The sequence below is a fragment of the Bacterioplanoides sp. genome (genome assembly GCF_965219715.1).
Lineage (GTDB): Bacteria > Pseudomonadota > Gammaproteobacteria > Pseudomonadales > Oceanobacteraceae > Bacterioplanoides.
The window spans coordinates 4242736-4358078 of record NZ_OZ244785.1 but is presented as its reverse complement, the minus strand read 5'-3'; the positions used below and the strand labels follow the sequence as shown (position 1 = coordinate 4358078).

Sequence of the window (115343 nt, the reverse complement as noted above, 5' to 3'; positions counted from 1 at the left end):
GCTGTTTGCGTGCTGCACGTCGTTGATGATTACCGGAGGCTGAGCACGATCAACAACCGATTCCAGAGTTGTCTGAGCGCTCAGGGTGGTACCCACGGTGCCGTAGATACGGAATGGAATCAGCTCGTATACAGACACAGTCATAATACCCAGATCAACACCCGCCAACGCATGCAGTGCAGGATCGAAGCTACGGGTAGAGGCTTTAACTGTGATGCTTGGCTTCATCATCAGGCCAGCGGTTGCAACCGTACCATCATCCTCACAGCTCAGTTCGGCAGAGAAGTCGAACAGCACAGTGTCAGACAGAGTTGGTACAAACCAGGCTTTGTTTTCGTCTTTAATCTGATCAGAGATCGCACCAATAATAGCGCCACCAGCAGCATCAACGCCTAAACCACCCAGGTTTGCGGCATCAGGAACCGGCACACCGGCAAAACCTTCAATCGCGTCCAGACCACAAACGATTGGTGCAAAAGACATATCGGTTTTCAGAGTCGGAGTCTGACCTTCTGGCACAACGATACCGCCCTGACCAGCATTCGCCAGTGCAGCTGCGTGTTGATCACCAGCCTGGTTACGGATACGGCTTGCCATACCGGCACCAAAACGACCGAAACACATTGGACCCACACCTTTGAAGGTATCAGCACATGGCTCGTAACACAGACCAGCTTCGTTCACCTGACCAGATGGGCACTGCTTAACTTTGCGTTCCTGAATCCAGGATTTTTTAGTAATGGTTTTAGGCCACCATTTCCACAGCGTACAGAAAGCACCGGTGTCAGAATAACCCGGAGGGCACTGCTGCCAGCACACACCACCGACAGAGCTGAAGCCTGCAGGACAGTCTTTGGCACACAGACCAGCATTGTTGCTGTAACCGGTTGGACAAACACTCGGTATTTTGCCGACGCCGCGGCTGTAAGCCCATTCTTCAAATGGACGTTCAATTTTTTCAACACTGGTATCGATCTTATCTTTGACCTTACCAATAACAGACAGGAACTTGTTACCTTCGGATTCACCGCCAACCGCTTCAACTTCAACCGGGTAAATTGCGCCCTTGGAAGCATCGGTAGCAGCCATACCAACCTGAGTCAGCAATGCTAACGAGCAGATGGCGAACAGACGTGTGATGAGTTTCATTATTTTTATCCTCCACATTTTGTGGCAATAAATTATTAGTGTTGCGCTGTTGAGTCCAGCGTCAGAGGTGTGAATCTGTGCCAATAATCTACAATTTTAAGAATTGCGTATGACCAAATATGCCACCCTGAACTTTAGTACCATTTTTAAGAAAAGAGCAAAAAATAAGGCCACATCGCTGTGGCCTTAATCGTTACGCTTTTGGCGCGAGAGGTACCGGATTGCGAACTCCGGTTACCGGACCACCGGCTTCGCTGACACGGTTAGCGCCGTTGTCAGTTTTGTAGGAAACCTTGTGGTAATGAGCCGTACTTTGCTTCTCGATGGTATTAACGAAATACCAGTCAGCCTGAGCACGTTCTTCTGTTACATCCAGAATAAAGAAGCCGTGGTGAACCATTTCACAGTACTTCAGGTGTGGGCTGGACACTTTCAGAGCCGCAGCAGCAACGTCACCAATAACCGGAGGCAGAGCCGGAGAGGTTACCGACGGTGTTACGAACTCAACACCCAGAGAACCGTCACCGGTTTTGCCGTTGTATTTCTTACGATCGTATGGATCCTGTGCCAGATCAGCCACCCAGGTCGAGTGAATATCACCAGTCAGCACCACAAAGTTGTCGATGTTGTTGTCTTCCAGGTGGTTAAACAGACGACGACGGGTTTCGGTGTAGCCGTTCCAGGTATCCAGGAAGAAAGACGCACCACCGCCCAGCTTATCTGGCAGAGCAACCGGTCCGATGTGCTGGATCTGAACCTGCTGACCACAGATTTTCCACTTAGCATTCGAAACAGACAGTTGGTTGTGCAGCCACTGTTCCTGGTCGAAGCCCAGTAACGTACGGTTTGGATCGTGACGCTCTGACTGAGTGAAGAAACCAACCTGTTCATCACGGCCTTCAACACGGGTATCCAGAATCATCAGGTCAACCAGGTTACCGAATTGCAGTTTACGGTAAACCGCTTCCAGATCATCTGGCTGGTTACGGATTGGCATCCACTCAAAGTAAGCTTTTTTCGCCGCACGCTTACGCGCGTAGAAATCACCTTCGCTGTCATCGTGATTACCTGCACCGTCTTTATAGGTGTCGTTGGCAAACTCGTGGTCATCCCAGGTTACGATAAACGGGTACTGTTGGTGTACCGCCTGCAAATCCGGATCACGCTTGTACAGATTGTGGCGCTGACGATAATCCGACAGAGAAACGATCTCGTGTTTCGGCAGCAATGCACGCTCAGCTCGCAGGTCTTTATCGTCGTACTGACCTTCGCCGTATTCATAGATGTAATCGCCCAGGTGAACAACCGCATCCAGGTCGTTACGCTCAGCCAGCACTTTATAAACGTTAAAGTAACCGTGCGGGAAGCTGGAGCAGGAAACAACAGCCAGACGCAGACGATCCAGGCCCGTTTCTGCAGCAGTCTTGGTACGGCCAATGGCGGACTTTTTGTCACCCGCTTCAAACTGGTAGTAGTACCAGCTGTCTGGCATCAGGCCATCAACGTCTACTTTAACGGTGTAATCACGATCGGCATTGGTTGAGAAAGTACCACTGTTTACTTCATCGGTCATTTCTACGTCACGACAAATGCGCCATGTCACATCAATAGCTGCGTTTACTTTTGGTGAAATACGGGTCCAGATGATTACGCTGTTAGCCAACGGGTCACCGGAAGCAACGCCATGACCAAAATCGGCGATGTCTTTATTTGCCAATGGATCAGGCGTTGGCTTGGATGACATAGCAGCTGTTGGGCCAGCAACGGTAGCAGCGGCACCGGCCAAACCCAGATTTTTTAATAACGAACGACGAGAAACAGACATAACAACTCCCTTTGCGGCACTCTCTCAAATGCCGCTGTTTTTTAATTGTGGTGATTATTTGCGTAGTGTTCTGAACCGCTTACTGGCGGTTCAGGGTCTTGCTAAAGGCAGCTTCGTACTCGCCGCTTACCTTATCTACGGTATATGCGGTGCCACGGAACTCGTCGCCTTCAATTTCGATGTAGAAGAAACCTAACACGCCGTCTTTCTGCCAGTATGATGGGTTCTTCGTGCCTTTCAGATCACGGGTTTTTGCGCCAGCACCGGAAACGATGTGGAAGGTCTTGCCGCAGCTATCGGTTGGTTTCAGCCACTGCAGCTCATGGTCATGACCAGCGATCATCACATCAACACGGTCACACACATTGTCTTTTAAGAAGTTACGGTAAATCACACCTGCGCCCGGGAAGCCGTCATAGATACCAGCGTTACCGTGCTTACCATTAGACAGGTAGGCGTGGTGAGCGAAAGCAATTTTCCACGGAGCTGTTGAGTTCTGAATACCCAGATTGAACCAGTTCGCCTGCTTCTTGCGGTATGGGAATTGCCAGTATTCCGGGTCAGCATCCGCTACACCGGCTAACGGGTTAGAATCCAGAGCAAAGAATTCAACCAGTGGGTTCACATCACCCTTAGGTGCACTGAAGTTGTAGTAACGTGCTGGCATATTCCATTTATTGCTCGGGCGATCAGACTTGTAGTGATACGCCACCTGCACATCACCCTTGTCGTTGTTCAGACCGTCACCACCAATGATCCAGCTGTTATCGTGATTACCCAGCGCCATGTAGAACGGGAAGTTCAGATCTTTGTAGGGATCTTCGAATTTGGTTTTGAACTGAATGTCGTCGGTTGAATCAGCACCCGACTCATAGACGTTATCACCGAGGCCAATTGCAAAGTCACAACCACGCTGCTCACAGACATCTTTCATGACCGCAGCCACTTTGTACTGACCGTCTTCACCGGTACCCATATCACCAATAGCGATAAAGCGAACCACTTTACCCGGAGCTGGTGTTGGTTCTGGTGCAGGGGCTGGTTTCTTCGACATGGCGACTGCCGTTGAGCTCATCAAGGTCGCAGCGATCATGCTGGACAAGATCACGTGGTTCATTATTGTATCTCCGGTGAGTTTTGATGCGGCGCAGATTAGCGGCCAAATGTTACATCAATGTTATTGTTATATTTCATACATTCTTCTGACCCAGATATTACTCAGCAGAATGTCATCAGACCGAATCTGAGCATATCTGCTGAAGCCTTTAAAGGACGTCCCGAGCCAATATGAACACTCGTGCCACTTTCATTATGGACGCCTCCGTCATTGCCATGAATCGTCTGTATAAAGCCAGCCAGGACAGTGGCCGCGCTGCACCTCATAATCGTCTGATCGGCCTGCAACAGCAGGATGAATTAGTCTGCGGGGCTCGGTTAGTGGAATACTCACAACACTGGCTGTTACGTAATCTGTGCACCCTGCCATCCCGGCGACAACAGGGGTTGGCGGCTTCACTATTGCAGCAACTGCCTAAGCTGGAACTGAGCAAGCCCATCATTACCTTTCCGCTGCCACATCTGGATGCTTTTTATCTTAAGCATGGTTTCGCCCCTTACGACCCACAACAGCTGTGCCCGCAACTGCAGCAACTGTTGCGACAAACCCGACGTAAGCACAGCGGCATTCAAGCCATGGTAAGCCAGCCACAACTCGGATAGACTCCGGCGCCTCTCACATGTGATCCACCTCGTTTATGCATGTGCAGAAGCATTCAGCAATACCATTGAAATAAGATTAAGCAGAAGACATTCGTTATGGCTAAGAACAACAAACTCAGTAAAGCAGTTGGCTTCGTTCAGAAATTACCGAAGTCCTGGCAAACACCGGCTCTGTCCTTCGTGATGGGCAGAGTGATTCCATTCGCTGGCACTTCCGGTACCCGCGTTGAAAAGCTGACACCGAACGAGTGTGTCATCGTAATGCGCAATAAAAAGAAGGTTCAGAACCACATTGGCTCGGTACACGCTGCCGCCATGGGCCTGCTGGCTGAATCCGCTACCGGCTTTATGACCGGTATGACGGTTCCGGATGATCGCATCATTGTGATCCGTACCATGGAGCTGGAATATCAGAAGCGTGCGACCGGCGATATGAAAGCTGTTGCCAGCTTCTCGGATGAGCAGGTGAAGTTTATCCAGGACAACCCGAAGGGCGACATCTCTGTACCGGTTGTTATTACTGACGCCACCGGCACCGAAACCGTTAAGGCGACCATGGTTTGGGCCTGGACGCCGAAGAAGAAGTAATTCTTCGCTATCAGCGCCCGGTTTTAATACCGGGTTGCTGCCTGTTTTTATCGAGTAAAAACTCAGCAAACGCCCGTTTTCCCCAATCTCCCGCCTTCAGCGCTGATTTTGAGCAAATTAACCACAATGTCATACACACTTGCGGCTTCTGCGTATTGTGTTCTCAGCAGTTACCGCCGACAATAGCCGGTTTTGACGAACTGGTCAGATAACTCGCCAGATTCCAATAACTTACGGCATAGTGTGCATGAACGACTCCAAAACGGCCCTTCAACTGATAGACATCCATAAATCCTATGGTGAGCTTGAAGTTCTGAAAGGTGTCAGCCTTGAAGCCAATACCGGCGACGTTATTTCCATTCTCGGTTCCAGTGGCTCAGGCAAAAGTACCCTGCTGCGTTGTATCAACCTGCTTGAAAAGCCTAATCAGGGCCAGATCATTATTGGCGGTGAAGAGTTAGGTCTGAAAACCAACAAACAGGGCGAACTGGATGCCAGCAATCATAAGCAGCTGGAAAACATGCGCTCTCGTCTGGGCTTTGTATTCCAGCAGTTTAACCTCTGGCCACACATGACAATTCTGCAGAACATCATCGAAGCACCGGTGAACGTTCTGAAAATGCCAAAAGCGGAAGCCATTGAGCGTGCCCGCGAACTACTGAAGAAAGTAGGACTGGCCGACAAAGAACACGTCTATCCCGGCAACTTATCCGGCGGACAGCAACAACGTGTCGCGATTGCCCGTACCCTGGCGATGGACCCTCAGGTATTACTGTTTGACGAACCAACTTCGGCCCTCGACCCGGAGCTGGTGAACGAAGTGCTGGCAGTGATGCGCGAACTGGCCGATGAAGGCCGAACCATGCTGATTGTGACTCACGAGATGCGCTTTGCCCGCGAAGTATCCAGCAAAGTGGTGTTCCTGCATCAGGGCCAGATCGAAGAGATCGGTACTCCGGAACAGGTATTCGATAACCCACAGTCGCAGCGTGTCCGCGACTTTATGGCCAGCCACCAGTAATCTGGTGGTGTAATAAAGAAAGTGTCGTAATAACGGTTGTTGACATAAACAGCGTCGGCCAGGCTGACGTTTAAAAAATAACTCTAAGCAAATAACTACTCTGAGGAATGATTATGATCCGTAAACTGATGACCGCCGGTATCGTACTGGCTTCTCTGTTTACTGCACCAGCAACTCTGGCTGCAGATAAAATCCGCATCGCAACAGAAGGTGCTTACGCGCCGTTCAACATGGTTGATAAGAATGGTGCACTGGTTGGTTTTGACGTTGATATCGCCAAAGCGCTGTGTGCTGAAATGAAAGCAGACTGTGAAATTGTTGCCCAGGATTGGGACGGTATTATCCCGGGTCTGCGTGCTCGTAAATACGACGCCATCATTGCTTCCATGTCAATCACCAAAGAGCGTCTGCGTGTTGTCGACTTCTCTGAAAAATACTACTCCAACGTATTGGCGTTTGTTGGCCCGAAAGGCAAGGCGCTGGATACTTCTGAAGAAGGTCTGAAAGGTCTGACTGTTGGCGCTCAGCGTGCCACCATCGCCGGCCAGCGTCTGGAAGATGTTTATGGTGACGTGGTTAAAGTAAAACTGTACGACACCCAGGACAACGCATACCTGGATCTGAATTCAGGTCGTTTGGATGCCATCCTGTCGGATAAATTCCCGGCTTACGACTGGCTGCGTACCGAAGACGGTAAAGGCTTCGAATTTAAAGGCGCTGACATCGATATCGACGACCAGATTGGTATCGCCGTTCGTAAAGGCGACAAGCTGAAGAACAAACTGAGCGCTGCGATTAAGGCCATCGTTGAGAACGGTACTTACGCAAAAATTAACGCTAAGTACTTCCCGTTCGACATTTACTAAGTTAAACCGAACTGAAATCAGCCCGGCTTCTTAACAGGAGCCGGGCTGATTTTTTTCATTTATCTGCAGGATTCCACTATGGATCTACAAGGCTTTGGCCATTTGCTGCTTAGCGGCGCCTGGATGACGATACAACTGGCACTCGCCAGCCTTGTTATTGGTCTGATCATCGGCTTGATTGGTGCTTCAGCGAAACTTTCAAACAATCGTGTAGCCCGTGGTTTGGCCACGACTTACACCACTGTTGTGCGTGGTGTACCTGAGTTGTTACTGGTTTTAACCCTGTATTTTGGTGGTTCACAGATTTTAATGTGGATTGCCGGTTATTTTGGCTACGACGAATACATTGAAGTCGGGCCGTTTGCCGCCGGCGTTGCCGCGCTGGCTATTGCCTTTGGTGCCTATGCCACCGAAGTGTTCCGTATGGCGATGCTGGAAATCCCCAAAGGCCAGTGGGAATCTGCCCAGGCCATTGGCATGACCCGCTTCCAGACTTTCTTCCGCATTATTATGCCGCAATTGTGGCGCTACTCCCTGCCGGGACTGGGCAATCTGTTCCAGGTGTTATTAAAAGATACCGCACTGGTTTCTGTGGTGGGCTTAAATGAATTAATGCGCCAGGCAGCGGTGGGAGCTGCGAACACCAAACAGCCTTTTGACTTCTATTTAGCGGCGGCGGTGTTGTATCTGGGCCTGACATTAATTGCGACATTTGTTACGGCTTATCTGGAGCGTTTAAGTAAGCCAGAGCAATACAAGCAGGCCAAACTCAGTGGAGGTAAAGCATGAACTGGGAATGGGACGTTATCTGGCAATATCTGCCAAAACTGATGGAAGGTGCGTGGTTGACACTGGAACTGGTTTTTGTTTCGGGTTTGATTGGTATTGTTCTCGCCGTACCACTGGCATTAATGCGTGCGTCGGAAAATACCTGGTTACGCGCTCTACCTGTCGGTTATATTTTCTTCTTCCGCGGCACCCCTCTGCTGGTACAAATCTTCCTGATTTATTACGGAGCATCACAGTTTGATGTGGTTAAAGAATCCTGGATGTGGCCAATTCTGCGTGAGCCATACTGGTGTGCCATTATTGCTTTTTCACTGAATACTGCGGCTTATAGCGCCGAACTGATCCGTGGTGCCATTCAGGCGATTCCGAAAGGTGAAATTGAAGTGTCTCAGGCACTGGGGATGAGCAAGCCAACCATGATTCGCCGCATTATTCTGCCGCGTGCTTTTGGTATTGTATTCCCGGCTTACGGCAACGAATTATTACTGATGCTGAAAGGCAGCGCTCTGGCTTCCACCATCACCCTGCTGGATTTAACCGGTATGGCGCGAACCATTATCGCCCGTACTTATACACCGCTGGAGATGTTCTTTGCGGCTGGCATGGTCTACCTGCTTATTGCGGCAGTGATGATTGGTTGCTTTAAATTGCTGGAGCACAAAATTAATCGTTACCAGTTCTATAAACCGGATACGGCAAAATAAGCGTTATTCGCAACACACATCGCCTCTTACGTTTACGCGTAAGGGGCGTTTTTGTATCTGTCTTTAAAGTATTGGCCCCTGTTATTTGGGCGCAACGAAATAAAACAATCTCAGCTTTGACAATTCAAAGTGATGAAAGATACCGTTACAGACATCGCGCCGACCCAGGTCGCGATTAACAATAAAAACAACAGGTATCGATATGAGCACACAGAATCTGGAACGCTGGCACTCAGTCGTTTTTAATGGCGACCTGAAACTCCTGAGCCAGATCCTCGACGATAACGTCGAGTTTCACTCCCCAACCCTTTGGGCGCCCAAAGTTGGTAAGCCGATTACCCAATATATCCTGCAAATGGTATTGGATATCTTCGAAGACTTTGAGTATCACCGCCAATGGGTCGATGGTAATAACATGGCACTGGAATTTTCTGCCCGGGTCGATGATAAGCAGATTAAAGGGATCGACTTAATTCAGTGGGACGACAACGGCAAAATCATTCATTTTGAAGTCATGCTGCGACCAATGAATGGCCTGCAAGTGATGTTTGATAAAATGACCGAACGCCTGCAGCAGGCAGGATTTATTCCTAAGCCCTGACACCGTTAGATATCCGACATAAAAAAACCGGCTTTGATCAAAAATCAAAGCCGGTTTTTGCTTTTATACAAGCTGAAAGCTTATAACGTACCCGCCATATATTCGCGACGTTTACGCTCTCCTTCGATGTAAGCTAACCATTGGTTTGCCATTTTCTTAGAGCTTTCAAACTCAGAAGCTGCTTCAAAAGCGCCCTGCGCGTCTGCCAGGTTATCTAGGTTAAATAACACTAATCCGCGTAACACCTGAGCATCGGCTTTCTTGTTAAAGTCGGCATCGTTCAGCGCGGAGTCGACATTGCTCAGTGCCTGATCCCACTCCTGACGCTCGGTATGAATCTGTGCCAGTTTGTAGAAGTCTTTACCGGAAGAAGACATCTTCGCTGCCTGGGTCATAACCTTGATGGCGTTGTCGTATTCTTTAGCGATCATCCACGCATCACCCAACAGCGACAGGTTTTTCGCATTAATCTCGATCTGCTCGGCTTTCATACCGTCCGCCAGAATCTTAGCCGCTTTATAAGGCACTTCCTGGCCTAACAAAGCCTGGGCCAGATTTACCAGTTCAGACTCGTTGGTCAGCAGGTTTTGCTCATGTGCCGCTTCAAGCGCTGACAGCTCTTTTAATGGCATATTTAATTCACTGTACACCGCCGCCAGCTGTACCCAGTACTGAGCCTTTGGGTACAGAGTTGCCAGATCCTGAAGACAACGTGCCAGCGATTTAAAATCTTTATTCTGGTAATACACCGCACGTTCCAGCATCAGCCAGTTTTCACGAGGATTTTTACCTTTAGCTTTTTCACCGGCAATCGCCACTTTTACATCTGGCAGCGCTTTTTTGTATTGCTCGAGCTGGAAATAAATCTGAGCACGCAAAATGTGGGCTTCACCGCTTGGCTTTTCTACCAGAGAGAACCATTCGTTCAGTGGCTTCAGTGCTGCCTGATAGTTTTCCTGCATCAGATACAACTTGGCAATGCTGTAGAGTGTGCCCTGCATCAGGCTGTCAGGAATTTTCTTATTCGCAACCACCTTCTCATACGACTGAATCGCGGCGTCATAGTTTTCCTGGTTAAAGTGCACGTAAGCGAACATGTTATGCGTCATCGCTTTTTCATAACTGTTACGCTTACGCTTTTCCAGAGACGTCAGAGTTTCCAGCGCTTCATCGTATTTTTTTTCATCCGCCAATACGCGAGCTTCTTCAAGCTTCTTGTAGATTTTCGGGCGTAAAGTCTGAGCGCGCTTTACGCGACGCTTCTTCTTTTTTTCAACCTGCTTCTCAGCGTTTTCGCCACCCGATTGAGCGGCATAAACCTGACTGACGGGTGCAGTCGCAAAAGACAGCACCAATACCATGGCGACGAGTGCTTTTACGGACAGAGCTTTTGATGACACGGTAGCAACCGGAAATTTCATAACGGCCTCCTGTTACCTTTTCTTTTTGCTGCTTTTATCAAGCTCAAAGCGAATAATGTTACGCACACCGGTGACTTCGATGGCTTTTCCATTTTCGATTTTTGGCTTGTACTTAAACTTTTTCGCGGCATTTAATGCAGCGCGATTAAAGATATTTGGTGGATCAGCTTCGATCACCATTGGGTTAATCACAGTACCCAGCTTGGATACGGTAAATTCAACCACGACATAACCTTCGATGCCTTTTTGCGCCGCACGGCGCGGGTAGGTTGGCGCAACTTTAACGATAGGCAAATATTCACCATCACCAGAACCACCACCTAAACCAGCATCAACATTTAAATCGGCGCCAATGTCAAAACCACCAATATCAAAACCGTCGGTTGATGCCTGGGCCAGATCCGGCGCTGGCATATCCGGTTTTGGTGGCTCTTGTGGCGGAGCCGGTGGTTTTTGTGGTTTGCGCTCTTTGGTCTGAACGTCATCATCCGGTTTTTGCATTACAAAACTTTCAATGCGACCGAAATCCTGTTCATTCAGCACCGAACCTCCGCTGCTGATCAGGCTTTGCATCACCCAAAACACCGCGAAGGTTGCAACACCGGCAACCGCCAGCGCTGAACCAAAACGAACCAGGGAGGACTGCAACATGCTAGTTTGCCTCCGTGGACAACGACACGTCGTAGACACCAGCTGCACGTGCAGCATCCATTACCGCAACTAATTTAGCGGTTTTGGCTTCTTCATCGGCCTGAATAACCACCGAACCCTGTGGATTTTCGGCACGCAAACGTTCGATATTGGCACGAACCTGAGATTCATCCACACGACGTTTATCAATCCAGATTTCACCGATGTCATTAATCGCAATCAGAATGTTGGCACGTGGCTTAGCTTGCGCAGTGCTGGCATCCGGACGATTCACTTCAATACCGGATTCTTTTACAAAAGAAGCGGTAACAATAAAGAAGATCAGCATGATAAAAACCACGTCCAGCATCGGAGTGATATCGATTTCGCCGTCTTCAGCTTCCTGAGCGATGTTTGAAAAACTACGTCTCATAATTTCATTCTCATTTTTAGGCACTTCTGATTCAGTGCCTATAACCTTTGTTTAAGGAGCGTTTCCGAGGCAGTTGATACAAGACACCTTTCAAAGATGTGCACGCTAATAACTTTGAAGAAAGCGGAGCTTACTGTTGTAAGTGAGCATTTCGAAAAAATTTTTAACGCCGTAGCAGCAACGCAGGTAGCTCCCTTTACTTAGTGGTCAAAAGTTAATTGATCTTCAAGGTGAATTTTTTCACGCTTGATATAACGGTCTAATAACGATTGGGCGAACACCCCGGTAATGGCGCCAACCATACCTGCCATAGTCGGAATCGTTGCTTTGGAAATACCGGATGCCATCGCTTTCGGACTGCCGTTACCAATAAACGCCATCACATCGAATACTTCGATCATGCCGGTTACTGTGCCTAACAAGCCGAATAACGGTGCCAGGCCAATCGCCATTTTGATGGTGCTCATATTGGCAGTCAGATCGCTGCTGAGCTTGCCAATCAGATCCTGACGAATCTGATGGGCATGCCAGGAAGTGCGCTCTGCACGGCCTTCCCATTCTGAAACGGCTTTTTTCAGATCGGAGCGGTGTACAAAAGAGAAGAACACCACACGCTCTAAAATCAGCAGCCACAGGATAAAAATCAGTCCGAAGATGCCGTAGAGGATGATTCCTCCACGCTCCATAAACAGATAGACCGGTTCGTAAATTTCAGTGAACATCTATCTCACCAATCCGCTATTAAGCTGCTTTCGCAGACGTTTGCTGTTCAGATTGACGCGCCAGGATACCGGTGGCGCGCTCTTCCAGAATCATCATCAGTTCACGAGAGCGGTTGTTGGTTAAGGTATGCAGGAATACACATGGAATTGCTGCCACCAGACCCAGAACCGTGGTCATCAGTGCCTGAGAAATACCACCGGCCATCAGTTTCGGATCACCGGTGCCGAACAGAGACATGGTTTCGAATACATCGATCATACCGGTTACCGTACCCAGCAGACCCAGCAGAGGTGCCACGACAGAGATGATTTTGATCCAGCCGATACCGCGAGTCAGACGAGGAATCTCTGCAGCAATTGCTTCACCCAGGTGTAATTCCAGCGTTTCAGTGTCTGCGTTCTGGTTGGCTTTAAATACCGCCATGACACGGCCCAGAGAATTACCTTCGTCTGGTGTATCGGATTGCATTTGCTTGTATACACGGCTGCGCTCAGCGAACAGAACAATCATGCGCCATACCGCCAACAGAATACCGATAACGGCCAGACCCAGAATGATGTAACCAACCACACCGCCCTGATCTACACGGTCACCCAGCTCAGGCGACTGGCCCATAATTTTTAATAACTGACCACGGGAAGGATCAATCCAGAAACCGGTCAGAGCAGCACCGGAAGCGCCTGCTAATTCAGCCGCCGGGCCGTTGTAACGGGAGCCCGGTTGCTTATCAAGCTCAACCAGACGTGCAGATTCCAAATCCCAGTTGATGTAATTGCCGTTGGATACAACGTTAAAACCACCAACACGGATCACGTCTTTTTTAACCGTTTCACCGGAAGGCATAACCACATCGGCGTTGTATTGTGCGATGCGGCCAGAGAACGTCGCTTCACGCTGCATTTCAAACCACAGGCGTTCCAGCTGATCAATCGAAGGTAATTCAGAAGAAGAACCTGCGGTTTTGATTAAGTTAGTCAGGAATTCATTACGACCTGGTAATTCGCTGGAAACCACAGAACCTTCAAAGACGGCTTTGGTATCGCCAGCCACTTGCTGCAGCACACCAAACAATTCTTTTAATGAACCTAAACGGTTAGTCAGACGCTCCTGAGCATCAGCAACCTTGGTTTCATTTTCCTGAAATTGTTTTTCTTTTTGCGCACTCAGGTTTTCCAGGCGTGTACGTTCTGCAGTCATTTCTGCAACCATACGTTCCTGCTCAGCCTTAGAACGGTTAAAGCGATTCAGACGTTGATTAAATTCTTTGTCATCACGTGCCTGGCCCTGTTTAACCAGATTCAGCAGCTCATCAACAGATACAGAATCGGCTGCCTGAGTGGCCGGTGTGAAAGAAAATGCCAGAGCGGCAGATAAAAATAATGCTTTAATTTTCATGACATCTTCCTCTTAGTTTGCTGCCAATGGTGCAGCAACCGGCACTTTGATCAGATCCGGAGCAGCCTGCTCACGGGCGATACGAATACCCGCCATCAGCTTGCTCTTGTAAGCTGGGTCCAGAGTTTCCCAGGCATTGTTTACGGTGTTCCAGACACCCAGGTCCTGACCGTCGAGAGATTGGTACATCAGAGAGATACGACCAACGCGCAGGAAATCCACTTCACGTTGCTGGCCATTCACATCCAGCGTACCGCGGTAAGATTCGATGGTACGGCCGTAGTCGATTTCTGCCTGATAGGCTTCCATAACCTTGCGGTATTTTTCCGCAACCGTGACGTCACTGCGGCCCATCATGCGCTTCAGCTTTTCAACACGCTCAGCACGTTCTTCTTTCAGAAACGGTACATCGGCGCGAACAAACTGATCAACCGCATCAATCATACGCAGCATCAGTGGAGTGATCTGACGCTCAACCAGCGTCACGTTTTTAATACTGGCTTCGATCGAAACCAGCTCTTTTTCCTGAGCCGCCAGCTGCTTATTCAGCTGCTCTACATAAACGTTCAGGCCTTCAACTTCTTTTACCAGTCCGCGGTATTCACGCTCACTGGAACGAATGCTGTTATCGATATTATCGATTTTTTGCTGAGACTGTTGCGCTTTGTTTACGCGCTTAACGCCTTTATCCAGAGCGCTGTCAACGTTGGCAGCAGTAGCGCCAAAAGTAACACCTGCGGTTAATACAGCGGCTGCCAGGATGTTACGAGTTCGCAGTTGCGTAGGCATAATTCTTTACCCGTTAAAACTGTTCTTTGCCTGCGTGCACAGGCCCCCAAATTCAGAGCGCACGATACTGCAGTTCTATGACACTTATGTGACATGACAGTTAGATTTCATATATATGACAGGCTTTATTGAGAACAAACTAAATGGTTAATAAGGCGGGGAATCGTTAGAAATACAGGCAATAAAAAACCCCACCCTCAGTTGAGGATGGGGTTTTCAGGAGACGTTATTTCAGTGCTTATTTGAAAGCAGCTGGAACAACTTTGTCTGCCCATGCCCACCAAGCGTTAGCCTTATCGCTAACAGTTGGAGCAACAGCACCGATGTAGCTTGCACCAGCTGCATCGAAGAAGTTAGTGCTGCCATTAGCAGAAGTCAGAGTCGCTGCGTTAGCCAGAGTAGACTCAGAACCAGTTACCTGGAATGCGTTACCCAGCTCAACAGTTGCAGACGCACCCGGAACACCAGTGATGTTAGCAGCAACGCCGCCATCAGTTGCTTTCAGCAGGGTGTTGTTATCGTATGCCTGACATTCCAGCAGAACGTTAGTCAGACTCAGGCTACCGTTACGGCCAGTAGCAGCTTCTTCCAGCAGAACACACTCAGCGTAGTTATCCGCTGCGACGTTCACCAGCATACCGCCAGTACCTTCTTTAAAGCGGAACAGGTCATCAGAACCTTTAGGACCAGTCTGGAAGGTTACGTTAGCAACGGTTGGCTTAGACTGAGGGTTTGCATCAACTGCGCGGCCTTTGTTATCAGCTTCGATACCGTGGTCACCTTTGTGTACCAGACCCTGACGGATTAATGCGAACTGAACGTTACCGCGCCAGCCATCATCCCAGTCCAGAGATTCGTCACCGTTATCAACCAGAATCAGGTTTTTAACGTTTGCAGCGCCACCGAAGAATTCGATGCCATCGTCAGCGTTGTTCAGAACCATCACGTTTTCGATAGTAGTACCGTAACCTACTGAGTGCAGAGTGATACCGTTTACTTCAGAGTCTGGAGCAACTTCGTAACCACCTTCAGCAACGATCAGGTGCTTGATAGAACCGCTGTTGTCAGCGTCGTCGTTACCACCGTGGAAACCAGTACCGGCTTCGTCAGCAGTGTTACACAGAACGTCGTTAGAACCTTCACCACACTTGTTGTTTTTAGCAAAACCTTGCAGTACCAGGCCACCCCACTCGCCCTGGCCTTCGTAGCCAGCGTCGATGGAAGACATCACGATAGGAGCGTCCGCAGTACCTTCAGCCATCAGCTTAGAACCACGGGTAATGATCAGGCTGCCACGACCAGATGAACGGAAGTGAGTGCCAGCTTCAACGGTCAGGGTTACACCGGCATCGGTAACTTTCTTCTTCTCAGCAATTGCTTCAGCACCAACAACAGCCTTAGATTTCAGTTCAATTTCACCGTTACCAGTACCAACCGTTACGTAACCACGCAGGCGGTATACATTGTCGGCAGACAGAGTAGCAGTTTCAGATACAGTACCTTCCAGCTCACACAGTGGCTTGTAAGTACCGTCAGCCATTTTGATGTCTTGGCCAGCGTGAGTCGCTACAGTAGAACAAACACCTGATTTGTCGTTAGCGCGGGTTTCGCTGCCAGCTACAGGAGCGTTATCAGATTTTTTGTCGTTATCGCTATCGCTACCACATGCAGTTAACAGAGCTGCACCAGAGATAACACCCATAGCTAAAACTAGCTTTTTCATTTCCATGGTAATTCCTCTAATAAGAATCGGTTGTTATTTAAGACCCGCTCAAAGTAATCATCTTTTATGACACTATTATTAAATCACAGACATAAAAAAACCGCCCGAAGGCGGTTTTAAAATGGCGAATTAAAATCAGAATTCCATGGTAAAACCGATTTGAACTTCTGCGCCTTTTTTATAGCTACGGAAATTCTTTCCGCCTTGAGTCAGCTTCACTTCATCATCCGTAATGTTTTTAACTTTCGCTTTAATCGAAGTATTTTCGCCAACTTCAATTTTAGCATTCAGATTAATTTCAGTACGTGGCTCGCGCATTACATTAGGTAATACACCAGGCGCTACAGAATCGAGAGATTCACCCTGGTAATTAATAACCAGTGTGTATTCTGCACCCAAATCAAAATCATCAAGACCAAGCTGTAAATTAGCCAATTGATCTGGCTGACCCTGCATACTTTGCTTTTTATTTACGGTATCTACGACAATTTCAACTTCAGAATCAATCACCGAGAAGTTACCGCCAACAAACGTTGAGTAGTTTTCAAGTTCGTATTCTTTACGGAAATCCAGCTCCCAACCAGAAACATTACCGGAATCACCATTCTCGAATGAGAATACATCACCACCGGTTAACAGAGTTTTTTCGATTGGATTATCAAAGTCCTTAGTGAAGTAAGCTAACGATACGCTTTCACTGTCAGAGAAATACCATTCAGCACGAACGTCAGTATTTTTAACTTCTGCACTGACCAGATTCGGATTACCACGGAAGCTGTCACCGGTATCAGGGTCAATGTATTGTGCGTTAGCCAGCTCACGGAAGTCCGGGCGGTTTTTAGTTTCGTAATAAGCTGCGCGTAATTGCAGTTCTTCCATCACATGGAATGTTGTCGATATCGATGGGAAGACATCGTCATCTTCAACTTTTGCCTGCACAGCCTCAGGGTTACGGATAGTAGAACCCAAAGTGAAAGTATTAACCGTCATTTCTGAATCTTCTGCACGAGCGCCGAATAAAACATTCAGTCTGTCGAACCATTTAACTTCAGACATCAGGTAGTAGCTGGTTAAATCCCACTCAGCTTTATAATCATCAGAAGGTGAGCTGTTACTGGTAATACGTGCAATACCTTTTGCAGTTGAGTCGTCAATGATCTCATCAATATCCAGATTACCGGCATAATTACTTGCGGTCTGGCCGTTACCACGATAAGTCAAACGTGTGCCATCCGAGTCACGCTCGCGAGAGAACGAACTGAAGCCATATTTTAAACGACCTTCCAATTCATCACTTGCGTATACCAGACTGGAGAGATCAACACCAAAATCGGTATTCTGATCGGTCAACTCGTTATATGTACGGTCAGCTGAGCTCCAGTAAAGTTCGAATTCTTCATTAGCATCCGGCGTTCTTTCGAAGCTGTATTCACGCTCATCAGGCGCATCCAGCTTCGCTTCAGAAAAAGAAATCTGCCAATCGATTTCAGTCTCCAGAAAATCCGTCAGGAAATGTTCACCAGTAAATTGCTGGAATAAGAACTGACGCTCATACCAACCCAGCTTGGTGTAAATTGATTCACGATCCTGGTCACCGCCAACACCACGACGGATACGGCTATCAGCCTGAGTTTGACGCAATACCATCGTATTACTGGTTAATTCGTTTTCACCGAAAATAGCACCAACAGAAAGACCAGCCCCCAGGTTGATGTTATTTTTGGTGCGTTTTTCCATAAATTCATCGTCGGACTTCAGCTTACCGTCATCTACGATATAGCTGTTTGTCTTACGGTCTTCACGGGACCAGCTGTTGGAATATTTTAACGACGCGGTATAACCAAGAGTCATCTCATCAGTATCAGATAACGTATCACCCAAGCTGATTTCTAATGAGGTATTTGGCAGAATGGTTTTTTCTTCCGTTCCCAGATTAGAAGCCAGGCTATCAGTAGCAGCACGTTCTTCCGCAGAAGTCGCATCATCACTTGCAAGACGTTCTTCAATAGAAGAAACAGCACCAGGCAGCTCACGATCATCGCCACTGCCAAACCCTAAAATGTCCAGGCTCTGAGATTGCTGTACATCACGGGACTTAAACGTTAAGCCGTCAACATAACCAATAGACGCCGATACTTTGCCTTCGAATTCTTCCGGGAATTTTTTGGTCGTTAATTTAACAACACCACCGGTGGAGTCGGCGAACACGTTCGGGGTGAAGTTTTTCTGGACATTGATGCCATCAAGAATGGTTGACGGGAAAATATCCAGAGGAACAACACGACGAGAAGGATCCGGACTCGGCAAAGACGCACCGTTCAGCATAATTGCAGAGTGGCGTTCATTCAGGCCACGTACAACAACGTATTTGCCGTCAGAAATGGATACACCAACAACGCGTTTTAACGCTGCAGCGGCGTTGCTGTCGCCGAAGCGTGACATTTGCTCAGAGCCAATAGAATCCAGCACCGCTGCTGAATCACGTTCCTGAGCAGTAGCTGTTGAAGGAATATAAGAACCAACAGCAACCACTTCTTCGATAACCCCTTCACCTTCCAGGCTCAGATTTAAATTAACGCCGGTGTTAACGTTGCTCATGACACGAACGCCACTCACGTCACGCTTGCCGTAATTCGGATCGGAGATAACCAGATCGTACTCGCCGCGGGCTAATTCGAATGAGAAGAAACCATCTTCATCAGTAACAACCGCTTGCTCAGTACCGGCGATAGAAATACGTGCACCGGAAATCGCACCACCGGTGTCTTCGGATTCCAGGTAACCGGAAATCTGACCCAAAGCCGCAGCCTGTTCCTGACCCGGTGTGTACAGGTTCACTTCCGGCAGTGCTTCACCACCAATCATTTCTACCTGAATTTCTGCATTCTGATCTGCAGCGGCGGTTTCAAAATCAAACTCACCGAGAAACTCGCCATACTGAGACAGTTCAACGGTATGACTACCGGCCGGAACATCGAAGGAAACAAAACCGGATTTGCCCACCAGCTTTTTCTTACCGTCAACCGATACAGCCAGATCCTGTACCGCTTCACCATCTTCAGTTACGTAGAAAACCGCTTCGCCAGCCATAACGCTTGAAGCCATCATTGCTGAAGCCATTGCCAGCAACAGTCGATTGCGTTTCATTTTGCCCCCTAAAAGGAATGCTAGGATTCAGGCAGGCCGATACTGACCTGCACGTTAATGGCGGGCAGTATGTTGCGAAAATGTGACAGTAAAATTACAGAAAACCGAAAGGGTCTGATGCGTAATGATCAGATAGATTTTAATGATGGCAGGATTATTTGATGAGGAAGCTGGCAGAACAGTGCGTACAGGTTGTTATCTATTTTGCAGTCGGCGGCTTCATAGCCAAGGATATCCAGCGCCCGACTTAGCGGTAATGCAGGCTTATAAGGACGATCAGAAGCCGTCAGCGCATCGAATATATCGCAGATGGTCATGATTTTTGCGCCAACCGGAATATCCCGTTCCTGTAGGCCATAGGGATAACCACTGCCATCCAGTTTTTCATGATGGGCGCCGGCAATTTTCGGGATGCCGGACAATTCAGGTGTCCAGGGAATCGTTTCTAAGAAGTTAATCGTGTGTTTTACATGGCTTTCAATTTCCAGTCGCTCTGACTGCGTCAGGCTGCCTTTTTTAACCGCAAGTGCGAGGAATTCTCTGTCTTGTAGCAAAGGCTGCTGAGTACCATCAATATCCTGCAGCATCAGTTCTTTTACTTGCTGCAAATGTTCATAGGTACCGTCATCCAGAATGCTTGGTTCGTTGGCTTCTTCAACGGCGAGGCGCATGCCTTCCAGCTGCTGTAACTGGCTGATCTCTTCCAGCGCTAATTGCTCTTCTTTTTCTGAACTCAGTTCGCCGCGGCGACTTAATTCCAGCCGTTGTTGTAAATAACGGTTTTTCAGAGTTTCCCGTTGCAGTGCGATCCGATATTGAAAACGCATGTGCTCCTGGGGTGTTAACTTCTTCGCTTTCACCAGCACGTGTTCGCGAACACCGACTTTGCCAAAATCATGCAACAGAGCGGCATAACGTAACTCCCGCAGTTCAGCCGAAGAAAAACGGATGGTTTGAAACTCTGTCAGTACGGCATCGCTGGCAGCCTCTGCCAATGACGTAGTCAGTTCTGCGACCCGGAAGGAATGACCACTGGTGGTTGGATCACGTTGCTCAATCGCGCGCACCGACGCCTGCACAAAACCTTCGAACAGCTGATTCACGCGATCCATCAGTAAATTGTTTTCAATTGCGACAGCCGCCTGGCTGGCCATTGCTTTCAGCAATGCTTCAAGAGAAGCACTGAAAGCTAAGGTCTGCTGCTCTGCTTTGGCAGGATCCAATACCCCGACATTGGCGCGTTTGCGATTAATAAACTGAATAACCCCGACGATTTTGCCATCGTGGGTACGCATGGGAATCACCAGCATGGAGCGGGTGCGATAGCCGGTTTTACGGTCGAAGTCCTGATTAAAATGAAAGCCGCTGCCAGGGTCGAGTTGATACACATCCTCAAAATTCAGAATCTCTTCCGACAATGCGCAATGGCCGGCCAATGACGATTCATCCAGTGGAAAATGCTGTTCCTTAAAATCAACCGCCAGCGAATCGTTTTGGGTCAGCTTAAACACCAGTTCCGGTTCAGCCTGACTGCGATCAATCAAAAAGATCGACGCGGCGTCACATTGCCCAAACCGACGTGCTTCCGCCAGAATACGCTCCAGCAATTTTTGGTGATCCAGCTCGGCGGATAAGGCTAAGCCAATATCCATCAGCCGTTGAAATTGTTCTTGTTGCAGTAACACGCGCGACTGAAACCGTTCATTATCGCGCTTCAGCTGTAACTGTCTGATTGCCTGATTGATAATCTGACGTAATACCGGGACAGGGGCATCGATAGGTAGCAGGAAGTCGATCGCAGGAGAGTCGGCAAACGGCGAGGATTGCTCGGCGATAACTACCGCCAGATCCGCAGACTGAATGGCATCGGTCGGAGCATGTCGACCGTAGATGCAGAGTTGTGCTTCGGTTTCAGCAGAGCGGGCAAAACCCTGTTCTGCGGCAAGTGCCTGCAGACAGTCTGAAGCCTGCTCTGACAAGCCGCACCAGTATAGTGAAATTGCTTCCGCCACAGGCTTTTTCCGTACGCCGAATACTTAAGTTTCAGCCTAGCAGGGCCGACCTTAAATACCAGCGTCAGTCAGCTATGGCTGGTGCTAGATGCCCTGAGAAGCTTTGACAAATTTGGAAAACGCGGAAAGCTGCTCTTCCGGAGTTGGCAGCTCATCGAGCAGGCGGTTCAGCTCATCAACTTCATCCACCATAAAATCGATAAACATCCGGACTTTTTTCGGCAGGTACTGGCGTGATGGGTAAGCCAGCGAGATTGGCTCAGGGCGGTTCACCCAGTTGCTGAATAATGGTACCAGATCGCCATTAAGAATCGATTCACCCGCCAATAAGTAAGGCACCCGACCAATACCAGCATTATTAATGATGCTGTTCACCATTCCTGCCATCATATTGGTCACGATGGTTGGCTCGACTTTCACCTCCATCGTTTCACCGGTTTCGGTATTAATCAGATCGTAGACTTCTGGCTGGATGCCTTCACCCAACTTCACACAGTTAAGGGAGACCAGATCCTGCGGGGTTTGTGGCCGACCATGCTCTTTCAAATAGTCAGGGCTGGCGCACAACAGGCTATCGGTTTCCATCAGAACCCGGGCAATCAGCGAAGAGTCCGGTAAATCGCCCAGGAAAAAACCGATATCGAATCCTTCCTGAATCATATTCACTTCGCGGTCGGTATGAACCACCTCAACCCGGACTTCCGGGTACAGCGCCTGGAATTTGGCGATAAAATGGCCCATCGAGCCACTGCCCGCCACCATAGGCACCATCATACGTAACACACCGTGGGGAGCATGTTCACGATCAGAGATCACCTGATGCGCTTCGAGGATTTCATGAATCAGATGGCGACAGCGGTTGTAGTATTCATTACCCACCTCGGTCAGACTCAGCTGGCGTGTTGTACGCTGCAGTAAACGTGAGCCCAGACTGGCTTCGAGATCAGATACCATGCGGCTCACACGTGACTTTGGCATTCCCAGAGACTTACCCGCTGAGGTAAAGCTTCCTTCATCAACCACACGTATAAATACCATCAACTGATTAATATCGAGCATAGCGTCTTACATTCCGTTTACATTGAACTAACAACTTTATCGCTTGAGTATCTGTAATTGCCTCTGGAAATCAATCACTTAGATAAAATCGGTCAGTTGGCGCCAAACATAGGCTTGAAAACTGCGCTGTGATAATCTACTCAACACAAAAATAATAATTGGTTAATTCTCATGCGACATTCCCTGGTTAAAGCTGGATTGTCACTGCTCGTTGTCTCTTTATTGACTGCGTGTGGAGGCTCCGGAAGTAAATCAAGCGATTCAGCCGCTGATGCAGCAAAAGGCACTGAAAAGCCTGCGCCTGTAGAAGACAATAAACAGGTTCAAAACGCGCTGATCACAGATACGGCGTTGAGAGCATGCGTCACGCAAACGGGTGTTAAAACCGTTGACCAACTGCAAATTCTTGAATGTACCGACAGCGAAATTTCCAGTCTGGCTGGCCTTGAGCAATTCCAATCCCTGGTGGTACTGAATCTGTCCAACAACAACATCACCGATTTACAGCCGGTTGCTGCGCTTAAATCGCTTGCATCCCTCAGCCTGAATCACAACGAAATCTCTACCGTTGCTTCAATCAGCCCGCTGAAGAACCTCAAAACTCTGTCCATTGCCTATAACAAGGTGACAGAAATCGCTGGTATAGAAGAGATGCAAAACCTGAAAAAGCTGTATGCAGACAACAATCAGATTGCAGATCTGAATCCGGTTGTAAGCAGCAAGCTTGAGTTTCTGGTTGCTCATGACAACCCGGCACCGCTGCCAAACGGCATGCCGAAGTCCATTCGCTCTTTCCGCATCTGAGACAAACACATAGGTCTATACTGAGACAACTTATGTTCTCGAACAGACCTATGTTAACTCGCTTCTTTATCTCTTTATTTTCAGCCCTTATCGGCCTGACCGCTGTGGCTTCTCCAGACGACAGCGATGCTGTTCCGCGCCCTATGGTTATTTCAATTGTTATCGATAACCCGCTGACTGCCGTTGGTATCCAGCTGATGCGCCAGGTTTATCAGCAAGCTGGCTACCCGACTCGCTTTGTTACCCTTTCCGTTGCCCGTTCGGAAAACCTGCTGCATTCCGGCGATGTGGATGCCGAACTTGCCCGGGCAGAAGGCCTGGATAAAATTTCAGAAAACATGATTAAAGTCCCGGAGCCGCTGATGACCGTCAACATTGCGGCTTACACCCTGCGGCATGACATCACGTCGGCATCGACTGAAAACCTCGATGCATTGCGTATTGGCATTCGCCATGGCTTAACCATCGATAAACGCTTTCACCCCAAAAGCCTGACTCAGGTTTACCGCCTGGATCAGCTGGCGCAGATGCTCAAACATAACCGCACTGACGTGGCGATTCTGTCAGAGACCAGTGCCTTCTTCAGCAAACACAAATTTAATCTGAACAATCTCAGAGCACTGGCACCAGAGTTAGCCCGCTTTAATGTCTATCACTACATCCATAAACGTCACCGTCACCTTATCCCTCAACTCGGCCGACGTATTCGTGAATTAAAAGACGACGGAACAATCAAGGCGATGATTGCAGAGTTTATGCAAAAGCAAGCATCGGCGAGCTAGCTTAAGGCTTACAATTCCTCAGATTATCCGCTACTGTGCCGCATTATTTTGATAGTTCTGTTACCTCATTATGCTGCGCTTTTTCGAACAACTGATTAACCCCTTTCCACCGGAACATCCCAGCCAACCGCCCAGAGGCCTGTATGCCTTTTGTCGTCATTACACTCAGGGGATGGAAGCTCCACTGATTGTGATGTCTGTGCTGACAGCGATGCTGGCCATTCTGGAAGTCTCGTTGTTCAGTTTTATGGGGGATCTGGTTGATTGGTTAACCAAGCAGAACCCCGAGACACTGTTCGACGAGCAAGGCGAAACGCTGCTGTGGATGTCAGCCCTGGTGCTTATTGGCCTGCCTGCTGTGGTTTTGCTGCACGCATTTCTGGTTCATCAAACCCTGCTGGGGAATTACCCGATGAAGATACGCTGGCTTGGGCATCGCTATTTGCTCAGCCAGAGCATGAGCTTCTATCAGGATGACTTTGCCGGACGACTGGCCACCAAGGTAATGCAAACCGCACTGTCAGTACGTGAGACCGTAATGAAGCTGCTCGATGTGCTGATGTACATTCTGGTGTATTTCACTTCGGTACTGGCAATTGTTGCTGCGGCTGATATCCGCCTGATGATTCCATTCCTCATCTGGCTCGGATGCTATGTCGTGATCCAGTTTTATTTTGTTCCGCGTTTGAAGCAGGTCGCCACCGAGCAAGCGGATTCCCGTTCAGCGATGACCGGCCGGGTGGTGGATTCCTATACCAATATCCAAACCGTGAAACTGTTTTCCCATACCCAGCGGGAAGCTGGTTATGCCCGCGACAGCATGGACGACTTTATGGCAACGGTGCATCGCCAGATGCGTCTGGCTACCGGCCTGAACTTCAGCGTTAATCTGATCAATTATTTGCTGGCGTTTGCGGTTGCCGCGATTTCCATCTGGTTGTGGCGCGACGATGCCATCAGCGTCGGTGCCATTGCAATTGCCATCAGCCTGGCACTGCGTATCAACGGCATGGCGCAATGGATTATGTGGGAAGTCGGTGCTCTGTTTGAAAACCTCGGCACCGTTGCCGATGGCATGAATACTCTGTCACAACCGCAACAGATTCAGGACGCCGATAAAGCTACCACGCTGGAGGTCAAACAAGGTCGCATAGAACTGGATAACGTTCACTTCAGCTATCCGGGCAAACAGGCTGGCCAGGACAAACAGGTATTTGAAGGCCTTAACCTGGATATCAAACCGGGCGAAAAAATCGGCCTGGTGGGTCGCTCCGGCGCCGGTAAATCAAGCCTGGTAAATCTGCTGCTGCGCTTTTACGACATCGATAGCGGTACCATTCGTATTGACGGTCAGGACATTAAAGCCGTGACTCAGGACAGCCTGCGGGCACAGATTGGTATGGTGACCCAGGACACTTCGCTGCTGCACCGCTCAGTGCGGGAGAACATCCTGTATGGCCACCCGGATGCCAGCGAACAACAACTGCTGGACGCCATTACCAAAGCTGAGGCCAACGAGTTTATTCAGGAGTTGCACGATCCGATGGGTAACTCCGGTCTGGATGCTCAAGTGGGCGAGCGCGGTGTTAAATTATCGGGCGGCCAGCGTCAACGAATTGCCATCGCCCGGGTGTTGTTAAAAGATGCGCCATTGCTGATTCTCGATGAAGCCACCTCGGCGCTGGATTCCGAAGTGGAAGCGGCCATCCAGAAAAGTCTGTATACCCTGATGGAAAACAAAACCGTGATTGCGATCGCTCACCGGTTATCCACCATTGCTGCCATGGATCGTCTGATTGTGATGGACCAGGGGAAAATTGTTGAACAAGGCAGCCACAAACAACTGATCGAACTGGGTGGTATCTATGCCCAGTTATGGGCTCACCAGACCGGTGGGTTTATCGGCGAAGAATAGGAATAAGAGTACATGCAATCAGAAGTTATTATTGCGGACTATCACAACCCGGAGCATCAGCAGATCATCGGTCAGCTGATGAACCACTACGCCCAGGACCCAATGGGCGGCGGCGAAGCCCTGAAGCAGCAGGTGATCGATAACCTCGCGATCGAGCTGGCCAAAGTCGCCAATGCGTTTACAGTGCTGGCCATGGTAAACGGCGAAGCGGTTGGTTTAATCAACGCCATGCAAGGATTCTCGACCTTCAAATGCCAACCACTGATCAATATCCACGATGTGATTGTCTGTGATGGCTGCCGTGGTATGGGTATCGCCCAGAAAATGATGGACAAGGTTGAAGAAGTCGCACGCCAGCGCGGCTGCTGCAAACTGACGCTGGAAGTACTGGAAGGCAACCTGCCAGCCCAGGCCAGCTATCGTAGATCAGGGTTTGCCGGTTATGAGCTTGATCCGGAGATGGGTAAAGCCATGTTCTGGCAGAAATTCCTCGATTAACCAATCACACCACACATCGATTATCTTTGATCATAAAGCTGTTATCTTCAGTAACAGCTTGTCCTTTCCTGGCGCTTTACAAGGCGCCAGCTGATTGACCTACAAGGCTTTTTTCCCTAGAATGCGCGCCCTGAATTCTCCTCAAGATTACCTTTCCACCGGGGAAAATTCAGCCTCAGGAAACACCCGGTAAAACAACAATCCCGGCGGTAATGAGGCAAACTGAGATCACCGGTTACGTCTGCTGGCAAGCCTAACAGAAGTAATAAGATTGCAACTATCTGCCAATGGCCAAACGCCACTAATCGCAGATAATTCAGGAAAGACGGCGACTGAATATACATTGGTAGCAATTGAATACTTTGCAATTGTCAGCCGCAAAGTGCCTATGTATAACAGCCCGGATTTCGCGTGCTCACCTACACTAAACTGGCCACAAGCCACCCTGTGAGACGCAACAAAACGCACCAGATTTTGATTTGAGTTAAAGGCGAAACGTATGACTATGCAACAAGTCGATGTGCTTCTGGTTGGGGGCGGCGTCATGAGCGCCACACTGGGAACCCTGCTGAAGCGCCTGGATCCATCCCTGAACATGGCAATGGTAGAACGCCTTGACCGTGTTGCCCATGAAAGCACCGACGGCTGGAACAACGCCGGTACCGGCCACGCAGGTTATTGCGAGCTGAACTACACCCCACAAGGTGAAAACGGCGTCGAAATTGATCGCGCATTAACGATCAACGCTAACTTCGAAATTTCACTGCAGCTGTGGACTACTCTGGTCGGCAACGGTGGTTTACCTGAACCATCGAACTTTATTAACACCACACCTCACCTGAGCTTTGTCTGGGGTGAAGATAACGTTGCTTTTCTGCGCGAACGCTTTGAGAAACTGAGCGCTCACCATCTGTTTAAAGACATGGAATACAGCGAAGATCACGACGTCCTGCGCCAATGGATGCCACTGGTGATGGAAGGCCGTGATCCAGCCGATAAAGTTGCTGCGACCCGTGTTAACTATGGTGCTGACGTCGACTTCGGCTCTCTGACACGCAATATGGTTGCGCAGCTGGAAACATCGGAAAATTTTGAACTGCTTCTGAATCACGAAGTGGATGAGTTCAAAAAGTCAGATGATGGCTGGCAAGTAACTCTGAACAACCGCGAAGGCGGTAAACCACGCCAGGTACAGGCTAAGTTTGTATTCCTCGGCGCCGGTGGTGGTGCTCTGCCACTGTTGCAGGCATCCGGTATTCCTGAAGCCAACGGCTACGGCGGCTTCCCGGTAAGTGGCCAGTGGCTGGTGTGTAAAGATCCTGAGATCGTTAAGCAACACCACGCCAAGGTTTATGGTAAAGCTGCCATTGGTGCGCCTCCGATGTCGGTTCCACATCTGGATACCCGAATTATTAACGGTGAACCGGCGCTGCTGTTTGGCCCATTCGCCGGTTTCACCATGCGCTTCCTGAAGAAAGGCTCGAAACTGGACCTGCTGAAGTCCGTTAGCCCAAGCAATCTGATGCCAATGATGTCGGTCGGTTTGCATAACATGGACCTGACCAAATACCTGATCAACGAAGTTCGCCAATCTCACAGCGAACGTGTTGCCTCTCTGCGCGATTACTTCCCTTCCTGTAAAGACGAAGACTGGACACTGGCTAAAGCCGGACAACGTGTTCAGATCATCAAAAAAGATGAGCAAGGCAAAGGTAAACTGGAATTCGGTACCGAGCTGGTTGCAGCTCAGGACGGCAGCATTGCCGCCTTGTTAGGTGCCTCTCCAGGTGCTTCGGTAGCGGCACAGGCAATGATTGAAGTGCTGGAAAAATGCTTCACTGAGCAAATGGAATCCGGTTGGGCTGAACGCCTGAAAGAACTGATTCCATCATACGGTGAATCACTGGTTGACGATGGTGAGCTGTTAGCGAACGTTCGCGAAAAAACACTCAACACCCTGCAGCTGGGCTGATCGATAGCCACAGCCGAGACATAAAAAAAACGGAGGCCATGCCTCCGTTTTTTTTATGTCTGCAATTACTGCTCGCCGTATTTTTCCAATACCCAATCCGGGTGTTTATACAGAATGCGTAAATCTTTATAACGCCATACGTCTTTCAGCATGGATGCCAGCTCATACGTTTGAATATAAAACGGATTTAGAGGTTTTTCCGGCATACGGGTTACGCCGTATTTAATCTCGCCAGCATCATCTTCATCACGGAAGGTACCGAATAAGCGATCCCAGATAATAAATACGCCACCAAAGTTACGATCAATCTGCTCTGGGTTGCTGCCATGATGAACCCGATGATGAGACGGTGTATTAAAGATTTTTTCGGCCCATCCCAAACGACCAACGGCTTCGGTGTGCATAAAGAACTGATAAAACAGGTTGGCTTCGATCGCAATCAGAATCCAGTCCTTATCAAAGCCTATTAATGCCAGAGGTACCCACATTAACAGCCAGTTACCGTTCAGCGCGTTAAGGAAATTCTGACGCAATGCTGTAGACAGGTTCATATGCTCCGACGAATGATGCGTTACATGCACCACCCAGAACCAACGCAATTTATGCATGGCAAAGTGATTGACGTACATAAAGAAGTCGGCCAGCACAAACAGAATCACAAAGGTCAGCAGAGAAGGTTCAGGATTCCACTGCAATCCGTACGGCGCAATCACATCAGCAAAGGCAGTAATAAACAGAGCAATGGCGATACCATCGACAATTTTATAAGAAGCGCCGGTGGTCAGGTTGGCCAGAGTTTCTTTGATGTAATACCCGGAATGCCCGGTTTTGCGATGCATGTACCAGGCTTCGAGAAACATCAGCAGGATAAATACAGCCCCTGCGCCAAATATAAATGCCAATGCACGGATTAAGTCTTCCATTGTGAATACCTCTTATTGTTATGCAGAACCTTACGGTCATGCTGAGCATAATAACGGTGGGTATCCAACAGAGATTGACTTTAACCGCCTGATTTTTTGACATTTCCTGCCATGATATGGGAAGGGGGTATTATTTCGTTTTGCTCTTCTTGTTACGGAATTCGGTCAATTTGATGTACATCAGCGCCGTAGATATCACATCGCCCATGGCGGTATGGCGCTCGATTACCGGCACTTTCAGATCGTTTGCCAGACCTTCAAACGTCAGATCAAGAGCCATTTCCGGAATATGGCGGCGTTTTTGTTTGACGTAAATTTCCGATACTTCGATAAAACGGTTCGGCAGGTGAAAGTTATACAGCTGCTTGATATAACGATTAAGAATGGCCTCATCGTACTCGATGTAAAAGCCACAGATCGGACGGTTGCCAATAAAGTCCAGCAGCTTTTCGATCGCTTCTGCAACGGCAACGCCTTGCAGCCTGTCTTCACGGCGCAGGTAATGAATCCGCACCGAATCCGGATCGGTTTCTGCATCGGAGTTAATGGTTAATTCTAATGCTTCCGATAAACGAATTTCGTTCGCTTTAATACGCACCGCTGCGACGCTTAATAACTCACCTTTCTTTTTGTCAAAACAACTGGTTTCACAATCCAGCACAACAACTTCATCACCATCATAGGGTTCCGCCAGATGCTGCCAGCGCCCTTCCGGTGGTAAATAACCTGGCAGGTGTTTCTTCAGCCAGCGCGGCAACATTAAAAGTTCTCCATATGAAAATGAAGAAACAGCTGTTGTTTAAACTTTTTCACCCGGTGAAACGCGTGGCGTAACAAACTGCGATCAACACTGCGTAATTTATCCAGCTCAAGTTGCTGGCTCAGTCCACGATTTTCGCCATCGCGCTCCAGCTGCTGGCGTAACCGTAAGCGAATAAAAAACAATAAGGCATCACGTAACCCTTGTGCCACATCCTCTTCGAGAACATTTTTTTGTTGCAGTATTTCCAAACGTTTTATGGTGTTGCACTCATCAATGGCATGTTCAAAAGCCAGTGATCGCACGCCGTGCACCAACGGAAAAATGCCACCTTTTTTAATATCGACCGTGCCATGATCTTCACGGATTTTACCGAGGAAAGTTAATGGTGTTTCGAACTGCATCGCTTGTTTTGCGAACCATACCAACGCCAGACTGGTGCGTAAGTCTTCGCTTTGCCAGCTGTGTTTGACTGGCGTAAACAATTCCGCATCACCACACACAGGTTCAGCATCCATAAAAATTGCCATATTCATCATGGCTTCCGGAGTACTTGATGCCAACCAGCGTTTTACCCGGCCCTGCCAGCCTTCGATGGTTTCGATCCAGGAATCATTAATAAACATCACACCACCCGGACAAGGCGGATAGCCGAATTCCAGCAGCGCCTGATGTAGTTGTTGTAACAGTGGCTTGACCGCCTCGCGGTCGTGCTCATTTTTGAGAATAATGGCGTTATCCTGATCGGTTTTCAGAATCTGTTCGCCTCGCCCTTCACTACCAAGCACCAGAATACAAACACTGTTGCGTAACCGCTCCGGGAAAATCAGCTCAAACGCCCGCTGAATCAGACGGCGATTTAAAGTGGTGATCAGCTCCATAATGGCTGAGACATGCACCCCCTGCCCTGACAAACTGTCGATCAGTGTGTCCAGGCGTTGAGCGGCAACAACCAGCTCCTGCTGATTTTTTGCCTGCTCAATCCGCATGGCAATAACGTGGGAGTGGGTAGAAAACAGACTGAGCATATCCATCAGCTCAAGCAGACCAACGATTTCTCCCTCATGAGTTACAACAACACGCTCAATCTGGTGCTGGGTCATCTTTAATAAAGCACCGAACAGAAAATCACCGTACTCAACGCCAATCAGGTTGTACTGAGCAATATCAGCCACTTTATCCTGCTTACCTTTATCGCCCATTAAGGTAGCTTTGAGTAAGTCAGTACCGGTAACAATGCCCACACCTTTGGCCGTACGTACCAACACGGCATCGTACTTTTGTTCGTGCATTAAGTTCGCGACCCGGGCTAGGTTTGTTTGGCCGTTAACGTATACCGGTGGACGAATGGTATCTTCATCGATACGCGCCAGAATAAACTCAGAAACCGAATTATCCTGCTGCTCAACTAGCGACTGCTGAGTACCGAGGTCGGTTTTAAAATAAATCGAAAAGTCATCGGATTCATCCAGCAACTGAACAAAATCTTTTGCTTTCAGCAGGTAGCAGAGAGTTTCTTCGATGGCGGTGTATTTATGCTTACAGCGGGACTCAAGAACCGCACGAACATCAAAAATATCTTCTTTGCCATACTGGCTGAAAATATGGTCACCACTGGCGCCGCTCTCTTCAACAACGCCTTTATAAATAATATAAACACCAGGGCTGGCATCACCTTCATTAAGAATGGTTGCTCCCGCCGGGAAAAAGACCAGATCAAGACGGCTGGTTAACCAGTCCAGCTGCTTTTCATCCAGAAAACTGAATGGAGGTTGGTTAAGGTCGATTTGAATTGTCATTATAAAACCTCCCTGCTTCAGAACGGCTTGATAAGCGACTCTGAAAGAATAAAAAAGACACCGCCATAAGACGGTGTCAAGGGGAGCCCCAGCTCAGAGGCAAACCTGTTGGCAGCCAATTTGGCTGCCTGAATTTTTTAATGGGCACTCGCACCACTGGCACCAACGCCGGTATGAGAGCGCACCAATTGCTGGTCAAACTGTTCGCGTTCCTGTGCGGCAACAGCGGACCGATCCGTTACCGAAAAATACCAGATCGAAATAAAAGCAACCGTGACCGAAAACAAGGCCGGGTATTTATACGGGAAAATTGCGTCGCGGTTCCCCAGAATATCCACCCAGACAATTGGCCCGATAATCACCAGAATGACAGCGGTTAACAGCCCCAACCAACCACCAATCATCGCACCACGGGTTGTCAGCCGACGCCAGTACATGGACAAAAATAACACCGGAAAATTAGCACTGGCAGCAATCGCAAACGCCAACCCAACCATAAATGCAATGTTCTGATGCTCAAACAATAAGCCCAGTAAAATGGCTACCAGCCCAAGTCCCAAAGTGGTGATTTTGGAAATACGCACTTCCTGTTCATCGCTGGCATCCGGATTAAACACATTGGCGTATAAATCATGTGACACGGCAGATGCTCCGGCCAGTGCAAGACCGGAGACCACCGCCAGAATCGTGGCAAAGGCAACCGCGGAGATAAACCCTAAAAACCAGTCGCCACCCACTGCTGCAGAAAGATGGATCGCTGCCATGTTGCTGCCACCAAATATGGCGCCGTCAGCATCAAGAAAATCCGGATTGGTGGAAACCAGAACAATGGCGCCAAAGCCGATAATAAAAGTCAGAACATAAAAGTAGCCAATAAAACCGGTGGCATAGAAAACGGATTTACGGGCTTCTTTAGCATCGGCAACAGTAAAGAAGCGCATCAGAATATGTGGCAAACCGGCAGTGCCAAACATCAATGCAATGCCTAAACTGATAGCCGATACCGGATCGGAAACCAAACCTCCCGGAGCCATAATATCAACGCCGTTTTCATGCACCAGCGTCGCCTGACGGAATAACTCTCCAAGGTCAAAACCCACAGCAGCTAACACCATAAAGGCCATAAAGCTGGCGCCGGATAATAACAATACCGCTTTAATAATCTGCACCCAGGTAGTCGCTAACATACCTCCTAGGCTGACGTATAAAATCATCAGAATTCCCACCAGCACCACAGCGTAGTGATAGGGTAATCCGAATAACAACTGAATCAGTTTTCCCGAGCCAACCATTTGTGCAATCAGGTATAACGAAACCACACATAATGAACCAACGGCAGCCAGGGTCCGGATTTGTTTCTGGCCGAGACGGTAGGAAGCAACATCGGCGAAGGTAAAGCGGCCAAGGTTCCGCAGACGTTCAGCAATTAAAAATAAAATCAGTGGCCAGCCGACTAAAAAGCCAATGGAATAAATCAGGCCATCAAAACCGGATAAATAAACCAGCCCGGAAATTCCCAGAAAAGACGCCGCCGACATATAGTCACCGGCAATGGCTAACCCATTCTGGAAACCGGTGATACCACCACCGGCGGCATAAAAATCGGCAGCAGTCCGGGTTCGGCGACTGGACCAGAAAGTAATGCTCAGGGTCAGCAACACAAAAATCACAAACATACTGATTGCCGACCAGTTACTTTCTGCTGCCGTCTCCGGTGATGCAAACACAGTGGCAGGCAACAGACATACAATGAAAAAGCGAGTCAGAAAACACATCGCAGATTGGTTCACAGACACTCCTCAATAATGCGCTGATTTTCCTCATCAAACTCTGTATTGGCACGTTTGACATAAACCCCGGTTAACAAAAACGACATCACAATAATAAAAATGCCGATGGGGATCCCCCAGGTTGTCACGCTGTGACTGGTAATCGGCGTTGCCAGCACGGAGGGGGCAAAAGCAACTAATAAAATAAATGAGAAATACATTGCCAGAACAACACCCGACAGCTGCCAGGCGAACTTGCGGCGCTTTTCCACCAGACTGAGAAAGTCCGGGTGATTTTTGATTCTCTGGTACACATCCTGCTGCACGGCAAGACTCCACTATTTACTCAATAGTCAGTGTACGCCAGCCATTCACTTTCCCCAGCCGACCAAAGTCGAAACCGCTATTGATAACCCTGATGCAGATCAGTTTCATGCCGCTTCGCCCCAGGATGCACAGACCTTAGTCTTATACTCAGATAATTTGCAGCATAAAGCTGGCCGGATTAGCAGGACTCAGTGCTAAGATTCCATCAGTGCAGCAGCAGTAACGCCTGACAATAATAAGGACAATTATGATTCCAGCATGGCAACTGATATCGATATCGGTACTCTACATTGGTACGTTGTTCTGGGTTGCCTGGTTTGGTGATCGCAGAGCGCATCAGGGTCGTCCGATTCATAACACCGGGGTGGTCTATAGCCTGTCTCTGGCGGTGTATTGCACCTCATGGACCTTCTATGGTGTGGTTGGCCAGGCAGCCACCAGCGGCTGGAGCTTCCTGGCGGTTTATGTTGGCCCTATTTTATTTATGCTGCTGTTCTGGCGCTTGCTCAGCAAAATCATCCGCATCGCCAATGAGAAACGTATTACCTCTATTGCTGACTTTATCGCCACCCGTTACGGTCGTGACCATAGCCTGGCGATTCTGGTGACCCTGGTTGCCATGTTGGGCGTGGTACCCTATATCGCCTTACAGCTGAAAGCCATTACCACCAGTTTTACTCTGATCACAACGCCCCTGGGCAGCGACCCGGCGATCACCGAGTTCTTCTGGCAAGACACCGCTTTTTATATCAGCGCCGCTATGGCGGTATTTGTCATCGTATTCGGTACCCGCGACATTGATGCCAGCGAACAACACCCTGGCATGATGCTGGCGATCGCATTTGAATCCGTCGTGAAGCTGATTGCTTTTATCGCCGTAGGTATCTGGGTCGTTTCCTATTTGTTTGAAAGCCCGATGGACGTTGTTGAACTGGGAGAGAACATCGCCCCGGATCACCCACTGCTCAGCAGCAATGTGATCTCGCTTGCCTTTGTGCTACAGACCTTTCTCGCGGGCCTGGCCATGCTGTGTTTACCTCGTCAGTTCCAGGTCGGCGTGATCGAAAACGAATCCATTCGCCATGTGCGCACAGCCCGCTGGCTGTTCCCTTCTTACCTGGTGCTGATGATGCTGTTTGTGGTGCCCATTGCACTCACCGGCCATCTGTTTATGAAAGACCTCGGCTTTACTCCCGACACCTATGTGCTCAGCCTGCCAGTCTCATTGGGGCAGGATGCGCTTGCTGTGATTGCCTTTATTGGCGGCGGCAGTGCAGCCACCGGCATGATCATTGTGGCAACCATCGCCATCAGTACCATGGTTTCCAACGAACTGATTCTTCCCATGGTGTTCCGCAGCTCGCAGCCCCAAACCGAGCTGCAACAATCGTCCAATGTCCGTACTCTGGTATTAACCGTTCGCCGGCTGGTGATCGTCGCCATGATTTTTGGCTCGTATCTGTTCTATCGCAGTGTTGGCGAGTTTGAATCATTGGCGGCCATTGGCTTGCTGTCTTTCGCCGTGGTTGCCCAGTTTGCGCCGGCCTTAATTGGTGGTCTGGTGTGGCAAGGCGCCAATCATCAGGGCGCTCTGGCAGGGATTATCAGCGGTACCTTTATCTGGTTTTATGCGCTCTTGTTACCCGTCATCAGTAACAGTCCGGGGGAAGCGCTGGGCGCGCCAAGTGTCGCCATGATCAGTGAGAATATGGACGACTTCAGCTTCGGCGTGATTCTCAGTCTGGCGGTTAACCTCAGCTGTTTTATATTTTTCTCGGTGGTCACCAATGCATCGGTGCGCGAGCGTATGCTGGCCAGTGATTTCAGCAGCACCAAAGCCCTGCAAAACAACAAAATCGCCCCCAGCTTTGACTGTAAAGTGGATGACGTACGCGTCGTACTGGAACGGGTATTAGGCTTCCAGAAAACCGACTCCTTCTTCAGCGATTACCAGAAACGTCATGGCGTTCAGTACGACCATGCACAATCTTCCAACGAGTTGTTGTACGAAGCGGAAAAAACCCTCGCGTCGGTGGTTGGCGCCTCCTCTGCCCGGGTGATCTTTTCCACGTTATTGGGTGGTGAACAAATTCAGATCCGGGACCTGGCCTTTATCGCCAGTGAAGCCAGCCAGGCATTCTCAATGAGCCGCGAACAATTACAGGCCGTTGTCGAAAATCTGCACCAGGGTGTCAGCGTGGTTGACCGTCACCTCAACCTGGTTGCCTGGAACAGCCGGTATCAACAACTGTTTGATTATCCACCCGGGTTTATCCACGTGGGCAAACCGATTCAGGAAGTAATCGGGTTTAATGCCCGGCGTGGTTTCTGTGGCCCGGGTGATATCGAACATCAGATCAGTCGCCGTATGACATTCCTGCGCAACGGTTCGTCACATCAGTTCGAGCGCTCACTGCCAAATGGCCTGGTGATTTCAATGCAGGGACACCCGATGCCAGACGGCGGTTTTGTCACCAGTTTTACCGACATTACAGCTCACCGTAAGGCGGAGCAGGCATTGAAGCAGGCCAATATCAAGCTGGAACGCCGGGTAGAAGAAAGCAGCCAGGAATTGGAAGACCTGACTTCTCAGCTGATTGAAGCCAATACCAGCAAGAGCCGCTTCCTTGCAGCCACGGGTCATGATCTGATGCAGCCACTCAATGCCGCCAAGTTGTTTGCCTCAACGCTGGCACAACATCAGCTCAGTGATGAGCAACGCCAGCTATTGGAACACCTCGAAGGCTCGCTGCAATCATCAGAAGACGTGTTATCCATTCTGGTTGAGATTTCTAAACTGGATGCCGGAGCCATGGAGCCGGATGTTCATCCCATCAATCTCAGCGCCGTACTCAAGCCACTACGAGACGAATTTACGGCACTGGCAGCGGATAAAGGCCTGGAACTGCGTTTCCGCGATTGCAATCACTGGGTCATCAGTGACGCTCACTGGTTACGCCGCATCATCCAGAACCTTCTCAGTAATGCCGTACGTTATACCCAAAGCGGTGGCGTATTGCTTAACTGCCGTAAACGTGGCGATCAGCTGTCGATTGAAGTCTGGGATACAGGCCCGGGGATTCCGAAAGAAAAACTGGGAGAGATATTCGGCGAATTTAAACGACTGAATCAGGAGAGCCAGGACACCAAAGGGTTAGGTCTCGGCCTGGCGATTGTCGAACGTATGGCAACACAAATGGGCCACAACATCGAAGTTAAATCCTGTGTTGGTAAGGGTACCCGTTTTAGCGTCACCCTATCACTGACCGACGCTGTACAGCAGGCTGAGCAACCGAAAATGCAAATGGCAGCCGGATCGGGCAGCTTTGAAGGCATGCAAACCTTCTGCATCGATAATGATCCGGAAGTGCTGGCGGGTATGAATGCTTTGCTGAACAGTTGGAAGTGTGACGTCTACAGCTGCAGCGATATAGCCTCTGCTATGGAGGTTCCGTTTAAGCCAGAAATTATGCTCTGTGATTACCAGCTCGATAATGACGAAACCGGTATTCAGACCATGACACTGTTACGGGAGAAGTTTAACGATGCAGAATTGCCGGGTATTTTAATATCGGCTGATCCGCGTCCTGAAGTTGCCGAAGAGGCAAAAAACCTGGGCTTTTATTTCCTCAGCAAACCGGTACGCCCGGCTGCGCTGCGGGCATTAATCAGGCGCCTGGTGAAAAAGTAAGGATCAGAACTGTGACAGGGCTTTTTTGACCAGGCCCTGTTCACAACGGCCGTGATATTCCATCCAGTGTAAAGTATTTCCGGCCAGTACCACACTGCCAGAAACCACCAGCGATGCTGCGGGAACGCCAATCAGAACGACCAAACAAAGTTCTGGAGTAGTGTCGCTACAATCAAATGCGCCAAGAGATTTAGATTCTAACGTCATCTTCCTGGTCACCATCTGACACTTCTTCATATAATCCTGATCAGCTTCAACTTTGGGGTAAAAAGCACAACCATTGATAAAACTGACCAGAAAAAGAAGCAACACCTTACGGGTCAGATTCATTTCCATTCCTTCGGAAGCCCTATTAACTATCAGCGCATTATAATCGAATTAATCAACAAGAAATGTGCAGTCAGGCCCATTTTACCGACAGATAAAAATCAGATACAAAAATGCCGCTTTGACTAGAAGACAAAGCGGCATTTTTAAGTTAACGGCTGCTAACCCTGCGCAATCTGCGCATCTGGTCTTTCGATATCCAGTGCTTGTACCGCAATCACGGCCTGAGTCCGGGTACGTACACCCAACTTACGGAAGATCGCCGTGACGTGTGCCTTGATGGTCGCTTCACTGACTTCCAGATCGTAAGCAATCTGTTTGTTCAGCATGCCTTCGGTCATCATGGTTAATACCCGGAATTGCTGCGGCGTCAGACTGGCCAGGCGTTCGGCCATATCCAGCGCTTGCTGATCCGGCTGATGCTGATGACGTCGGGCGTCTTCAGGCAGATAAATATCTCCCTGTAACACCAGCTCGATGGCTTCGGCGATGCTTTCCAGTGGTGAAGATTTAGCGATGTAACCCGAGGCTTCGTGATCAATCGCCTGACACATAATCGCCGGATCTTCGCACGCTGATACAACGATTACCGGGATTTCCGGGAAGTGGGAACGTAAAAATACCAGCCCTGAGTAACCGTGGGCGCCCGGCATTTGTAGGTCCAGTAAAACTAAATCAGCATCTTTATGCTGCTCTACCAGTTGTTGTAGTTCCGGCAGTGATTCTGCCTGTTCAATCGTGACATCCGGTACCAGTTGTTTTACCGCCTGCTGCATCGCAGTCCGAAACAATGGGTGATCATCAGCGATAATTATTTTTTTTGCGAGCTGCATAGTTCCCCTCCTGCTCATCAGCCTTTATTGTGGCACTTTTTCAGCAAAGCGCGACCGTTACTTTGAGTTCGTTTTCCGGCTGATTCAAAAAACAAAAGCTACTCAGATGATATACCTGAGTAGCTTTGCACTTCACTTCGTAAAACTGCCCGTTTTAACCGCGGTTCATACGGTTTTCGACCAGAACATCCACCACCGACGGGTCAGCCAGTGTCGAAGTATCACCCAGAGCATCATGCTCATTAGCGGCGATCTTACGCAGGATACGACGCATGATTTTGCCTGAGCGGGTTTTTGGCAGCCCTGGCGTGATCTGAATCAGATCGGGTGTTGCCACCGGACCAATCTCCTGACGCACCCAGCCGCGCAGTTCCTGCGCCAGCTCGTCACTGGCTTCTTCACCGGCATTCAGGGTTACGTACACATAAATGCCCTGACCTTTAATGTCATGCGGATAACCCACAACAGCAGCCTCAGCAACTTTTTCATGGGCAACCAACGCGCTTTCTACTTCTGCGGTTCCCATACGGTGACCAGAAACATTGATTACGTCATCAACACGACCGGTAATCCAGTAGTAGCCGTCGTCGTCACGACGTGCGCCGTCACCGGTAAAATACATGCCACGGAAGGTTGAGAAGTAGGTTTGAACAAAGCGCTCGTGGTCACCATATACGGTACGCGCCTGGCCCGGCCAGCTATCAACCATCACAAGATTGCCGTCGGTGGCACCGTCCAGCAGCATACCGGAGTTATCCACCAGCGCAGGCTGTACACCAAAGAACGGACGGGTTGCAGAACCTGGTTTCATATCCGTTGCACCAGGCAGTGGTGTAATCATGATGCCGCCGGTTTCAGTCTGCCACCAAGTATCAACAATCGGGCAACGCTCTTCACCCACGGTGCGGTAATACCACTCCCAGGCTTCCGGGTTAATCGGCTCACCCACAGAACCCAACAGACGTAATGACTCTCGGTGGGTTTCTTCAATTGCTGCACTGCCCTCTGCCATCAGAGAACGAATAGCGGTTGGTGCAGTGTAAAGGATATTAACCTGATGCTTATCAACGATCTGAGATACGCGGTTAATAGACGGGTAATTCGGTACTCCTTCGCACATCAGCGTGATACCGCCATTGGCCAGCGGTCCGTACAACAGATAGGTATGACCGGTAATCCAGCCGACATCGGCGGTACACCAATACACATCGCCGTCGTGATAATCGAATACATACTGGTGCGTAATCGAAGCCCACACCATATAACCGCCGGTGGTATGTACCACACCTTTTGGTTTACCCGTGGAACCCGAGGTATAGAGAATAAACAGCGGATCTTCGGCATTCATTTCTTCTGCCGGGCAGTTTGGTGAAGCCAGAGCGACCAGCTCTTCGTACCAGACGTCGCGATTCGCATCCCAGGCAACGTCCGCACCAGTGCGTTTAACAACAATCACTTTTTCCAGACAAGAGACATTTGGGTTGCTCAGCGCTTCATCGACGTTCGCCTTAAGTGGTACAGAGCGGCCAGCACGAACACCTTCATCGGCTGTTACGACGATTTTTGCGTTACTGTCTTCAATACGACCTGCGAGGGCATCCGGAGAGAAGCCACCAAATACGACCGAATGAATAGCACCGATACGGGTACATGCCAGCATCGCAACGGCAGCTTCCGGGATCATTGGCATATAGATGCAGACAACATCGCCACGCTGAACACCCTGGCTACGTAATGCGTTGGCAAAACGAGACACCTGCTCGTGTAATTCGCGGTAGGTAATGTGCTTATCCTGATCCGGTTCATCACCTTCCCAGATAATTGCAGTCTGATCACCACGCTCTTCCAGGTGACGGTCCAGACAGTTAACCGAAGCGTTTAAGGTACCGTCTTCAAACCAACGAATATCAACGTTGTGATCATCAAAGGAAACATTGCGAACCTTAGTAAACGGGCGCATCCAGTCGATACGCTGCTCAGCCTGTTCGCGCCAGAAACCCTCTGGGTTGATCACAGACTGCTGATACATCTGCTGGTACTTTTCGTTATTAATCCATGCCGAGTCAGAGAACTCAGGCTTTACCGGATAGACATTCTGATCGCTCATAGCGTGTCCCCTACTTGATTAGATTTGCCGTGCGGGTATCACGGTTGTTGTTTTTCTTGTTCTTCATATTGGTCACGGCTGGCTATTCCCAAAATTAGACAATGGTCTATTCACGCAAGCAGTCATCAACAGGTGCTAAGTACTTATACCTAGAAGCCACTACTTTTCGACCTTTGGCTAATTTCAACAGGGGGAACCCGTGCACCATAGTGGTGATGCACAACAATGATAAACGGAGAGCGAACATGCGCAAGACCCCCCTAATCCTGATGGCAGCTGCCCTGCCAATGGCTGTAAACGCAGCAAACACTGAATTTTCTTATGGCGGCTACGTCAAGCTGGATGCCACTATCAGCCAGTACTCTGAAGGCGAGATAGGTGCAGCAAGCGCTGGTCGTGACTTCTATGTACCATCGACTATCCCGACCAGCCCAAAAGGCACCGACGGCGATTCAGTAACCAACTTCGATATTCACGCCAAAACTTCTCGTTTTAATTTCAAAACCGTTACCGATTTTGAAAATGGCCAGAAAATCACTAGCTTTATCGAATTAGACTTCATGCTGGCACCGGGTGGTAACGAAGTTGTATCTAACTCGTACAACCCACGTCTGCGTCATGCTTTCATCAAAACCGGCAACTGGTTGTTCGGTCAGACTTGGTCGACCTTTATGAACGTTGGCGCACTGCCGGAAACTGCTGACTTCCTGGGTGTGAGTGACGGTACCGTATTCAGCCGCCAAGCGATGATTCGTTACACCAATGGTAACTTCCAGTTCGCATTAGAGAACTCAGAGACCACCACACCTGGTGCTAACGATGACGGTACTCTGCCTGACGTAGTAGCACGTTATAACTTCAAAGCCGGTAAAAATGCCTTCACCGTTGCAGCTATCGGCCGCCAGCTGAGCACATACACAGCTGCAAACGGCAACACTCCAAAAGTTGATGAGTCTACTCTGGGCTTTGGTATCAGCTTATCCGGTAAGATCGCCGTTGGTGCCGACGATATTAAATTTGCGGTAAACAAAGGTGCCATCGGCCGTTACGTTGGCCTGAGTGAAGCTGCCGATGCCGTGATGAAAGACGGCGACCTGGAAGCTACCGATGTGACCGCAGCATTTATTGGCTACCGCCACTTCTGGAACAGCCAACTGCGCAGCACCGTGGCTTACTCCATGCTGAAAGCGGATTACGATGTCGACAACACTGGCGATACCGAGTCTTCTAACAGCGTTCGTGTAAACCTGATGTACTCTCCGGTTAAGAAGCTGACCTATGGCGTTGAATTAAGCCAGGCAACTCACAAACTGGACAATGATGCTGAAGGCGATCTGACTCGCGTTCACTTCACAACGAAATACGCGTTCTAAGCGATATTTCAGTTAAAAAAATAGCGGCCAATGAGCCGCTATTTTTTTGCCCGTCAGAAAGAAAGGCAACAAAAACCCTACCAACACCTTGCAAGCACCATCGTACCAGGTTTACTATCTGACCTTCTCTTCAGAAGCCACTGCGTTCCAACAGTGTAAATTACGATTCCTCGTAACAACTTTTACATAATTTAACATCTTTATTTCAACCTGACTTTCTTGCGAATCGGTGACAATAATCGTCACATACTCCCGATTATTGACGCTATTTTTGCGTCAGAAACGCGTTTTATGCCCTATTTATGCCTCAATCCCCTGTTTTAGCTAAGCTTTTTGTATTAGATGAAAATAATCCCACTAAATCATAGGCTTAGCGCAACTCCTTTCCAGCTATTACGCGCCTCGTCGGCAAATTGACTGTTCCATGGCGGGGCCATACCATTCCGTAATTGCGCAAAATTACCAACGGTAACAGTTGATTTTTTTGAACCTACGTACAGGAATTACGATTTGGTACACAGCATCACGATTCACAGCGACAACGCATCGCAGCAGTGGCTCGGCTTTTACAAGCTGACCGCTCAGGGGTTCGTGTGGCTGTTTTTTGTGACCATATCCCTGTCTGCCAACGCTGAAGAAGAAATCCTGTTACGAGAGAGCTTCGCCGGTAATATCTCGTTTCTGCTCACAGGTAATACCATGCGAGCCAATAATGAGTGCACTAACTTAGGCAGCAGCAGTGCATCTCTTGATCTGCAAAGTGGTCAGCAAGTTAAAGCTGCATTCCTGTTCTGGTCAGGTTCAGGAACACCAGATACCTCTGTGCAACTCAACGGCAGCATCGTTAATTCTCAGTACACATATACGGAAAACATCAACGGTTACGAGTTCTACAGCTCGAAAGCAGATGTGACTTCGCTTATTACGGGTGGTGGCAGTTATCAGGTGAGCAATCTTGATTACGCTCGCAGCTTCTACTGCAGCGGCAATATTGCATACGGTGGCTGGGCTCTGGTTGTTATTTATGAGACATCGGAAGAGCCACTCAGAGTTATTAACATTTTTGACGGCTTTCAGCGCTTTCAGGGGAACCAAATTACGTTAATTCCCAATAACTTTGTGATCGCAGACAACCCTTCAGCCAAAGGCGGCAAACACGCTCATATCACCTGGGAAGGCGACCCATTTAACAGCAGAGCCAATGGGTTTGGCGAAGACTTAGTATTTAACGGAGTTCATTTATCTGACGCTAATAATCCGCTAGAAGCGCAATTCAACTCCTATTCCAATGCGACTGACCAGTTTACCAGCGGTGTAGACCTCGATATTTATCCGATAGGTAATTATCTGACTGCCGGTGCCACCAGTGTTACAACAACATATTCTTCAGGCGGTGACTGGGTATTCCTGACGGCTGAAGTTATCAGCGTGCCAAACCAAGAAATCGCGGACCTTTCTATCTCATCGTTATCGTCAAGCAATGCACTGGTTAACAGTCAAACTTCCATCGACTTAACCCTGAGCAATAATGGTCCAAATGCCACACTGGCGAATTCACAGATTCAGTTCACGCTACCAACCGGTTTATCGTTAAATTCTCAAACCGGCAGCGGTTGGACATGTGCCGCGGCATCCAGCTTGGTGACCTGTACGTATGCGCCGGTAATTAACAGCAACACCCAGAGTACAGATCTTTCTATTATCCTGAATACAACCGTGGCTGCTGTTGGCACTCACAACATTCAGGTGACGGCCAGCAATAATCAATTCGATAATATTCAGTTTAACAACAGTGCGACAACCAGTTTTGACGTCAGTGCTATTGACCTGAGCATATCCAGTAAACAGGTAACTGACCTGAATGGTGGAGCGATCGAAGCCGGGGATATTCTGCGTTACACCTTCAACTTAAATGAAGCCAACGGTGCCAGTCTGAGCGGAGTGATTCTTGAGGATATATTCCAGGATGCATTCAGTGAGATTGTTGTTGTCTCTTCTCAGGGAGGTTCAACAGGACCCTTTAACGGCAATACATTCACTCGCTCAGGTATAACCATTCCTGCCGGCGTTAACAATTCGATTAAAATTGAAATCGATGCCGTTATTAAAAATGATATAGCCGCCGGAACAGTGATCAGCAATAGCGCATCGTTAAGCATTAGTGACGGTCAACATTGGATTCAGGCGCCAGACCTGACGGTTGCTGCAAGCTTTACCGCTGAGCCGGGCAATAAAGCATTATATTTAAATAACAACAGCTCCATGACACGTACACTTTATGGTGCATTGCCAGAGGTTATTCTAGCGCGTGGTGGATCACGAAGCTGGATTATCACCCCGGCTCTTGAAAAAGATTTGTTATTGTCGCCAACCGCTAAAGGGATTGTTGTCAGACTGCATTTGCGTCATACAGGTTCCAATCGTAAAGGGCGAATTGGCCAAATCCGACGCAATCACGATATTACTTTCCAGCTGGAAAAAAGTGATGGCACGGTATTAGCCAGTGCCATACGTGATCGGGTTTTACCTCGGGATCAGCAAGCAACGGTATTTGATTTTCATATTCCTTACACCATTGCCGCACCAACTACTGAAGATTTAACCATCCCAGCGGGAGAGACTTTAACTCTCAGAATTACTCAGGATCTGATGTCCAACCCTGACAACGGTTCCAGTGTTCAGGATGGCATGGCTATTAGGATTAACGACGGCTTTGATACATCAAAACTGATTCTTCCAGTCAGCAACGTGATTAAGGTTGAGCAGCTTCAATTCTTCGATAAACCGTTCAGTGATGATACCCGCCAAACGATCAGCCGAAGCAATCTGAATCAGAGCATTTATATTAATGCGCTGGTTTCTGATCCGTTTGGTCGTTTTGATATCACCTCTGCCAATATCGCTATCAATGATGCGGCTGATGAAGAAATACTGGCAGCAACAAATATGACGGTTGCCGACGATACCATTTTGGGTCAAAAAACCTACGAGTACAGTTACAGCATTCCAGCTTCAATTAATAATCCGGGCGACTGGACATTCAGCGTTACAGCAAACGAAGGCACAGAAAATGAAATCAGCCATCAGCTGCAACAACTTATTGAGATTCGTCAACTTCTGCCCAACGTTACGCTGACAAAATCATCATCGGTAGTTAACGACCCTATTAATGGTTCAAATAACCCCAAAGCGATCCCGGGTGCTGAAGTGGTATATCAATTGCTGGCAATTAATTCCGGGGAAGGTAGTCCGGATTCTGACACTCTGATTATTGATGAACAAATTCCTGAAGATTTACCGCTATTTGTTGGCGACCTGACTAATGCTGGTCCGGTCGATTTTATCGACGGCACTTCACCCGATGACAGCGGTTTAAGTTTTACTTTTATTTCGTTAGATGCCGCAAATGACGACATCGATTTTTCGAATGATGACGGAAATACGTTCAGTTATACCCCTACCGCTTCCGGTGATGGCTATGACAGCAACGTAACTCATATCCGCTTAAAGCCGAAAGGAATCTTTAAGGCCGCGGACAGTACTCAGCCACAGTTTCAATTTAACTATAAAGTGAAGGTTCAATAAGGAGAAACCTATGAAGAACCTGGTAAAAACAGCCTTGTTTGTTTTAGGAAGTGTTGCATCTGCTGCCGCACTCTCTGCGACGAAAGCAGGTACAGAAATTACGAACACTGCAATCGCCACATATGATATTCCCGGGGGTAGCTCAGGAGTTACGGCAACCAGTGAAGCAAAATTTAAGGTACTGGAGTTAATTGAGGTAAATGTTACTTCGAATAACCAAGGTAACCAAACTGTTGACGCTGGTGATAATGATCAAGCTTTGTCCTATAAAATCACTAATAATGGTAATGATGAAGAAGTATTTACTATTAGAGTGACGAACGAATCAGGGGACAACTTCGATGTAACAAATATAAGGATCTTTATTGATGCTGATGGCGATGGTGTATATGACGCAGGAGAGCAAGACATTACTGCGACCCCGGATATTACCTTAGCAATGGGCGCAAAACAGGACATCGTTGTTCTGACCAATATCCCAGGAGGAGCTACATCAGGACAACAGAGCAAGCTGAAAGTAGAAGCTAGTTCAAAAACCAGCGGCGCAACAACAGCAAACAAGGGGACATTATTACCAACTGGAGAGGTTGTTGGTAATAACCCATTCCACAGCGAAACAGATACCTTTGTTATTGGCGTACCAACTACTCCTTTGGCAGTAAATATCAACAAAACCATTCTGCAGATTGAAGATCCTTTCCACAAAGGTAACCCTTCTGCTCCAGGTGGTGTTAACCAGTACGTGCCGGGTTCCATCGTTACCTATCAGATTGCTGTTTCTGTAACGGGTTCTACCGGTTCGGTAAACAACTTAGTAATTACCGACCAGATTCCGAATGAAATGACTTTTGTTACTGCCGCTGGCACTTTCACAGTATCTAAAAATGGTGCGGTTGCTACGTCATTAACGCCGGAGTTCAACAAAGCTTCACCAGCTTCATCATCCGCAGACGACCAGGGCGAATTCAAAGACGGCGACGTTATTGTGAATCTTGGTACTGCTAACGCGGGTGACAACTTCAACATCCAGCTTCAAGCTGAAATTAAATAAGGAAAGCAACATGCGTTTTCTGTTAACAGCCTTATTATTTTTACCTGCTTTTGCATTTGCCCAGGTTACTCTGGTGACGGAAGCCTTTAAAATTGTTCCCGTTCAGAACGGTGATGGCTCTGTGTCAGAAAAATGGGTAGCTGCCGAAGAAATCATTCCCGGTGATAAAGTGGGTTACAAAATTTCTTACCAGAATACCGGTGATCAGCCAGCGACTGGCGTAGTGATTAATAACCCGGTACCGGCAAACACTTTGTACGTGGCTAACAGCGCTGATGGTGCTGGTAGCCAGATCACTTATTCTGCGGATTCAGGCAATAACTTTGCCAGTACTGCTGAATTAGTCGTTGTTAAAGACGGCAAAACCCGAAAAGCTCGCGCCGAAGATATCACCCACATCCGCTGGACGCTGCCAGAAGCAGTTGCGCCGAAAGCAAGCGGTTCAGTGGAATTTCAAGTGCGTGTGAAATAACTCCTAGGAGACAATAACGATGAAACTAAGAAATATGGTCGCACCGGTGGTCTTCGGTGCATTAAGTTTAGCAGTGGTGAATGCCAATGCTGCTAACACAGAAGCTGGTTTAACCATCACAAATACTGCAACACTGAACTATAACGTTAACTCTGTTCCACAAACAGAAGTGGAAGCAAGTGATAACGTATTAGTCGATGTTAAAGCTGACTTTACCTTAAACAGAACAGACGATACGCCATCGGCTACCTCATCTGTAAAAACTGTAGCATCTAAGAACTATTACGTAGTGGGTGAGTACTTGCTACAGAACACTGGTAACACAGATGCTCACTTCGAGTTCAACGCAGTAAATACAGCAGACGATCACGCGATCTTATCGTTGGGAGATACGTCTACTGCGAACAATGCCAACACTAAAGACGACAATAATGCTGCGTTTATTGTGTTTGCTGAGAATGATAGCACTACGGGTTTAAGTGCAGGTGATACGCTGATCGCAAGTGCTGCCCAGCTGTCTTTACTAAAAGACTCCGCAGTGAAAAACATCTATGTTGCAGTTGAAACTCAGAATATTCTGGGTGTGAACGATGACCTGTTTGGCGTTGATTTAACTGTAGATCTGGCCGCTGTAGATATTCGCAAAAGCAATACTCCAGCAGATGGTAAGGATAATGTTGATACAAGCACTGTTGCACATAACGCCTCAACCACAGTGACTGCCGGATCAGTATCGATTGTTTATGCAGATTCTGGCAATGACCATGTTGTGAGCGTCTCTGACGTGTTACGTGCCAGCTTCCCTGACTTCACTCCAAACCCTGGCAACCCGAGCAGCAGCGGTTTCTTAAAAGAATCTGAGGTCGTTTGGGACCCAATTAATAAAGCGGTTTCAGCCAAAGCAATTCCGGGTGCAATTGTTAAATACACCATCACATTGCGCAACCTCGGTTCCATTGCTGCAGTTGATGTAGCAGTTGCGGATAGTGCGCCAACTGATACTACTTTCTGTAATGTAGCTACTACAACTGCTGACCCAGACAATGTCTGCCTGGATCCAAGTGTTACAGACACCATTATCTCTGGCTCAGAAACCAAAGTTGACGGTGTTTTAGACGGTACAGCAAGTGACAACGTAAAATTTGATTACGCAACGTTCCCAGCAGGGCAACAAAGTGTGATCACTTTTTATGCAATTATTGATTAAATAATGACCTTCTCTACCCCACTCACTCGCTTACAAAAGACCGGAGCCAACTGGTTTCGGGCTTTCGCCTGCGCGTGCGTGGCGGTAGCACCGGTTTCGGTATTAGCTGTTACACCGGTTAATACCGAAATCACCAACACCGCCAAAGCAACATATGAAGTTAATGGCGTTGAAAAGACAGAACAAGATTCAGCCCGTTTCGTTACAGAACAAATTTTCCCGGGCCCGGTTGCACCAACCGCAGCAAAAATAGAAATTAAACACTTTCAATCTGCAGGTGGTGGAAGCCAAAGTACTCCAATTACCAACAGTGCCTGTGCGACCAGCGCAGCAGCTGATAGCTTTACCGACCAGACCAGCTTTACCCAGCTGGGTGGTGGAGCACCTCACAGTATTCCAGGCAATTACCAACTGGCCGATTCTCAGTTTGGCTTTAAAGTCGGTGAGCCATTATTTATTCAGGTATCGGAAGCCGACAAAAACCTGAACCCGTTACGACGTGACGAAATTACCGTTACGGTAACGAACACCAAAGGCTCCGACCAGGAAACCATTCGTTTATCTGAAACTGATATTAATACCGGTGTATTTGTTGGCGTTATCCAAACCCGACTGAATACTCCCCAATCTTACGATTGCGCCTTAACGTTAGACCGCAACGACCGTCTGCAGGTAAGTTACACCGACGCAAATGACAACACTGACAGCGTCAGCCTGCAAACCCGTTTTGACCCTTACAGCCGTATTTTTAATTCTCAGACCGGCACACCGATTGATGGCATTAAAGTAACTCTGATCGATACCAACACCGGCGAACCTGCTCTGGGTAAAGTTTTGGATGACAATGCTACTGCCTGTTATCAGAATGCTTTTATCAGTGGTCAGGGACCAACGGACGCAGTTCCGGGCAAACCTTCCTGCCCAGCCAGCGCTCAGAATCTGTTAACTCTGAGTACTCAGGAAAACGTACCTGCAGGTTCATTCCGCTTCCCGTTCGTCAGACCTGGCAGCTACCAATTGCAATTTGAAGCGCCAGTAGAGCTGCGTGTCCCATCAAAAAGATCCGATGATGAATTATCTGAAGTACCTTCAAATACAGATAATCCGTTCCGTTTGACGGAAATATCCCGTGGTCAGCCATTCACTATCCAACAGAATATTTTTATTGCGGATGTTCCTGTGGATATTCGAACCAGTGGTGCACTGGTCACCAAGAGTGCCAGCAAAAATGAAGTTGGCGTGGGTGATTTTCTGCAATACAGCATTGTGCTGAAGAATAATGAGGTTGAAATCACCGACGGTAAAATTGTTGACCAATTACCTTCTGGTCTGCGTTTCCAACCAGGTTCTGTGCAACTGAACAGTCAAAAAATTGCTGATCCAACAATCAGTGGTAATGCACAACAGCTGACATTTGATATTGGTAATATCGCTGAAGAACAAAGTGTGACTTTATCTTATGTCACTCAGGTAACGACACTGGCCAAAGGTGAGTTAATCAATAAAGCCTGGTTAAGTGACGACAAAGTCAGCTCCAACATTGCCCAGGCAAGAGTACTGACACGTGATGACTTCTTTAAAGATACGTCGCGTTTATTCGGCCGTGTGTATCTTGATGACTGTAACGGCAACCTGGATGCAGAAGCCGTTCCCAACGTGCGCCTGTATATGGAAGACGGCACCTACGTCGTTACCGATGCATCCGGTGAATGGCATATTGAAGATGTGCGCCCGGGCACTCACGTTGTTCAGCTGGATACCTCAACGATTCCACCGTATATGGAAGCCGTTGCCTGTGATAATCGTGGTTTCCATGCAGGTCGTGCGTATTCGCAATTTGTCGACGTTCAGCCAGGCAGCTTCTGGCGTGTGGATTTTGCGTTAAAGATTAAAGAGCCGGAAAAAGGCGAAGTTCGCCAGCGCCTGAGTCATCAACTGGTACCGCTTTCCACTCTGGCCGATGGCAGTATGCCGTATAACTCACCGGTACCTGAGAAACTGAAATTTACCCTGGATATCGATGGCAGCGGTCTGGAAGTCTTCAACCTGATGGAGATGATTGCTCTGCCTGACGGTGTGATTTATGAACCAGGCAGCTCAGTGCTGGATAATGTACCGTGGGAAGATCCACGTATTACCTATGGCACACTGATTTATAAACTGGGCGATAAACCGAAAGAATGGCAGCATCAGCTGCAATTTACTGCGGTTGTCAGCGATAAAGCGAAAAGCGGCATTTTAGAAACCAAAGCCATTACCCGCTTTAACGTAAAAGGTAAAAATACCCAGCAAGTAAAACCAGCAAGCACCACTGCTGTGCTGCAATTGCCGCCAGACGACGGGGTAGTAAAACCGATTAAGCCGCCAAAATTCGATAACTTCTCTGACGTATTAACCATTCAGGATAAAACCAATCTGAAGTCAGTAATTGATCGTTTGGTTGGCCTGCGCAATCTGAAAGTCGAAGTTGTTGGTCATACTGACAGCACTCGTATTGCGCCACGTAATCGCCATATTTTTGAAAATAACCAGGTATTGTCGGAAGCACGGGCAAAATCTGTTGCCGAATATGTTGCGACTCAACTGGGTGTTACTCAGGAACAGGTTATTTTCACTGGTAGAGGGGCGACTCAACCAGTTGCCTCCAACTCTACCCGTAATGGCCGTGCTCAAAACCGTCGCGTTGAAGTGAAAGTACTCTCTGGCGATCCGGATATTCGCCTCGCCAGTATCGACAGCGATATTCAGGTAGCCAGCGTCCAGACCGATATCGAAGGTTTCCTCGCTGATTTACCAGCAACAGCCTCTGGTAACCCGGCTGCCCTGCCTGTTGAGCCGTTAATGCCGGAATTTGATGATGACTGGTTTAATACCGCTGCAGATAATGCTCAATGGTTGTGGCCACCGCTGGATCGCAGCCCAAGTATTGGCTCGGTAAAAATTGCCATCTCTCACCAGAAAGATCAGCGTATTAAACTGCTGCTGGACAATAAACCGGTAAGTCCGCTGAACTTTGATGGCATTGTTAAAGGTCGTCAGCGAGATCTGGCCGTCAGTACCTGGCGCGGTGTTGATATTGAGCCTGGTCCAAACCGTTTCAGCGTATTTGTAATCGATAAAGATGGCGATATCGTCAGCCAATTTAATCGCACCGTACAATACGCACAGGATCCGGCTAAAGCAGAATTGGTAGAAGACCAATCACGCGCAATTGCCGACGGTATTACGCCAGCGGTCATTGCCGTCAGACTGACCGACAAAGATGGCTTCCCTATTCGTGCAGACGTACAGGGCGAACTGGAAATTCAGGCGCCTTATCAGTTGTATGATGAGAATGCGGAAATCGAAGCTAACCCGTTAGGCCGCACCACTAAGCCACGCTACCGCATTGGCGCAGACGGTATTGCATTAATTCGCCTGGCTCCAACCAGCACCTCCGGTGAAGCTGTTCTGCGCTTCCGCCACAACAACGGCCAGCAAGACGAATTACGTATCTGGATGCAAGCACCAAAACGCGACTGGATTCTGGTTGGTTTAGGTGATCTGGCGGTTGGTTACAATGCCGGCGGTGGTGATTCGTCTGGCCGTAAAGCAGAAGGCATCGACGATAATATTTATCACGATGGTCGTTTAGCATTTTTCACCCAGGGTCAGATTCCTGGCGACTGGTTGATTACCGCCGCCTATGATTCCGGTAAACCAGAAGCCGAAGCATTTGCCCGCACCATCGAACCCAATCGTTATTACACCTTATATGGCGATGCCAGCCAGCAACGTCTGGATGCCAGCTCTGCCAAGAAGCTGTATGTAAAAATCGAGCGTGAGCGCTTTTATGCTTTATTCGGCGATATTAATACCGATTTAACCGTTACCGAATTAGGTCGCTACAGCCGTAAAATGACTGGTGCACAAACCGCTTATCAAGGCGAAGTATTTGAGTTCTCTGCATTCGCTGCAGAAAGCGATAACGGTTATGCCCGTGATGAAATTCAAGGTGATGGTACTTCCGGTCTTTATCGTTTCAGTAACCAACAGCTCGTTGCCAACAGCGAGAAAATTCATATTGAAGTACGCGACCGTTTCCGTAGTGAAGTTGTGATTTCGCGTCAGGAGCTGCAACGCGACAGTGATTATGTAATCGATTATCAGGACGGTACGATTTACTTTAAACAGCCAATCCTGAGTACCGATGACAGCTTTAACCCTCGTTTTATTATTGCTGAATACGATGTTGATAAAGGCGGTAAGCTTGGACATATTGCCGGTGGTCGTGCGGGCGTTAAATTATTCGATAACACCGTCAAAGCCGGTGTAACCGTGATAAAACAAAACCAGCAAGGCGATGGTCGCGCATTGCAGGCAGCCGACGTTAAAGTAAAACTGGGCAATACAGAAATTAAAGCAGAAGCTGCATTCAGTGATCGTATAGTCGAAGGTAAGAAAGCGCCGGCCAAGGCACATTTACTCGAAGCTACTCACCGTACCGACAGCATCGAAGCAAAAGCGTATATTCGTCGTCAGGAAGAAAATTTTGGTGTTGATCAATCCTCTTCTGCAGAAAATGATTTCCGTAAAGAAGGTATCGAAGGTACCTGGTACCTGTCTGATCGCGATCGTCTGAAACTGAATGCATTCCACCATTACAAGCTCAGCACTGGTGATGACAAATATCAGACTCAGCTGGACTGGATTCACCGCCTGAACAGTGACCAGCAATTCTCGTTAGGCGCATTGTCTTCAGCTGAAGAAAATGAAAGTGGCGACTTATACAGTGATCAGCTGACTGCAGGTTTCAGTAACCGCTTCTTCAATGATCGTATTACATTAAACGCGCAACTACTGGCACGTATCTCCCAGCGCTCAGACGCGAAAGATCAGTTACGCCTGGGTGCCGATTACCGGATTAATAACGATTACAGCTTATTTGGTGAACACGAACTGGGCTTCGAAAAAAATGCTCCTCAGCGCACCATTATTGGCCTGCGGGCAACACCATGGGCTGGCGCGAAAGCTCAGCAATCGATTGAACAGGTTAAGCAAGACGATGCTTACCGTTTATTCAGCGTGTCTGGTTTAAGCCAGGAATTTCCGATTAATGACGCCCTGAGTGTGAGCGCCGGTTTTGATCAGGCCAGGAATCTGGAAACCAATGCACCATCTGAAGTCGGACAGAACAGCGAAGATTTTTATGCGGTATATGCTGGTTCTGCATTACGTACTTCAATCTGGCAATGGAATAATCGTCTGGAGTTCCGTGATGGTAATGACACTGATAAATGGACTGCACGAACCAGTGTTTATCACCCACTGAGTGACGCTATTGCAACCGGTGGCAGCCTGGATTATTTCCACAGCGAGAGCAAAGATAAATACAACAAAAAGCTGGATGCCAAATTCGACTTGGCCATTCGTCCGCGTAAAGATCCATATGCGCTGTTGTTACAAACACGCTGGGTACAGGAAGCAGATGGTGGCCAGGGAACTCCTCGTCGCAGTCGCCGCCTGATTAATAATGCACACGTTAACTGGTTAATCACCGACCGTGACCAGCTGGCCGCTCAATACGGTATCAAGCGTGTTCTTGACCAGTACAACAGCAAAGATTATGCAGCAACCACTGACTTTATGGCGGCTGAATGGCGCCATCATCTGAACGATCACTGGGACATTGGTGCCCATGCGCGTCGTCTGCATGGTTATCAGGCGAACCAGACCAAACAGGGTTATGGGGTATCGGTCGGCTGGATCCCGAAAACCAACGTTTGGTTAGGCCTGGGTTACAACTTTACCGGCTTTGTTGACGACGACTTCTCTGCAGCAAACTTCACCGCTCAGGGCGTTTACCTGAAGATGCGCTTCAAAGCAGACCAGGAAACTCTGCAAACGTTACGGGCGGCTTTCCAGTAAACCGTTTGCAGCAGATTTGACCTACCCAGTGTTCCACAGGACAATGGCAGCCATTCTCGCCTGATTTTTAAGGATTACTCATGGCTGCCAAACAACAACTAATCAATACAAATGGCCAACCGACCTACGGGGTTTATCCTGAGAGCGTCGATCACATCAATTACATGGACTTTGATTTACGCTCTCCGATGGATCGTAAATTAGGTTCTCTGGCAAAACGTTTTAAGTTTAATCAGTTCCAGTTTATTGGCCTGATCAGCCCGAAGCTGATTGTGGGTATCGCAATTGTCGATCTGAAGGTTGGAGGTAATTCATTTATTTATCTCTACGAACCAGAAACCGATAAATTTGAAGAGTTCTCCTTTATCCAGCCGTTTGCAATGAATACCAGCATCGAACCTTTCCCGAACGATGGTGAAGCGAGCTTTAAAAAAGGGGCTAATAAAGTATCGATTAAAGCCTCTTCGCGTCCTGGCGTTCGTAAGGTTCAGGTATCACTGGCTGGCGGCGTTGAAATCGATGCCACTATCGACGAAAGTACCTCCTACAACCCGCTGGCAGTTTGCAGCCGCGCAGGTTATCAGGGCTGGGTATTCACCCAGAAAAGTAACGCTCTGGTCTGTAATGGCAATGTGAAATGGGGTGGCAAAGATTACGACCTGGAAGCCATTGATGCGCTAGCTTCGGTAGACTGGAGCTGTGGCTATATGCGCCGCGAAACGTTCTGGAACTGGGGCAGCATGTCCTGCAAACTTGCCGATGGACGTCGCTTAGGGTTTAACCTGGCAGCTGGTGTTAATGAGACCGGTACCAGTGAAAATGCCCTCTGGCTCGACGGTAAGATGTATAAGATTGATATGGTGGACTTCCAGTTCGATCGTTACCATCCCAACCATGCCTGGGCCATGCGCTCAAATGACGGCATGATCCAGTTACATTTCGAGCCCAAAGGCCAGCGTAAAGAGAAGATGAATGTTGTGGTTGCAGCATCCAACTTTACCCAGCACTTTGGCCAATACTATGGCGAGATCCACCTGCCTGACGAAGTGATTACACTGGATGGAGAATGGGGCTTCAGCGAAGATCACTACGCCAAGTGGTAAAGCACGCTTAACACTCCTGAACCAGAGCTGAATAAAGCGTGTTCAGCTCTGGCAATATTTCTGTCTGCTTGTATAGTTTGAGTAAATCTACAAGCAGGAAGCCTTCATGAACATCAAACCTCTTTTACTCGCCTCTCTGATAATCCCTGCCACAGCCATGGCTGAATTCGAAAATGCTTCGTACAGTTATCTGGGCGTGGGACAAGAAACGCTCGAATACTCAGAAAGCACCAATGACTTCGGTGGCCTGAAATTTAAAACAAAATATAAAGGTAGCAACCTGGTTCAGAAATCCGGTGGTTACACTGCTGTTGGCGAAAAGTACGGCTTTTTCTTATCCACTTCCTCAACTCTGTTAGCCAATGAAGAACGTGAAAAATGGCGTTTTCCTTCAATTGGTGTCGTTCAGGAAGATGACATGACGGTCAAGCGCACCGCGATCGATATTCTCGGTGTATTCCACTTACAAAATGGCCACTTCTTTAATCTGGGCAGTCGCTATAACTCAGTTTCTTTCAGCCGCTTTAACTTTTCCAGCACTGATCGCACAAATGAATTAAACGCGGCAATTTTTGCTCGCGCCGACCATAGTGATGCTGAACTAACAAAGCAGTTGAACGACTTAATTGCTAAAGCTCAAGCGGCCAACGTATGTATCACTAACTCTTCCAAACAGTGTATCGGCACAAAACAAGCAGACGGCAGCTATAACGTTTCTCTGGAAGATTTCAAAGAAGCGAAGAAGTTTAACCCTGAAGCAACATCCGGCGTAGTCTTCGAAGACATGGCTTCCTGGAGCTTATTAGCTGGCTGGGGTTACGATTCTTACTTCATCCGTAAAGAAATCGGCATGCGTTATCAGTTCGCCTTCCGTGTTGGCACGGCTATCTATGAGAGTGTATTAAACACAAAAAACAATAAGTCCCTGACCCGTAGCTTTGGTGGTGACTGGGATCTACATGCCCTTGCCGGAGTCGGGTACCAGTTCCGTCCGGAATTTGGTGTGATGGCAACACTGGAATACAACATGATTCACCGTGAAGAAATTCGCGACGGCAATGTATTTCTTCCGGTAAATGACCTGAAAGCATTAAGCCCTCAGATTACTGCAAACTGGGCTTTCTGATTCTTAACAGAACAAATTGAAGACAATAAAAAAGCGCGTTAAATAACGCGCTTTTTTATTGTCCGGAAATTATGATCTAGCGACCCTGTTTTTTCCGCTGCTTACGCATTTTGTCATGCTTCGCCTGACGAATAGAGGCGGTTTTAACCACAGAATCGCGACGGCGCTTACTGCGGTGCTTCACTTCTTTCTCTTTATCAGAGAACGGGTTTGAACCCTGGCGGAATTCAAAGCGGATGGGGGTGCCTTTAATGTCCAGCACGCGACGGAAAGTATTCGCCAGATAACGTTTATAGTCTTCTGGTAAATCTTCAACCATGTTGCCGTGAACAATAATTCGCGGCGGGTTCGAACCACCTTGGTGAGCGTAACGTAATTTCGGACGACGACTGCGAATCATTGGCGGCTGATGGCTGGATACGGCATCTTCCATAATTCGGGTCAGCATATTGGTTTGCCATTTTGCCATTGCTGAGCGGTACGCCTGATCAACCGATTCGTACAAATGACCAACACCAGTGCCGTGCAGTGCCGAAATAAAATGCATCTCAGCAAACGTCAGGAAATCGAAACGACGATCAATTTCATCTTTAACACGCTGCTTTTCGTAAGCATCCATGCCATCCCATTTATTGATGGCAATCACCAACGCACGACCCGAGTTCAGTACGAAACTCAGCATGTGCAGGTCCTGTTCAACGATACCGTCACGGGCATCAAGAACCAGAATACAGACGTGACAATCCTGAATCGCTTGCAGGGTTTTAATGATGGAGAATTTTTCTGCCGCTTCGTGAATGTTTTTCCGACGACGAACACCAGCGGTATCAATCAGAGTATATTCCTGACCATGACGTTCATAGGGAATATAAACACTGTCCCGGGTAGTGCCAGCCTGGTCGTATACAACAACCCGCTCTTCCCCTAAAAAGCGGTTAACCAGCGTCGACTTACCCACATTAGGTCGACCAACAACCGCAATTTTAATCCCTTTAACATCCAGCGCTTCGTGCTGAACTTCAGGCTCTTTTTCGTCTTCCTCTTCTTCGTAAATATATTCCAGTTCACGATTCTGAGCCGCAGCCAGCTCGGCCGCTTTTTTCTCTTTTTCTTCCGGCAGCTCATCCAGCACATAATCGATCAGAGTCGACACACCGCGGTTGTGTGCAGCCGCAATCGCCAGCGGTTCACCCATACCAAGCTCATAAAACTCGCCTAGCACCATGTCAGGGTTACGGCCATCGATTTTGTTAACAACCAGATACGCTTCTTTATTGTTTCGACGGAGGTAGTCACCAATCATGCGGTCACCTGCGGTAATACCCGCGTTGGCATCCACCATAAAGAAAACAATGTCGGCTTCGTTCATCGCCTGGAAGCTCTGGCTCGCCATCGCTTCATCAATGCCTTCTTCCTGACCGCTGATACCACCGGTATCGATCACAATAAACGGGCGATCGCCAACCTTACCTTCGCCATACTTACGGTCACGGGTTAAGCCTGCAATTTCTGCCACCAAAGCGTCGCGGCTTTTGGTTAAACGATTAAACAGTGTTGATTTGCCAACGTTGGGACGACCAACCAGGGCGATTACAGGAACCATAAGTTAACTGCCTTTAAAAAACGAAAAGGCTGGCATCGGCCAACCTTGAAAATACTTCTGATAACCCATTAGTAAACTAAAGGGTGAGTCATTCCGGATCTGAAACAGATTCGATTGTCACCAACGCCAGTTCACCTGCGTTGGTATAAATCAGTATACCCTGGTCCGTGGCAACCAAGGGGCTGCGAATTCCGAAATCGCGGCCGCGCAACATGCGCCAATTGGTTGCTTCACCCTGTGCAGGGTAGCTGATATGTAACGGCTTGGGACGCATATGCAGACGACCAACCAGCTCACCGTCGACCTGACGCAGCAAATGAACATAACCTTCACCATCGGCCACCACCAGATAGTTACCGTAGGCGATAACCTTGCCCAACTCGCGTTTCGCTAGAGCGCTTTGCAACCACTGGCTGGCGCCGTTTCGCTGGTCGTAAGCCTGAATGCTGCTGTCATCCAGAGTCAGGTACAAAGAACCTAACGCTAATGCCGGACTGGTATAAGAAGAACCTTCTTCTTCCCAGTCTGTTTCACCAGTCAGAGACAGAGCCGCTAACTTACCGTGATAACTGGTGGCATAAATACGGCCGTCATCCCAGATCGGGCTGGCATCAACATCCACCAGACGCTCAAGCTCGGAGCGGCCATCCGGAATGGCCAGACGCTTGTCCCAGCGCGGAATCCCTAATGTCTTGTCCAGAGCCACTACTTTACCGGTGGCAAAACCAGTGACGACAAATTCATCCAATACCAGCGGCGTGCTGGTACCGCGAACGGTTAATACCGGCATCGCATGTTCATACGACCAGGCCTGCTTGCCGTCTTCACGTTCGAAGGCGCTGATACGACCATCAACAGTGTGAACAAACACCCGACGCTCATCAAAACCAGCCGGAGAAATCGATTCACTGCTGAGAACCGCTTGCCACAGAGGCTCACCGTCAGTACTCAGGCAATGCAGGATACCGTCACGGGTAGCAACAAATACCTGTCCGGAATCGACAACAACACCAGCGGTGATGGCCTGATCCAGATCGACCTGCCAGTTCTGTGAGCCATCTTCCAGATCCAGAGAGTAAAGGCTGCCAGAACTGTCCGCCGCAAAAACCTGGTCTCCAACAACCGCTGCACGCAATCTTGCGTAAGCACTGCCCGGACCCTTACCCAGAGTTTGTCGCCAGCTAACCGACAGCTCGGCTTTGGCTTCGAATTCAGGTAATAGTCCCTGCTCTTCTTCCGCTTCCTTTTCAGGTGTGCTGGAACAGGCAGATAATGCAAAGGCCATCACAGCCGCAGATAACCAGGAAAAACGCACGGGGATTAAGACTCCTCAGCAACCAGTTCAGCACTGGTCAGGTTGTCGATTTTACGTTGCAACACCTGGGTGTTGATGCCAGCTTCCTGAGCCGCCGTTTTGGCAGCAACATAAGCTTCGCGAGCCTGGCTCATGTCACCTTTGCGGAACAAAGCATCACCTTTCACTTCATTAAACTGTGCAGCGTATGCAGCATCAGGCTGAGCAGGAATTAACGCCAATGCTTCATCGTTTTTATCCAGTTGAACCAGAATATTCGCCAGACGAACCTGAGCGGTCAGTTTAACCGGGCCTTCTTCTGCCGCAGCAATAACAGCCTGCAGCTCTTTAACTGCAGTTTCGAAATCGCCGTTGTCGGTCGCAAAACGAGCCAGGAATAAACCGCCAAACTGGCTGTATACCGTTGAGCTGAAATCTTTTTTCAGCTGTTCAGCCAGAGAGATCATTTCTGCTTTAACAGCGTCAGTCTGATCGGCAGCCGGCTGAGCCGCTTTTTCAACCAGTTGAGAATAAACAGCGGATGCCGCTTCGCCGGTTGCGCGAACATTGTCCTGATAGGTATTCCAGCCTAACCAGCCGCCAGCAACAACAACGACAGATAAAATCAGGCTGGTGCCATTTTCAGACCACCATTTCTTTAACGCTTCTACCTGTTCTTCTTCCGTTCTAAATTCGTTCATTCCCAATCCTCTACCCCGGTTACAGATTACCGGCTGTTGTTATTCAAAATTAGTTAATTTGTTGTGCAATCCAGGCCGCAACGTCTGCTTGTGGCATGGTTTGCTGATCCAGTTCACCGGACAAATCTTTTACTGTTGCCTGCTGCTCAGCAATTTCGCTTTCGCCCAACAGGATGGCAAAACGAGCACCGCTCTTATCTGCCTTTTTCATCTGGCTCTTAAAGCTGCCACCACCACAGTGGGTTTGGATACGCAGCCAATCGTGTTCATTACGAACCTGATCCGATAATAACAGTGCCGCTTTATCAGCACCGTCGCCCAATGCACAAACATAAACGTCCAGTGTATTAAGTACAGCATCCGGAACCAGCTCCAGAGTTTCAAGCATCAGAATCAGACGCTCAACACCCATGGCGAAACCAACCGCCGGAGTTGGCTTACCACCCAACTGTTCAACCAGGCCATCGTAACGACCACCGGCACAAACGGTTCCCTGAGCACCTAACTTATCGGTAACCCATTCGAATACGGTTTTGCAGTAGTAATCCAGACCACGCACCAGGCGCTGGTTAATTTCATATTTCACCCCGGCCGCATCTAAAACACCGCACAGAGTGGCGAAGTGTTCACGACTCTCTTCATCGAGGTGATCATGTAACTTCGGCGCATCGACTAATAATGCCTGAGTTTGTTCGTTTTTACTGTCAAGAATACGCAGTGGATTTGAATCCAGACGACGTAAGCTGTCTTCATCTAACTGATCTTTACGTTCGGACAGATAAGCAACCAGTGCATCTTTATATTCGGCACGAGCTTCGTTGCTGCCCAGCGTATTCAGCTGCAGCGTTACCGCATCCTGCAGACCCAGCATTTTCCACAGACGTGCAGTCAGCAGAATCACTTCCGCATCAATATCTGCTGTGGCGATACCAAAGGTTTCCACACCAATCTGGTGGAACTGACGGTAACGGCCTTTTTGCGGACGTTCGTGACGGAACATCGGTCCGGTGTACCACAGGCGCTGAGTCTGGTTGTACAGTAAGCCATGCTCTTCACAGGCACGAACACAGCTGGCAGTGCCTTCAGGGCGCAGAGTCAGGCTATCGCCGTTACGGTCGTCGAAGGTGTACATTTCTTTTTCGACGATGTCCGTTACTTCACCAATAGAACGTTTGAACAGATTGGTCTGTTCAACGATTGGCATACGGATTTCACCATAACCATAAGAAGCCAGCAGCTCTTTTACTGTGCCTTCCAGGTATTGCCAAACCGGAGTCTCGTTTGGCTTGATGTCGTTCATGCCACGAATGGCCTGAATTTTCTTACTCATAATCGTTTTTTTACTCGTTAATCATCTGTTGCCGGATACACAATCAGGCATCAGTAACAATCATATCTTTGCGTTGTTCTTCTAACTCGGCGGCGCGCTCGCGAATCAGACGCTCGAGGTCATCCACCAAATTGTCATTGTTCAGTTTTTGCTGTGGCTTACCATCGATGTACACCAGATTCGGCTGGCCACCGGCTAAGCCCACATCGGTCTCTTTGGCTTCGCCTGGACCATTAACCACACAACCAATTACCGAAACGTCCATCGAAGTGCGGATATCTTCAACCCGCATTTCCAGTTCATTCATGGTTTTGATCACATCAAAGTTCTGGCGCGAACAGCTTGGACAGGCAATAAAGTTAATACCGCGGGAGCGCAGCTTAAGCGACTTCAGCATGTCCCAGCCAACTTTCACTTCCTCAACCGGATCGGCTGCCAGCGATACACGAATGGTGTCACCAATGCCTTCCCACAAAAGCAAGCCCAGCCCAATCGACGATTTCACGGTACCACCGCGTAAACCACCGGCTTCGGTAATGCCGAGATGTAATGGCTGATCAATCTGGTCAGAGATCTTTTTATAAGCGGCGACCGTCATAAAAATATCCGACGCTTTCAGGCTCAGTTTGTAATCCTGAAAATCCAGTCGATCAAGAATATCGATATGACGCATGGCTGACTCAACCAGTGCATCCGGAGTTGGTTCACCGTATTTTTTCTGCAGGTCTTTTTCTAAAGAACCGGCATTAACGCCAATCCGGATTGGAATGTCGCGCTCACTGGCAGCATCGACAACAGCACGTACACGATCTTCGCGACCAATATTGCCAGGGTTAATACGCAGGCAATCAACACCCAATTCAGCTACACGCAAGGCAATGCGGTAGTCAAAGTGAATATCCGATACCAAAGGTATGCTGACTTGTTTGCGGATTTCGCCAAACGCTTCTGCTGCTTCCATGGTAGGTACAGACACACGAACGATATCAGCCCCAGCATCCTGAGCACGCATGATTTGCGCAACCGTGGCATCGATATCGGTGGTTTCGGTATTCGTCATGGTTTGAATGGCAATCGGCGCACCGCCACCAACCGGCACATTCCCCACCATAATCTGGCGGGTTTTACGACGTTTTATCGGATTTTCAAACAGGGCGCTCATAATTAATTTCCGCTAACTGCCGACAGCGATTGCTGATATTGCTTGTATTCTTTCGAGTCCGGGAAGTTCTGCTTCAGCTCAGACGCTAACTCAATCGCACGCTTGGTGTTCTGGCTGATCGCAGCCAGCTTAATACCGAGCCACAAGCTGTGGGCGTTGTGCTGCGTTTGCTGACGTTTGGCTAAACGATCCAGACGATCAAAGTACTTTTGTGACTCGCTGTAGTTTTGCGCTTCAAACAGCAGAGTCGAGATATTCACCAGTGCATCCACGTTGTACGGCATGATACGCAGAGACTCGCGATATGACTTTACAGCCAGTTCCGGCTTGCCCCAGCGATAAGCGTTAATCGCCAGATCGTTATAGGCTGCCACGCGGTTTTCGTAATAGCGGTTTTCCGCCACTTCGGTTAATTCATCATTTGCGTCTTCAAAGCGCTTGGTCTGAGCATACAGGCGGCCTAAATGATGCTTCGCCTGGCTAAACTGCTCATCCAGGCTGATGGCTTTTTTAAACGACTCTTCCGCCAGATCCAGCTCGCCTTCGGCCTGCCATAACAAGCCCATACCATCGTGTGCTGGCGCGTACTCCGGGTTAATATCCAGTGCCCGGTTTAAACGCTGACGGGCCCAGTCCACCCGGCCATTTTTGATATACGCCAGGCCCAGCTGGGTGTAATTTTCAACCGCTTTGTCCGGGGATGCTTTCTTATTAAACGGGCTTTCCACCACGGTCACACAAGCACTGAGTAATAACGCCAGCGTGGCAGCAGCCAGGTATTTGATCCAACGATTTCCCTTCGACATTAATGACGAGCCTCAGATTGAACTTCAGATTCATCCAGTTGTACCGCATTAATATATTTCGCGCTACGACGAGTTCGGTCTTCTACCCGGCCAACCAGCTGACCACAAGCTGCATCAATATCGTCACCACGAGTAGAACGAATGGTGACGATGTGACCGGCATTAATCAGATGATCACGGAAACGATAAGTGCGGTTATTACTCGGGCGTTTATAACCGGAATTCGGAAACGGGTTAAACGGAATCAGGTTAATTTTGCACGGTACCTGCTTCATCAGTTCCGCTAATTGTTCCGCATGTTCCAGTTCATCGTTAACACCGTCGATTAAGGTGTATTCGATGGTGGCCTTGCGACGGTCAGGTAATTTATCGAGGTAACGATTGACCGAAGCAATCAATTCTTTGATCGGGTACTTTTTATTCAGAGGTACTAACTGATTACGCAATTCATCATTGGGCGCGTGCAGCGAAATCGCCAGCGACACATCGGTAATTTCACCCAACTGATCAATCTTCGGCACCACACCTGAGGTACTCAGGGTTACACGGCGTTTCGACAAGCCATAGGCGTTGTCTTCCATCATCAATGCCATGGCATCAACAACGTTATCAAAATTCAGCAGCGGTTCGCCCATGCCCATCATCACCACGTTGGTGATTTTACGTTCACGGCGTTCGCCCGGCTCATGGAATGCCATTGCGGCGACATATACCTGGCCGATAATTTCGGCAGCACTTAAATCGCGATTAAAACCCTGTTTACCGGTGGAACAAAACGAGCAATCCAGCGAGCAACCAATCTGCGAGCTCACACACAAAGTGCCGCGCTCTTTCTCCGGGATATAAACAGTTTCAACCGAGCTGCCACCTTCCATACGCATTACCCATTTACGGGTGCCGTCTTTGGAAGTTTCGTCATAAATCACTTCCGGCAGTTTCACTTCGCTGATGGCCGCCAGCTTGGCACGCAGGCCTTTGCTCATGTTGGTCATCTTGTCGAAGTCAGCTTCACCGTATTGGTGAATCCATTTCAACATCTGTTGCGCACGGAATTTCTTTTCACCCATATCGGCAAAAAAAGCTTCCATCTTCTGCGGGGATAAACCCAGTAAATTAATTTTTTCAGCAGTATCAGACATCGAATTGGTTACCTGGAGATACTGTCAGCGAACTGACAAACAAGGTGCTTCCTGACGGGCAACGGAAGGCGTCCGACGCCTTCCGAACATTTGCCGGAGAAACGAGTCCTCCGGCAACAAGTGCTTAGCGAGGGCAGATTTCTTCAGCAGCGAAGAAGTAATCGATTTCGCGAGCAGCAGACTCAGCAGAGTCAGAACCGTGTACAGCGTTCGCATCGATGCTCTGAGCGAAGTCAGCGCGAATGGTGCCTGCGTCAGCTTCTTGTGGGTTAGTAGCACCCATCAGCTCACGGTTTTTAGCGATTGCGCCTTCACCTTCCAGAACCTGTACAACAACAGGACCAGAAGTCATGAAACCAACCAGATCTTTGAAGAAAGGACGCTCAGCGTGCTCAGCGTAGAAACCGCCAGCTTTTTCGTCGTCCAGTTGCAGCATTTTAGCAGCAACGATTTGCAGGCCAGCTTTCTCGAAACGAGCCAGGATTTCACCGATTACGTTTTTGCCAACTGCGTCTGGTTTAACGATAGACAGGGTGCGTTCTACAGCCATTTTAAGCTCCAAAATAGTCAATTAATGGTTAAAAAGTGTTTACGAAAAATAAAACCCGCGAATTATACGCACCTTTTGATGAAAGTTGTACGCGTATTCAGTGGATTCCGGGTAAAAATTATGCCTTGCGTAACAAGCCGATAACCCGACCGACTTCAGCAACGGTATTGTCGATATCTTCTTCAGTGGTAAAGCGACCAACCGAGAAGCGCAAACCGGCATGAGCCAGCTCATCACTGCGACCAATCGCTTTCAGCACATAGGATGGCGCGACACTGGCGGAATTACAGGCTGAGCCGGATGACACCGCAACTTTCGCCAGGGAAGCCAGCAGAATCTCACCGTCAACTCCGGCAAAGCTGGCATTCAGGTGGCCGGCGCTGCGCTGCTGCAGATCACCGTTCAGGTAAACCTCACCCAGCGCTTCCAACCCCTGCCACAAACGATCGCGCAAGCCACGAATACGTTGCTCATCCGCCTGCTGCTCTTCTTTGGCAATCCTGGCCGCCTCACCAAAACCAACCAACTGATGAGTCGCCAAAGTGCCCGAACGCATACCCCGCTCATGACCACCGCCATGAATCTGGGCCACCAGCTTAACCTGAGGCTCGCGCCGCACATACAATGCACCAATGCCTTTCGGGCCATACATTTTGTGGGCGGAAATCGACATCAGATCAACCCCCCAGGCATTCACATCAATTTCCTGCTTGGCCACCGCTTGCGCGGCATCCACATGCAGCAGCGCTTTATGGTCTTTTAATCGTGCCGCAACCGCTGAGATGTCAGTTTTGGTACCAATTTCGTTATTCACTGCCATCAGCGACACCAGACAGGTGTTTTCCGTCAACGCATCCGCAACCTGATCGGCACTGATCAGGCCATCCGCGTCCGGCGTCAGGTAACTGACCTCAACACCTTTACCTTGCAGGTATTCACAGGTATCAAGAATCGCCTTGTGCTCAATCGCAGAAGTAATGATATGCAACGTTTGATCAGGATCGTCAGATCTGCGCTGCTCAGCTCTCAATTGCTCAACTACGCCTTTCAGCGCCAGGTTATTACTTTCCGTCGCACCCGAGGTCCAGACAATTTCCCGCGGATCTGCAGAAAACAAGTCAGCCACCTGACGACGGGCAGTTTCAACAGCCTGCTCGGCCTGCCAGCCAAATTTATGGGATCGGGAAGCCGGGTTGGCAAAGTTGCCATCCAGCGTCAGACATTGCGCCATTATCTCAGCGACACGGGGGTCAACAGGGGTGGTAGCAGCGTAATCGAGATAAATGGGTTTCATGCAGAGCCGTCTATATCAGTCAGGAAAGTGGCCCATTGTCGACAGGCGGCCCGGCAGGTCAAGCCCAGACCGCAAAAGAAGGGTTACTGACCCTATCAGGCCAGCGCCACTTCCTCGTTCAGGATGGCATCGATACGATTTGCGCTGCTTTCATCCTGACGATCAGCAATCTGACGAACTTCTTCGCGCTCAATCAGGCTTTTCAGGGTAATTCCACGCAGGAAGGCATGGATCTGATCACTCAGATCAATCCATAAATGATGGGTCAAACACGCGTCGCCATTTTGGCAATCACCCTGGCGGTTACACTTAGTCGCATCCATGGATTCATTAACAGCGTCGATAATTTCCGCCACATGAATCTCGTCATCATTACGACTCAGGCGATAACCACCACCCGGGCCACGAACACTGGCGACCAGTCCGTTACGACGCAATTTTGAGAACAATTGCTCAAGATAAGAAAGGGAGATTCCCTGTCGGCCAGAAATATCACTCAGACTTACAGGTCCACTCTGGGCATGAATTGCCAGGTCCAACATGGCAGTTACCGCATAGCGGCCTTTTGTTGTTAAGCGCATAACGCCACCTCCAATCTAATCACGGTGGCATTATGCGTATACCCGACTATTTTAGTCAACTATTTTTCAGCAGAGTTTTGCCCACTGCTACTTTCTGCATTAGCGCCTTCGCTGAGCGCCTCAGGTTCTTCACCCAACGCCACAAAGGTTTCCTGCTCCAACTCCGGCAGTGCTTCATTGCAGGTGTTATCACCCAGGTCACTCAACGCCTTGCACATGCTATCGATTTTGCGGTCAACAGCGTGCATATGATCCATCATGTTATGGATAGAACGAGCAATCGGGTCCGGCATTTCATCAGCGATACCATAGGCATCAAAGCCCATTTTCTCGGCCATTTCCTTCCGGCGACTGGCTTGTTCGGCCGTCGCCTTACGGACAATCCGCCCAGGAATCCCAACAACCGTTACCGCCTCAGGTACTTCTTTGGTCACAACAGCATTGGAACCGATCCGTGCATTTTCACCCACAACAATCGGGCCCAGCACTTTGGCACCAGCACCTACAACAACACCGTTTTTCAGCGTCGGGTGACGCTTACCTTTATTCCAGCTGGTGCCACCTAAAGTCACACCGTGATACAGGGTACAATCATCACCAATCTCAGCGGTTTCGCCGATAACAACACCCATACCGTGATCAATAAAGAAGCGACGACCAATGGTCGCACCCGGATGGATTTCGATGCCTGTCATCCAACGACTGAAGGTCGACAGAAAACGCGACAACCATTTGAAATTTTTGCGCCACAGCCAGTTAGCCATGCGGTAATGCACAATCGCGTGCACACCCGGATAAGTAGTGATCACCTCAAAGGTGTTACGTGCCGCCGGATCACGTTCAAAAACGCAGGCGATATCTTCACGAATATTTTTGATACTCAATCTGAGTCTCCGGTCTTAACTGCGTCTTGCTGTACACCCTGTACTTTTTGCTGACGCTGAACGGCACTGAATATGCCGCGTAAAATATTAACTTCCATCTTGTCGACACCGGCACGCTGAAACAGGCGGCGCAGGCGCGACATGGTTTGCTTAGGTGTATTGGGGTCTAAGAAGCCAATATCAACCATGGTTTGTTCCAAATGATGCAACATACCGTTCAACTGCTCATGGTTGGCCAGTTCGTAATCCCACTCCACCCCCCAGGCTGATTCTTCCTGCTGCAGTGCCGGTTCAGAAATCGCAGCCAGGCGCATTTCATAACACATCACCTGAATCGCCTGGGCGACGTTCAGAGAAGAAAAGTCTTCGACGGTCGGAATATGTACGTGTGCATGACACAGGTGTAATTCGTCGTTGGTCAAACCACTCGATTCACGCCCGAACACCAACGCAATTTTATTGCCATTGGCGGAAGCCATCGCAGCCTTGGCAGCGCATTCGCGTGGGTTCATTAATGGCCAGGGGATATAACGACTGCGTGCACTGGTACCCACCACCAGACCACAGTCGGCAATCGCTTCTTCTAACGAAGCAACAATACGTGCTTGATGCAGGATATCTTCCGCGCGTGACGAACGCTGAATCGCCTCCTCATCAATAGCCGCCTTCGGGTCCACCAGCACCAGCTGACTTAGCCCCATATTTTTCATTGCCCGGGCCGCTGCCCCGATATTACCGGAATGAGTGGTATTGACCATAACAATCACAATATTGTCGAGCATAACGGGGCCTGATCTCCTGCAATAAAAGGTGTGTAACAACAGAGGCCGACAGTGTAGCGCAAAAGCTTTGCCTGATGATATAATCGCCGGTTCCCCGTTCTTTAAGAGATAGCAATTCCTATGCAGCCCATGGTTAACCTGGCGTTGCGCGCTGCGCGTAATGCTGGTCAGGATTTAGTTCGCCGCCTGGATCGTTTTGATGCTTCGCAAAGCAGCGATCAGGAAAAAGCCAAGTTTATTGCAGACTGCACTATCGGTCTGGAAAAAGGCATTATCTTCGAGCTGAAGAAATCCTTACCTGAACACAACTTCTATGGTCGTGAAACCGGTGACAACATCACCGATGAAAAACAGCCGACCTGGCAAGTATGTGTTATCGATGAAGTATCTAACTTCCGTGTGGGAATTCCGTCTTTTGCCATCATCATCAGCTGCCTGCAAAACGGCAAGACTGAACATGCCATCATGGTTAATCCGATGAATGGCGATGAATTCAGCGCATCACGTGGCCGTGGTACCCAGCTGAACAACCGCCGTATCCGCGCCAGCAATGTGAATACTCTGGAAGACAGCATCATCGGCTACACCCTACCACGCAGCAGCAACGAAGAAGCCTTCGATCAGCGTCAGCGCCTGCAAAGCCTGATGGTGAAAAGCTATGACCTGCGCAACATCGGTTCCAACGCTCTGTCGCTGGCTTACGTTGCCGCTGACCGTTTCCAGGGTGCACTGCTGAGCAATGTTGATGAGTTTGCATTAACGGCTGGCAGCCTGATTGCTTCAGAAGCCGGCTGCCTGTTAGCCGATGCCAGTGGTCAGCCACAACTGAAAGCACCTGCCAACCTGGTCGTGAGCAACCCTCGCCTGTTAAAAGCACTGGTTGCACTGAAGTAACACACGTTCACACAGCGCTACATAAGTATTGTGATTTCCCCCTTCCCTTCCGGTAAGCCGAACTATACTGAGTTCATTACCGGAGCGGGAGAACGTCATAATGCTGATATGGCAACAGCTGACATTGATTATGCAGTGGTACGCGGAGCCTCAGGGCTGTGATGAACTGGAACTTCACAAAGATCAGCAATAGCTGCTGAATCGCAAATACAAAAAAAGCCGCATTACCTGAGTAATGCGGCTTTTTTATTTTGTCTCGCAGATATTAACGAATCGCTGATACGTCTTCTGCCTGAGGGCCTTTCTGACCACGAACCACGGTAAACTTAACACGCTGACCTTCGGTTAAAGAGCGGTGACCCTGTCCACGAATCGAACGGAAGTGAACAAACACATCTTCGCCCTGATCCCAGGTGATAAAACCAAAACCTTTTTTAACGTTGAACCACTTAACCACACCACGCTCACGACCATCTTCCACGTCATTTTCAACAATGGTACCGCTACCACGGTAACGGCGACGACGTGCAGGAACCAACTGCGCAGATACCAGGCTGATAACAAAACCAGCTACCGCCAGAGTGACCAGTAAATCTGTCTGGCCATCAAATGCCTGTGGGAACACTGCCAGCATCAGTGCCGGCAAAACAGCAGCAAAGACCAATGCCACAATAATTTTACGAACAATCAATTTACCCATGTTTTCTCTCGTATCAATCGTTATTATCGTTTATCTCGACCTGTTTAACAGATTCGGTAGCAACAGTTATTCGCTGTAATATAGTGCGAAACAAGCCGGTGAGTTCTATAACAAGTCGGCTATGAAAGCCCAATTCATCAAAAAAATCAACACGATAGAACAAGGTTATAAAGTGGCAAACAAAGAAACTGATACAGCGCATATTCAGGATCAGCGCATCACTGAGCTGGAAACCCGGATTCTGTATCTCGAAGATACGATTGAAAGCCTGAACTCAGAAATGGCTGAAATATCGCAACAGTTCGCCCTGGCAAAAAATGCGCTGCAAATGATGCATAAAAAACTGGAACAAGTGAGTGGTAACTCAGATGTATTCCGCAACCCGGCTGACGAGCCACCACCACCGCACTACTAACCGCGCTATTAAAAAGTAAGAAGAAACCAGCGAGGTTTTCCAAAGCGGCTGCCGCCCTCTCCCCTTAAAGCGGTTGCCGCAATGTCCGTTTGCGGCAATCCACCATCATTATGATCGATACCGGAGCGCAAGGTTATAAAACCTGACGCTTACGAATCAGCACGCGAATTCCCCAACATAAAAGTGTGAACAATAGCGGCAGAATAAAGATGTTCAGGACTTTGAGTTGAGTGCCCAGCGCTTCAATATCTTTATCCAGCTCATGTTGCACCGCACGTAACTCTTTACGAATTTCGACTTTCTGTCGCTGGAAGTTTTCCAAAGCCAGTTGCTGTTCAGCGGATAACGTTAACACCTGGTCTGTGCCTTCTTTCTGCTGTTGCAATTGCTCCAGCTGAGCTTCGGTTTCCTGCAAACGTTGCTGCAGACGCTGCTCACTGACCAGAAAACGTTCTTCCGCCAGAACACGCAACTCTTCAACTTTTTCAAATGGTCGCGAATATTGGCCACGGGCTCTTAAGCTAATCAGATCCGGACTGCCAGACAACTGATCGATCAGGTTAACCACCATATTGCCATTATCAGCCCAGGGAGAAGCGATGCGCTGGCCAAAGAAATTCTGCACCTGAACCCACAAACGATCAGTCAACACATCGGTGTCAGCCACCAGCGTAACAGCCAGCTTATCGCTCTGCGGCAAATGGTTATCCGCTTTCACACCATCAACGCCGTCGGGGTAAACACTGCTTGCCTCACCGGAAACCCGGGTCGCGAGATTAAATGTCTCACCTGCGGACTCAAAACCACGCTGCAATTCAACCAGGTCAGCACCGAAGCGCAAACGATTAGCATCGGTTGACTGGGCGTCAGTTGACGAAAACAACCATGGCGTAAATTTGGTGGTTGCATCACCTTTGGCAACAAATGCCCCCACACTGCTAAGATTCAGACTTTCCAGCTCTGCCGTGGCAACGTTATTAGCATCAGTACTTTCAGCTCCTAACGACAATAACGCAAAATGACGAACTGGCGGACGGTTGCGCCCCTGGTTCACCACCAGCGCATTCGCCGCATCCAAAACTACCTGATCCGGATTCCAGGCAACTCCCCAGTTTTCCAGCAAAGGATCTAATGCTGTTGCAGATCCACCATCCGCAGCCGCCATTGGTCCTGCAGCAGCTGACTCAGCGACCGGATCAAGAAACGCCAGAATCCGCCCACCTCTCAGTGCAAACTGATCGATGGCATACAGAGCCTGATCGCTTAATTGAGGAGGCTGAATCAACAGCAATAAATCGACATCATCTGCAATAGCGTCAATATCTGCGGTTAATGAGCGCACCTCATATTGTTTATCCAACTGTTCAATCGCCATCCACGGCGGAGACGGACGACCACTGCGTGCATCAAAACCACCACGTACATCCAGACCAGACAACAGCGCAATCACCGGCGCACTGGATTGCTGCAGCTGATAAATTAACTGGGTTACTTCGTATTCCAGAAAGGCTTCTTTATCCGGCTGAAGGAATGGCAATACCGCACGACTGCCGTCCTGCGATGTTATCGCCAGACCAAAATACAATTCATCACCAAAGCCCGATACCGGAACAGCCTGAAGCCCCATTTCGGTCGCCAGGTCTTCTTGCTCAGAAAAAGGCTCCGGGTCAATCAGCGATAAACTTAATTGGCCATTCGAATGCAATACGTATTCTGCTAATAATTCCCGAACCTGTTGCGCATAGGCGCGCAGGGAAGTCAGATCTTCACTGGCCTGTTGCGAGAAAAACAGCTGCATTTCCAGCGGCTTTTCCATTTCCGCTAAAATCGCTTTACTGCCCGGCGACAGGGTAAACAAACCTTGCTCCGTCAGATCAAGGCGAGCACTGCCGCCCAGCTGATTGATTAAACCTGCCACCAATAAAAAAGCGGCAAACAACAGAATAAAAACGGAAGATTTTAATTTCATGGTGCCTCCTTATTGCGCCTTTTTAATGGTCAGAACCTGAGTCGTGGCAATTAACCACACCACAATCGTCAGCAGGAAAAACAGTACGTCACGTAAATCCACGACGCCACGGGAGAGTGCTTCAAAATGTGTCATAAAACTCAGACTGGCAACAAAATCAGTTAACGCTGATGAGCCAAAACCACGAAATACATCCAGCACCATCGGTAAACCGCTCAGCATCAGCAGAAAACACACCAGCACCGCAAGAATAAACGCAACAATCTGGTTGCGACTGAGCGCCGACATACAGGAACCCACCGCAATAAAAGCTCCGGCCATCAGCCAACTACCGAGATAACTGGTCAGAATCACACCATTATCGGGCGAGCCGAGATAATTCACTGTGATCCATAGTGGGAAGGTAAATACCAAAGCCATACCGGCAAACAGCCAGGCTGCCAGGAATTTTCCGGCGACCGCCTGCCATAAAGTAATTGGCAGTGTCATAAGTAATTCAATCGAGCCAAGCTGGCGCTCCTGCGACCATAACCCCATTGCAATAGCAGGCATAAAAAACAGAAACAACCAGGGATGAAAACCAAAGAACGGCAATAAATCCGCCTGTCCCCTGAGATAAAAATTGCCGAGATAAAAGGTGAATGCAGCGGACATCACCAGAAAAATCAAAATAAAAACATAGGCCACCGGCGTCGAAAAATAGGCGGCTAATTCACGCTTACAAATAGTCCAGGTATTCATTTCTCTCTCCTTATACCTGTGCCGTCGCATCAGCTTGTGTCAGGGAGCGGAAGACATCATCCAGTCGTCCGCGCTCTATATGTAACGAGTCCAATTGCCAACCCTGCTGCTCAATCAATGCTGAAACGGCCGGATACAATTGGGCGTTTTTGTCAGGGAACAACAAATAACTCAAACCTTGTTGTTGCTCATCCACTTCGACAACGCCTTTCAGTGCCGCAAAACGACCCGCAGCTTCGGTAACCGGTTGTTGAAAACGTAATGAGATAGCCTGGTGGTAACGCGAACGCGCTTCCAGCTCAGCGGGCGTACCATCAATGACCTTCTGACCGTTTGCAATAATCATTGCCCGCGAGCACACAGAAGTGACTTCTTCAAGAATATGGGTCGATACAATCACAATTTTGTCGTCCGACAAATTCTGAATCAGCTCCCGTACCTGTTGTTTCTGATTTGGATCCAAACCATCAGTGGGCTCATCAAGAATCAGAATGCGCGGGTCATGTATCAGGGTTTGTGCCAGACCAACACGGCGCTTATAACCCTTCGACAAAGTATGAATGGGTTGCGCCACAACATCTTTGAGATCCAGCTGTGCCACCACTCTGGCCACACGGCGTTTTAATTCAGCACCACTGAAGCCACGAATTTCGCCGATAAAGCGTAAAAATGCCAATACCGTCATATCACCGTATGCTGGCGCACCTTCAGGTAAATAGCCAATCATCGACTTTGCCTGAATGGGTTGTCGCTCAATATCATGACCAAAAATCGATACCGATCCGGAGGTGGGTTGTAAAAAACCGGTAATCATTTTCATCGTGGTCGACTTGCCAGCGCCATTCGGCCCTAAAAATCCCAGCACCTCACCTGGACTGACTTCAAACGACAAGCGATCAACAGCACAAAAACTGCCGAACTGCCTGGTTAACTGATCTGCTTTTATCATGTGTTTTGTTCCTTCCTTCACCTGCGACAAACCGGGGATCACACCGGTCATCGCCCTGTCACGGCTATGTCTATCATAAAGAAAGTCATTATTGGTGTGGATTGACATTTTTCGACATATTCACAAATGCTGCCACGAAAGCAGCCAGCCGTGAAAAATTGGCAAGTGATTGACCAATGGCAAGTTTTGACCGGCTATTTGACTCAGGATAGCGTTTTGATCCACACAGCCGCCAAGGTAAACTAGCGCCCGACCCGGCCCCTTGCCGGATCATCGAGTGTCATCTTAAGAGTGTTACCTATGAAGTTTATTAAAGCCCTGCGCCGCACCTTATATCGCTGGCAGCAGAAGTTGCTCTATGGGGTTATCAAAACCCATATCATTGGCCCGGATGTTAAAGAGTTTAATCTCGATCCGGACAAGCCTGTGGTCTATGCCTTATGGTCGCCATCCCATGCAGAGCAGCTGGTGATTGATCGCGAAGTCAGCCAGTTCGGCTGGAACAGCCCCTATGAAGATTTGTTAAATCGTCGACTGCCAGCTAAGCCCTTTTTCCATATTTACAAACGCACCGGGATTTTTCGTCGCCAGGGTTCACCCATTGTGGCCAAGCAGCTGATCAGCCAGGCTGAATGGCTTGCCGAAGACGAACAACGTGATATTCAGATTGTTCCGGTTCGTGTGATGTGGGGTCGTGCTCCCGATAAAGAAGGCTCCTTTCTGCGCATCTGGCTGCAGAACAGTGGTGCACTTGGCGGTCGCCTGGTGACCCTGATGGCGATTCTGCTGAATGGCCGCAATACCTTCGTTCATTTCTCCAAACCAATGTCACTGCGCGAGCTGTACGAAGCGGATAAAACTCCGGAAGTGCTGGCACGTAAAGTGTCACGAATTCTGCGAGTACATAATCGTCAGGTCTCCGCCTCGGTACTTGGCCCGGATTTATCCCACCGCCGTACGCTGGTGCACCAGATTCCCCGTAAACCCATGGTGCTGAAAGCCATTCAGGAAGAAGTGGAAAACAAAGGCACCAGTAAAGTAAAAGCGCAGCAGCAAGCGTACAAATACGCCGATGAAATTGCTTCGAATATTTCTTACACCAATGTGCGTTTCCTCGACCTGGTGTTAACCTGGGTATGGAACAAGATTTACAACGGTGTAAATCTGCACAACATCGAGCACCTGAAAGAAATCAGCAAAGATAACGAAATCATTTATGTGCCGTGTCACCGCAGCCATATTGATTATCTGTTGTTGTCTTATGTGCTATATCACCATGGCTTACAACTGCCGCAGATTGCAGCGGGCATTAACCTTAATATGCCGGTTGTCGGACCAATTTTACGTCGTGGTGGTGCGTTCTTTATGCGTCGTACGTTCCGCGATAACAAACTTTATGCCGCCGTATTTGATGAATACCTGCATTCGGTATTTACCCATGGTTATTCGGCAGAATATTTTGTTGAAGGTGGACGTAGTCGTACCGGCCGTACGCTGAGTCCTAAAGCCGGCATGCTGGCCATGACTTTACGCAGCTATCTGCGGGATTCTAAAAAGCCGATTATTTTTATGCCGGTTTATACCGGTTACGAAAAAGTATTCGAAGCCAGCAGTTACCTTGGCGAATTGCGCGGCAAAAAGAAAAAGAAAGAAAGCCTGCTGGGTGTGTTTGGCACTCTGAAGTCGTTTAAAAATTCTTTCGGTAAAGTGCATGTAACCTTCGGCAAACCGATTTATCTGACGGAATTCCTCGATCAACAAAAACCGGGCTGGCAGCAACTGGATTTCAGCGATTGTGATTATCGCCCAGACTGGGCACCGACTGTCGTCAACACACTGGCAAATCAGGTTGTTACCGAAATCAATCGCGCGGCTTCAATCAACCCGATTAACCTTATTGCGTTGAGCATTCTATCAGCACCACGCCAGGCAATGGATGAGCAATTACTGGTGCGTCAGATGGAGTCCTATCGCGACCTGATTGAGCAAACGCCATACAGCACATTAACAGCACTTCCTCCTGGAGATGGCAAAGACTGGCTGGCATACTCAGAAGAACTCGGGGTATTTTCGCGCAGCAAACACCCAATGGGTGACCTGATTCAAACCGACGATCGCCAGGCCGTTACCCTGACCTATTACCGCAACAACGTATTACACCTGTTTGCCCTACCATCTCTGATCGCCTGCCTGTTTGTTAACAACCAGCGCTACACCCGTGATCAGGTGGTGCAGATGGTTAAGCAGGCCTATCCATTCCTGCAGGCAGAATTGTTCCTGCACTGGGATATCAACGAGCTGGATAGCGAAGTTAATAACTGGCTGGATGCGCTGGTGAACAAAGGCTACCTCCATGAGAATGAGGCAGGCTTCCATGCAACACCTGCCAGCAGCAATGAGTTTGCGATGTTACGCGGCCTGGCCGACAACGTGATGCAAACACTGGAACGTTATTTCCTGACGCTGAGTTTGCTTAACCGCCGCGGGTCAGGCCAGCTCAATGCTAAAGAAGCAGAAGAACAAAGTACGCTGTTGGCACAACGCATCAGCTTGCTGTACGGCATTAATGCTCCGGAGTTTTTCGATAAGGCCTTGTTCCGTACCCTGATTCAGCAATTACTGCAAAAAGGTCTGCTGACTAAAGATGATAACGACAGCCTGTGTTTTGATGACTCCATCAACGGTCTGACGCAATCATTGCAGGATATTCTTGACGGTGAACTACGTCAGAGTATTTTGCGCAGCCTTGAAGCAGATCTGGAAACAGAACAGGAAGACGCTCAGGACTAACTGGACAATCAGCAATAAAAAAGCCCGCAGCTTAAACTGCCCAACTTATGGGTCACAGTTCAAAATGCGGACTTTTTTATGCGTGTCTTATGGCTTATTCCAGCGGCGCGACTTTGGCTTTAACGTAGACGTCAAATCGATTGGCTTTGCCAACCAGGGCATAAGTTGGTTCAACATCCGCTAACGGCCTGGCTTTGCGGGCGCGTTTAACAACGACACGACAACGAGCACAAGCCGTCGCCCGGCTTAGCAGATCATCAGCATCAGTATCCTGACCAACCACCTGGCGGAATGCCTGCATGTCTTTTTTTACCTGGGCCTTATTCTTCTCATCGTGCTCGAACATTGGGTCCAGATAAACCACGTCAACCATATCGCTAATATCTGATGCAGGTTTCAGCAGTTCATGACTGGTGCCATGATGCAAAGATATGCGCTCAATAATATCGCTGATTTCGGAATCGTTGGCTCCTCGATTCAGTCCATCGGCCAACAACGCTGCAATCACCGGCTGCCGCTCAAAAGCCGTGACTTCACATCCCAGGGTTGCCAGGACAAAACTGTCACGACCAAGGCCCGCCGTTGCATCGATAACGCTGGGCTTATAAACCGTTACGCCAATCGCCTTGGCAATATCCTGCCCCTGGCCACCACCAAACTTTCTTCGATGGGCAACCGCCCCCTGTGAAAAATCGACCTGCACCTGAGTACGTTTTTTCCCGGGCTTAACACCACCCTGCTGCAGACTCAAACCAGTAAAGTCGAGACACAGATGAAAGCCATCACTTTGTAACAACGATTTCGGCGCCAGCGTCAAAGCAAAACGCTGGCATAGTGCCAGCGCTTCGTCTTTTAATGCATTGTCCAGACAGATCAATTCAGCCATAGATAACGATCAGATAAAGAAAAGTAATAAAATCCCGCCCAGAATCAGACGATAAATCACAAATGGCATCATGCCGATTTTGTTAATAAAGGCGAGGAAGTAATAGATACAAACCCAGGCGCTGATCGCAGATAAGCCTGCCCCAAGAGCCAAGGATGTCCAATCCACCGGCAATAATGAATTTGCCAGTTCCAGTGTTTTTAAGCCGCCCGCCGCCAGAATCAAAGGAATAGACAATAAAAATGAGAAGCGCGCCGCTTCAACCCGATGTAAGCCAACCAATAAAGCCGCTGTAATAGTAATACCCGAACGGGAAGTACCGGGAATTAAAGCCAATGCCTGCGCAAGACCAATAATCAGGGCCATCATCAACGTCATATGAGTCAGAGTGATGCCATCTTTGCGGCTTTTATCAGCAAAGCCCAGCAACAAACCAAAACCGATGGTTGCAGCGGCAATTACCGCCGTTGAACGCAGATTTGCTTCAATCCAGTCATCCAGTAATAACCCGGCCAGGCCAGCAGGAATGGTTGCAACAACCACATACCAGGCAAGTTTCGCTTCAGTATTCGGAGTTGGCGTAAATCCGGTTTTCATCCAGTTCAGTGCCAGTACTTCAATATCACGACGGAAATACAAAATGACCGCCGCCAGAGTGCCGACATGAACGGCAACATCAAATGCCAGCCCCTGATCATCCCAACCGAACATACGCGACGGTAAAATCAGATGAGCCGAGCTGGAAATAGGTAAAAATTCGGTGAGTCCCTGCAATAGTGCCAGAACGATAATTTCAATCAGATCCACAGTTGTTCCCTAACAGGCGTGAGCCCTTAACGTTTTAATAAACTTGGTTGTTCGTCGAGTTTTTTCCAGGCAACGGAATCACGCAAATAGACCGGTGCATGTTGCTCTTCATTGCCAAACTGACCCTTGTCCCAGGCATCAGCTACCAGCGATGTCATATATTCGGTTTTGGGTAAAACATCGGCAAAACTTCTCTCATCCGGAAACTGCCCTTCTAATGCCTCAAGCGTGAGCCCGTCTCCGGCAAATACCCCATTAAATTCAGCCAGTTGCTCAATGCAACGGTCAGGAGTAGCCACTTGCTCCTGGCCCTGAAGTGTCACCAGGCCATTTTCCTGCAACCGGAAAATCCCCCAAAACACTTCCCCCATATGAGCATCCATAATGGCCGCAATTTCCTGCCCTGGATTCAATGCATGCTGCTGAACCAACTGTTGGGCAATCGCCTGAAGCGATGACACACCATAAACCGGCAGATTTAATGCCAGAGCAATGCCTTGCATAACCGAAGCTGCGATACGAATGCCGGTAAAAGAGCCTGGACCACGACCATAAGCAATACCATTGAGCTCAGATTTATTAACCGCAGCGGCTTTGAGAATTTCATCAACCATCGGCAATAAACGCTGAGCATGTCTGCGTGGCTGATCTTCACATAAATGGTGTGCTTGCCCGGAACTTAACAAAGATACCGAACACAAACTGGAAGAGGCATCCAGAATCAGAATGTTTGTCATAACTAAGGCAGTCTCAGGTGTAAAAAGCGGCGCGATTATATCATAGCGACTCATACGCGGTGACAGGAAGTTGTTAACTGGCAGGCATAAAAAAACCCGGCGAGCCGGGTTTTTTTTATAACGGATGCTATTACTTAGCTGCCGCTTTTGGTGGACGACCACGACGCTTAGGAGCTGCGTCTTTAGCTGGTGCAGCTGCAGCAGCTTTAGGTGGACGACCGCGACGCTTAGGGGCCGCATCTTTTGCAGGAGCTGCAGCCTTAGCTTTAGCTGGACGACCACGACGCTTTGGAGCTGCTTCTTTTGCTGGTGCAGCTTCAGCAGCCTTTGGCGGACGACCACGACGCTTAGGAGCCGCATCTTTTGCAGGAGCCGCAGCTGCTGCTTTTGGTGGACGACCACGACGCTTAGGAGCTGCGTCTTTAGCTGCAGCTGGCTTAGCTTTCGCTGGACGGCCTGGCTTTGCTTTTGGCTTAGCTGCTTTTTCCGCTGCTGCCGCTTTGGCTTTCAGCTTTTTAGCCGCTGTTTTAGCTTTTGCATCTTCTTTCTTAGCGCGAGCTTTTACTTTTGCAGCATCTTGCTTAGCACGTGCTTTACGCCATTTCTTCTCGAAATCCGCAACGGCTTTAGCCAGATCTGCATCTGCTTTAGCAGCCAGAGACGCTTCGAATGCTGCCGCCGCTTCTTTTGCAGCTGCCGCTGTTGCTTCAGCTTTCGCTTCAATTTCAGCAACTTTCAGCGCAGTGTTAGCTTCACGCAGTGCCGCTTTAACAGTTTGCAGTTTTGCTTTTTCAGCTTTTACTTTTGCATTTGCAGAAGTTGCTGCACGTTTTGCCGCAGCAGTTGCTTTAGCAGCAGTTGCTTTGGTTTTCGCTGCAGCAGCTTTCTTTTCAGCCGCTTCTACTTTGGTTTGTTGAGCTGCAACCGCTTTAGTTGCTTTTTCAACAGCCTTAGTGGCCGCTACAACTGCTTTTGGCAAAGCTGGTGCTTCAGCTTTTTTTGCAGCTGGCTTACGTCCGCGTTTCGCAGGAGCTTTCTTTGGTCGTGCCATGGTTAGTCCTCGATTTATTTTGCCTGATCAGAAATCGTAGTAGGTACAGTAATCAGCTGTACAATAACTATTCGAAGCAATAATAGTATTTTTATTTTGAAAAACCAAAAAAATATGATCAAAAAACGTATATTTTGCCCGTTTTTATAAAAATATTGCCTCATTTCCATAAATAGCCGATGTAGCCGGTAAAGATATGGCGTAAAAAAACAATATTCCTTTCATTACCCTGAGTTGTTGCGATTGCACTCAATGACAGAAATAACCGTTGTTGTTTTTTAATATTCTGACGATATATCAATGCCAGCAGACGCTTTGGCTATTCTGCGAACCGGGCAAGCCAGCCAGACTAAACACTGATTAAGTAATTATTCATGAACTCCAAAAAACTGACAGCTAACGAATAATATCCGAAGCAACATTCGGATAATCGTCGTATTGGTTGTTACCTCGTAATTATACTTACACCTTCTTACGGTGAAGTGCCGTTATCTATATGAAATCTTTTACACATTTTTGTGATATCGGATTCAGACCTGAGCGATCAGATGAATGATAAAGATTTGCTGATGACTGCCAATGAAGGAAACTCCAAAGCAAAAAAAAGGGCCATAAAGGCCCTTTTTTAAACACATGTATGAATTTAGCTTAACGCTGCCATCACAGATGCAGTAATTTCTTCCAGCGAACCCACACCAGGTACGTGGCTGTATTTCGGAGCTGCATCGCCTTTTTCCGCCTGCAGATCTTTATAGAAGCTAACCAGTGGTGCTGTTTGCTCGTGGTAGATAGACAGACGCTTACGGATCGTCTCTTCCTGATCATCATCACGCTGGATCAGTTCTTCACCGGTTTCATCATCTTTACCTTCCACTTTTGGTGGATTGTAAACAACATGGTATACACGGCCAGAACCTGGGTGAACACGACGACCACCAAGACGCTTAACAATTTCTTCGTCAGCAACATCAATTTCCAGCACAGCGTCGATATCAACACCCGCATCTAATAATGCCTGAGCCTGTGGAATGGTGCGTGGGAAACCATCAAACAGGAAACCATTGCCGCAATCGTCCTGCTGAATACGATCTTTTACCAGGTCGATAATAATTTCATCAGATACCAGGCCACCGGTTTCCATGATTTCTTTTACTTTCAGACCTAATTCACTGCCTGCCTTTACAGCAGCACGCAGCATATCGCCGGTTGAAATCTGTGGGATTTCAAACTTTTCACAAATGAACTGTGCCTGAGTACCTTTACCAGCACCTGGCGCACCCAACAGAATTACGCGCATGCGCAAACTCCTTAATGGTTAATTAAAAAACTGGGCAAACTGGCACAAATTGTTCAAATTTTAGCCAGAAGCAGAGAAAAATTGGCCTAACCTTACCGCTAGCAAGGTTCTTGCTCAAGTCATTGTGGAAAAAAAGCCGGGAAAGTACTCCCCGACTTTGGTAGTTATACCAATTCGGGGAGAAATGCTGTTCTGAACAGCTAGCCGGTATTACGCATACCAGCAGCAATCCCTGCCATGGTGACCTTAAGTGCCTGCTCAACCTGAGTATTCGAGCTATCGCCGGATTCCCGATCGCGATACAGCAACTCTGCCTGTAAATAGTGCAATGGATCGGTATACGGGTTACGAATGCTCATGGAATGATCCAGCAGGCGATTATTTTCCAGCAGGATCTGCTGTTCCTTAATCTGCAGCACCAGATCACGCATATCTTCCAGGCGCGCCCTTAATACGCTGCCTAAAGGTTGTAATTCCTGCTCAACCAGACGGCGCTCATAATATTGCGCCAATCCGCTATCCGCTTTCGAAACCACCATCTCAAGCATTTCGATATACGTGCGGAAAAATGGCCACTGTTGATACATCTGCCGCAGCAATGACAGTTTTTCTTCCTTTATATGCTGTTGCAGAGATTCGTCAGCTCCCAGCCAGGCAGGTAACATTAAACGCATTTGCGTCCAGGCAAAAATCCAGGGAATCGCTCGCAGTGTTTCAATTCCACCGCCGGATTTTCTCCGTGCCGGACGACTGCCTAAAGCCAGCTTTCCGAGTTCCTGCTCAGGAGTGGCCGCACGGAAGTAACGAACAAAATCCGTTGTATCACGAACCATAGCGCGATAAGAGTTAACACCGGATTGTGCCAGAGACTCCATCACCTCTCGCCATTCTGGTTTTGCACTTTCCGGAGGCAATAAATTCGCTTCCAGCACAGAGGACACATATATTTTAAGGTTGCGCAGTGCCAGAGTCGGCATGCCGTATTTAAAGCGAATCATTTCGCCTTGCTCGGTTACCCGCAGGCCACCTTCAACAGACCCTGGCGGCTGAGCCAGAATAGCGCCATGTGCAGGACCACCGCCGCGCCCAACCGTACCACCACGGCCATGGAATAAACGCAGACGAATATTTTTATCATTGGCCACTGCAGAGAGTCGTTCCTGAGCACGGTACTGAGCCCAAACCGCCGCTAACTGACCAGCATCCTTTGACGAATCAGAATAACCAATCATCACTTGCTGATGACCCTGGCAATATTCCTGATACCAATCCACTGACCAGAGTTTTTCCATCCGCGGAGCCGATTGTTCTAAATCATCCAGCGTTTCAAATAATGGCACGATGGGTAAATGATCACGCACATCACATGCCTGCAATAATAAAGCAACGGCAAGCATATCGGATGGTTCACTGGCCATAGAAATAATGTAGCAAGACACCCCTTCGCCGACATCAGAAGCAATCACCTTCATGGTGTCTAACACTTCCTGTACTTCAGCATCCGGTTGCCAGCGAGTTGGAATAATCGGCCGTTTTGATTTCAGCTCTTTTAATAAGAATTCCTGTTTCTGCGATTCCGGCCAACTGTGATAATCCCCCCAGCCATAAAATTCGCACAACGCCTGAATCGCATTGGCATGACGTGTGGATTCCTGACGCACGTCCAGACGCACCATCGATAATCCAAAACAGGCAACACGACGCAAGGTATCTAATAACAAACCATTGGCGACGGTATCCATTCCCCGATCAATCAAGCTGTTATAACAAAGCATCAGTGGTTGTAATAATTCATCCTGTGACATCAACGGGCGAATATCACAGTCTTTTCCTTTAGCTTTGGCGGCGGCCCAAACACGGGTTGCTTCTAATTTATCGCGTAAATCATGAATACAGGCGCGATAAGGCTCGTGTACCGGATACGCCTGACGCATTTCCGCCGAGGCTGCGGTCATTGACAGCTGCATGCCGAGTTTCTCAATATCGCGCAGATATAAATCTGCTGCCATCCAGCGGGCTAAATATAAAACCTCCCGGGTAATATCTGCCGTTACATTCGGATTACCATCACGATCTCCCCCCATCCAGGAAGAAAAACGCACCGGTGCCGCAGTCAAAGGTAATGCTCCGGCGCCACGGGAACGTAATTCGTTATCTAGCTGACGTAAAAGTTGCGGCACAGCCTGCCACAGTGAGTTTTCAACAACGGCAAAACCCCATTTGGCTTCATCAACCGGAGACGGTCTTGTCTGACGAATTTCATCGGTTTGCCAAATTTCTTCCACCAGCGAGGCAATACGTTTTTCAATATCTTCCAGCTGAGGGTGACCATCGCGTAAGTCATCGCGCTGTTGCAATAACTGAGCAATTAAATCGTATTTCTGAATTAATGTACGGCGGGTCACTTCGGTCGGATGAGCGGTTAAAACCAACTCAATATTTACATCAGCGACTTTTTGGCTGAGATCCAGACCATCAATGCCTTTTTCCTGCAGACGGTCTAACAGACCATTGAACAGTAAATCGACATCATCCTGCAGAAAGTCGCCGCGACGCCAACTGGCAGAATGTTGCTGCTCAGCAATATTGGCCAGGTTTAAAAACTGGTTAAACCCACGAACAACTGGTACCAGAGCATCGTCTGGCATAGTCTTTAACAAAGCTAACAATCGATCCCGGTCAGTCTCATCGCCGGCCCGAGCCGTTTTTGCCTGCTGACGAATGTCTTCAATCCGTGTCAGCATCTCTTCACCGTGCTGAGCTGCAATTGCCTGTCCCAGCACGTTACCTAACAAACGTACTTTATCGCGTAATAAACCATTCAACTCGGACATTTCCACACTCCGTTAAGTAAGAGACTTACAATTACAATCACACCCCATGCCAGAGCTGTCAACATAAGCATCTTTGTATGATTCCGTGAAACAGATCCCAATAATATGCGAACACAATCTACGATTTGATGATCCTACATCAGTAAAATTCCATATACTGTATCAACTTATAGATTAATCTGAAATGTGGGATCGATTATTATGCTGTTAAACCGAACACTGCTGGCATTACTGACTTGGTGTGCCGTCTCTTCTTCCAACACCCTATCGCTAGAGCTTCCATTTTATATTGCCGGCGAAACACATAGATTAATTCTCGATGAGAACAGCCAGTATCCTGCCAGCGATAATGGTAGCCGCCATTACAAAGGTTATGTCTCGGGTTTTGATAATAGCTGGGTTCGGCTGTCATCTTTTAATAACAGCTGGAGCGGCATCACATCGTTTAATAATCAAATGCACTTTATTGAGCAACATGCCGCACCGTCAGAACAAACCCTCAGTGCTTTCCCTTTCAGCTCGCTGACCTCTGCCGCAACCTGTGGTAACGATCAGCACAATCATCAAATACACTACAGCAACAGCAGCGCCAACCCCAGCCACCCGGCATTATTTATTGCCAAAGAGTTGGCTCAGCCTTTTACTAATCAGTGTAATAATTTAGTCGATGGTGTCTGTGTCTATGCCGATCTTGAATTGGTATTTGATCAGGAATATCAAAGCGCACTGAGTGGCCGGGATCTGCAAGGCTCTACCGACAGTCTGATGAATATGGTCGAAGGTTATTATCTCAACCAGTTTAATATCGCTTTTAATCAGATTAACAGTGTGTTCCTGACCAATGAAACCGATATATATACCAGCTCAACGGATGCTAACACGGTATTAACCGATTTATTTTCGCGCAGTTGTGAGCAACGATTTGGCGCTACGGTGTGCCGCAACAACTTCGGGAATTATGACGGCCGAAATCAAACGCCAACCAATTTTCTAAAAGAAAACAATTCAATTGTTCACTTGATCACCGGTAAAGACTTCATTGGCAGCACCACAGGCGTAGCATTTGCTAGTCCTTCGACCTACTGCAGTGCGTTTACCGTGGGTACCAGTCAATTATCGCGTGACTTTGGTGGTGTAATCAGCCTCCCTTTTACCGCTGCAACCATTGCCCATGAGATTGGCCATAATTTTGAATCCGGACACGACGGTGACGGCAACAGCTGTGCTTCCACTGGTTTTGTTATGAACGCGATTATTGGTACCCTGCCGAAACGTTTTTCCAGTTGCTCAGAGGAAGTAATCACACAAACCCTGTCTTCTCATTTCAGTGATTCATGTACAACAGCTCCAATTGATATGACCATTCAATCACAGGCCTTTTCAGGCAGCGCCAGTATTGGACAGAACCTGACGATTACAAACGCTTTTACTGCCCGTAACACCGAAACAGGGTTCAGAACCAGCGGCAATATTGAATTAACTCTGGTGGCAACGGGCGCCGCATTTAATGCTGTTAGCCTGGCAGGCAATGCCTGCAGTATTCAGCCAGATAGCCGCCAGGCTACCTGCAGCTTCCCGGTTACCGCCACAACGGCACAAAATATTGCTGTCACTCTGACACCAACAGCCTCCAACGTCACAGTAACAGCAACCGATCAAAGCAATAATTTATTTCGTGATGCTGATCGCTCCAACAGCAATGCGGTATTGAATTTCAGTGCCTCCGATGGCGGCAATACTTTTGTGATTAATGCCGATAATATCGCGCTGACAAATAATCCAAGGCCACTGGTTAGGGGTTCGACTAACCTCAACAACAATGGTAATAACATTCAGGTTATAAACGATAATACCACCCTGTGTACCTCACCCATTGCCAATGATGGCAGCTGGGGTTGCATACCTTCAGAAAATCTTGGTGAAGGCAGCAATACACTTACCATCCGCGATATCCTGGGCATCGTTACCCGTGACATTACAGCCATCATTGATACAACAACACCTGTATTAACCGCCAGTAATATTACAACCAGCTCGGTACGACCGGCTTTGTCAGGCACAACCGATCTAACAGCCAACGGCGGTGAGATACGCGTCTTAATGAATAACACCACACTTTGTGCAACCGCTACGATTAGCAACAATCGCTGGAATTGCACATCGACACAAACATTGCCACATGGCACTCATACCCTTGCAGCCCGTGCACAAGATCTGGCAGGTAATGTGAGTGTGGCTTCTTTTACGGTCGCCATTAAGGCTGCGGATAACAATACTGGTGGTGATGGAGATTCAGGTAACGGTGATAACTCTGGTAATGGAAATGCTTCCAGTGGTGGGGGAGGTGGTGGCCATTTCAACTGGTTTATCACTTTATTGTTATCAGTGTTCATGATCAGGAGCCGACGCCGATGAAAAACAACTATTTAATGCTGATTTTAAGCATGACAGCCGGTTGTAGCTGGCTGGCACCATCACCTGCTCAGGTGCCCGAACATTATACGATGCGTGTCACACAAGAGTGTTTTTGCCACCAACAATTTACCGGGCCTTTTGATATCGAAGTCCGGAATGGAGCCCCTTACCGTGCTGTACATAGCAACAGCGGCAAAGCTATTCCACTATCCTGGATTGGTGATGAAGTGCCGGATTTAGCCGTCATTATGCGTCGGATACAGCAAGCTCAGACACAAGCGGCACATCGGTTGGAGATCAACTGGTCAGATGAGGCTGGCATCCCAAGTGATGTCTACATTGATGTCTCTGAAATGGTCGCTGATGACGAGGTGACGTACCAGATCGACAATTTCAAGCGGCTTTAAGTCAGATAAAAAGACAATAAAAAACGCCGTTATTTTTCAATAACAGCGTTTTTTATTGTCGACCTGTTTTTCTGGCCAACTTAAAAGCAACAATGCTTACAGCGGGCTGCGGCCTTTTTTGGCAGCAGTACGCAGACGCAAAGCATTCAGCTTAATGAAGCCTGCGGCATCAGCCTGATCGTAAGCACCGGCATCGTCTTCAAAAGTAGCAATCGCTTCGTCGAACAACGTGTCTTCAGACTGACGACCAACAACAATGACGTTGCCTTTGTACAGTTTCAGGCGAACGTCACCGTTTACCACTTTCTGAGTTTCATCAATCGCGGCTTGCAGCATGGCACGCTCAGGGGACCACCAGTAACCGTTATAAATCAGCTTAGCGTATTTAGGCATCAGCTCATCTTTCAGGTGCATCGCTTCACGGTCCAGCGTGATGGACTCGATAGCGCGGTGCGCTTTCAGCAATACAGTACCCGCTGGAGTCTCGTAACAACCACGGGCCTTCATGCCCACATAACGGTTTTCTACGATGTCGACACGGCCAACGCCGTTTTCACCAGCTGTTTTGTTCAGTTCTTCCATAATGGTCGCTGGCGACTTTTCCACACCGTCGATCGCAACCGGGTCACCGTTTTTGAAGCTGATGGTCAGGTAAGTTGGCTCATCTTTCGCTTGCTCAGGTGCCTTGGTCCACAGCCACATATCTTCTTCCGGCTCATTCCAAGGATCTTCCAGAATGTCGCCTTCGTAAGAGATGTGCAGCAGGTTAGCGTCCATTGAGTAAGGCGACTTTTTGCCTGCCTTCTTCTCAACTTCAATACCGTGCTCATCACAATAAGCCATCAGAGTTTCACGGGAAGTCAGATCCCAGTCACGCCATGGAGCAATCACTTTAACGCCTGGCTTCAGTGCGTAGGCACCTAATTCGAAACGAACCTGGTCGTTACCTTTACCGGTTGCACCGTGAGCGATAGCGTCAGCGCCGGTTTCGTTAGCGATCTCAATCAGACGCTTAGCGATCAGAGGGCGCGCAATCGAAGTACCCAGCAGGTACTCACCTTCATAAATGGTGTTTGCACGGAACATCGGGAAGACGAAGTCACGGGCGAACTCTTCACGCAGATCGTCGATATAGATTTCTTTGATACCCAGCGCTTCAGCCTTGGCACGCGCAGGTTCAACTTCTTCACCCTGACCCAGGTCAGCAGTAAAGGTCACTACTTCGCACTGATATTCTTCTTGCAGCCACTTAGCAATTACCGAGGTGTCCAGACCACCGGAATAGGCCAACACCACTTTTTTGATGTCTGACATGGAATTTCTCCAGGATGATTAGGCCCGAACCGCTTATCAGCTCAGGCGATAGAAAATTTAAGGGGGCGTATTGTACTGGTTGTACAGCGACTAGCCAAGCCTGTCGCGGACTAGCGCCGATCAGCGCGTGGTGGCAGCTTAAACAGCAGATTATCCGGAATCGGCATATCTTCACGCTGCTCAAGGCGAATGGTCACCCGACGGTTCTCTGCCCGGCCTTTGGCGGTTTTATTGGTGGCAACCGGATAACGTCCGCCATGAAAACGGGTGGTAATCATCTCCGGATTAATCCCTTGCTTGATAAAGTAGCGCTCGACATCTTCCACCCGGGCCTTGGAGATCTGGCGCTGATCATAACGGCGCCCTTGATTATCGGAGTGGCCATCGAGATACACCGCAAATACCCGCGGATCGTTTTTCATATAAAAGATAATGCGATCGAGAATATCGGTATCGGCTTTATCGACCACTTTTTCATTACCGCCAAAAAATACCTTTGAGCGGGCGACCTGATCAAAGTTAACCGGCAGCAGCTGTTTCACGCACTCAAGGTAATCGAGGTAGAACTCATCGAAAGCAAACGCAGACACCTGAACACGCACAAAGCGCTGATCGTCGTAATAGGTTTTATGGCTGATGGTCGGCCACTTGCCTTCCATCAAGGCATGTAAAAACTGATTAGTACGCTCATGATCGAGGCTGAGATTGGGTTTGTCTTTAACAATCTTGGCACTTCCCAGATTCTCTGTTTTTCCACTGGGCTGCCAATAAGGCGGCAGAATACTGACCCGCGCCTGGCTGTAATCCATCAGATTACGAATGGTCTCCAGCTGGAAATACACATCTTCACCGGCCTGATGATAGAAAACGGCATGACCGTATTCAGGAATTTTCTGGGCGAAACGGCATTCAAACACCGAACCGCTTAATGACCACTCGGTATTATCCAGACTGCCGCCAAAATGCAGCGGCTCAGCAGCCTGCATCGGCAATGAAAACAGCAGTAATGTCGCCAGGCGGAACATGTTAGGCATGGGCTTCACGTAAACTTTGAATGCAACTTAGCTTAGTTATCGGCAAGTCACCGAGATAATTAAGAAATCAGCGTACTAATTCGGTACAATATGCGCCAATTACACCAATAAGATTAGTCGAGGTTTGCAGAGATGACTGAGCGTTTAACCATTACCCGTCCTGACGACTGGCACCTGCATCTGCGCGATGGCTCAGTGCTGCAGCATACCGTGCCAGCCACAGCCCGTGTTATGGGTCGTTCGATCATCATGCCGAACCTGCAGCCACCGGTAATGACGGCAGAACAGGCATTGGATTACCGCGGCCGAATCCTGTCGAAAGTACCGCAGGGGCTGAATTTCAATCCATTAATGGTGCTGTATCTGACCGATAACACCACTCCGGAAATGATTCGCGAAGCGAAAGAAGCCGGTCATATCGTTGCGGTTAAGCTGTATCCGGCAGGAGCGACCACCAACTCAGACTCCGGCGTTACTGACCTGAGCAAACTGGACGAACTGGCCGCAGCCCTGGCAGAACATGACATCAAGTTGTTGGTTCACGGTGAAGTCACACACTCCGATGTGGATATTTTCGATCGTGAAAAACGTTTCCTCGATGAAATTCTGGTGCCACTGGCAAGCCGCCACCCTGATCTAAAAATGGTGGTTGAACACATCACCACCAAAGATGCCGCTGAGTTTGTCCAGAGCCAGAGCGACAACGTTGCCGCAACCATTACCGTGCAACACCTGGCTTACAACCGAAATCACATGCTGGTTGGTGGTATCAAACCCCATTTCTACTGCCTGCCGATTCTCAAGCGCAATACTCACCAGCAAGCGTTACAGGAAGCAGCCATCAGCGGCAGCCCTAAATTCTTTCTCGGAACAGACTCAGCCCCCCATGCCAAAGGCGCGAAAGAAAGTGCCTGTGGTTGTGCTGGCTGTTTCAGCGCCTACGCTGCCATTGAGCTTTACGCTGAGATTTTTGAAGACTTGGGTGCACTGGATAAACTGGAAGGTTTTGCCAGCCATTTCGGCCCGGACTTTTACGGCTTGCCACGTAATTCAGATGAAATCACACTGATTAAACAAAACTGGCAGGCCCCCACTGAAATGCCTTTTGGCGATGATATCATCGTACCGTTACGCGCGGGTGAGACCCTGCGCTGGAAACTGGACTACTAATAAACAGGATTAAGGACGAACAATGAGTGACGATAAGCAGCCTAAATCCTTAATGGCGCAACGCTTCCGCGGCTTTTTACCCGTTGTGGTTGACGTTGAGACCGGTGGATTTAACGCACGCACCGATGCCCTGCTGGAAATCGCCATGGTAACTCTGCGTATGGACGACGACGGCTATCTGCATCCGCATGAAACGCTGTCAGCCAATATTCATCCATTTGATGGCGCCAATCTGGAAAAGGAAGCGCTGGATTTTACCGGTATTGATCCGTTTGATCCTGAACGTGATGCCGAGTTCGAAATCGATGTATTAAGCGAAATGTTCCAGACCATTCGCCGCGAAATAAAACATTACGGCTGTAATCGTGCTGTTTTGGTTGGTCATAACGCCCATTTTGATCACAGTTTTTTGCGCGAAGCCGTCGACCGTAATGATATTAAACGTGATCCTTTTCATCCGTTTTCCTCGTTCGATACTGCATCCATTGCAGCAATCGCGTTAGGACAAACCGTGTTGGCAAAATCCTGCAAAACCGCTGGTATCGATTTCGACAACAGCTCTGCCCACAGCGCAGAATACGATACGTTTAAAACAGCCGAGTTATTCTGCTTTATTGTTAACCGCTATAAAGATCTGGGTGGCTGGCCACTGGATCTTGGCCATGCGGTAGAAGAGGAAGATTAAGTTGGAATATCAGTTTTATCAGGGAAACCGTGGCCCGGTTGCAGAATTGTCGATGGAACAAGCTGCAATTGGCCGCTGGCTGAGTGACGAAATTGGTAACGATACCGATCGCATTTCCGGTTTATTACATAATATCGAGCAAATTCAGGACGGTATTTTTGAAGCGCTGGACATTAATGGCAAAGAATTTATTTTATCGCTGAACCGCGATGAAGTTGAGATCAAAGCCAACAGCATTGCCGAAAACTTTGACGATGATAGTCAGGAACAGATGACCGCCGATGGCCTGAACTTCTACGACAGTGAGGATATTGCCGGTTGTGGTCTGGATGATTTTAAAGACTTGCTGATCGCCTGGCTGGAGTACTGCTCTGGCTAAGGCCTTCTTACAGGCTTCAATATCGGTTATCGCGTTTTCACCGATATTTCCAATTCTAATCCCTCAATGGTGTTAAGCGGCGGAATGGCCAGATCTTCCGCGGCCTCCTGCCAGTGAACCTTGCCAGAAAAGTCTACAGCCGATGGCTTCTGATTCACTTCAGCTTTGTGCTCAAAGAAGTTCGGAAAGGTTTGGGTCTCACCAACCAACGCGTGATTACGCCACTGCGGTTCCGTGTTGGCGTGAATATCACCGTGTTTTATTTCATGGGGTAAATTGAGATCAAGGATGCGTCGCGCTACGTTTGTGTGCTTCTGGTCAGTTGCCTGCGGTTGATAAAACAATTCTTCAACGCCAAAGGTGTTATCTTCCGGGCTTTCGCCTTCACTGCCGGGCTGTGCAGGTGTATCACCGGCTTTTGAAAGCTCGCTGTTTCCTTGCTTAACTCCGCGCAGAATAGGCTCGCCAGCATCATTACAACCAGCAAGCCAGATTCCTGCAATTAATAACAACAGAAAACGCAATATTACTCGCACTCTACATATTTGCATTCTTGCAATTCATTTCCGTCAACATCCACGTGTTTTACCAGAGTCAGCTGCAACTCCACACGCCCAACCAGCTCAGTATCAAATGCAACGCTGGCCGGTTTATCTTTTTCCATGGTGACAGCAGGTGTGCCCAGTAATTTCTGACCTCTACCGAGATCTGCATAAATTTCCGTATCAACGGTATAACTGCCACCTGCGTTCTGATTCACACTCAGCACTAAACTATAGCCACCTGCACCGTGTTCTTCAAAACGACTGGTATCATTCTCCAGAATGACAAATGCGGTATCGGTTTTCAGCTGCCCGGCATAAGTCATCACCGCATTAACCTGATACACAGATAAAGCCTGAGCAGCCACCGGAAGCAGGCTCATTACCAGTAAAAACAGGCCAGCAATCTTATTCTTCATTATTCTTTTCCTGACGACTCCAACTAAGTGTACAGCCGTCTTCTGCAATATATCGAGAGTCCACAGCCAGGTTAATAACACTAACCAGGTCTCCATTATCCGCAACCAGGCAGGGCCATTGTGGCCTTAACCAGGGCGGGATTTTATGCTCTTGCCAGACATGTTTGAGTTTTTTCGCCGGCCGTCCATGTGGCCTTATCAACCCCGCTGGAATTGTTGCGGCAGTCATCAGGGTGTAGTCCCCGGGTAACAACCCAACACGATCACTTTCCTGTGTATCGGCTGCAATCTGTATTGTGCCAGCATGCCAGCGGATAGCTGCTGACGATGTCTCATTTCCGGCACAAAGTTGTGATAACTTCAGGGGCTGCTCCTCAGTAGTCAACCGATCTGTCCCACTCTCTGCACCGCACAAAAACAACGCATTATCGAAACGTCTTAAAACCCAGGCCCCCAACACAAGTTCGGGTTGCTTACCGGTTTGAGCGGCGATGATTTCACTAAAGACACATTGCAGTTGTATGGCAGAGGGGGAATTAATTCCATTAAGCCTGAACCAAGCACGTAAAATACACGCCTGAATTGCATGACTATTTCGGGTTAATTCATTCAGCAATAATTTGTGGCTGGCGGTTCCCGGCCAGGGACTTTCAGCAATACAGCTTTCAAGCCTGGGCTGCAGTAACTCCTGCAACACCTCATTGTCACGCTGTAACTGCTCAATACTGCGTAATACACTGGCCTGACGTCCGGGATAACGTGTCCATAAGGTTGGCAGTAAGTTCTGACGCCACCAGTTACGATCAAATCGCTGGTCCTGATTGGATTCATCTTCAACCCAACTTAGCTGCTTTGCCTGCGCATAATCAGCGAGCTGAGTGCGCTGACACGACAGTAACGGACGCAATAAAAAATAATGTTGTTCACGACGAACAACAGGCATAGATCCTAAACCCTGAATACCAGCACCTCGCATCAAGCGCTGAAAAAAAGTCTCGATCTGATCGTCCGCATGATGTGCCGTCAGCAAGTATTCGCCCGGCCTTAATTCTTCGGCAAAGGCGCTATAACGAGCTTTGCGCGCTGCTTGTTCCAGTCCCTCACCAGAGGCAACCACTGCAACTCTTTTTACCGTCAGCGGGATGTTTAACTGAGAGCAAAGATCCTGACAAAACAGCTGCCAGGAATCCGCATTTTCGGACAAGCCATGATGAACATGGATGGCTTTTACGTGGTTTAGATAACGTCGGGAATGTGCCAACAGATGGAGCAACACGACAGAGTCGAGGCCGCCACTTAGTGCGACCCAGATTACTGGGTTTTCACTGGCAAGCTGATTTTTAAGCTGGTGTTCGACAACCTCAGTTAAATAGCAACTCAACGGCTTCCTCGCCAAATTCGTATTTTAGTTGCAGCAACTGATCGTCGGTGGGATTGATACGATACTGATCACCCAATTGAATATCGCATTGAGCTACTTCGTTACGGAAATCCAGCACCACCGGACAACCATTTTCCATCGGTAATAATTTCTGTTGCAGCTGTTGTGGCAAACGCTCACCTGCCAGTTCAGCATCAACTTTAATACGCAAAGACTTGGCAAAAGTTAATCGCGCCTGACTGATTTCCATCGCACTGCGGCCGGTTGCTTTTAAGCCGCCGGAATAATCGTCATGACTGACCTGAGCTTCAACAACCAGCACTTTATCTTTGGCAACAACTTCGCGAACGTCTTCATATACATCAGCGAACAAAGCGACTTCCATACGGCCAGAGCGATCATCCAGCGTAACAAAACACATATTGTCGCCACGCTTGTTTTTCATCACCCGCATATCAACCACTAAGCCAGTGAGTTTTTGCGTGCCTTTATTTTCCTGAATATGTGACAGCTTGGTTGGCACCAGCTGGCGTACTTCTTTTTCATATTCATCAAACGGGTGGCCGGTAACGTATAAGCCCAGGGTATCTTTTTCACCCTGTAAGCGTTCTTTCAGAGTCCACTTACGTAAATGACGATGACGTTCATACGGATCGGTTTCATCAGCTACTTCTGCTTCGACTTCACCAAACAGATCGATCATACCAGCAGCTTCGTTAGCCGCACTTTGACCCGCGGCTTTTACCGCATCTTCAATCGCGGCCATTAAAATTGAACGGTCCTCGCCGAAGCAGTCAAACGCACCACAACGCACCAAAGCTTCCAGTACCCGCTTATTAATTCGCTTGGAATCGCAACGCTCACAGAAGTCGAATAAATCTTTAAATTCACCGCCCTCAGCACGGGCTTCGGTGACCGCTTCCACCGGACCTTCACCGGCGCCTTTCACTGCACCTAAACCATAAACAATGGCACCGTCGTCATTGACGGTAAAACCAAATTCCGACTGGTTAACATTCGGTAAAACCAGCGCCAACTCCATTTCACGACACTCTTCGATAAAACCAACCACCTTATCGGTGTTTTGCATATCGGAGGTCATTACCGCCGCCATAAACGGCGCCGGATAATGTTTTTTCAGCCACAGTGTGTGATACGAAACGACTGCATAGGCGGCGGAGTGAGATTTGTTAAAACCATAACCAGCGAATTTTTCCACCAGGTCGAAAATTTTCATCGCCAGGTCAGGGTCAACCCCGACCGAAATAGCGCCTTCGCGGAAGGTTTCCCGCTGCTTGGCCATTTCTTCCGGTTTTTTCTTACCCATCGCCCGACGCAACATATCAGCGCCACCCAGGGTATAACCTGCCAGTGTCTGGGCGATCTGCATTACCTGCTCCTGGTAAACAATAACGCCGTAGGTCGGTTCTAAAATCGGTTTTAAACTTTCGTGTTGGAAATCCGGGTGGGGATAAGCCACTTCGGCACGGCCGTGTTTCCGGTTAATAAAGTCATCAACCATGCCGGATTCCAGCGGCCCCGGACGGAACAGGGCCACCAGTGCAATCATATCTTCCAGGTTATCTGGCTGCAGACGGCGAACCAGGTCTTTCATACCCCGGGATTCAAGCTGGAATACCGCGGTAGTCTGAGCGGTTTTCAGATATTCGATCGACTCTTTATCATCGAGCGGAATTTCTTCCACCCGAATAGGCTCTTTACCTTCACGCTCACGAAAACGATTAATGGTTTTTAATGCCCAATCGATAATGGTCAGGGTCCGCAGACCCAGGAAGTCGAACTTAACCAGTCCGGCTTCTTCCACATCGTTTTTATCGAACTGAGTTACCAGACCTGCGCCACCGGGTTCACAAGCGGTGGCGGAAAAATCGGTTAATTTGGTGGGTGCGATTACCACACCACCGGCGTGTTTACCGGTCTGACGGGCGATACCTTCCAGACGCAACGCCATATCCCAGATTTCCTGGGCTTCGTCATCGTCATTTAAAAATTCACCGAGTGCAGGTTCGGTATTTAACGCTTTTTCCAGCGTCATACCCGGGTCGCCCGGAATTAATTTCGATAACTTATCCGCTAAACCAAATGACTTACCCTGAGCACGGGCCACGTCACGGACCACAGCTTTTGCTGCCATGGTGCCAAAGGTCACAATCTGGGATACCGCCTGACGACCGTAGTTATCCGCCACATAGGAAATTACTTTTTCCCGGTCTTCCATGCAGAAGTCGATATCAAAGTCGGGCATGGATACCCGTTCCGGGTTCAGGAATCGTTCGAACAGCAAGTCGTATTCAAGTGGATCCAGATCAGTAATTTTCTGCGCATAAGCAACCAGGGAGCCAGCACCAGAACCCCGTCCCGGGCCTACCGGAATATTGTGGTCTTTAGCCCACTGAATAAAGTCCATTACGATCAGGAAATAGCCCGGGAATCCCATCTGGATAATAATATCCAGCTCGAACTTTAAGCGCTCATCATAGGGCTTACGTTTTTCCTGGAACTCAGCGGAATTTGGATCGAGGTCGGAATAAATAAACTCCAAACGCTCCTGCAAACCCACTTCGGAAATTTTACGGAAGAAATCGTCTTCACTCAGACCTTCCGGAATCGGATAATCTGGCAGGAAGTATTTACCCAATAACACTTCCACCGAACAACGTTTAGCAATTTCAACAGTGTTTTCAATCGCAGATGGAATATCACTGAAAAGTTCAGCCATTTCTTCCGCAGAACGGAAATATTGCTGCTCGCTGTATTCGCGCGGGCGGCGCTTATCTTCAAGGGCATACCCCTGACCAATCGAAACCCGGGTTTCATGCGCTTCAAAGTCTTCAGCCTTCAGGAAGCGCACATCGTTGGTCGCCACCAACGGGATTCCTAACTTGCCGCCCAATGCGATACCCGCCTTAGCTACGACTTCGTCACCTTCGCGGCCAGTACGCTGAACTTCATAATAAAAACGGTCACCAAGAACGTGTTGGTATTCCCTGGCAAGTATCTCTGCACCTTCTAAGTCCCCCTTCACCACGCGCTGACCGATATCACCATCGCGCGCACCTGAGAGCACAATTAATCCCTGTTGATGTTCAAACAACCATTCCTTTTTGATCATGGCACGGTCGAAATGCTGATTATCAACAAAACCCTGGGAAATGAGCTCCCGCAAACTGAGGTAACCTTCGGGCGTCTGACACAGGGCTGTTATACGAAACGGTGCATGAATATCCTCTTCATTTTCCAACCACAGATCCGCACCTAGGATTGGCTTAATACCAGCTCCCAAAGCGCCTTTGTAGAACTTAACCAACGCGTATATGTTGGCCTGGTCAGTCAGAGCAACAGCCGGCATGCCCATATCCGAAACCGCACCAATCAGCTTCTTCACCCGCACGGTACTGTCGTACAGCGAAAATTCTGAGTGAACACGAAGATGGACAAAATTCTGGGACATTAGCGGGTACTTAAGCTGAAAAAATAAACGACCATTGTAGCGACATTCGCTTGCTAATGGCACACTCCCCGACTATCTCCCACACAATCAATATCTCAAATGGCTAAGAAGCACTCCAAAGCAGAAATTTCAGATGCGACCAAGGCTGACGCAATGAAAATTGCCAAAGGCACCCAAAAACCTGGTCAGACCAAAGAGCAGACCAAGCTGATTGCTCAGGGTATCGAAAAAGGCATTGCTGAATATAAAAAGCGCGAAAAGCAAAAATCCCGCGAACGTGACAAGCAGCGGAAACAAGAGCTGAAAGCGAAACTAAAAGAGACCGAAACGGAGCTGGTAGAAGAAAAGCCAGCCAAGCCACTGACCTTTCTTCCCTGGATATTACTCGCCGTCAGCTGGATTGGGTTTATTGCGTTTCAGCTTATGATTCCTTAGATAATCGGGCTCGATCTCTAAGCAGCTAGTTATAAAAGCTCCGGAAACAAAAAAGCCGCTCTGTTTCCAGAGCGGCTTTTTTACGTCTTACGAGATGTTTAATGATTAGCCGAAGAAGCTGATCATCACACCGGCTGCTACCGCAGAACCGATTACACCCGCAACGTTTGGACCCATCGCATGCATCAACAGGAAGTTCTGGCTGTTAGCTTCCAGACCAACTTTGTTAGATACACGAGCCGCCATAGGTACAGCAGATACACCTGCAGAACCGATCAGCGGGTTGATAGGATCTTTGCTCAGCTTGTTCATGATTTTAGCCATGATCACACCAGCAGCAGTACCTACCATAAAGGCAACCAGACCCAGGATGATAATCGCCAGAGTGCTGCCGTTCAGGAAAGCATCAGAGCTCATTTTGTAACCAACAGACAGACCCAGGAAGATGGTCACTACGTTGATCAGAGCATTTTGTGCCGTGTCGCTCAGACGCTCAACCACACCAGATTCTTTCATCAGGTTACCGAAGCAGAACATACCCAGCAGCGGAGCTGCGGATGGCAGCAGAATCGCAACCAGTACCAGTACAGCGATCGGGAATACGATCTTCTCGCCTTTGGTTACCGTGCGCAGCTGGCTCATGGCGATCTGACGCTCAGATTCTGAAGTCAGTGCTTTCATAATTGGCGGCTGGATCAGAGGAACCAGAGCCATATATGAGTAGGCCGCTACCGCAATTGCACCCAGCAGTTCAGGCGCCAGTTTCGATGCAATAAAGATCGAAGTCGGGCCGTCAGCACCACCGATGATACCAATCGCCGCCGCCTGCTGAACGGTGAAGTCCATCAGGCCTGCATCAGTCAGCAGTACCGCACCAGCAACAGTACCAAAGATACCGAACTGAGCAGCCGCACCTAACAGCAGAGTTTTAGGGTTAGCCAGCAGCGGGCCGAAATCAGTCATCGCGCCAACACCCATGAAGATCAGCAGAGGTGCAACACCACTGGCAATCGTCATGCTGTAGAACACGTATAACATGCCGTTATCGAAGCCCAGGGTAGAACCCAGTGCAACCGCTTTCTTGTACAGGATACCCTGCACTTCGTAAGCTTCTTTATAAGCGGCAAACACCTGATCCATCGTTGAGTTAGCAGCAATGCCGAACAGTTCAGCAAATTCTGCCAGTACTTTTGGATCCGCAGAACGAATCGCAGCTTCGGCCGCAGACCAACCCATGCCAGCACTCGGGATGTTAACCATCAGAGTACCAACAGCGATTGGTAACAGCAGCAGTGGCTCAAAGCCTTTTTTGATGGCCAGGTACAACATACCAAAGGCCACCAACATCATGAACGCCTGGCCACCCTCAATGTGGGCAATACCAGTGTCATTCCAGAGACGGAGTAAGCTATCCATCAATCAGCCCCCCATTAAGCCAGCGTGTACAGAGTGTCGCCAACCTTAACAGCAGAACCTTCAGCCGCAGCAACGCTGCCGATGGTGCCAGCGCGCGGTGCACGAACTTCGGTTTCCATCTTCATGGCTTCCAGAATCAGAACCACATCGCCTTCAGCAACTTGCTGACCCGGCTGAACCAGAACTTTCCATACGTTACCAGCCAGAGGTGCAGCGATTGGATCACCACCACCAACAGCGGCTGCAGGAGCAGCACCACCAGCCGCTGGCGCAGCGCCACCTAAGCTGATTGGGGCACCGTTTACAGGAGCCAGTTCTTTAACGTCGCCGCCTTCGTCAACTTTCACTACGTATTCGTTGCCATCAACGGTTACGGTGAAGGTATCTTCGTCAGCACCTTTAGGCGCTGGTTCGAATGCGTCTGGGTTGCCACGGTTTTCCAGGAACTTAGGAGCAATCTGTGGGAACAGAGCGTAAGTCAGAGCGTCGTCGATTTTATCAGCAGCCAGCTTGATGCCTTTGTCGGCAGCCAGTGCGTCAACGTCTGCAATGATCTTGTCCATCTCGTTTTCCAGCAGGTCAGCCGGGCGACAAGTGATTGCTTCCGCACCATCCAGAACGCGAGCTTGCAGCTCAGCATTCATCGGCGCCGGTGCAGCACCGTATTCGCCTTTCAGGATGCCCTGAGTTTCTTTAGAGATAGACTTGTAACGCTCGCCAGTCAGTACGTTCAGTACTGCCTGAGTACCAACGATCTGAGAAGTCGGAGTTACCAGAGGGATGAAACCCAGGTCTTCACGAACTCGTGGAATTTCTTTCAGTACGTCGTCGAACTTGTCAGACGCGCCTTGCTCACGCAGCTGGTTTTCCATGTTGGTCAACATGCCGCCAGGAACCTGGGCAACCAGAATACGGGAGTCAGTGCCTTTCAGAGCACCTTCGAACTTAGCGTACTTCTTACGAACGTCGCGGAAGTAAGCAGCGATTTCTTCCAGCAACAGCAGATCAATGCCAGTCTCACGCTCAGTACCTGCCAGAGCAGCAACAACAGATTCAGTTGCTGTGTGACCGTAAGTCATGGACATAGAAGAGATTGCGGTATCAACACGGTCGATGCCAGCTTCTACTGCTTTCAGGATGGTCATATCAGACAGACCTGAAGTCGCGTGAGCGTGCAGTTGAACTTCCAGGTCAGTCTGAGCTTTCAGCTTGCCAACCAGTTCAAATGCGTCGTATGGAGTCAGTACACCGGCCATATCTTTAATGGCAATGGAGTCTGCGCCCATATCTTCAATTTGTTTCGCCAGAGACACCCATGCTTCCATGGTGTGAACCGGAGAAGTGGTAAACGACAGAGTACCCTGTGCGTGTTTGCCCTGTTTCTTAACTGCTTTTAATGCAGTTTCCAGGTTACGCGGGTCGTTCATCGCGTCGAATACACGGAAAACGTCTACACCGTTGGTAGCAGCGCGTTCTACGAATTTATCAACTACGTCGTCAGCATAGTGACGGTAGCCAAGCAGGTTCTGACCACGCAGCAGCATCTGGTGCGGGGTTTTTGGCATGGCTTTCTTGAATTCGCGAATGCGATCCCATGGGTCTTCGCCCAGGAAGCGGATGCAAGAATCGAATGTTGCGCCGCCCCAGGATTCAAGAGACCAGTAGCCTACTTGATCCAGCTTTTCAGCAATGGGAAGCATGTCGTCAATGCGCATACGAGTCGCCAGAATGGACTGGTGTGCGTCGCGCAGAACGACGTCGGTGATACCTAAAGGTTTTTTAGAATCGGTCATGGGTGATGGCCTTTTCAATCCGTTAACGTTGTAAACGTTTGGGTAATCCAAATTCGCGGGCTACTACTTTTGGTAGCTATCAATAACGTGGTTTCGTTATTTCTGGCGCGCGCGATGCTCTTTAACTGCTGCAGACAATACTTTTAACAGCAGTGGGTCCACGCCCTGGGTCGGAGCTGCAGGTGCTGGAGTAGCAACCACTTCTTCTTCCGGCGCGATTTTGTTCACCAGTTTAGACATGGCGCTGGTTACGAATACCAGCATGGTCAGGAATACGAATACGACTCCCATACCAAATACCATCAGGTCCAAACCTTGAGAGACGAGACTTGGCTCAGTCATGTCAGGCGTCCTCTGTTTTTTGTGTCGAAGCTCCCAGCCCTTTCACTCTGCTTTTGCGCAAAATAAACCTTACGAAACGCGTAGTTATGGGGATAGTAAGCCGCCGTAGAGTACTTAAAAGGTCTAATTGGCGCAACTTAAACTGGTTGCCATCCGGTTAATTACTAACCAGCTGTTACGCGAAATGCGCCAGTAGCAAGGGGAATCGCGGAATATAATGACCAGTGTTATTCGTCATTCACAAAATCTATACCACTAGAGTGCTAAATCACTCCCGCGTATAATTCCGGCTCTTTATATTTAGCTCAGCTGTCGTCCTATGTTTACCGGTTCTCTGCCCTTCTCAAATTGCCATTCCCCTTATATTGCTTTGGCACCGATGGAAGGATTAATGGATGGTCATTTCCGTGAGCTGTTAACCGCAGTTGGTGGTATCGATCACTGTGTTACCGAGTTTGTCCGAATCACTCAACAGGTGTATCCGGAACGGGTGTTTAAGCGTTTCAGTCCTGAACTGGCCTATTCCGGTGAACACCGTGGCAAAACCCGGGCGGGCACGCCGGTACATGTGCAGCTGCTGGGCAGCGATCCACAACTCATGGCCGAAAACGCAGCCAAAGTGGCTCGCATGGGCGCCCCCGCCATCGACCTCAATTTTGGCTGCCCTGCAAAAACCGTGAATAAAAGCCAGGGCGGCGCTGTGTTATTACAGTGGCCAGAGTTGATTCACGACATCACAGCTGCTGTTCGTAAGGCCGTGCCGGATCATATTCCGGTATCTGCCAAGATGCGTCTCGGCTTTAAAGATAAAAGTCTGGCGCTGGAAAATGCCGATGCCTTGGCATCCGCTGGTATCCAATGGTTAACCGTGCACGCACGCACCAAAACCGAGGGATATAAACCACCGGCATACTGGGAATGGATTTCGCGAATAAAGGGCCAGCTTTCGATACCGGTTCTGGCCAATGGCGAGATCTGGACTCCGGATAACGCGCAACAATGTATGCAGGAAAGTGGCTCGGATATTCTGATGATTGGCCGTGGTTTGGTGGCAACGCCGGATCTTGGCTTACGTATCAAGGCACAGCATTCGGGGTCAGATTACCAGCCACAGGGCTGGCAACAGCACTTGCAGCTGTTCCGCAAACTCGCCGACGACCTGCAAGACCTGAACGACAAACAACTCACCGACCGCCTGAAGCAGTGGCTGCATTACTTCACCATGCAGTCGCTGGAAATTTCTGCGGTATTCCAGCAGGTAAAACGTGAGCGGGATAAAGCGGTGTTTTTTGAGAAGTTAGATCAGGCGATTCTTGAGGTCGAAAAAAATCCTCCGCAGCGGGAGGACTTTAAACAGTATCAGCATAGTGGGTTTTGAATTGCCGTTGTCTATTTCAATTTAGTGATCAATGCGGAACACTCAGATTTTGTAATTCGATATGTAATCTTGACCTTCATTACCTTCGAAATAAATAAAGTCGATGAGAAAAACTGCAGCTAAAAGGATTTTCTTTTCCTTCGAGGTTGCGCCATCTGGAAACTGAATACCAAAAGTATCGGCATCCGTGAGAAATTCCTCGGCCCATCCTCGCCAGGATTTTCGGATAATTCCATACACTTTTTGATTTTGGACAATATCAAATGTCCATGGTTTCCATAATGGTCCCTTAATTTCACAAAGTAAGTTCCCATCGCCATCCAGAACTTCGAACAGTTTATTCACAAGACTGAATTTCCTTTGAACTGCACCAATCCATTGGCCATTCTCAAATACATTCAATCGATGAAAATAAAAACGGAACGGACGATAAGCAGTTAATACATCTTTATTATCATCATTTACAATCCTGAGAGTGAATGGCCGATGTCCTGAAAGCACAGATCTCACCAATAACGAGAACCAGCGTCGTCCCCCAACCTCGAATGCAAAGTAGGCTCCATCGCCCTCTTTGTTCCTGATTTCATAACGATTTGTGCTCTCCAGTGGCAGAATAATTTCACTGAAATCAACCAACTGCCTGATTAGTAAAGTGTCTTCCTCTATTTCCATATCTTTCCAGTTCGTCACCAAGACAGGCAGCTGAAGCCAGCATCTGTCTATATTGTTTCAAAGCAAATTATACAGATCGGTTAGCAGTTCTGCTGTCTGCCCCCAGCTAATACATGGATCGGTAATCGACTTACCGTAAGTCAGCTGACCATCACCTCTTTCACCGTCCATACCTTGCTTACCTTCCTCAAGGAAGCTTTCCAGCATTAAGCCAATAATCGCTTTATTACCCGGTTTATTTTCAAGACCAGCTCGCTGAGAAACTACTTCTTTAGCGATATCAATCTGACGCAGGTGTTGTTTCTCGGCGTTGTCGTGACTGCAATCGACCATCACCTTGGCGTTTACCCCACCCGCGGCCAGCGTAGTTAATGAAGCGGCAATACTTTCAGCATCGTAGTTCGTGATGGTTTGTCCCTGAATATTTTTGCCACCACGTAACACCAGGTGCGTGTCTGGATTTCCCGGTGTGTCTAACATAGCAATCTGGCCATCGACATCCAGACCCAGCGTATGATGGCTGTGACGTGCAGAAATCATGGCATTTACTGCGGTTGTTGCCGAGCCATCAGTACCATTTTTAATGCCAACCGGCATCGGTAAATGACTCACCATTTCACGGTGGGTTTGCGATTCAGCGGTACGGGCGCCAATCGCAGTCCAGCTCACCAGATCATCCAGGTACAACATGGTTAATGGATTCAACGCCTCAGTTGCCAGTGGTAAGCCAAGCTCAGCCAGCTGAATCATTAACTCTCGGGAGCGGGTAACTCCCTGTTCCATGTTGCCACGACCATCACGTTCCGGGTCGTATGCTAAACCCTTCCAGCCGATATGAGTGCGTGGTTTTTCCACATAAGCGCGCATCACAATTAATAACTTGTCGCTGAGCTGCTCATTTAATGCCGCAAGGCGTTTGCCGTAATCCAGCGCCGCTTCTTCATCGTGCAGAGAACATGGGCCGGTAACAATCAATAAGCGATCATCGTCGCCATTTAATACATCCCTAACCTGCTGACGCTGCTGATCAATTTGTAAAACCAGCTCATCGGTTAACGCCAGTTGTTGCTTTAATTCGCGTGGCGTACGCACCTGGCGCACTGCTGGATCATTCGCTGCCAGCTTTTCAGCTTGTTGCTTATCGGCTGTCTGATTGTTTGTCTGATTTAATTTTGTCACTGAAGTTGTCATCTTTTTCTCACTTAATTTAGCTGTTGTATCTGCTGGATGTTGCTGTTTTATGTTTTACACGCGTATGTCTTTTTCTATCGAGCCCGGACTTAATGGTTGTTGGTCAATATCACCAACGACGCACTAAGCCCGGGCTAAAATAGCCAGCAAAGCTAAATCGACCTGTTGCCTTCACGCCTCCGGCGTCAACAGGTTGAGAATTTAAAATGTTCTGAATGCAGAGTGTTTCCATCTCATTGCTCTCTTCAGTGTGTCGCCTTTTGCTTCTGTGAAAAACGACGTCCAATAAAAAAACCCCGACTGGCTGACTGCCAATCGGGGTTTTCTTGTTCCCTGGAGGCAGTCTGGCGTTTCGCCGGGACTGCCAACTTTCAATTTTAGCTGGCGATACCCGACTTTTGACTAAAATAGCCAAAGCCATACCACCCAAAATACACAGACGCAACCAGACCGTTCTTGGACTGTGCTGAATTCGCTGCTTGATGCTCAGCGATGATGTTTGCGATACGTGTATTTGAAATATTCATGTGCCTGATACTAATGATCCTGAATCAGATTGCAACCTGCTTTTTACTTGTCATTACTGGCTTTTACCTTTTTCCTGTCATGTTTAACGCAATTCAAACTCCGTTTGACGGTGATCCAGCACCTTAGACGTGAGGGTAATTTCACCCGCCTGAATCTGATGACCTTCCAACTCCAACAATTTCGCCTTGGTCTCAATACCACCCGCATAGCCGCGTAACGCGTTATCAGAACCAATAACCCGATGACAGGGAACAACAAGACTGATTGGATTTCTGGCATTAGCACTGGCCACCGCCCTGACGGAACCCGGATTGCCAATCGCCTCAGCCAATTGCTGATAACTGCTTAACTCTCCATAAGGAATTTTCTGCAGTGCCAACCAGACTTGCTGCTGAAAATCGGTACCTATCGGCTTGATAGGCAGATCAAACGTCTGCAATTCACCACAACAATAAGCCGTGAACTGCTGTCGACAGTGATCCGCCCAGACAGCAATATCGGTATTCTGATTCACCTGTCCCGGCTGAAAACGAATACTACGAATCACATCTTTCTCACCCCGGATCACGATATCACCCCAAGGGGACGCGACAACCAGGCAAACAGGTCCCTCTTGCTGAGTTATTTTTTCCGGGGTATGTGCATGCAATACAGGCATTTATTACTCCAATTACGACCGAGTCGCAGTTTCTGCATTATAAAATTGCCACAATAATAGCGTCGCGTAAGCGCGCCAGGGTTGCCAGTTCTCAGCGTGTTTTAACAATTGTTTTTCTGTCAGTATTTTTTCGCTGTTAATTAACTGGCTGTAACTCTGTCGTACAATCAGGTCGCCTGCCGGAAATGCATCCGGCATAGCATAGGCACGCATTTCCAGATAATTAACGGTCCACGGGCCAATGCCTTTTATTTCAAGCAAAGTGTTACGACGCACTTCCGGATCAGCATTAAATTCAAATATCCACGGTTGCTGAATAAAGGCGTCAACAACTGAGGTAAGCGTGTTGATTCTCGCTTGAGGCAAACCAAGACCGTCAAAATTGAACCCGGTAAAATCTTCGGCGTCAGGAAATGGCTTTAACACGACTTCTGATTTCGAGTCCTCTCCATACAAACGCAATAAAATACGATTAAGAATGGTAATTGCAGCTTTGACACTCACCTGTTGGCCAACGATCGCTCGAAAGATCGCTTCAAATGGTGTCACTGTTCCCGGTAAACGCAGATCTTGCAAAGACAACCGATCAATTGCTAGCGATAAATTCGGATCAGATTCCAGATCTGACAGGATTCGGCTAACAGGGGCCTCAAGGTCGAATAAGCGCTTCACCAGCACCACTATTTCGCTGACAAAAACCAATGCGTCCGTCGTCAGATTCAGCTCCAGGCGTTTTCTGGAGCGATTAAAACAAATTTTAATGACAGTCGTGTCGCCGTTGCTCAAACGAATACAGCACTGGTATTCATCGTCACTTACCCGTTCTATCTGATGTAATTGGCGTAAACGAAAAAATGCTAATAAAGACTCAAAGTCATAGTTTTCTGGCGCGGTAAGGTAAAGCTTAAAACTCTGCTCCTCATTATCAGAAGCTTGTCGCTTACGCATCGCCGATGGTGGCTGTCCGAATTGTTGCTTCCAATGCTCGTTAAATCGACGCACGCTTTGATACCCCGACGCAAACGCTATTTCCGTAATACTGAGATCCGAATCAAACAACAACTGCTTCGCCAATAAACTGCGCCGCGCCTGATCCATTTGCACTGGACTGGCTCCGGCATATTGCTGACACAACTTACGCAGATAACGCTCGCTGATTCCCATTCGCTCGGCCAACTGAGTAACTGAAGCATGCTGCAGCTGCCCCTGATTAACGGCACGGATCACACGAGCAGCTATCGCTTCATTTCCCAGCCAGGCAGCACTCATTGGTGATGTTTCCGGACGACAACGTAAGCACGGGCGATAACCAAGTTGAAAAGCTTCGGCCGCAGAGGGAACGTAAAACACGTTTTTTTCCAGCGGTGGCGCCACCGGGCAAACCGGGCGACAAAAGATTCCCGTTGTCTTCACAACCGTAAAAAACACGCCATCAAACCGTATATCACGGCTTAGCCGGGCACGACGACAAACATCATCCGCCGGTAACAAACGATCGCTAATATGCTCTGCTTCTGTGGACATCGCTGTGCTCTGCTCAAGCAAAAGCCAGTGGCTTCTGGAAAAACTCTATTGCCTCAATGGAAGGTTAAGGCACGACCAGTCCTAGCTTACCCCGATTATTATGCCCGACTGGCGATTTTCGGCACTGATTGTAATCAGACACGGAATTAAATTGATAATTGGCCTAATATGACAGGCAACGCGGTCGAATTGGCTATTCAGCTGACAGAGTAAGCAGAGTATGATCCGCGCGCATTAACGATACGATCAGAGAAAACGTATGCATACCACCATGTTTGACACCCCGATCCTGAAAACCCTGCTGCGCTGGATGTCCATCCTGGCGTTGAAGCTGTCTGGCTGGAAAGCCGAGGGGGAAATCCCGAAGGATCTTAAAAAGTGCGTCATGATTGCAGCGCCACACACCAGCAACTGGGATCTGCCCTTTATGCTGTTTATTGCGTTTAAACTCAAAGCAAAAATTTACTGGATGGGTAAAGAACAAATCTTTAAGCCACCGTTTAAAGGTCTGATGATGTGGATGGGCGGCGTACCGGTTGATCGCTCCAAAGCCAACAATATGGTTCAGGCGTCTATTGATGCAATCAATGAAAACGAACAACTGTTCCTGATTGTGCCACCAGAAGGCACCCGTTCAAAAGTGACTTACTGGAAAACCGGCTTCTACCACATTGCTCATGGTGCTGGCGTTCCTATTCTGATGGGCTTTCTGGATTACAAAAATAAGCGTGGTGGTATTAAAGGTATCTATACCACCACAGGCGATATTGAAGCTGACATGGAAGAAATCAAAGGCATTTACGCTGCGATCAGCGGCAAAAAAGAAGACCAGTACCACGCAGGCTGATTCCGCTGTTCCCGACACAGGGCAACGATACTGTCTGGCCTGTGTTAAACTCCCCCGCCCAGTTACAACACAGTTTTATTGTCGTCATGAGCAAGAAAAAGCGCCGCGATATTCCGCAGTACCAGCTACCTATTATCGAAACACATTTCCATCTGGATTACCTGAAAGAAGGTGAGCCTGAAGAAATCCTGGCAGCCGGTCGTGACATCGGTGTTGAGCGCTTTATGACCATCGCCGTGCAACCAGATAATATGCCGACAGCACTTGGTCTGGCAGAACGCTTTGAAGATGTCTATGCCACGCTGGGCGTTCATCCCCACGAAGCGGCATCGTTTGATGAGGCAGCGGATGGCTACATTCAAACCCATGCGATTAACCCGAAAATTGTTGCCGTTGGTGAGATTGGGCTTGATTACTTCTACGATCATTGCGACCGCGAAGTACAGAAACGAATCTTTAAACGTCAATTACAACTGGCGATTGACTGTGAACTGCCAGTAGTCATTCACACTCGCGAAGCCGACGAAGACACCATCGAAATCCTGCAGGAATATGCACCGAAAATGCCGAAAAAAGGCGTGGTACATAGCTTCACCTCAGGGCTGGAACTGGCAAAGATTGCCGTAGATTTAGGCTTTTGCCTCGGAATTAACGGTATCGTCACCTTTAACAAGGCTGATAACGTGCGTGAAGTGGTGGCACAAACGCCACTGGAAAGCCTGCTGCTGGAAACCGACGCGCCGTATCTGACACCAGTGCCTTATCGTGGCAATGAAAACGCACCGAAATACCTGCCGTTTATCGCCGAAAAAATTGCTGAAGTAAAAGAAGTAACGGTGGAACAGGTACTGCAGCAAACCTATCAGAACTCTCTAAACACTTTCTTCAGCTAAGCCGGTTTGCAATGCTCAAGCAGGCTGCCAGAGCGCGGGCATAATTTATAGCCAGCGCTCCAGCGTCTTACGGATCGTCTCTACTTTCAAAGGCTTGGCGATGTAATCGTTCATGCCGGAATCGATACAGCGCTCATAAATCTGATCAGTGGTGTTAGCCGTACAGGCAACAATCGGCCGATGAAAACCAAACTCACGCAACTGCCTGCTGGTTTCAAAGCCATCGAGCCCAGGCATCTGACAGTCCATCAGAATCAGGTCATAACGATTGTTGGTTACTACGTCTAAACAGCGCTCACCAGACTCTACGGTATCAACATTCATGTTACTGAAGCTCTTTAGCAACATCTTTTCAGCAACCTTCATATTCACCAGATTGTCTTCGACGATCAGAATCTGGCGTTCGCTGTCAGCCATCTGATTGCCAAAACCATCACGACGGGCAACCACTTCCACCGGAAACTCGACTTCAACCTGAGTACCGCCACTGGCGTTATCACGCAGGACTAAATGGCCGCCCAAAATCTGGCTGATATGATTTGTAATGGTCAGGCCCAGCCCAACACCGTCATAACGGCGACTGAATGACGAGCTGGCCTGCTGGAAAGCTTCCAGTACCTGGCGTTTTTTCTCATCAGGAATGCCAATGCCACTGTCATTCACCTGCACCCGCAGATAGCTCTGCCCACCGCGCTCATCGATGCCTAACTCAACAATTACCATGCCTTCTTCGGTAAATTTCAGTGCGTTGTCGACAAGATGGCGAACAATTTGTCTGACCAGAGAAGGGTCGGTACGGATGGCTTTATTCTTCAGGCAGCGGTCATAATCAACCACCAGCGAAATGCCTTTGTTCATGGCTGCTGTCGTAAAGGCATCCAACAGATTGGCAAGAATATCTTCAACTTTATGATCTGAAAACAACACCTGAAGTTTGTTCTTTTCGGTATCAACCACCACTAAAACGTCTTCCAGCAATTGAGTCAGATGCGTCAGTGATTGCTCAGCCATGGCTTTATAATCATCAAACTCCGCCGCCGACTGCTTTTGCTCCATCAGCTGTAACATGCCAATAGCACCATTAAGCGGAGTCCGGAATTCGTGGCTCATCATCGCCAGAAATTCACTTTTCGCGCGACTCGCCTGCTGCGTCTTCACCTGCTCTTCCATCAACCGCTCGGTGTACACCTTTTGGTCTTCTTCCGCCTGCTGCAGTGAATAAGCAAGCTGATTGGCATTCACCTGCAAGCGACCGACTTCAGCACCATTCGCCACAGAAATTCGGGCACTGTTTTCTCCGCGGGCTAATCGCGAGAAAAACTCAGACAGCTTCTCAAGTGAGGAAATAATATCGTAAGAGGTCAGGTGACTAACCAATGCAGCAATCAATACCACAATCAATCCAGCGATAGCAGACTGCCACATGATGGTGAATTCGCGCTCACGGGTGAACGCGTCCGTCAGACTGAGATTAATAGTCGCCAACAATTGAGACTCCGGAGAGTCTTCAGCCACTTCATCGTATTCAGAGAACTCATCCAACTGCTCCAGTTTCATTTTGACCGGAAAACTTAATATATGGATGTCTTCCGCCGCGACAGCGTCATACTGCTCATCGAGGAAATTTAACAGCTGCTCTCCCTGGGGGCTCTGAAACTCAATCGCAACCACCCCAGGCTGCTGTAACGCGGTATTGATCAAGGGTTCAATCAGATCGTAATTACCGGAAATCAGCGGATACTCCGCCGCTGCTGCAAGATCTTCAAGAATCAGCAAAGCAATACTGTGCTGCTCGGCACGTACATCATCCCAACGCTGGACCATATGAAAGGCAGTCAGAATCAACACGGCAGCAAAAGTCGGAAATGCAGCAACTAACAAAATACGACGACGTAATGACCACTGGCGAAACTTCATTTATTTCGCCTCCTGCTGCGTAATGGCTTCCTGCAACTTATGCTCAGGAGGCAGCAGTAAGTTAAGTGAACGCCCGACCTGCTCGTTGTAACGAACATTAAAGTAACGATTAAAACCCGGCTCAGGCCAGGAACCGGTATCGAGCCCTTGTCGCAGTATCTCCGACAACCGCTTAGCAACATCCGGGATGTCACTGTAGGTAGTGGCTAATGCTCCCGCTTTAATATAAGCGCTGGAAGGGCCTATCAAAGGTTTATTCTGGCGGTAGGCAGTGATCAGGATGTTCTTGATATTGGCGGAACTATAAAGCTCGGGATCGTACACACCGATCAATGCCTCGTTATTACGCAGTAAGTCTACCAATGCACGATTCAGGTTCTGGTATTCAGAGATGGCATACCAGCGAACCTTAGCAATCTCTTTCAAGGTATTGACGGCTTGCTGCCAGGGAGCAAGATCAGGAACTAAAATTCCAAGCGGCTTATTACGGCCGAGAACGGTTGTTGCCAGACGAACCTGGCGCGCCAGAGGCGGCTCAATAAAAATGGCTGAAGCGAGCTTGGCTTTGTGCTGTTGCACCACCTTCTGACTGGTGAACACAGCAACAGCTGGCTGCTTGCCTTGCCAGCCAGACACTGCCTTAGGGCCCGCGAGTACAACGGCTTTGTATGAATCTGAGGAGAAGTCTTCACTGATGAGTCGAACATCAACATCCTGCTGCAGCTGCTCCGATAGCAACTGCGCCAGTTGTGTCACTGACCCCAGTTTTTTGTGACTTAAAACAGCAACATCTGCCGCTTCTACCGGACTGATAACAATCAGTAGTAGCAGCAGAAGCTTAATTATCGTGTGCATTGCATCCTTGCCTGCGAAGCTCATGATTAGAAGTTCAGCCCCGCCTGCAGGTAATACAAGTCATCAGTTGCATAGTCCTGATTACCGTAAACAAGTGGATTGTCATCAATGATATGATGCCAGAACGCTCCAATCCATGGGGTATAGCCATTTATTTGCCATTCTTTTCGGACATTAACCTCAAATCGGCGATATCGACGGGACGGATTGTTCTCGTATGCGTCGTACCAGAAGTGTGACGCTGTGGCACTCCAGCCATCGCCGGCATGATGCCAGCTGGCAACAATACTGTCTTTTGCTGTCGCGCGGGTTTCAACACGTTTCAGATTTGTAATTTGTTGAGCATCAAGACCTGCTGTGTTACCCAGTTCAAAGTTGGTATTGACGTAGGCGGTGACAACACGAAGCCAATCACGTTTGCTGACATTCCAGTTGAACTGAAGCTCTGCACCGTTAATTTTCATCTCATTGTCAGAAGTCACAACAGTGGTGCTCAACGCGATAGGGTTTGAGATTAGCTGTGTTAACTCATCCTGATAGAGTTTAAGGTCCCACTCAAAATCACCGGATTTACCATAATATCCCAACTCCAGGCTGGTGATTTTTTCATGATCCAGATTACGTTTCATATCCGCCTGATTGACAAAAATCTTTCCAGAATCAAGCTTCAGGTAATTATCACTCAGGCCACTGATACGAATACTGTAATCAGGAGATTGCTCAACCAGATCGGGGGAACGCACAGCCTGTGAGTATACGGCGCGGATACTATGCTGCGGCGCCAGTAAAAAATTCACGGCAAAACGCGGGGAAAAAGCATCATCATTCTGATCTTCAATTTCGTACATACCACCAGCGTTAAAGATCAGCCATTCGGCTGCGCGCAATTCTGCATTGGCGAACAGACGGTAAGTATCATTCCGGGCATTACCATCAAACAAAGTTTTCGAGCTCACCTCGTCGCGACGTAAACTGACGCCCGATACAGTACGGAATTTTGATGTCCACTGCACAGTATCCTGCCACTCAATATCAAAACGCTGCTCCTGAACACTGCGATCCGTATGACCACAGACTTCCTGATAAGGGTTTACCCCTGGCGCACGCGCGCGGCCAGCAATTTGGGTAATCAGAGCCAATTCAGCAGCGTTAGCCGTTGCGATCAACTCAGCAGGAAAGCCTTTGCTGAACAAATCACTCGTTAGCTTTGGATTAATTTGGTACAGCTTGAACAAATCCGGGTCCAAACCCGCAGCCGGAACACACGCATCGGCTTTTTGCGTACGGCTATCGATTTGCCAATACGCCTGTAAATGAGAGAAATGATTACTGCTGAACTCGTTATTCCACTTCAACCACAAGTGGCCTTGTTCAGTTTTCTGATCGGGGAAGGTTGTATCGTAGGCTTCTTCCTTACGAATATCCGTGTGACCTTTTTTATAAGAAGCCTGAACATCAAGGTGTGAATATGCGTTCAGGTGTCTGCTCGCGTAAGCTGAGACAAAGCCATGACGCCGGCTGTTGCGGAACTCATCTTTATTTTTAGCGCCACTGCCATCAAAACCGTCATCGGCATTAATCTGAGCGCTGACGCGATAGCTTAGCTGGTCGTCTGCTCCGGAGTAACTTACGAATGAATCATCGTAACCCTGATTACCATTGCGATACCTAACTCGGCTACCCAGTGTATCTGCCGGATGTTTACTGACGATGTTAATCACACCCAGATAAGAATTGGCGCCATAAGTCGCGGCATTCGGTCCACGGGTCACTTCAATGCGGGCGATATCTTCCAGTGCGACCGGAATATCATCCCAGACAACCGATGCGATTGCCGCTTTAAACACCGATCGACCATCAATCAGAACCTGTAAACGGCGCATAATGTTAGGCGTCGACGCGTGATAAATAACGGAAGCGTTATTTTCGTCATCGCCGTGGCCTATAAACATACCAGGAACAAAGCGCATTAATTCAGGAATGGTTCGCACACCCCAGGCCTGAATTTGCTCTGCAGTAATAACAGTAACACTGGCAGGTACTTCTGCACGGGGTTGTTTTAAGCGTGCGGCTGTTAATACAACCGGGATGTCTTCTTCAAGAATAAAAGGTGAATCCAGCTCAAACTCTTCGATTGCATTGGCTTTTATCGCAGTTAACAGCAGCAATGGTAATGCAAGTCCATGCTGTGTCAGAAGTTTGCTAGTCAGCTTGCTTGTACAGATCATTTTACAGGTCATAAAAAAATTGTCTGGGCGCGGGGGCTCCATTGAGTCTAGGCAGATACTGCTATTTAGTAAAAGGAATACCGTCACCTACAACTATCGGCTGATATTTATACTTATGGCAGGCTGTAAGAGCAAGCGTCTAGCCGCTATAATCCAGCCATTCCATTCATTAACCGAATCATTAACCGGAATTTATTATGAGCTACAACGCTATTTCAGCTGGTAAAGATCTGCCGAACGACGTTTATGTTGTTATCGAGATCCCTGCAAACCACTCTCCGATCAAATACGAGATCGATAAAGACATGGATTGCCTGATGGTTGACC

The 115343-nt window shown here is 48.7% G+C and carries 93 protein-coding genes (2 of these 93 only partly in view); 34 read left to right on the top strand and 59 right to left on the bottom strand.

The features are described 5' to 3' along the window. The 3 genes from ACOQOZ_RS20120 to ACOQOZ_RS20110 form a co-directional block, all read right to left on the bottom strand. Positions 1-1149, bottom strand: partial view of a hypothetical protein gene (locus tag ACOQOZ_RS20120; protein ID WP_420589942.1) — the 5' portion only. Its footprint begins 375 nt before the window's first position; 1149 of the gene's 1524 nt are visible here — the first part of the coding sequence; it begins with the start codon at positions 1147-1149; its stop codon lies off the left edge, out of view. A gap of 193 nt (positions 1150-1342) precedes the next feature. Beyond that, complete coding sequence (locus ACOQOZ_RS20115) at positions 1343-2974, bottom strand: alkaline phosphatase D family protein (protein ID WP_420589941.1); 1632 nt, start codon at positions 2972-2974, stop codon at positions 1343-1345. A gap of 79 nt (positions 2975-3053) precedes the next feature. Next, on the bottom strand, positions 3054-4091 hold the full coding sequence (locus tag ACOQOZ_RS20110; protein ID WP_420589940.1) for a metallophosphoesterase: 1038 nt from the start codon (positions 4089-4091) through the stop codon (positions 3054-3056). Between the two features lie 170 nt (positions 4092-4261). On the opposite strand from ACOQOZ_RS20110, the gene ACOQOZ_RS20105 reads away from it, so the two are divergent. The 7 genes from ACOQOZ_RS20105 (at position 4262) to ACOQOZ_RS20075 (ending at position 9262) form a co-directional block, all read left to right on the top strand. Next, positions 4262-4693, top strand: a complete 432-nt coding sequence (locus tag ACOQOZ_RS20105) for a GNAT family N-acetyltransferase (RefSeq protein ID WP_420589939.1) — start codon at positions 4262-4264, stop codon at positions 4691-4693. 96 nt (positions 4694-4789) lie between these two features. Beyond that, complete coding sequence (locus ACOQOZ_RS20100) at positions 4790-5281, top strand: DUF4442 domain-containing protein (protein ID WP_420589938.1); 492 nt, start codon at positions 4790-4792, stop codon at positions 5279-5281. A gap of 247 nt (positions 5282-5528) precedes the next feature. Next, complete coding sequence (locus ACOQOZ_RS20095) at positions 5529-6302, top strand: ABC transporter ATP-binding protein (RefSeq protein ID WP_420589937.1); 774 nt, start codon at positions 5529-5531, stop codon at positions 6300-6302. Positions 6303-6415: 113 nt separating this feature from the next. Next, positions 6416-7168, top strand: a complete 753-nt coding sequence (locus ACOQOZ_RS20090) for a transporter substrate-binding domain-containing protein (RefSeq protein WP_420589936.1) — start codon at positions 6416-6418, stop codon at positions 7166-7168. Positions 7169-7246: 78 nt separating this feature from the next. Beyond that, the gene (locus ACOQOZ_RS20085; protein ID WP_420589935.1) at positions 7247-7957 is read left to right on the top strand and encodes an ABC transporter permease; all 711 of its coding nucleotides are present in this window, start codon (positions 7247-7249) and stop codon (positions 7955-7957) included. Then, a complete protein-coding gene (locus ACOQOZ_RS20080) occupies positions 7954-8661 on the top strand; it encodes an ABC transporter permease (RefSeq protein WP_420589934.1) in 708 nt (235 codons plus the stop codon). The genes ACOQOZ_RS20085 and ACOQOZ_RS20080 overlap by 4 nt, the downstream gene beginning before the upstream one ends. Before the next feature lie 202 nt (positions 8662-8863). Then, positions 8864-9262: a nuclear transport factor 2 family protein gene (locus tag ACOQOZ_RS20075; RefSeq protein ID WP_420589933.1), complete on the top strand. Its 399-nt coding sequence runs from the start codon at positions 8864-8866 to the stop codon at positions 9260-9262. Between the two features lie 80 nt (positions 9263-9342). On the opposite strand, the gene ACOQOZ_RS20070 is transcribed toward ACOQOZ_RS20075, so the two are convergent. The 10 genes from ACOQOZ_RS20070 to ACOQOZ_RS20025 form a co-directional block, all read right to left on the bottom strand. Beyond that, entirely contained in the window at positions 9343-10683 is a 1341-nt protein-coding gene (locus ACOQOZ_RS20070; RefSeq protein WP_420589932.1) for a tetratricopeptide repeat protein, read from the bottom strand. A gap of 12 nt (positions 10684-10695) precedes the next feature. Then, positions 10696-11334, bottom strand: a complete 639-nt coding sequence (locus ACOQOZ_RS20065; protein WP_420589931.1) for an energy transducer TonB — start codon at positions 11332-11334, stop codon at positions 10696-10698. Position 11335: 1 nt separating this feature from the next. After that, positions 11336-11746 carry an ExbD/TolR family protein gene (locus tag ACOQOZ_RS20060; RefSeq protein WP_420589930.1) on the bottom strand — a complete coding sequence of 137 codons (411 nt, stop codon included), beginning with the start codon at positions 11744-11746 and terminating at the stop codon, positions 11336-11338. Between the two features lie 200 nt (positions 11747-11946). Next, positions 11947-12468: a MotA/TolQ/ExbB proton channel family protein gene (locus ACOQOZ_RS20055; RefSeq protein ID WP_068660499.1), complete on the bottom strand. Its 522-nt coding sequence runs from the start codon at positions 12466-12468 to the stop codon at positions 11947-11949. A gap of 19 nt (positions 12469-12487) precedes the next feature. Then, positions 12488-13864 (bottom strand): MotA/TolQ/ExbB proton channel family protein, encoded by a 1377-nt coding sequence (locus tag ACOQOZ_RS20050; protein WP_420589929.1) that lies wholly within the window; start codon positions 13862-13864, stop codon positions 12488-12490. Positions 13865-13876: 12 nt separating this feature from the next. Next, on the bottom strand, positions 13877-14653 hold the full coding sequence (locus ACOQOZ_RS20045) for a DUF3450 domain-containing protein (RefSeq protein WP_420589928.1): 777 nt from the start codon (positions 14651-14653) through the stop codon (positions 13877-13879). A gap of 238 nt (positions 14654-14891) precedes the next feature. Next, the gene (locus ACOQOZ_RS20040) at positions 14892-16376 is read right to left on the bottom strand and encodes a hypothetical protein (protein WP_420589927.1); all 1485 of its coding nucleotides are present in this window, start codon (positions 16374-16376) and stop codon (positions 14892-14894) included. Between the two features lie 135 nt (positions 16377-16511). Beyond that, positions 16512-19523, bottom strand: coding sequence for a TonB-dependent receptor domain-containing protein (locus tag ACOQOZ_RS20035; protein ID WP_420589926.1), 3012 nt, complete (start codon positions 19521-19523; stop codon positions 16512-16514). 128 nt (positions 19524-19651) lie between these two features. After that, positions 19652-21535 (bottom strand): HD domain-containing phosphohydrolase, encoded by a 1884-nt coding sequence (locus ACOQOZ_RS20030; protein ID WP_420589925.1) that lies wholly within the window; start codon positions 21533-21535, stop codon positions 19652-19654. Between the two features lie 84 nt (positions 21536-21619). Next, complete coding sequence (locus ACOQOZ_RS20025; RefSeq protein ID WP_420589924.1) at positions 21620-22594, bottom strand: LysR family transcriptional regulator; 975 nt, start codon at positions 22592-22594, stop codon at positions 21620-21622. A gap of 171 nt (positions 22595-22765) precedes the next feature. On the opposite strand from ACOQOZ_RS20025, the gene ACOQOZ_RS20020 reads away from it, so the two are divergent. The 5 genes from ACOQOZ_RS20020 to mqo all read left to right on the top strand — a co-directional run bounded on the left by ACOQOZ_RS20020 (position 22766) and on the right by mqo (position 28565). Next, entirely contained in the window at positions 22766-23398 is a 633-nt protein-coding gene (locus ACOQOZ_RS20020) for a leucine-rich repeat domain-containing protein (RefSeq protein ID WP_420589923.1), read from the top strand. Between the two features lie 50 nt (positions 23399-23448). Further along, on the top strand, positions 23449-24180 hold the full coding sequence (locus ACOQOZ_RS20015) for a substrate-binding periplasmic protein (RefSeq protein ID WP_420589922.1): 732 nt from the start codon (positions 23449-23451) through the stop codon (positions 24178-24180). A gap of 70 nt (positions 24181-24250) precedes the next feature. Then, entirely contained in the window at positions 24251-26095 is a 1845-nt protein-coding gene (locus tag ACOQOZ_RS20010; protein WP_420589921.1) for an ABC transporter ATP-binding protein, read from the top strand. Between the two features lie 12 nt (positions 26096-26107). Continuing rightward, positions 26108-26593, top strand: coding sequence for a GNAT family N-acetyltransferase (locus ACOQOZ_RS20005; RefSeq protein ID WP_420589920.1), 486 nt, complete (start codon positions 26108-26110; stop codon positions 26591-26593). Positions 26594-27092: 499 nt separating this feature from the next. Continuing rightward, positions 27093-28565, top strand: coding sequence for a malate dehydrogenase (quinone) (gene mqo / locus ACOQOZ_RS20000; protein WP_420589919.1), 1473 nt, complete (start codon positions 27093-27095; stop codon positions 28563-28565). Positions 28566-28630: 65 nt separating this feature from the next. Here mqo and ACOQOZ_RS19995 read toward each other — a convergent pair whose 3' ends face one another. From ACOQOZ_RS19995 to ACOQOZ_RS19975, 5 genes are all read right to left on the bottom strand, one after another. After that, the gene (locus ACOQOZ_RS19995) at positions 28631-29488 is read right to left on the bottom strand and encodes a sterol desaturase family protein (RefSeq protein WP_420589918.1); all 858 of its coding nucleotides are present in this window, start codon (positions 29486-29488) and stop codon (positions 28631-28633) included. Between the two features lie 130 nt (positions 29489-29618). Continuing rightward, a complete protein-coding gene (locus ACOQOZ_RS19990; RefSeq protein WP_420589917.1) occupies positions 29619-30248 on the bottom strand; it encodes a 3'-5' exonuclease in 630 nt (209 codons plus the stop codon). Continuing rightward, positions 30248-32047, bottom strand: a complete 1800-nt coding sequence (locus tag ACOQOZ_RS19985) for a DUF294 nucleotidyltransferase-like domain-containing protein (protein ID WP_420589916.1) — start codon at positions 32045-32047, stop codon at positions 30248-30250. Before ACOQOZ_RS19985 ends, ACOQOZ_RS19990 begins: the two co-directional genes overlap by 1 nt. Before the next feature lie 137 nt (positions 32048-32184). Further along, positions 32185-33837, bottom strand: a complete 1653-nt coding sequence (locus ACOQOZ_RS19980; RefSeq protein ID WP_420589915.1) for a cation acetate symporter — start codon at positions 33835-33837, stop codon at positions 32185-32187. Continuing rightward, positions 33834-34142, bottom strand: a complete 309-nt coding sequence (locus ACOQOZ_RS19975; protein WP_420589914.1) for a DUF485 domain-containing protein — start codon at positions 34140-34142, stop codon at positions 33834-33836. The genes ACOQOZ_RS19980 and ACOQOZ_RS19975 overlap by 4 nt, the downstream gene beginning before the upstream one ends. A 248-nt stretch (positions 34143-34390) precedes the next feature. Here ACOQOZ_RS19975 and ACOQOZ_RS19970 point away from each other — a divergent pair, with 248 nt between their 5' ends. After that, a complete protein-coding gene (locus ACOQOZ_RS19970; protein WP_420589913.1) occupies positions 34391-37834 on the top strand; it encodes a PAS domain-containing hybrid sensor histidine kinase/response regulator in 3444 nt (1147 codons plus the stop codon). 3 nt (positions 37835-37837) lie between these two features. On the opposite strand, the gene ACOQOZ_RS19965 is transcribed toward ACOQOZ_RS19970, so the two are convergent. The 3 genes from ACOQOZ_RS19965 to acs form a co-directional block, all read right to left on the bottom strand. Further along, positions 37838-38164 (bottom strand): hypothetical protein, encoded by a 327-nt coding sequence (locus ACOQOZ_RS19965; RefSeq protein ID WP_420589912.1) that lies wholly within the window; start codon positions 38162-38164, stop codon positions 37838-37840. Positions 38165-38322: 158 nt separating this feature from the next. Further along, the gene (locus ACOQOZ_RS19960) at positions 38323-38994 is read right to left on the bottom strand and encodes a response regulator (RefSeq protein ID WP_420589911.1); all 672 of its coding nucleotides are present in this window, start codon (positions 38992-38994) and stop codon (positions 38323-38325) included. 154 nt (positions 38995-39148) lie between these two features. Further along, a complete protein-coding gene (gene acs / locus ACOQOZ_RS19955; protein ID WP_420589910.1) occupies positions 39149-41101 on the bottom strand; it encodes an acetate--CoA ligase in 1953 nt (650 codons plus the stop codon). A 245-nt stretch (positions 41102-41346) separates the two neighbouring features. Between acs and ACOQOZ_RS19950 the strand changes: the two genes are divergently transcribed. From ACOQOZ_RS19950 to ACOQOZ_RS19915, 8 genes are all read left to right on the top strand, one after another. Beyond that, positions 41347-42474, top strand: coding sequence for a DcaP family trimeric outer membrane transporter (locus ACOQOZ_RS19950; protein ID WP_420589909.1), 1128 nt, complete (start codon positions 41347-41349; stop codon positions 42472-42474). A gap of 510 nt (positions 42475-42984) precedes the next feature. Then, positions 42985-46059 carry a hypothetical protein gene (locus tag ACOQOZ_RS19945; protein ID WP_420589908.1) on the top strand — a complete coding sequence of 1025 codons (3075 nt, stop codon included), beginning with the start codon at positions 42985-42987 and terminating at the stop codon, positions 46057-46059. Between the two features lie 10 nt (positions 46060-46069). Continuing rightward, complete coding sequence (locus ACOQOZ_RS19940) at positions 46070-47110, top strand: hypothetical protein (protein ID WP_420589907.1); 1041 nt, start codon at positions 46070-46072, stop codon at positions 47108-47110. 10 nt (positions 47111-47120) lie between these two features. Further along, complete coding sequence (locus ACOQOZ_RS19935) at positions 47121-47582, top strand: hypothetical protein (RefSeq protein ID WP_420589906.1); 462 nt, start codon at positions 47121-47123, stop codon at positions 47580-47582. Positions 47583-47601: 19 nt separating this feature from the next. Next, complete coding sequence (locus ACOQOZ_RS19930; RefSeq protein WP_420589905.1) at positions 47602-48789, top strand: hypothetical protein; 1188 nt, start codon at positions 47602-47604, stop codon at positions 48787-48789. 3 nt (positions 48790-48792) lie between these two features. Further along, positions 48793-54696, top strand: coding sequence for an OmpA family protein (locus tag ACOQOZ_RS19925; protein ID WP_420589904.1), 5904 nt, complete (start codon positions 48793-48795; stop codon positions 54694-54696). 80 nt (positions 54697-54776) lie between these two features. After that, on the top strand, positions 54777-55799 hold the full coding sequence (locus ACOQOZ_RS19920) for a DUF2804 domain-containing protein (RefSeq protein WP_420589903.1): 1023 nt from the start codon (positions 54777-54779) through the stop codon (positions 55797-55799). Between the two features lie 106 nt (positions 55800-55905). Beyond that, a complete protein-coding gene (locus tag ACOQOZ_RS19915; RefSeq protein ID WP_420589902.1) occupies positions 55906-56925 on the top strand; it encodes a hypothetical protein in 1020 nt (339 codons plus the stop codon). Between the two features lie 76 nt (positions 56926-57001). Here the strand turns inward: ACOQOZ_RS19915 and der are convergent, their stop codons facing one another. From der to ACOQOZ_RS19855, 12 genes are all read right to left on the bottom strand, one after another. Next, positions 57002-58528: a ribosome biogenesis GTPase Der gene (der, locus tag ACOQOZ_RS19910; RefSeq protein ID WP_420589901.1), complete on the bottom strand. Its 1527-nt coding sequence runs from the start codon at positions 58526-58528 to the stop codon at positions 57002-57004. An 88-nt stretch (positions 58529-58616) separates the two neighbouring features. Then, on the bottom strand, positions 58617-59843 hold the full coding sequence (bamB, locus tag ACOQOZ_RS19905) for an outer membrane protein assembly factor BamB (protein WP_420589900.1): 1227 nt from the start codon (positions 59841-59843) through the stop codon (positions 58617-58619). Positions 59844-59848: 5 nt separating this feature from the next. Continuing rightward, on the bottom strand, positions 59849-60523 hold the full coding sequence (locus ACOQOZ_RS19900; RefSeq protein WP_420589899.1) for a YfgM family protein: 675 nt from the start codon (positions 60521-60523) through the stop codon (positions 59849-59851). A 49-nt stretch (positions 60524-60572) separates the two neighbouring features. Then, positions 60573-61853: a histidine--tRNA ligase gene (gene hisS, locus ACOQOZ_RS19895; RefSeq protein WP_420589898.1), complete on the bottom strand. Its 1281-nt coding sequence runs from the start codon at positions 61851-61853 to the stop codon at positions 60573-60575. Between the two features lie 43 nt (positions 61854-61896). Then, on the bottom strand, positions 61897-63015 hold the full coding sequence (gene ispG / locus ACOQOZ_RS19890) for a flavodoxin-dependent (E)-4-hydroxy-3-methylbut-2-enyl-diphosphate synthase (RefSeq protein ID WP_420589897.1): 1119 nt from the start codon (positions 63013-63015) through the stop codon (positions 61897-61899). Positions 63016-63017: 2 nt separating this feature from the next. Then, positions 63018-63821 (bottom strand): tetratricopeptide repeat protein, encoded by an 804-nt coding sequence (locus ACOQOZ_RS19885; protein ID WP_420589896.1) that lies wholly within the window; start codon positions 63819-63821, stop codon positions 63018-63020. Then, on the bottom strand, positions 63821-64960 hold the full coding sequence (gene rlmN, locus ACOQOZ_RS19880) for a 23S rRNA (adenine(2503)-C(2))-methyltransferase RlmN (protein WP_420589895.1): 1140 nt from the start codon (positions 64958-64960) through the stop codon (positions 63821-63823). The genes ACOQOZ_RS19885 and rlmN overlap by 1 nt, the downstream gene beginning before the upstream one ends. Before the next feature lie 124 nt (positions 64961-65084). Beyond that, on the bottom strand, positions 65085-65510 hold the full coding sequence (gene ndk / locus ACOQOZ_RS19875) for a nucleoside-diphosphate kinase (RefSeq protein WP_419813371.1): 426 nt from the start codon (positions 65508-65510) through the stop codon (positions 65085-65087). Positions 65511-65628: 118 nt separating this feature from the next. Continuing rightward, positions 65629-66804 carry an IscS subfamily cysteine desulfurase gene (locus tag ACOQOZ_RS19870; RefSeq protein WP_420589894.1) on the bottom strand — a complete coding sequence of 392 codons (1176 nt, stop codon included), beginning with the start codon at positions 66802-66804 and terminating at the stop codon, positions 65629-65631. 95 nt (positions 66805-66899) lie between these two features. Beyond that, a complete protein-coding gene (gene iscR, locus ACOQOZ_RS19865; protein ID WP_420589893.1) occupies positions 66900-67385 on the bottom strand; it encodes a Fe-S cluster assembly transcriptional regulator IscR in 486 nt (161 codons plus the stop codon). A 59-nt stretch (positions 67386-67444) separates the two neighbouring features. Beyond that, on the bottom strand, positions 67445-68269 hold the full coding sequence (cysE, locus tag ACOQOZ_RS19860; protein ID WP_420589892.1) for a serine O-acetyltransferase: 825 nt from the start codon (positions 68267-68269) through the stop codon (positions 67445-67447). Then, positions 68266-69051 (bottom strand): RNA methyltransferase, encoded by a 786-nt coding sequence (locus ACOQOZ_RS19855; protein ID WP_420589891.1) that lies wholly within the window; start codon positions 69049-69051, stop codon positions 68266-68268. The genes cysE and ACOQOZ_RS19855 overlap by 4 nt, the downstream gene beginning before the upstream one ends. 120 nt (positions 69052-69171) lie before the next feature. Here ACOQOZ_RS19855 and ACOQOZ_RS19850 point away from each other — a divergent pair, with 120 nt between their 5' ends. Beyond that, positions 69172-69945: an inositol monophosphatase family protein gene (locus ACOQOZ_RS19850; protein ID WP_420589890.1), complete on the top strand. Its 774-nt coding sequence runs from the start codon at positions 69172-69174 to the stop codon at positions 69943-69945. Positions 69946-70210: 265 nt separating this feature from the next. Here ACOQOZ_RS19850 and ACOQOZ_RS19845 read toward each other — a convergent pair whose 3' ends face one another. Next, a complete protein-coding gene (locus ACOQOZ_RS19845) occupies positions 70211-70645 on the bottom strand; it encodes a cold-shock protein (protein ID WP_420589889.1) in 435 nt (144 codons plus the stop codon). A 121-nt stretch (positions 70646-70766) separates the two neighbouring features. Here ACOQOZ_RS19845 and ACOQOZ_RS19840 point away from each other — a divergent pair, with 121 nt between their 5' ends. After that, the gene (locus ACOQOZ_RS19840; RefSeq protein WP_420589888.1) at positions 70767-71060 is read left to right on the top strand and encodes a SlyX family protein; all 294 of its coding nucleotides are present in this window, start codon (positions 70767-70769) and stop codon (positions 71058-71060) included. Positions 71061-71193: 133 nt separating this feature from the next. Here the strand turns inward: ACOQOZ_RS19840 and ACOQOZ_RS19835 are convergent, their stop codons facing one another. The 3 genes from ACOQOZ_RS19835 to ACOQOZ_RS19825 are packed head-to-tail and all read right to left on the bottom strand — an operon-like array spanning position 71194 to position 74719. Further along, a complete protein-coding gene (locus ACOQOZ_RS19835; RefSeq protein WP_420589887.1) occupies positions 71194-73029 on the bottom strand; it encodes a Gldg family protein in 1836 nt (611 codons plus the stop codon). Between the two features lie 9 nt (positions 73030-73038). Beyond that, the gene (locus ACOQOZ_RS19830; protein WP_420589886.1) at positions 73039-73770 is read right to left on the bottom strand and encodes an ABC transporter permease subunit; all 732 of its coding nucleotides are present in this window, start codon (positions 73768-73770) and stop codon (positions 73039-73041) included. Between the two features lie 10 nt (positions 73771-73780). Continuing rightward, the gene (locus ACOQOZ_RS19825; protein WP_420589885.1) at positions 73781-74719 is read right to left on the bottom strand and encodes an ABC transporter ATP-binding protein; all 939 of its coding nucleotides are present in this window, start codon (positions 74717-74719) and stop codon (positions 73781-73783) included. A 300-nt stretch (positions 74720-75019) separates the two neighbouring features. Here ACOQOZ_RS19825 and plsB point away from each other — a divergent pair, with 300 nt between their 5' ends. After that, complete coding sequence (gene plsB, locus ACOQOZ_RS19820; protein WP_420589884.1) at positions 75020-77509, top strand: glycerol-3-phosphate 1-O-acyltransferase PlsB; 2490 nt, start codon at positions 75020-75022, stop codon at positions 77507-77509. Between the two features lie 94 nt (positions 77510-77603). On the opposite strand, the gene ACOQOZ_RS19815 is transcribed toward plsB, so the two are convergent. The 6 genes from ACOQOZ_RS19815 to ppc form a co-directional block, all read right to left on the bottom strand. Next, a complete protein-coding gene (locus tag ACOQOZ_RS19815) occupies positions 77604-78395 on the bottom strand; it encodes a class I SAM-dependent methyltransferase (protein WP_420589883.1) in 792 nt (263 codons plus the stop codon). A 9-nt stretch (positions 78396-78404) separates the two neighbouring features. Next, positions 78405-79202, bottom strand: coding sequence for an undecaprenyl-diphosphate phosphatase (locus ACOQOZ_RS19810; protein ID WP_420589882.1), 798 nt, complete (start codon positions 79200-79202; stop codon positions 78405-78407). A gap of 26 nt (positions 79203-79228) precedes the next feature. Then, entirely contained in the window at positions 79229-79939 is a 711-nt protein-coding gene (gene tsaB / locus ACOQOZ_RS19805) for a tRNA (adenosine(37)-N6)-threonylcarbamoyltransferase complex dimerization subunit type 1 TsaB (RefSeq protein WP_420589881.1), read from the bottom strand. A gap of 130 nt (positions 79940-80069) precedes the next feature. After that, positions 80070-80990, bottom strand: a complete 921-nt coding sequence (locus ACOQOZ_RS19800; protein WP_420589880.1) for a hypothetical protein — start codon at positions 80988-80990, stop codon at positions 80070-80072. Between the two features lie 643 nt (positions 80991-81633). Further along, positions 81634-82287 (bottom strand): adenylate kinase, encoded by a 654-nt coding sequence (gene adk, locus ACOQOZ_RS19795; RefSeq protein WP_420589879.1) that lies wholly within the window; start codon positions 82285-82287, stop codon positions 81634-81636. Between the two features lie 200 nt (positions 82288-82487). Next, the gene (gene ppc / locus ACOQOZ_RS19790; RefSeq protein WP_420589878.1) at positions 82488-85121 is read right to left on the bottom strand and encodes a phosphoenolpyruvate carboxylase; all 2634 of its coding nucleotides are present in this window, start codon (positions 85119-85121) and stop codon (positions 82488-82490) included. A 201-nt stretch (positions 85122-85322) separates the two neighbouring features. Between ppc and ACOQOZ_RS19785 the strand changes: the two genes are divergently transcribed. Beyond that, positions 85323-87536: a M12 family metallo-peptidase gene (locus tag ACOQOZ_RS19785; protein WP_420589877.1), complete on the top strand. Its 2214-nt coding sequence runs from the start codon at positions 85323-85325 to the stop codon at positions 87534-87536. Further along, positions 87533-87943, top strand: a complete 411-nt coding sequence (locus tag ACOQOZ_RS19780; RefSeq protein ID WP_420589876.1) for a DUF6174 domain-containing protein — start codon at positions 87533-87535, stop codon at positions 87941-87943. The genes ACOQOZ_RS19785 and ACOQOZ_RS19780 overlap by 4 nt, the downstream gene beginning before the upstream one ends. Positions 87944-88039: 96 nt before the next feature. Here ACOQOZ_RS19780 and ACOQOZ_RS19775 read toward each other — a convergent pair whose 3' ends face one another. Together ACOQOZ_RS19775 and ACOQOZ_RS19770 are read right to left on the bottom strand one after the other, a co-directional pair. Further along, positions 88040-89257 (bottom strand): argininosuccinate synthase, encoded by a 1218-nt coding sequence (locus ACOQOZ_RS19775; RefSeq protein ID WP_420589875.1) that lies wholly within the window; start codon positions 89255-89257, stop codon positions 88040-88042. Between the two features lie 110 nt (positions 89258-89367). Next, positions 89368-90291, bottom strand: a complete 924-nt coding sequence (locus ACOQOZ_RS19770; RefSeq protein ID WP_420589874.1) for a flagellar protein MotY — start codon at positions 90289-90291, stop codon at positions 89368-89370. Between the two features lie 132 nt (positions 90292-90423). Between ACOQOZ_RS19770 and pyrC the strand changes: the two genes are divergently transcribed. Genes pyrC through ACOQOZ_RS19755 form a run of 3 tightly spaced genes read left to right on the top strand, consistent with a single transcriptional unit; the run spans position 90424 to position 92525 of the window. Beyond that, positions 90424-91461 carry a dihydroorotase gene (gene pyrC, locus ACOQOZ_RS19765; protein ID WP_420589873.1) on the top strand — a complete coding sequence of 346 codons (1038 nt, stop codon included), beginning with the start codon at positions 90424-90426 and terminating at the stop codon, positions 91459-91461. A 22-nt stretch (positions 91462-91483) separates the two neighbouring features. Further along, on the top strand, positions 91484-92146 hold the full coding sequence (rnt, locus tag ACOQOZ_RS19760; protein ID WP_420589872.1) for a ribonuclease T: 663 nt from the start codon (positions 91484-91486) through the stop codon (positions 92144-92146). Position 92147: 1 nt separating this feature from the next. Then, a complete protein-coding gene (locus ACOQOZ_RS19755; protein WP_420589871.1) occupies positions 92148-92525 on the top strand; it encodes a YacL family protein in 378 nt (125 codons plus the stop codon). 26 nt (positions 92526-92551) lie between these two features. Here the strand turns inward: ACOQOZ_RS19755 and ACOQOZ_RS19750 are convergent, their stop codons facing one another. From ACOQOZ_RS19750 to dnaE, 4 genes are read right to left on the bottom strand one after another with little or no spacing between them, the layout of a single operon-like run. After that, on the bottom strand, positions 92552-93061 hold the full coding sequence (locus ACOQOZ_RS19750) for a hypothetical protein (protein ID WP_420589870.1): 510 nt from the start codon (positions 93059-93061) through the stop codon (positions 92552-92554). Next, positions 93052-93486, bottom strand: a complete 435-nt coding sequence (locus ACOQOZ_RS19745; RefSeq protein WP_420589869.1) for a hypothetical protein — start codon at positions 93484-93486, stop codon at positions 93052-93054. Before ACOQOZ_RS19745 ends, ACOQOZ_RS19750 begins: the two co-directional genes overlap by 10 nt. After that, the gene (tilS, locus tag ACOQOZ_RS19740) at positions 93476-94867 is read right to left on the bottom strand and encodes a tRNA lysidine(34) synthetase TilS (RefSeq protein ID WP_420589868.1); all 1392 of its coding nucleotides are present in this window, start codon (positions 94865-94867) and stop codon (positions 93476-93478) included. Before tilS ends, ACOQOZ_RS19745 begins: the two co-directional genes overlap by 11 nt. Beyond that, positions 94848-98339: a DNA polymerase III subunit alpha gene (dnaE, locus tag ACOQOZ_RS19735; protein WP_420589867.1), complete on the bottom strand. Its 3492-nt coding sequence runs from the start codon at positions 98337-98339 to the stop codon at positions 94848-94850. Before dnaE ends, tilS begins: the two co-directional genes overlap by 20 nt. A 99-nt stretch (positions 98340-98438) precedes the next feature. On the opposite strand from dnaE, the gene ACOQOZ_RS19730 reads away from it, so the two are divergent. Then, positions 98439-98774, top strand: coding sequence for a DUF2956 domain-containing protein (locus tag ACOQOZ_RS19730; RefSeq protein WP_420589866.1), 336 nt, complete (start codon positions 98439-98441; stop codon positions 98772-98774). Positions 98775-98879: 105 nt separating this feature from the next. Here the strand turns inward: ACOQOZ_RS19730 and ACOQOZ_RS19725 are convergent, their stop codons facing one another. The 3 genes from ACOQOZ_RS19725 to ACOQOZ_RS19715 form a co-directional block, all read right to left on the bottom strand. Then, positions 98880-100190, bottom strand: coding sequence for a sodium ion-translocating decarboxylase subunit beta (locus ACOQOZ_RS19725; RefSeq protein ID WP_420589865.1), 1311 nt, complete (start codon positions 100188-100190; stop codon positions 98880-98882). A 14-nt stretch (positions 100191-100204) separates the two neighbouring features. Further along, positions 100205-101983 (bottom strand): sodium-extruding oxaloacetate decarboxylase subunit alpha, encoded by a 1779-nt coding sequence (gene oadA / locus ACOQOZ_RS19720; protein ID WP_420589864.1) that lies wholly within the window; start codon positions 101981-101983, stop codon positions 100205-100207. Positions 101984-102079: 96 nt separating this feature from the next. Then, positions 102080-102325 (bottom strand): OadG family protein, encoded by a 246-nt coding sequence (locus tag ACOQOZ_RS19715; protein WP_068660603.1) that lies wholly within the window; start codon positions 102323-102325, stop codon positions 102080-102082. A 319-nt stretch (positions 102326-102644) separates the two neighbouring features. Between ACOQOZ_RS19715 and ACOQOZ_RS19710 the strand changes: the two genes are divergently transcribed. Then, entirely contained in the window at positions 102645-103703 is a 1059-nt protein-coding gene (locus ACOQOZ_RS19710; RefSeq protein WP_420589863.1) for a tRNA dihydrouridine synthase, read from the top strand. 42 nt (positions 103704-103745) lie between these two features. On the opposite strand, the gene ACOQOZ_RS19705 is transcribed toward ACOQOZ_RS19710, so the two are convergent. The 4 genes from ACOQOZ_RS19705 to ACOQOZ_RS19690 form a co-directional block, all read right to left on the bottom strand. Beyond that, positions 103746-104375 (bottom strand): phospholipid scramblase-related protein, encoded by a 630-nt coding sequence (locus ACOQOZ_RS19705; RefSeq protein ID WP_420589862.1) that lies wholly within the window; start codon positions 104373-104375, stop codon positions 103746-103748. 57 nt (positions 104376-104432) lie between these two features. Next, complete coding sequence (locus tag ACOQOZ_RS19700) at positions 104433-105566, bottom strand: 3-deoxy-7-phosphoheptulonate synthase (protein ID WP_420589861.1); 1134 nt, start codon at positions 105564-105566, stop codon at positions 104433-104435. Positions 105567-106176: 610 nt separating this feature from the next. Continuing rightward, positions 106177-106752 (bottom strand): methylated-DNA--[protein]-cysteine S-methyltransferase, encoded by a 576-nt coding sequence (locus ACOQOZ_RS19695; RefSeq protein WP_420589860.1) that lies wholly within the window; start codon positions 106750-106752, stop codon positions 106177-106179. A 12-nt stretch (positions 106753-106764) separates the two neighbouring features. Further along, entirely contained in the window at positions 106765-108276 is a 1512-nt protein-coding gene (locus ACOQOZ_RS19690) for a DNA-3-methyladenine glycosylase 2 family protein (protein WP_420589859.1), read from the bottom strand. Positions 108277-108535: 259 nt separating this feature from the next. Between ACOQOZ_RS19690 and ACOQOZ_RS19685 the strand changes: the two genes are divergently transcribed. Together ACOQOZ_RS19685 and ACOQOZ_RS19680 are read left to right on the top strand one after the other, a co-directional pair. After that, positions 108536-109123 carry a lysophospholipid acyltransferase family protein gene (locus tag ACOQOZ_RS19685; protein WP_420589858.1) on the top strand — a complete coding sequence of 196 codons (588 nt, stop codon included), beginning with the start codon at positions 108536-108538 and terminating at the stop codon, positions 109121-109123. An 86-nt stretch (positions 109124-109209) separates the two neighbouring features. Then, positions 109210-110016 carry a TatD family hydrolase gene (locus ACOQOZ_RS19680; RefSeq protein ID WP_420589857.1) on the top strand — a complete coding sequence of 269 codons (807 nt, stop codon included), beginning with the start codon at positions 109210-109212 and terminating at the stop codon, positions 110014-110016. Positions 110017-110061: 45 nt separating this feature from the next. On the opposite strand, the gene ACOQOZ_RS19675 is transcribed toward ACOQOZ_RS19680, so the two are convergent. Genes ACOQOZ_RS19675 through ACOQOZ_RS19665 form a run of 3 tightly spaced genes read right to left on the bottom strand, consistent with a single transcriptional unit; the run spans position 110062 to position 115028 of the window. Next, the gene (locus ACOQOZ_RS19675) at positions 110062-111933 is read right to left on the bottom strand and encodes a response regulator (RefSeq protein WP_420589856.1); all 1872 of its coding nucleotides are present in this window, start codon (positions 111931-111933) and stop codon (positions 110062-110064) included. After that, positions 111934-112788: a hypothetical protein gene (locus tag ACOQOZ_RS19670; protein WP_420589855.1), complete on the bottom strand. Its 855-nt coding sequence runs from the start codon at positions 112786-112788 to the stop codon at positions 111934-111936. A 26-nt stretch (positions 112789-112814) separates the two neighbouring features. Continuing rightward, complete coding sequence (locus ACOQOZ_RS19665) at positions 112815-115028, bottom strand: TonB-dependent receptor plug domain-containing protein (protein WP_420589854.1); 2214 nt, start codon at positions 115026-115028, stop codon at positions 112815-112817. A 185-nt stretch (positions 115029-115213) separates the two neighbouring features. Here ACOQOZ_RS19665 and ppa point away from each other — a divergent pair, with 185 nt between their 5' ends. Next, on the top strand, positions 115214-115343 hold the 5' end (the start) of the coding sequence (gene ppa, locus ACOQOZ_RS19660) for an inorganic diphosphatase (RefSeq protein WP_420589853.1). The gene runs 404 nt beyond the window's last position; the window shows 130 of its 534 coding nt (coding positions 1-130); it begins with the start codon at positions 115214-115216; the stop codon falls past the right edge of the window.

Coding starts and splice junctions, on each gene's coding strand:
- ACOQOZ_RS20115 (WP_420589941.1), bottom strand. CDS start 2,974: ATGTCTGTTTCTCGTCGTTCGTTATTAAAAAATCTGGGTTTGGCCGGT.
- ACOQOZ_RS20110 (WP_420589940.1), bottom strand. CDS start 4,091: ATGAACCACGTGATCTTGTCCAGCATGATCGCTGCGACCTTGATGAGC.
- ACOQOZ_RS20105 (WP_420589939.1), top strand. CDS start 4,262: ATGAACACTCGTGCCACTTTCATTATGGACGCCTCCGTCATTGCCATG.
- ACOQOZ_RS20100 (WP_420589938.1), top strand. CDS start 4,790: ATGGCTAAGAACAACAAACTCAGTAAAGCAGTTGGCTTCGTTCAGAAA.
- ACOQOZ_RS20095 (WP_420589937.1), top strand. CDS start 5,529: ATGAACGACTCCAAAACGGCCCTTCAACTGATAGACATCCATAAATCC.
- ACOQOZ_RS20090 (WP_420589936.1), top strand. CDS start 6,416: ATGATCCGTAAACTGATGACCGCCGGTATCGTACTGGCTTCTCTGTTT.
- ACOQOZ_RS20085 (WP_420589935.1), top strand. CDS start 7,247: ATGGATCTACAAGGCTTTGGCCATTTGCTGCTTAGCGGCGCCTGGATG.
- ACOQOZ_RS20080 (WP_420589934.1), top strand. CDS start 7,954: ATGAACTGGGAATGGGACGTTATCTGGCAATATCTGCCAAAACTGATG.
- ACOQOZ_RS20075 (WP_420589933.1), top strand. CDS start 8,864: ATGAGCACACAGAATCTGGAACGCTGGCACTCAGTCGTTTTTAATGGC.
- ACOQOZ_RS20070 (WP_420589932.1), bottom strand. CDS start 10,683: ATGAAATTTCCGGTTGCTACCGTGTCATCAAAAGCTCTGTCCGTAAAA.
- ACOQOZ_RS20065 (WP_420589931.1), bottom strand. CDS start 11,334: ATGTTGCAGTCCTCCCTGGTTCGTTTTGGTTCAGCGCTGGCGGTTGCC.
- ACOQOZ_RS20060 (WP_420589930.1), bottom strand. CDS start 11,746: ATGAGACGTAGTTTTTCAAACATCGCTCAGGAAGCTGAAGACGGCGAA.
- ACOQOZ_RS20055 (WP_068660499.1), bottom strand. CDS start 12,468: ATGTTCACTGAAATTTACGAACCGGTCTATCTGTTTATGGAGCGTGGA.
- ACOQOZ_RS20050 (WP_420589929.1), bottom strand. CDS start 13,864: ATGAAAATTAAAGCATTATTTTTATCTGCCGCTCTGGCATTTTCTTTC.
- ACOQOZ_RS20045 (WP_420589928.1), bottom strand. CDS start 14,653: ATGCCTACGCAACTGCGAACTCGTAACATCCTGGCAGCCGCTGTATTA.
- ACOQOZ_RS20040 (WP_420589927.1), bottom strand. CDS start 16,376: ATGAAAAAGCTAGTTTTAGCTATGGGTGTTATCTCTGGTGCAGCTCTG.
- ACOQOZ_RS20035 (WP_420589926.1), bottom strand. CDS start 19,523: ATGAAACGCAATCGACTGTTGCTGGCAATGGCTTCAGCAATGATGGCT.
- ACOQOZ_RS20025 (WP_420589924.1), bottom strand. CDS start 22,594: ATGCTCGATATTAATCAGTTGATGGTATTTATACGTGTGGTTGATGAA.
- ACOQOZ_RS20020 (WP_420589923.1), top strand. CDS start 22,766: ATGCGACATTCCCTGGTTAAAGCTGGATTGTCACTGCTCGTTGTCTCT.
- ACOQOZ_RS20015 (WP_420589922.1), top strand. CDS start 23,449: ATGTTAACTCGCTTCTTTATCTCTTTATTTTCAGCCCTTATCGGCCTG.
- ACOQOZ_RS20010 (WP_420589921.1), top strand. CDS start 24,251: ATGCTGCGCTTTTTCGAACAACTGATTAACCCCTTTCCACCGGAACAT.
- ACOQOZ_RS20005 (WP_420589920.1), top strand. CDS start 26,108: ATGCAATCAGAAGTTATTATTGCGGACTATCACAACCCGGAGCATCAG.
- mqo (WP_420589919.1), top strand. CDS start 27,093: ATGACTATGCAACAAGTCGATGTGCTTCTGGTTGGGGGCGGCGTCATG.
- ACOQOZ_RS19995 (WP_420589918.1), bottom strand. CDS start 29,488: ATGGAAGACTTAATCCGTGCATTGGCATTTATATTTGGCGCAGGGGCT.
- ACOQOZ_RS19990 (WP_420589917.1), bottom strand. CDS start 30,248: ATGTTGCCGCGCTGGCTGAAGAAACACCTGCCAGGTTATTTACCACCG.
- ACOQOZ_RS19985 (WP_420589916.1), bottom strand. CDS start 32,047: ATGACAATTCAAATCGACCTTAACCAACCTCCATTCAGTTTTCTGGAT.
- ACOQOZ_RS19970 (WP_420589913.1), top strand. CDS start 34,391: ATGATTCCAGCATGGCAACTGATATCGATATCGGTACTCTACATTGGT.
- ACOQOZ_RS19965 (WP_420589912.1), bottom strand. CDS start 38,164: ATGAATCTGACCCGTAAGGTGTTGCTTCTTTTTCTGGTCAGTTTTATC.
- ACOQOZ_RS19960 (WP_420589911.1), bottom strand. CDS start 38,994: ATGCAGCTCGCAAAAAAAATAATTATCGCTGATGATCACCCATTGTTT.
- acs (WP_420589910.1), bottom strand. CDS start 41,101: ATGAGCGATCAGAATGTCTATCCGGTAAAGCCTGAGTTCTCTGACTCG.
- ACOQOZ_RS19950 (WP_420589909.1), top strand. CDS start 41,347: ATGCGCAAGACCCCCCTAATCCTGATGGCAGCTGCCCTGCCAATGGCT.
- ACOQOZ_RS19940 (WP_420589907.1), top strand. CDS start 46,070: ATGAAGAACCTGGTAAAAACAGCCTTGTTTGTTTTAGGAAGTGTTGCA.
- ACOQOZ_RS19935 (WP_420589906.1), top strand. CDS start 47,121: ATGCGTTTTCTGTTAACAGCCTTATTATTTTTACCTGCTTTTGCATTT.
- ACOQOZ_RS19930 (WP_420589905.1), top strand. CDS start 47,602: ATGAAACTAAGAAATATGGTCGCACCGGTGGTCTTCGGTGCATTAAGT.
- ACOQOZ_RS19925 (WP_420589904.1), top strand. CDS start 48,793: ATGACCTTCTCTACCCCACTCACTCGCTTACAAAAGACCGGAGCCAAC.
- ACOQOZ_RS19920 (WP_420589903.1), top strand. CDS start 54,777: ATGGCTGCCAAACAACAACTAATCAATACAAATGGCCAACCGACCTAC.
- ACOQOZ_RS19915 (WP_420589902.1), top strand. CDS start 55,906: ATGAACATCAAACCTCTTTTACTCGCCTCTCTGATAATCCCTGCCACA.
- der (WP_420589901.1), bottom strand. CDS start 58,528: ATGGTTCCTGTAATCGCCCTGGTTGGTCGTCCCAACGTTGGCAAATCA.
- ACOQOZ_RS19900 (WP_420589899.1), bottom strand. CDS start 60,523: ATGAACGAATTTAGAACGGAAGAAGAACAGGTAGAAGCGTTAAAGAAA.
- hisS (WP_420589898.1), bottom strand. CDS start 61,853: ATGAGTAAGAAAATTCAGGCCATTCGTGGCATGAACGACATCAAGCCA.
- ispG (WP_420589897.1), bottom strand. CDS start 63,015: ATGAGCGCCCTGTTTGAAAATCCGATAAAACGTCGTAAAACCCGCCAG.
- ACOQOZ_RS19885 (WP_420589896.1), bottom strand. CDS start 63,821: ATGTCGAAGGGAAATCGTTGGATCAAATACCTGGCTGCTGCCACGCTG.
- rlmN (WP_420589895.1), bottom strand. CDS start 64,960: ATGTCTGATACTGCTGAAAAAATTAATTTACTGGGTTTATCCCCGCAG.
- ndk (WP_419813371.1), bottom strand. CDS start 65,510: ATGGCTGTAGAACGCACCCTGTCTATCGTTAAACCAGACGCAGTTGGC.
- ACOQOZ_RS19870 (WP_420589894.1), bottom strand. CDS start 66,804: ATGAAACCCATTTATCTCGATTACGCTGCTACCACCCCTGTTGACCCC.
- iscR (WP_420589893.1), bottom strand. CDS start 67,385: ATGCGCTTAACAACAAAAGGCCGCTATGCGGTAACTGCCATGTTGGAC.
- ACOQOZ_RS19855 (WP_420589891.1), bottom strand. CDS start 69,051: ATGCTCGACAATATTGTGATTGTTATGGTCAATACCACTCATTCCGGT.
- ACOQOZ_RS19850 (WP_420589890.1), top strand. CDS start 69,172: ATGCAGCCCATGGTTAACCTGGCGTTGCGCGCTGCGCGTAATGCTGGT.
- ACOQOZ_RS19845 (WP_420589889.1), bottom strand. CDS start 70,645: ATGGGTAAATTGATTGTTCGTAAAATTATTGTGGCATTGGTCTTTGCT.
- ACOQOZ_RS19840 (WP_420589888.1), top strand. CDS start 70,767: ATGAAAGCCCAATTCATCAAAAAAATCAACACGATAGAACAAGGTTAT.
- ACOQOZ_RS19835 (WP_420589887.1), bottom strand. CDS start 73,029: ATGAAATTAAAATCTTCCGTTTTTATTCTGTTGTTTGCCGCTTTTTTA.
- ACOQOZ_RS19830 (WP_420589886.1), bottom strand. CDS start 73,770: ATGAATACCTGGACTATTTGTAAGCGTGAATTAGCCGCCTATTTTTCG.
- ACOQOZ_RS19825 (WP_420589885.1), bottom strand. CDS start 74,719: ATGATAAAAGCAGATCAGTTAACCAGGCAGTTCGGCAGTTTTTGTGCT.
- plsB (WP_420589884.1), top strand. CDS start 75,020: ATGAAGTTTATTAAAGCCCTGCGCCGCACCTTATATCGCTGGCAGCAG.
- ACOQOZ_RS19815 (WP_420589883.1), bottom strand. CDS start 78,395: ATGGCTGAATTGATCTGTCTGGACAATGCATTAAAAGACGAAGCGCTG.
- tsaB (WP_420589881.1), bottom strand. CDS start 79,939: ATGACAAACATTCTGATTCTGGATGCCTCTTCCAGTTTGTGTTCGGTA.
- ACOQOZ_RS19800 (WP_420589880.1), bottom strand. CDS start 80,990: ATGGCACGACCAAAGAAAGCTCCTGCGAAACGCGGACGTAAGCCAGCT.
- adk (WP_420589879.1), bottom strand. CDS start 82,287: ATGCGCGTAATTCTGTTGGGTGCGCCAGGTGCTGGTAAAGGTACTCAG.
- ppc (WP_420589878.1), bottom strand. CDS start 85,121: ATGTCCGAGTTGAATGGTTTATTACGCGATAAAGTACGTTTGTTAGGT.
- ACOQOZ_RS19785 (WP_420589877.1), top strand. CDS start 85,323: ATGCTGTTAAACCGAACACTGCTGGCATTACTGACTTGGTGTGCCGTC.
- ACOQOZ_RS19780 (WP_420589876.1), top strand. CDS start 87,533: ATGAAAAACAACTATTTAATGCTGATTTTAAGCATGACAGCCGGTTGT.
- ACOQOZ_RS19775 (WP_420589875.1), bottom strand. CDS start 89,257: ATGTCAGACATCAAAAAAGTGGTGTTGGCCTATTCCGGTGGTCTGGAC.
- ACOQOZ_RS19770 (WP_420589874.1), bottom strand. CDS start 90,291: ATGCCTAACATGTTCCGCCTGGCGACATTACTGCTGTTTTCATTGCCG.
- pyrC (WP_420589873.1), top strand. CDS start 90,424: ATGACTGAGCGTTTAACCATTACCCGTCCTGACGACTGGCACCTGCAT.
- rnt (WP_420589872.1), top strand. CDS start 91,484: ATGAGTGACGATAAGCAGCCTAAATCCTTAATGGCGCAACGCTTCCGC.
- ACOQOZ_RS19745 (WP_420589869.1), bottom strand. CDS start 93,486: ATGAAGAATAAGATTGCTGGCCTGTTTTTACTGGTAATGAGCCTGCTT.
- dnaE (WP_420589867.1), bottom strand. CDS start 98,339: ATGTCCCAGAATTTTGTCCATCTTCGTGTTCACTCAGAATTTTCGCTG.
- ACOQOZ_RS19730 (WP_420589866.1), top strand. CDS start 98,439: ATGGCTAAGAAGCACTCCAAAGCAGAAATTTCAGATGCGACCAAGGCT.
- ACOQOZ_RS19725 (WP_420589865.1), bottom strand. CDS start 100,190: ATGGATAGCTTACTCCGTCTCTGGAATGACACTGGTATTGCCCACATT.
- oadA (WP_420589864.1), bottom strand. CDS start 101,983: ATGACCGATTCTAAAAAACCTTTAGGTATCACCGACGTCGTTCTGCGC.
- ACOQOZ_RS19715 (WP_068660603.1), bottom strand. CDS start 102,325: ATGACTGAGCCAAGTCTCGTCTCTCAAGGTTTGGACCTGATGGTATTT.
- ACOQOZ_RS19710 (WP_420589863.1), top strand. CDS start 102,645: ATGTTTACCGGTTCTCTGCCCTTCTCAAATTGCCATTCCCCTTATATT.
- ACOQOZ_RS19705 (WP_420589862.1), bottom strand. CDS start 104,375: ATGGAAATAGAGGAAGACACTTTACTAATCAGGCAGTTGGTTGATTTC.
- ACOQOZ_RS19700 (WP_420589861.1), bottom strand. CDS start 105,566: ATGACAACTTCAGTGACAAAATTAAATCAGACAAACAATCAGACAGCC.
- ACOQOZ_RS19695 (WP_420589860.1), bottom strand. CDS start 106,752: ATGCCTGTATTGCATGCACATACCCCGGAAAAAATAACTCAGCAAGAG.
- ACOQOZ_RS19690 (WP_420589859.1), bottom strand. CDS start 108,276: ATGTCCACAGAAGCAGAGCATATTAGCGATCGTTTGTTACCGGCGGAT.
- ACOQOZ_RS19685 (WP_420589858.1), top strand. CDS start 108,536: ATGCATACCACCATGTTTGACACCCCGATCCTGAAAACCCTGCTGCGC.
- ACOQOZ_RS19680 (WP_420589857.1), top strand. CDS start 109,210: ATGAGCAAGAAAAAGCGCCGCGATATTCCGCAGTACCAGCTACCTATT.
- ACOQOZ_RS19675 (WP_420589856.1), bottom strand. CDS start 111,933: ATGAAGTTTCGCCAGTGGTCATTACGTCGTCGTATTTTGTTAGTTGCT.
- ACOQOZ_RS19670 (WP_420589855.1), bottom strand. CDS start 112,788: ATGCACACGATAATTAAGCTTCTGCTGCTACTACTGATTGTTATCAGT.
- ACOQOZ_RS19665 (WP_420589854.1), bottom strand. CDS start 115,028: ATGACCTGTAAAATGATCTGTACAAGCAAGCTGACTAGCAAACTTCTG.